Origin of the sequence: Algoriphagus namhaensis (assembly GCF_042649705.1) — a bacterium.
In the GTDB taxonomy this organism is placed as follows: domain Bacteria; phylum Bacteroidota; class Bacteroidia; order Cytophagales; family Cyclobacteriaceae; genus Algoriphagus; species Algoriphagus namhaensis.
In genome coordinates, this window is record NZ_JBHRZS010000007.1 from 1,553,417 (window position 1) to 1,668,759 (window position 115,343).

At 41.9% G+C, this 115,343-nt stretch carries 107 protein-coding genes and 1 other RNA gene (2 of these 108 running past the window's edge); 77 read left to right on the forward strand and 31 right to left on the reverse strand.

Annotated elements, in window-relative coordinates; translation table 11 throughout:
• A protein-coding gene (gene alaS, locus ACFOSV_RS15130) for an alanine--tRNA ligase (RefSeq protein ID WP_377906873.1) crosses the window boundary here: on the reverse strand, window positions 1-838 show its 5' portion. Its footprint begins 1,790 nt before the window's first position; 838 of the gene's 2,628 nt are visible here — the first part of the coding sequence; it begins with the start codon at window positions 836-838; its stop codon lies off the left edge, out of view.
• A gap of 223 nt (window positions 839-1,061) precedes the next feature.
• Between alaS and ACFOSV_RS15135 the strand changes: the two genes are divergently transcribed.
• The 11 genes from ACFOSV_RS15135 (at window position 1,062) to ACFOSV_RS15185 (ending at window position 11,112) form a co-directional block, all read left to right on the forward strand.
• Entirely contained in the window at window positions 1,062-2,159 is a 1,098-nt protein-coding gene (locus ACFOSV_RS15135) for an alanine racemase (protein WP_377906874.1), read from the forward strand.
• 47 nt (window positions 2,160-2,206) lie between these two features.
• The gene (locus ACFOSV_RS15140; protein ID WP_377906875.1) at window positions 2,207-3,892 is read left to right on the forward strand and encodes an N-acyl-D-amino-acid deacylase family protein; all 1,686 of its coding nucleotides are present in this window, start codon (window positions 2,207-2,209) and stop codon (window positions 3,890-3,892) included.
• 70 nt (window positions 3,893-3,962) lie between these two features.
• Window positions 3,963-4,148, forward strand: a complete 186-nt coding sequence (locus ACFOSV_RS15145; protein ID WP_377906876.1) for a hypothetical protein — start codon at window positions 3,963-3,965, stop codon at window positions 4,146-4,148.
• Window positions 4,149-4,182: 34 nt separating this feature from the next.
• Window positions 4,183-5,103, forward strand: coding sequence for a diacylglycerol/lipid kinase family protein (locus tag ACFOSV_RS15150; protein ID WP_377906877.1), 921 nt, complete (start codon window positions 4,183-4,185; stop codon window positions 5,101-5,103).
• A 193-nt stretch (window positions 5,104-5,296) separates the two neighbouring features.
• On the forward strand, window positions 5,297-6,355 hold the full coding sequence (locus ACFOSV_RS15155; protein WP_377906878.1) for a flavin monoamine oxidase family protein: 1,059 nt from the start codon (window positions 5,297-5,299) through the stop codon (window positions 6,353-6,355).
• 21 nt (window positions 6,356-6,376) lie between these two features.
• Window positions 6,377-6,541: a hypothetical protein gene (locus ACFOSV_RS15160; protein ID WP_377906879.1), complete on the forward strand. Its 165-nt coding sequence runs from the start codon at window positions 6,377-6,379 to the stop codon at window positions 6,539-6,541.
• Window positions 6,542-6,735: 194 nt separating this feature from the next.
• Window positions 6,736-7,473: a hypothetical protein gene (locus ACFOSV_RS15165; protein WP_377906880.1), complete on the forward strand. Its 738-nt coding sequence runs from the start codon at window positions 6,736-6,738 to the stop codon at window positions 7,471-7,473.
• Between the two features lie 74 nt (window positions 7,474-7,547).
• Window positions 7,548-8,690, forward strand: coding sequence for a sterol desaturase family protein (locus tag ACFOSV_RS15170; RefSeq protein WP_377906881.1), 1,143 nt, complete (start codon window positions 7,548-7,550; stop codon window positions 8,688-8,690).
• Window positions 8,691-8,802: 112 nt separating this feature from the next.
• Window positions 8,803-10,227, forward strand: coding sequence for a DUF1593 domain-containing protein (locus tag ACFOSV_RS15175; protein ID WP_377906882.1), 1,425 nt, complete (start codon window positions 8,803-8,805; stop codon window positions 10,225-10,227).
• Between the two features lie 168 nt (window positions 10,228-10,395).
• A complete protein-coding gene (locus tag ACFOSV_RS15180; RefSeq protein ID WP_377906883.1) occupies window positions 10,396-10,542 on the forward strand; it encodes a DUF6090 family protein in 147 nt (48 codons plus the stop codon).
• Window positions 10,543-10,611: 69 nt separating this feature from the next.
• Complete coding sequence (locus ACFOSV_RS15185; protein ID WP_377906884.1) at window positions 10,612-11,112, forward strand: hypothetical protein; 501 nt, start codon at window positions 10,612-10,614, stop codon at window positions 11,110-11,112.
• Between the two features lie 77 nt (window positions 11,113-11,189).
• Here the strand turns inward: ACFOSV_RS15185 and ACFOSV_RS15190 are convergent, their stop codons facing one another.
• Together ACFOSV_RS15190 and ACFOSV_RS15195 are read right to left on the reverse strand one after the other, a co-directional pair.
• Window positions 11,190-13,895: a carboxypeptidase-like regulatory domain-containing protein gene (locus tag ACFOSV_RS15190; RefSeq protein WP_377906885.1), complete on the reverse strand. Its 2,706-nt coding sequence runs from the start codon at window positions 13,893-13,895 to the stop codon at window positions 11,190-11,192.
• A gap of 286 nt (window positions 13,896-14,181) precedes the next feature.
• Window positions 14,182-15,570: an arginine decarboxylase gene (locus ACFOSV_RS15195; protein ID WP_377906886.1), complete on the reverse strand. Its 1,389-nt coding sequence runs from the start codon at window positions 15,568-15,570 to the stop codon at window positions 14,182-14,184.
• Between the two features lie 296 nt (window positions 15,571-15,866).
• Between ACFOSV_RS15195 and ACFOSV_RS15200 the strand changes: the two genes are divergently transcribed.
• The 7 genes from ACFOSV_RS15200 (at window position 15,867) to ACFOSV_RS15230 (ending at window position 22,209) form a co-directional block, all read left to right on the forward strand.
• Window positions 15,867-16,817, forward strand: a complete 951-nt coding sequence (locus tag ACFOSV_RS15200; protein WP_377906887.1) for an arginase — start codon at window positions 15,867-15,869, stop codon at window positions 16,815-16,817.
• Between the two features lie 34 nt (window positions 16,818-16,851).
• Window positions 16,852-18,642, forward strand: a complete 1,791-nt coding sequence (gene argS, locus ACFOSV_RS15205; protein ID WP_377906888.1) for an arginine--tRNA ligase — start codon at window positions 16,852-16,854, stop codon at window positions 18,640-18,642.
• A gap of 1 nt (window position 18,643) precedes the next feature.
• A complete protein-coding gene (locus ACFOSV_RS15210) occupies window positions 18,644-19,231 on the forward strand; it encodes a glutathione peroxidase (RefSeq protein WP_377906889.1) in 588 nt (195 codons plus the stop codon).
• 8 nt (window positions 19,232-19,239) lie between these two features.
• Window positions 19,240-20,151: a 1,4-dihydroxy-2-naphthoate octaprenyltransferase gene (gene menA, locus ACFOSV_RS15215; protein WP_377906890.1), complete on the forward strand. Its 912-nt coding sequence runs from the start codon at window positions 19,240-19,242 to the stop codon at window positions 20,149-20,151.
• Between the two features lie 66 nt (window positions 20,152-20,217).
• Window positions 20,218-21,069, forward strand: coding sequence for a universal stress protein (locus ACFOSV_RS15220; RefSeq protein WP_377906891.1), 852 nt, complete (start codon window positions 20,218-20,220; stop codon window positions 21,067-21,069).
• Between the two features lie 68 nt (window positions 21,070-21,137).
• On the forward strand, window positions 21,138-21,491 hold the full coding sequence (locus tag ACFOSV_RS15225) for a translation initiation factor (protein ID WP_377906892.1): 354 nt from the start codon (window positions 21,138-21,140) through the stop codon (window positions 21,489-21,491).
• Entirely contained in the window at window positions 21,466-22,209 is a 744-nt protein-coding gene (locus ACFOSV_RS15230) for a GDSL-type esterase/lipase family protein (protein ID WP_377906893.1), read from the forward strand. The genes ACFOSV_RS15225 and ACFOSV_RS15230 overlap by 26 nt, the downstream gene beginning before the upstream one ends.
• A gap of 46 nt (window positions 22,210-22,255) precedes the next feature.
• On the opposite strand, the gene ACFOSV_RS15235 is transcribed toward ACFOSV_RS15230, so the two are convergent.
• Window positions 22,256-22,678 (reverse strand): hypothetical protein, encoded by a 423-nt coding sequence (locus ACFOSV_RS15235; protein ID WP_377906894.1) that lies wholly within the window; start codon window positions 22,676-22,678, stop codon window positions 22,256-22,258.
• A 331-nt stretch (window positions 22,679-23,009) separates the two neighbouring features.
• On the opposite strand from ACFOSV_RS15235, the gene hisG reads away from it, so the two are divergent.
• Genes hisG through ACFOSV_RS15260 form a run of 5 tightly spaced genes read left to right on the forward strand, consistent with a single transcriptional unit; the run spans window position 23,010 to window position 28,197 of the window.
• On the forward strand, window positions 23,010-23,870 hold the full coding sequence (gene hisG, locus ACFOSV_RS15240) for an ATP phosphoribosyltransferase (RefSeq protein WP_377906895.1): 861 nt from the start codon (window positions 23,010-23,012) through the stop codon (window positions 23,868-23,870).
• Window positions 23,871-23,887: 17 nt separating this feature from the next.
• Window positions 23,888-25,189 carry a histidinol dehydrogenase gene (gene hisD, locus ACFOSV_RS15245; protein WP_377906896.1) on the forward strand — a complete coding sequence of 434 codons (1,302 nt, stop codon included), beginning with the start codon at window positions 23,888-23,890 and terminating at the stop codon, window positions 25,187-25,189.
• Complete coding sequence (gene hisC, locus ACFOSV_RS15250) at window positions 25,179-26,237, forward strand: histidinol-phosphate transaminase (RefSeq protein ID WP_377906897.1); 1,059 nt, start codon at window positions 25,179-25,181, stop codon at window positions 26,235-26,237. The genes hisD and hisC overlap by 11 nt, the downstream gene beginning before the upstream one ends.
• 10 nt (window positions 26,238-26,247) lie before the next feature.
• Window positions 26,248-27,345: a bifunctional histidinol-phosphatase/imidazoleglycerol-phosphate dehydratase HisB gene (gene hisB, locus ACFOSV_RS15255; RefSeq protein WP_377906898.1), complete on the forward strand. Its 1,098-nt coding sequence runs from the start codon at window positions 26,248-26,250 to the stop codon at window positions 27,343-27,345.
• Window positions 27,346-27,399: 54 nt separating this feature from the next.
• Complete coding sequence (locus ACFOSV_RS15260) at window positions 27,400-28,197, forward strand: tetratricopeptide repeat protein (protein ID WP_377906899.1); 798 nt, start codon at window positions 27,400-27,402, stop codon at window positions 28,195-28,197.
• Here the strand turns inward: ACFOSV_RS15260 and ACFOSV_RS15265 are convergent.
• The gene (locus ACFOSV_RS15265) at window positions 28,164-29,075 is read right to left on the reverse strand and encodes an ATP-grasp domain-containing protein (RefSeq protein WP_377906900.1); all 912 of its coding nucleotides are present in this window, start codon (window positions 29,073-29,075) and stop codon (window positions 28,164-28,166) included. The genes ACFOSV_RS15260 and ACFOSV_RS15265 overlap by 34 nt on opposite strands.
• Before the next feature lie 99 nt (window positions 29,076-29,174).
• Here ACFOSV_RS15265 and ACFOSV_RS15270 point away from each other — a divergent pair, with 99 nt between their 5' ends.
• Window positions 29,175-29,990, forward strand: coding sequence for a polyprenol monophosphomannose synthase (locus ACFOSV_RS15270; protein WP_377906901.1), 816 nt, complete (start codon window positions 29,175-29,177; stop codon window positions 29,988-29,990).
• On the opposite strand, the gene ACFOSV_RS15275 is transcribed toward ACFOSV_RS15270, so the two are convergent.
• Window positions 29,905-31,122: an ABC transporter permease gene (locus ACFOSV_RS15275; RefSeq protein WP_377906902.1), complete on the reverse strand. Its 1,218-nt coding sequence runs from the start codon at window positions 31,120-31,122 to the stop codon at window positions 29,905-29,907. The two genes, ACFOSV_RS15270 and ACFOSV_RS15275, sit on opposite strands and share 86 nt — an antisense overlap.
• A gap of 158 nt (window positions 31,123-31,280) precedes the next feature.
• Here ACFOSV_RS15275 and ACFOSV_RS15280 point away from each other — a divergent pair, with 158 nt between their 5' ends.
• From ACFOSV_RS15280 to ACFOSV_RS15310, 7 genes are all read left to right on the forward strand, one after another.
• Window positions 31,281-32,459, forward strand: coding sequence for an exo-beta-N-acetylmuramidase NamZ family protein (locus ACFOSV_RS15280; protein WP_377906903.1), 1,179 nt, complete (start codon window positions 31,281-31,283; stop codon window positions 32,457-32,459).
• 24 nt (window positions 32,460-32,483) lie between these two features.
• Entirely contained in the window at window positions 32,484-33,407 is a 924-nt protein-coding gene (gene fmt / locus ACFOSV_RS15285) for a methionyl-tRNA formyltransferase (RefSeq protein WP_377906904.1), read from the forward strand.
• 77 nt (window positions 33,408-33,484) lie between these two features.
• Complete coding sequence (locus ACFOSV_RS15290) at window positions 33,485-34,414, forward strand: DUF4412 domain-containing protein (RefSeq protein ID WP_377906905.1); 930 nt, start codon at window positions 33,485-33,487, stop codon at window positions 34,412-34,414.
• A gap of 62 nt (window positions 34,415-34,476) precedes the next feature.
• A complete protein-coding gene (locus ACFOSV_RS15295) occupies window positions 34,477-34,980 on the forward strand; it encodes a dihydrofolate reductase (protein WP_377906906.1) in 504 nt (167 codons plus the stop codon).
• A complete protein-coding gene (locus ACFOSV_RS15300) occupies window positions 34,981-35,766 on the forward strand; it encodes an SDR family oxidoreductase (protein WP_377906907.1) in 786 nt (261 codons plus the stop codon).
• A gap of 3 nt (window positions 35,767-35,769) precedes the next feature.
• Entirely contained in the window at window positions 35,770-37,026 is a 1,257-nt protein-coding gene (locus ACFOSV_RS15305) for a competence/damage-inducible protein A (protein WP_377906908.1), read from the forward strand.
• Between the two features lie 85 nt (window positions 37,027-37,111).
• Window positions 37,112-38,407, forward strand: coding sequence for a dihydrolipoamide acetyltransferase family protein (locus ACFOSV_RS15310; protein ID WP_377906909.1), 1,296 nt, complete (start codon window positions 37,112-37,114; stop codon window positions 38,405-38,407).
• A gap of 25 nt (window positions 38,408-38,432) precedes the next feature.
• Here the strand turns inward: ACFOSV_RS15310 and ACFOSV_RS15315 are convergent, their stop codons facing one another.
• The 5 genes from ACFOSV_RS15315 to ACFOSV_RS15335 are packed head-to-tail and all read right to left on the reverse strand — an operon-like array spanning window position 38,433 to window position 46,369.
• Window positions 38,433-41,288 carry an ATP-binding protein gene (locus ACFOSV_RS15315; protein ID WP_377906910.1) on the reverse strand — a complete coding sequence of 952 codons (2,856 nt, stop codon included), beginning with the start codon at window positions 41,286-41,288 and terminating at the stop codon, window positions 38,433-38,435.
• Window positions 41,288-42,283 (reverse strand): PDC sensor domain-containing protein, encoded by a 996-nt coding sequence (locus ACFOSV_RS15320; RefSeq protein WP_377906911.1) that lies wholly within the window; start codon window positions 42,281-42,283, stop codon window positions 41,288-41,290. Before ACFOSV_RS15320 ends, ACFOSV_RS15315 begins: the two co-directional genes overlap by 1 nt.
• 22 nt (window positions 42,284-42,305) lie before the next feature.
• Entirely contained in the window at window positions 42,306-42,545 is a 240-nt protein-coding gene (locus tag ACFOSV_RS15325; protein WP_377906912.1) for a hypothetical protein, read from the reverse strand.
• Window positions 42,545-42,958: an OsmC family protein gene (locus ACFOSV_RS15330; protein WP_377906913.1), complete on the reverse strand. Its 414-nt coding sequence runs from the start codon at window positions 42,956-42,958 to the stop codon at window positions 42,545-42,547. The genes ACFOSV_RS15325 and ACFOSV_RS15330 overlap by 1 nt, the downstream gene beginning before the upstream one ends.
• A 33-nt stretch (window positions 42,959-42,991) precedes the next feature.
• Window positions 42,992-46,369, reverse strand: a complete 3,378-nt coding sequence (locus ACFOSV_RS15335; protein ID WP_377906914.1) for a methylmalonyl-CoA mutase family protein — start codon at window positions 46,367-46,369, stop codon at window positions 42,992-42,994.
• A 238-nt stretch (window positions 46,370-46,607) separates the two neighbouring features.
• Here ACFOSV_RS15335 and ACFOSV_RS15340 point away from each other — a divergent pair, with 238 nt between their 5' ends.
• The 5 genes from ACFOSV_RS15340 to ACFOSV_RS15360 all read left to right on the forward strand — a co-directional run bounded on the left by ACFOSV_RS15340 (window position 46,608) and on the right by ACFOSV_RS15360 (window position 51,321).
• Window positions 46,608-47,900, forward strand: a complete 1,293-nt coding sequence (locus tag ACFOSV_RS15340) for an acetyl-CoA hydrolase/transferase family protein (protein WP_377906915.1) — start codon at window positions 46,608-46,610, stop codon at window positions 47,898-47,900.
• A 325-nt stretch (window positions 47,901-48,225) separates the two neighbouring features.
• Window positions 48,226-49,557 carry a sugar porter family MFS transporter gene (locus ACFOSV_RS15345; RefSeq protein ID WP_377906916.1) on the forward strand — a complete coding sequence of 444 codons (1,332 nt, stop codon included), beginning with the start codon at window positions 48,226-48,228 and terminating at the stop codon, window positions 49,555-49,557.
• 4 nt (window positions 49,558-49,561) lie between these two features.
• Window positions 49,562-50,449, forward strand: a complete 888-nt coding sequence (locus tag ACFOSV_RS15350; protein WP_377906917.1) for a carbohydrate kinase family protein — start codon at window positions 49,562-49,564, stop codon at window positions 50,447-50,449.
• 66 nt (window positions 50,450-50,515) lie between these two features.
• Window positions 50,516-51,028 (forward strand): mercuric transport protein MerTP, encoded by a 513-nt coding sequence (gene merTP, locus ACFOSV_RS15355; RefSeq protein WP_377906918.1) that lies wholly within the window; start codon window positions 50,516-50,518, stop codon window positions 51,026-51,028.
• Window positions 51,029-51,114: 86 nt separating this feature from the next.
• Window positions 51,115-51,321, forward strand: a complete 207-nt coding sequence (locus ACFOSV_RS15360) for a GDCCVxC domain-containing (seleno)protein (RefSeq protein WP_377906919.1) — start codon at window positions 51,115-51,117, stop codon at window positions 51,319-51,321.
• Window positions 51,322-51,391: 70 nt separating this feature from the next.
• On the opposite strand, the gene ACFOSV_RS15365 is transcribed toward ACFOSV_RS15360, so the two are convergent.
• From ACFOSV_RS15365 to rsmA, 5 genes are all read right to left on the reverse strand, one after another.
• Window positions 51,392-51,784: an HIT family protein gene (locus ACFOSV_RS15365; protein WP_377906920.1), complete on the reverse strand. Its 393-nt coding sequence runs from the start codon at window positions 51,782-51,784 to the stop codon at window positions 51,392-51,394.
• Window positions 51,785-51,824: 40 nt separating this feature from the next.
• A complete protein-coding gene (gene greA, locus ACFOSV_RS15370; RefSeq protein WP_377906921.1) occupies window positions 51,825-52,295 on the reverse strand; it encodes a transcription elongation factor GreA in 471 nt (156 codons plus the stop codon).
• Window positions 52,296-52,550: 255 nt separating this feature from the next.
• Window positions 52,551-53,486, reverse strand: coding sequence for an NAD(P)-dependent oxidoreductase (locus ACFOSV_RS15375; protein WP_377906922.1), 936 nt, complete (start codon window positions 53,484-53,486; stop codon window positions 52,551-52,553).
• A gap of 9 nt (window positions 53,487-53,495) precedes the next feature.
• Window positions 53,496-54,863, reverse strand: a complete 1,368-nt coding sequence (mgtE, locus tag ACFOSV_RS15380; RefSeq protein ID WP_377906924.1) for a magnesium transporter — start codon at window positions 54,861-54,863, stop codon at window positions 53,496-53,498.
• Window positions 54,850-55,635 carry a 16S rRNA (adenine(1518)-N(6)/adenine(1519)-N(6))-dimethyltransferase RsmA gene (gene rsmA, locus ACFOSV_RS15385; protein WP_377906925.1) on the reverse strand — a complete coding sequence of 262 codons (786 nt, stop codon included), beginning with the start codon at window positions 55,633-55,635 and terminating at the stop codon, window positions 54,850-54,852. Before rsmA ends, mgtE begins: the two co-directional genes overlap by 14 nt.
• Window positions 55,636-55,737: 102 nt before the next feature.
• Here rsmA and pdxA point away from each other — a divergent pair, with 102 nt between their 5' ends.
• The 14 genes from pdxA (at window position 55,738) to ACFOSV_RS15455 (ending at window position 71,163) form a co-directional block, all read left to right on the forward strand.
• Window positions 55,738-56,763 carry a 4-hydroxythreonine-4-phosphate dehydrogenase PdxA gene (gene pdxA, locus ACFOSV_RS15390; protein ID WP_377906926.1) on the forward strand — a complete coding sequence of 342 codons (1,026 nt, stop codon included), beginning with the start codon at window positions 55,738-55,740 and terminating at the stop codon, window positions 56,761-56,763.
• A 94-nt stretch (window positions 56,764-56,857) separates the two neighbouring features.
• Window positions 56,858-57,403 (forward strand): YceD family protein, encoded by a 546-nt coding sequence (locus tag ACFOSV_RS15395; RefSeq protein ID WP_377906927.1) that lies wholly within the window; start codon window positions 56,858-56,860, stop codon window positions 57,401-57,403.
• Between the two features lie 24 nt (window positions 57,404-57,427).
• Window positions 57,428-57,619 (forward strand): 50S ribosomal protein L32, encoded by a 192-nt coding sequence (gene rpmF / locus ACFOSV_RS15400; protein ID WP_377906928.1) that lies wholly within the window; start codon window positions 57,428-57,430, stop codon window positions 57,617-57,619.
• A gap of 212 nt (window positions 57,620-57,831) precedes the next feature.
• Window positions 57,832-58,830, forward strand: coding sequence for a beta-ketoacyl-ACP synthase III (locus tag ACFOSV_RS15405; protein WP_377906929.1), 999 nt, complete (start codon window positions 57,832-57,834; stop codon window positions 58,828-58,830).
• A 21-nt stretch (window positions 58,831-58,851) separates the two neighbouring features.
• Complete coding sequence (gene efp / locus ACFOSV_RS15410) at window positions 58,852-59,415, forward strand: elongation factor P (protein WP_377906930.1); 564 nt, start codon at window positions 58,852-58,854, stop codon at window positions 59,413-59,415.
• 105 nt (window positions 59,416-59,520) lie between these two features.
• Window positions 59,521-59,991 (forward strand): acetyl-CoA carboxylase biotin carboxyl carrier protein, encoded by a 471-nt coding sequence (accB, locus tag ACFOSV_RS15415; protein ID WP_377906931.1) that lies wholly within the window; start codon window positions 59,521-59,523, stop codon window positions 59,989-59,991.
• Window positions 59,992-60,017: 26 nt separating this feature from the next.
• On the forward strand, window positions 60,018-61,364 hold the full coding sequence (gene accC / locus ACFOSV_RS15420; protein WP_377906932.1) for an acetyl-CoA carboxylase biotin carboxylase subunit: 1,347 nt from the start codon (window positions 60,018-60,020) through the stop codon (window positions 61,362-61,364).
• Window positions 61,365-61,590: 226 nt separating this feature from the next.
• Window positions 61,591-63,906 (forward strand): PSD1 and planctomycete cytochrome C domain-containing protein, encoded by a 2,316-nt coding sequence (locus ACFOSV_RS15425; RefSeq protein WP_377906933.1) that lies wholly within the window; start codon window positions 61,591-61,593, stop codon window positions 63,904-63,906.
• A 2-nt stretch (window positions 63,907-63,908) separates the two neighbouring features.
• Entirely contained in the window at window positions 63,909-65,363 is a 1,455-nt protein-coding gene (locus ACFOSV_RS15430; protein ID WP_377906934.1) for a DUF1501 domain-containing protein, read from the forward strand.
• 5 nt (window positions 65,364-65,368) lie between these two features.
• Window positions 65,369-67,498, forward strand: coding sequence for a c-type cytochrome domain-containing protein (locus tag ACFOSV_RS15435; RefSeq protein ID WP_377906935.1), 2,130 nt, complete (start codon window positions 65,369-65,371; stop codon window positions 67,496-67,498).
• A 3-nt stretch (window positions 67,499-67,501) separates the two neighbouring features.
• The gene (locus tag ACFOSV_RS15440) at window positions 67,502-68,242 is read left to right on the forward strand and encodes a sugar isomerase domain-containing protein (protein ID WP_377906936.1); all 741 of its coding nucleotides are present in this window, start codon (window positions 67,502-67,504) and stop codon (window positions 68,240-68,242) included.
• Window positions 68,243-68,436: 194 nt separating this feature from the next.
• Entirely contained in the window at window positions 68,437-69,582 is a 1,146-nt protein-coding gene (locus ACFOSV_RS15445; RefSeq protein ID WP_377906937.1) for an acyltransferase family protein, read from the forward strand.
• A 28-nt stretch (window positions 69,583-69,610) separates the two neighbouring features.
• Window positions 69,611-70,609, forward strand: coding sequence for an endonuclease/exonuclease/phosphatase family protein (locus ACFOSV_RS15450; protein ID WP_377906938.1), 999 nt, complete (start codon window positions 69,611-69,613; stop codon window positions 70,607-70,609).
• Window positions 70,610-70,614: 5 nt separating this feature from the next.
• Window positions 70,615-71,163, forward strand: coding sequence for a DUF4287 domain-containing protein (locus tag ACFOSV_RS15455; RefSeq protein ID WP_377906939.1), 549 nt, complete (start codon window positions 70,615-70,617; stop codon window positions 71,161-71,163).
• 1 nt (window position 71,164) lies between these two features.
• Here ACFOSV_RS15455 and ACFOSV_RS15460 read toward each other — a convergent pair whose 3' ends face one another.
• On the reverse strand, window positions 71,165-71,728 hold the full coding sequence (locus ACFOSV_RS15460) for a DUF3109 family protein (RefSeq protein ID WP_377906940.1): 564 nt from the start codon (window positions 71,726-71,728) through the stop codon (window positions 71,165-71,167).
• Window positions 71,729-71,763: 35 nt separating this feature from the next.
• A complete protein-coding gene (locus tag ACFOSV_RS15465; protein WP_377906941.1) occupies window positions 71,764-72,234 on the reverse strand; it encodes a DUF4442 domain-containing protein in 471 nt (156 codons plus the stop codon).
• Between the two features lie 242 nt (window positions 72,235-72,476).
• Here ACFOSV_RS15465 and rnpB point away from each other — a divergent pair.
• Together rnpB and ACFOSV_RS15475 are read left to right on the forward strand one after the other, a co-directional pair.
• Window positions 72,477-72,886: RNase P RNA component class A (gene rnpB / locus ACFOSV_RS15470), an RNA gene on the forward strand.
• Window positions 72,887-72,903: 17 nt separating this feature from the next.
• Window positions 72,904-74,061: a sigma-54-dependent transcriptional regulator gene (locus ACFOSV_RS15475; RefSeq protein ID WP_377906942.1), complete on the forward strand. Its 1,158-nt coding sequence runs from the start codon at window positions 72,904-72,906 to the stop codon at window positions 74,059-74,061.
• 187 nt (window positions 74,062-74,248) lie between these two features.
• Here the strand turns inward: ACFOSV_RS15475 and ACFOSV_RS15480 are convergent, their stop codons facing one another.
• Entirely contained in the window at window positions 74,249-75,241 is a 993-nt protein-coding gene (locus ACFOSV_RS15480) for a LuxE/PaaK family acyltransferase (RefSeq protein WP_377906943.1), read from the reverse strand.
• Between the two features lie 67 nt (window positions 75,242-75,308).
• Here ACFOSV_RS15480 and ACFOSV_RS15485 point away from each other — a divergent pair, with 67 nt between their 5' ends.
• On the forward strand, window positions 75,309-75,986 hold the full coding sequence (locus ACFOSV_RS15485) for a hypothetical protein (RefSeq protein ID WP_377906944.1): 678 nt from the start codon (window positions 75,309-75,311) through the stop codon (window positions 75,984-75,986).
• A 36-nt stretch (window positions 75,987-76,022) separates the two neighbouring features.
• Here ACFOSV_RS15485 and ACFOSV_RS15490 read toward each other — a convergent pair whose 3' ends face one another.
• Window positions 76,023-78,437: an alpha-ketoacid dehydrogenase subunit alpha/beta gene (locus tag ACFOSV_RS15490; protein ID WP_377906945.1), complete on the reverse strand. Its 2,415-nt coding sequence runs from the start codon at window positions 78,435-78,437 to the stop codon at window positions 76,023-76,025.
• 427 nt (window positions 78,438-78,864) lie between these two features.
• Here ACFOSV_RS15490 and ald point away from each other — a divergent pair, with 427 nt between their 5' ends.
• Window positions 78,865-79,983, forward strand: a complete 1,119-nt coding sequence (ald, locus tag ACFOSV_RS15495; protein WP_377906946.1) for an alanine dehydrogenase — start codon at window positions 78,865-78,867, stop codon at window positions 79,981-79,983.
• Window positions 79,984-80,036: 53 nt separating this feature from the next.
• On the opposite strand, the gene ACFOSV_RS15500 is transcribed toward ald, so the two are convergent.
• Window positions 80,037-80,945: a nucleoside hydrolase gene (locus ACFOSV_RS15500; RefSeq protein WP_377906947.1), complete on the reverse strand. Its 909-nt coding sequence runs from the start codon at window positions 80,943-80,945 to the stop codon at window positions 80,037-80,039.
• Window positions 80,946-81,074: 129 nt separating this feature from the next.
• Here ACFOSV_RS15500 and ACFOSV_RS15505 point away from each other — a divergent pair, with 129 nt between their 5' ends.
• From ACFOSV_RS15505 to ACFOSV_RS15595, 19 genes are all read left to right on the forward strand, one after another.
• Window positions 81,075-81,743, forward strand: coding sequence for a YggS family pyridoxal phosphate-dependent enzyme (locus ACFOSV_RS15505; protein ID WP_377906948.1), 669 nt, complete (start codon window positions 81,075-81,077; stop codon window positions 81,741-81,743).
• Between the two features lie 15 nt (window positions 81,744-81,758).
• Entirely contained in the window at window positions 81,759-82,142 is a 384-nt protein-coding gene (locus ACFOSV_RS15510; RefSeq protein ID WP_377906949.1) for a DUF423 domain-containing protein, read from the forward strand.
• Window positions 82,139-83,428 (forward strand): D-alanyl-D-alanine carboxypeptidase/D-alanyl-D-alanine-endopeptidase, encoded by a 1,290-nt coding sequence (locus tag ACFOSV_RS15515; RefSeq protein WP_377906950.1) that lies wholly within the window; start codon window positions 82,139-82,141, stop codon window positions 83,426-83,428. Before ACFOSV_RS15510 ends, ACFOSV_RS15515 begins: the two co-directional genes overlap by 4 nt.
• Window positions 83,429-83,487: 59 nt before the next feature.
• A complete protein-coding gene (locus tag ACFOSV_RS15520; RefSeq protein WP_377906951.1) occupies window positions 83,488-84,747 on the forward strand; it encodes a S41 family peptidase in 1,260 nt (419 codons plus the stop codon).
• Between the two features lie 234 nt (window positions 84,748-84,981).
• The gene (locus ACFOSV_RS15525) at window positions 84,982-86,028 is read left to right on the forward strand and encodes a S66 peptidase family protein (protein ID WP_377906952.1); all 1,047 of its coding nucleotides are present in this window, start codon (window positions 84,982-84,984) and stop codon (window positions 86,026-86,028) included.
• The gene (locus ACFOSV_RS15530) at window positions 86,021-86,728 is read left to right on the forward strand and encodes an SGNH/GDSL hydrolase family protein (RefSeq protein WP_377906953.1); all 708 of its coding nucleotides are present in this window, start codon (window positions 86,021-86,023) and stop codon (window positions 86,726-86,728) included. Before ACFOSV_RS15525 ends, ACFOSV_RS15530 begins: the two co-directional genes overlap by 8 nt.
• A gap of 4 nt (window positions 86,729-86,732) precedes the next feature.
• Window positions 86,733-87,419: a DUF4377 domain-containing protein gene (locus ACFOSV_RS15535; protein WP_377906954.1), complete on the forward strand. Its 687-nt coding sequence runs from the start codon at window positions 86,733-86,735 to the stop codon at window positions 87,417-87,419.
• Window position 87,420: 1 nt separating this feature from the next.
• The gene (locus ACFOSV_RS15540; RefSeq protein ID WP_377906955.1) at window positions 87,421-88,032 is read left to right on the forward strand and encodes a fumarylacetoacetate hydrolase family protein; all 612 of its coding nucleotides are present in this window, start codon (window positions 87,421-87,423) and stop codon (window positions 88,030-88,032) included.
• Window positions 88,019-89,887, forward strand: coding sequence for a M23 family metallopeptidase (locus ACFOSV_RS15545; RefSeq protein WP_377906956.1), 1,869 nt, complete (start codon window positions 88,019-88,021; stop codon window positions 89,885-89,887). Before ACFOSV_RS15540 ends, ACFOSV_RS15545 begins: the two co-directional genes overlap by 14 nt.
• A 26-nt stretch (window positions 89,888-89,913) precedes the next feature.
• A complete protein-coding gene (gene bcp, locus ACFOSV_RS15550) occupies window positions 89,914-90,363 on the forward strand; it encodes a thioredoxin-dependent thiol peroxidase (RefSeq protein ID WP_377906957.1) in 450 nt (149 codons plus the stop codon).
• A 10-nt stretch (window positions 90,364-90,373) separates the two neighbouring features.
• The gene (locus ACFOSV_RS15555; protein ID WP_377906958.1) at window positions 90,374-91,225 is read left to right on the forward strand and encodes a transketolase; all 852 of its coding nucleotides are present in this window, start codon (window positions 90,374-90,376) and stop codon (window positions 91,223-91,225) included.
• A 24-nt stretch (window positions 91,226-91,249) separates the two neighbouring features.
• Complete coding sequence (locus ACFOSV_RS15560; protein ID WP_377906959.1) at window positions 91,250-92,218, forward strand: transketolase family protein; 969 nt, start codon at window positions 91,250-91,252, stop codon at window positions 92,216-92,218.
• A gap of 73 nt (window positions 92,219-92,291) precedes the next feature.
• The gene (locus tag ACFOSV_RS15565; RefSeq protein WP_377906960.1) at window positions 92,292-92,831 is read left to right on the forward strand and encodes a GNAT family N-acetyltransferase; all 540 of its coding nucleotides are present in this window, start codon (window positions 92,292-92,294) and stop codon (window positions 92,829-92,831) included.
• 62 nt (window positions 92,832-92,893) lie between these two features.
• On the forward strand, window positions 92,894-94,447 hold the full coding sequence (locus ACFOSV_RS15570) for a glycoside hydrolase family 99-like domain-containing protein (protein WP_377906961.1): 1,554 nt from the start codon (window positions 92,894-92,896) through the stop codon (window positions 94,445-94,447).
• Between the two features lie 164 nt (window positions 94,448-94,611).
• Window positions 94,612-97,836, forward strand: a complete 3,225-nt coding sequence (locus ACFOSV_RS15575) for a S41 family peptidase (RefSeq protein ID WP_377906962.1) — start codon at window positions 94,612-94,614, stop codon at window positions 97,834-97,836.
• A 127-nt stretch (window positions 97,837-97,963) separates the two neighbouring features.
• Window positions 97,964-98,467 (forward strand): DUF937 domain-containing protein, encoded by a 504-nt coding sequence (locus tag ACFOSV_RS15580; RefSeq protein WP_377906963.1) that lies wholly within the window; start codon window positions 97,964-97,966, stop codon window positions 98,465-98,467.
• 28 nt (window positions 98,468-98,495) lie between these two features.
• On the forward strand, window positions 98,496-98,891 hold the full coding sequence (locus ACFOSV_RS15585) for a hypothetical protein (RefSeq protein WP_377906964.1): 396 nt from the start codon (window positions 98,496-98,498) through the stop codon (window positions 98,889-98,891).
• Entirely contained in the window at window positions 98,888-99,283 is a 396-nt protein-coding gene (locus ACFOSV_RS15590; protein ID WP_377906965.1) for a hypothetical protein, read from the forward strand. The genes ACFOSV_RS15585 and ACFOSV_RS15590 overlap by 4 nt, the downstream gene beginning before the upstream one ends.
• A gap of 40 nt (window positions 99,284-99,323) precedes the next feature.
• Window positions 99,324-100,181: a cyclase family protein gene (locus ACFOSV_RS15595; RefSeq protein WP_377906966.1), complete on the forward strand. Its 858-nt coding sequence runs from the start codon at window positions 99,324-99,326 to the stop codon at window positions 100,179-100,181.
• Window positions 100,182-100,245: 64 nt separating this feature from the next.
• Here ACFOSV_RS15595 and ACFOSV_RS15600 read toward each other — a convergent pair whose 3' ends face one another.
• Window positions 100,246-100,815 (reverse strand): hypothetical protein, encoded by a 570-nt coding sequence (locus ACFOSV_RS15600; RefSeq protein WP_377906967.1) that lies wholly within the window; start codon window positions 100,813-100,815, stop codon window positions 100,246-100,248.
• A gap of 470 nt (window positions 100,816-101,285) precedes the next feature.
• Here ACFOSV_RS15600 and ACFOSV_RS15605 point away from each other — a divergent pair, with 470 nt between their 5' ends.
• Window positions 101,286-101,693 (forward strand): DUF4399 domain-containing protein, encoded by a 408-nt coding sequence (locus ACFOSV_RS15605; protein WP_377906969.1) that lies wholly within the window; start codon window positions 101,286-101,288, stop codon window positions 101,691-101,693.
• 55 nt (window positions 101,694-101,748) lie between these two features.
• Here ACFOSV_RS15605 and ACFOSV_RS15610 read toward each other — a convergent pair whose 3' ends face one another.
• From ACFOSV_RS15610 to ACFOSV_RS15620, 3 genes are all read right to left on the reverse strand, one after another.
• Window positions 101,749-102,990 carry a M14 family metallopeptidase gene (locus tag ACFOSV_RS15610; RefSeq protein ID WP_377906970.1) on the reverse strand — a complete coding sequence of 414 codons (1,242 nt, stop codon included), beginning with the start codon at window positions 102,988-102,990 and terminating at the stop codon, window positions 101,749-101,751.
• Between the two features lie 101 nt (window positions 102,991-103,091).
• Window positions 103,092-104,432, reverse strand: a complete 1,341-nt coding sequence (locus ACFOSV_RS15615) for a Gfo/Idh/MocA family protein (protein WP_377906971.1) — start codon at window positions 104,430-104,432, stop codon at window positions 103,092-103,094.
• A gap of 80 nt (window positions 104,433-104,512) precedes the next feature.
• The gene (locus tag ACFOSV_RS15620; protein WP_377906972.1) at window positions 104,513-105,268 is read right to left on the reverse strand and encodes a 3-keto-disaccharide hydrolase; all 756 of its coding nucleotides are present in this window, start codon (window positions 105,266-105,268) and stop codon (window positions 104,513-104,515) included.
• Between the two features lie 127 nt (window positions 105,269-105,395).
• On the opposite strand from ACFOSV_RS15620, the gene ACFOSV_RS15625 reads away from it, so the two are divergent.
• The 3 genes from ACFOSV_RS15625 to ACFOSV_RS15635 all read left to right on the forward strand — a co-directional run bounded on the left by ACFOSV_RS15625 (window position 105,396) and on the right by ACFOSV_RS15635 (window position 110,203).
• Complete coding sequence (locus ACFOSV_RS15625; protein WP_377906973.1) at window positions 105,396-107,939, forward strand: M14 family zinc carboxypeptidase; 2,544 nt, start codon at window positions 105,396-105,398, stop codon at window positions 107,937-107,939.
• Between the two features lie 245 nt (window positions 107,940-108,184).
• Window positions 108,185-109,396: a DUF2254 domain-containing protein gene (locus ACFOSV_RS15630; RefSeq protein ID WP_377906974.1), complete on the forward strand. Its 1,212-nt coding sequence runs from the start codon at window positions 108,185-108,187 to the stop codon at window positions 109,394-109,396.
• Window positions 109,397-109,753: 357 nt separating this feature from the next.
• Window positions 109,754-110,203, forward strand: a complete 450-nt coding sequence (locus tag ACFOSV_RS15635; protein WP_377906975.1) for a cold-shock protein — start codon at window positions 109,754-109,756, stop codon at window positions 110,201-110,203.
• Window positions 110,204-110,251: 48 nt separating this feature from the next.
• Here the strand turns inward: ACFOSV_RS15635 and ACFOSV_RS15640 are convergent, their stop codons facing one another.
• The 6 genes from ACFOSV_RS15640 to ACFOSV_RS15665 all read right to left on the reverse strand — a co-directional run.
• Window positions 110,252-110,689, reverse strand: coding sequence for a hypothetical protein (locus ACFOSV_RS15640; RefSeq protein ID WP_377906976.1), 438 nt, complete (start codon window positions 110,687-110,689; stop codon window positions 110,252-110,254).
• A 77-nt stretch (window positions 110,690-110,766) separates the two neighbouring features.
• The gene (locus ACFOSV_RS15645; protein WP_377906977.1) at window positions 110,767-111,177 is read right to left on the reverse strand and encodes an energy transducer TonB; all 411 of its coding nucleotides are present in this window, start codon (window positions 111,175-111,177) and stop codon (window positions 110,767-110,769) included.
• A 109-nt stretch (window positions 111,178-111,286) separates the two neighbouring features.
• Window positions 111,287-112,687 (reverse strand): TonB family protein, encoded by a 1,401-nt coding sequence (locus ACFOSV_RS15650; protein ID WP_377906978.1) that lies wholly within the window; start codon window positions 112,685-112,687, stop codon window positions 111,287-111,289.
• Entirely contained in the window at window positions 112,684-113,058 is a 375-nt protein-coding gene (locus ACFOSV_RS15655) for a BlaI/MecI/CopY family transcriptional regulator (RefSeq protein ID WP_377906979.1), read from the reverse strand. The genes ACFOSV_RS15650 and ACFOSV_RS15655 overlap by 4 nt, the downstream gene beginning before the upstream one ends.
• 110 nt (window positions 113,059-113,168) lie before the next feature.
• Window positions 113,169-114,017: a DUF4249 family protein gene (locus tag ACFOSV_RS15660; RefSeq protein WP_377906980.1), complete on the reverse strand. Its 849-nt coding sequence runs from the start codon at window positions 114,015-114,017 to the stop codon at window positions 113,169-113,171.
• A 1-nt stretch (window position 114,018) separates the two neighbouring features.
• Window positions 114,019-115,343 carry the 3' portion of a TonB-dependent receptor gene (locus ACFOSV_RS15665; RefSeq protein WP_377906981.1) on the reverse strand. 1,075 nt of this gene lie beyond the right edge of the window, so only the last 1,325 of its 2,400 coding nucleotides appear in the window; its start codon lies beyond the right edge, outside the window; it ends in the stop codon at window positions 114,019-114,021.

The window sequence follows — 115,343 nt, forward strand, 5'->3', positions numbered from 1 at the left end:
CCGTCTCCTCGTCTTTGCCATAAGTTTTGCCGGACTTGACCTCCAAGGTATACAAAAACGGAGTAAAAAGATCGGTATCGTAGTTGGATGATTTGTGCTGAATGGCTCGAACCAATCGTTCAAATCCCATCCCAGTATCCACATGAGTGGCAGGAAGGTTTTTCAGACTTCCATCTGCCACTCGATTGAATTGCATAAATACCAAGTTCCAAATTTCGATCACCTGAGGATGATCATTATTTACGAGGTCCTTTCCAGGAATAGCTGCGCGTTCTGCGTCTGACCTGAGGTCAATATGAATCTCAGAGCAAGGTCCACAAGGTCCGGTATCTCCCATCTCCCAAAAGTTATCCTTCTTGGACCCCATGATGATTCGATCCTCAGGCACGATGGCCTTCCAGAGGTCAAACGCCTCCTTGTCCATAGCTAGATTATCCCCTTTATCTCCCTCGAACACAGAAACATAAAGACGATCTTTATCTAATTTGTAAATTTCAGTCAAAAGCTCCCAAGCCCACTGAATCGCTTCTTTTTTGAAATAGTCACCAAAAGACCAATTACCCAACATCTCAAACATGGTGTGATGATAGGTATCTACGCCCACCTCTTCTAGGTCATTGTGTTTTCCACTCACGCGGAGACACTTTTGACTGTTGGCCACTCTGGGATATTTGGCCTCTTCGTTACCTAAAAAGGCATCTTTAAATTGATTCATCCCCGCATTGGTAAACATCAAGGTTGGGTCATTTTTGACCACAATTGGTGCGGAAGGGACATATTGGTGTTGCTTACTCTCAAAAAACTCAATAAAGGTCTTTCGGATTTTCTTTGCTTCCATGAAGTTCAGCTGACTTTACTTTTGGTCTATTTCTTAGGGTGATTTGACGCCCATTTCTTTGGGCAACAAAATTAGAATATTTGCCGGGCTTTAATGCATGAAATACCGAAAATAGAACTCCCCGCATACTTTCACCCTTTTTTTCTCCTCAAAGTACCACAGGACTATTCATAATCTTTTGTTTATTTACTGTATACCAATGAATTTTTGAATCCTAACATCCATGTCCTATTTAGATCAAATCACCTCACCTACCCTCCTGCTTGACGAAAAGATCTGCAGAAACAATCTCAAAAATATGGCTGCCAAAGCGGCGAAAAATGGAATGAAGCTGATGCCTCATTTCAAAACGGCTCAATCTCACCAGATTGGAAACTGGGCTAAAGACTATGGCATTACGGAAGTCACAGCCTCTTCTTTGAAAATGGCCGAATACCTTTGTGACCAAGGCTGGGAAAATATTCATATCGCTTTTCCTTTTAATCCTTTGGAAGCGAAAAAACTCAATGAGCTCGCAGTAAAGCAGTCTTTTTCGGTGCAATTAATCAATACTGATACGACTCAGAAATTGGTTGAAGTACTGACTAATGATGTAGGCTTCTTTATCGAAATTGACGCTGGATACGGGCGTACAGGTGTAGAAGTTAGCGATTTTGGGCTGATAGAAGCTATTCTGAAAATCGCGAAGCAATCCTCCCACCTTCATTTCAGGGGATTTTACCTCCACCCTGGACATACGTATTACGCAGACATCCCAAAAATTTACGAGCAAACCCGCCAAGCCCTTGCCATGCTTAAAAGCAAATACCAATCAGAATATCCTGATTTGGTAACGCGAACAGGAGATACTCCTGGCTGCTCCGTGACTGATGACTTTGGTGACATTGATGAGATGGGTCCTGGTAATTTTGTTTTTTACGACCTCATGCAGTCGACCTTGGGAAGCTGCGCAAAGTCGGATATCGCGGTGGCAATGGCCGTTCCGGTGGTAGATATCAAAAAAGATAGAAATGAGATTTTGATTCATGGTGGAGGGGTTCATTTTGCCAAGGATGTTTTGCCGCATGAGGACGGTGGCAAAAACTTTGGGGAGGTAGTATACCTTCACGATCAGGGCTGGAGTATCCCGAATGACGGTTCCCATCTGAAAAGCATCTCACAAGAACACGGCATCATCAAAGCCTCAGATGATCTGATTTCAAAAGTAAAAGTCGGAGATCTTTTGGGTATTCTACCCATTCACTCCTGCATGACGGCCGATGCGATGGGCGCCTACTTGACTTTGGATGGTAAGTGGGTAGATCATGCTGAGGGCGTCTAGCTGTCAGTTTATTAAAAAATCATTCTTCACTTTAAACTTTTCAATCGATGAAAAATCTTCCTAAAGCAATCTTCTTCATAGGGATTCTAATTTTAGCCTCTTGCAATACTCCAGAAGGCTATGATGTTCTGATTCGAAATGCACAAGTCATCGACGGTACCGGTGAGCCAGCTTATTCAGCAGATCTGGGTGTTCGGGCAGACACTATTGCCTTTATCGGAGATCTCAGTAATGCGGTTGGAGAAAAAGAAATCGACGCACAAGGAATGGTAATCACCCCAGGATTTATCAATATGTTAAGCTGGGCAGTTGAATCATTAATCGAGGATGGAAAATCGCAAAGTGACATCCGGCAGGGAGTAACCTTGGAAGTGTTTGGTGAAGGACAATCCTGGGGGCCACTGACTGAGTCAAGTAAAGCGGACCTGCTGGCAAACCAAGGAGATATCAAGTACGACATTACTTGGAATAGCCTTTCGGAGTACTTGGAATTTTTAGAGAAAAAGGGCGTTTCTACCAATGTCGCTTCCTTCATCGGAGCCACCACCTTAAGGATTAACACAGTTGGATTTGAGGATCGTGAAGCCACAGAAGAGGAGCTTGGAGCAATGCGTAAAATGGTGGAAGATGAGATGAAAGGCGGGGCTTTGGGTATTGCTTCATCACTAATCTATGCTCCCGCTTTCTATTCTAGCACTGAGGAATTGATAGAAATCAGCAAAGTAGCATCCAAATATGACGGAATGTATATCTCGCACATGCGTAGCGAAGGGGATCGCCTTTTGGAAAGTTTGGATGAACTGATTCGCATTGCAAATGAGGCTGATATCCGTGCAGAAGTCTATCACCTGAAAATGGCAGGTGTGAAAAACTGGCATAAGTTTGATGCCGTGGTGGCAAAGATAGATTCAGCGAGAGCAGCTGGACTCGAGATCACTACAGACATGTATAATTACGTAGCTGGCGCAACAGGTCTGGATGCGGCTATGCCACCTTGGGTGCAGGAAGGTGGACTCAATGATTGGATCCAAAGATTAAAAGATCCAGCCATTCGGAAGAAAGTAGAAGCAGAAATGAAAGATCCCAATGTACAATGGGAAAGCCTAATGCTAGCATCTGGTAGTGCAGATAAAATGCTTTTGGTAGGTTTTGTGAATGATAGTCTAAAATATCTCACCGGAAAAACTCTCTCAGAAGTGGCAGAGATGCGTGGAAAAAGTCCAGAGCAAACCGCCATGGATTTGGTCATTCAAGATGGTAGTCGAGTAGGCACGGTTTATTTTTTGATGTCTGAAGAAAATGTAAAAAAGCAGATTGCCCTACCCTACATGAGCTTTGGTTCGGATGGCGGATCCATGGCTCCTGAAGGAGTTTTTCTCAAAAGCAGTACACACCCACGTGCGTATGGCAACTTTGCAAGGTTGCTCGGGAAATACGTTCGGGAAGAAAAAGTGATCTCTCTCGAGGAGGCCATTTACAAGCTTACTGGTTTACCGGCCAGCAACCTCAAAATCCAAAAGCGCGGCTTACTTAAGCCAGGCTATTTCGCGGATTTGGTGATTTTTAACCCAGAAAAGGTGCAAGATCATGCCACTTTCGAAAATCCACATCAATACGCCACAGGAATTTCTCATGTCTTCGTCAATGGAACTCAAGTGCTCGAAAATGGCGAACATACCGGTGCTTTGCCTGGAAGAGCTGTTTGGGGACCTGCGAGAAGTATGGTGAAATAATTAGTGATGGACCATCAAGCCTAGGAAGTAAATCATAGCTTTAAACAGACTCAAAACTCAAATAGGGGAAATGAAATATAAGGTACATAGATTAGATGTCAAGAGTGACACCATGCAAGAAAAGTTAGAGCTGTATTTAAATCGACTCGATGGAGAAGTTATTTCAATTATCCCAAATGTTCGCCCCTCTTTTCAGCTCATGGGGGCAACTGCAAAAATTGATTATATCCTCATCGTAGAAAAGCAACAATATTAAGTCTGACCTGCTGGGATTATACTACCTTTCTGAGGTGAACATTGTATTTGTAGTCAACAACAAAAATGGGGGATTGGCTGCAGAGCTCCCAAAGCTTGAACAATACTGTCAGCAGAAAAATCTTAGGGATGTTCGGTTTATCCCGACCCGTTGGAAAAAGCATGCCATTGAAATAGCCAAAGAAGCAACCGGAGATGGCTGTAGTCATGTAATTGCTGTTGGCGGTGATGGGACTTTGCATGAGGTCATCAATGGCATCTTACAAAGTAACATTAGCGCCAATGAATACCCAATCATTGGACTCCTTCCTTATGGTTCAGCTAATGATTTTGCTAGGACTGTGGGCCTATCAAATTCATTAGAGGAACTGCTTCAGTTAATTCAATCCCATACTACCCAGGAGATTGACCTAGGGAAAGTAGTATTCTCTAAAAATCAAGAAACACACTATTTCATCAATGTTACCGGAGTTGGGCTTGGTGCCTTAGTTATTCAAAAACTAGAGAGATCAAGCAATTCACTAAGTCCTAGTTTAAATTACTTCATATATATCGTAAAAGGCTTTATCAGTTATGCCAAGAAGAAAGTTAAAGTTAAAAGCGACTCCTGGCATTGGCGTGGTAAACTACTCCAAATGGTTATTGCGAATGGACGATACTTCGGGAACGCCATCTGTGCCACTCCTGACGCCAAACTCATCGATGGGCAGTTTCAGGTTGCTATTTTTGGGAACTTAAGCATATGGGACTACTTAAAAAACTTAATAAAATTAAAAACTGGCGAAAAAATCAAGCATCCTGAAGTGAGTTATTACACCACCAAGGAAGTGTTGATTGAAAGTTCGGACTCCTGCGGGATTGAAGCTGACGGAGAATACCTTGGCTTGGCTCCGGCTGCCATAAGTGTACTTCCAAAAGCAATCAGTTTTTTAATGCCGCCTAAGCCTGTTCGTTAACTCTCAGTATAGTTTACTTAAGCTCCAGCTCACCTGGTTTCACTGGTACATTTAATTAGTTGAAATCAATTAAAATAGCTTCATCTTAAGGAGCTAGGTTTTTTTAAAATAAGAGGAGCTCTAAAAGTCTATTGCTTATGATGCAGGAAGTGAAAGAATGGTTAATTAAACTTGGTTAGACTAATTTTGCACCATGATCATCATTATTGGAGCAGGTTTATCAGGACTTTTAACAGCTTATAGGTTAAAAAGAGCAGGAATCCCATTCAAAATTCTGGAAGCAAGAAATCGAATCGGTGGACGAATTAATACAGTGATTGGAGCAAATGATACACCTATGGAGATGGGGGCAACTTGGTTTGGTGATCAACATCAAAACTTAAAAGCCCTGCTGGAGGAATTTGAGATTAGATATTTTGAGCAGTACATGGACCGAATCGTATATTATCAAGCCTCGCAGACTTCCCCAATAGATTCGTTCCAAATCCCCAACCAAGCTCCAAGTTATCGCATTGAAGGTGGTACATCCAATCTGATCAATTGCCTATACAATCAATTAGACGAAGGTGATATCCTCCTAAACCAAACTGTTAGAGAGATTAAATTTCTAAATAATTCGGTTGAAGTCTATGCGGACACAGTCTATATTGGGAGCCGAGTAGTATTAGCCATTCCGCCAAAATTATGGGCGAAAAGAATTCGATTCGAGGCTACTCTCCCATCCGAATTGATGGAAATTGCAGAGCAAACACATACTTGGATGGAAGACTCTATCAAGGTGGCTTTGACCTTTGATCAACCATTCTGGCAAACTACCGGCCAGCCGAGAACATTTTTCAGCAATGCTGGCCCGATTACTGAATTCTACGATCATTGCAATTCTGAAAGAACCAAGTTTGCACTTTGTGGATTCATCAACTCCTCTTTTAAGAAACTTGACGATTCCGAAAGACGGGCCAGGGTGATTGATCAGCTAAAGAAAGTTTTTGGGCCAAAAGTGGGAGAATTTACGGACTATGTAGAATGCGTCTGGAGTGAGGAAAAAAACACCTTTGAAGCGACAGACATCCCTCATTATCCACATCAAAACAATGGGAATCAATTTTTTAGAAAGACGTTCTTTGAAGATAAGTTAGTACTTTCCAGTTCAGAGTCAGCAGCGGAATCTCCAGGATATATGGATGGGGCTGTATTTGCGGCAAATTTAGTGGCTAGAAAACTGATTGCTTTGGATGGTTTGAAAGCTTTCTGATACCAAATTGAATATCTAATAATGAAGAAAAAAAACTTAGGATTGGGGATGGCCTTAGGGATTGCTATAGGTTCTGCAATCGGAGTGGCATTAGGTAATGTAGGAACTTGGATTGCAATAGGTCTGGCATTGGGCGCTGGAATAGGGTCTATCAGCGAAAGATCCAAGTTGAAAAAAAAGGATTGATGAGCTGATTTAGAATGATTTTTACATGGCGCTTTTAAATCTTCAATTGCAAGGATAGCGCAAGATTTTATTCACGAAGCTCGTTACGAAAACTTGGTCAATCTTAAAAAAACTTGGTCGATGAAAACACCAAGAAAATCAATAGTAATTGACCAAAGGCTTTCAGAATTTAAAAGAGAAATAAACTCTAACCGATGATAAAATTCTTTCGCATAATTAGACAACGAATGCTGACAGAAAACAGGGCAAGCAAGTACCTGCTTTATGCCATAGGTGAAATTGTGCTGGTAGTTATCGGGATTTTGATTGCACTTCAGATTAATACCTGGAATCAGGACAGGGTCAATAGGAAAATGGAAAAAAAGATCTTAATAGATCTACGACAAGAGTTGAGTACGAACAAAGAGAAAGTCAGAAAGGCTATCGAAAGAAGAGAGAATCTTTATGAGCCTTTAGGTAGATATATGAAATTGATGGTAAAGGATAGCATATCCTATTCAAGTTTCTCTGAAATCCATCAAAAGACCTTTTTCTCTAGTAAAATTTCACCATCCTTTGGTGTCATTAATTCTTTAATTTCTTCAGGAGAGGTCAATTTGATTTCCAATGATTCTTTGAAGTATTTAGTCACGGATTGGAGGGATGTTATTGCGGTATTCATGTACATCGAAGATAATTCTTTTGCAGGTCATAGAAGGTTCGAGGAATATTTCGATAAGGTTTTCCCTTTGATGGGGAATCAATTTCATAATAAATCCCTCGAAGATTTACGAGTTAGATTTGAGAAAATCATTGACGATATTGAATACAGGAATAGGCTGATCACAATCGGCCAGCACTTTGAAGCAGCAAATCTCAATGGCCATGAGACAATTGACTATATAGATAGAATGACAAATCTGATCGATCGGGAACTTGAAAAAATGAATTGAATTACCTTTAGTAAAATCAAATTCCTAGGACAAATCAACTTTAAAACTCATCACATACCAATAGACAAAAGCCAATGACTCAAAACAAACGACTTCAAATTGGCGACGGAATAATTAGCGGCTATTTGTCTATTTTTTTAGCAATTCTTTGTTTCGGGGGTACGGTTTGCGCCTATTTCCCTGAATACTTAACCACCAGCGATTTTCGGGAATTATATAGGCCTGATTATGTGAAATGGGCTTTTTTAATTGTGCTCGCCCTATCATTCTGCTTTGCCTTATCCAGTTTTATTTTGAGCAAAAAAACAAGGCATGGCTTTCTTGCAATTTTACTGATAGCAGCCTCAATCTTTTTAGCCAGCGGACTTCCTGAATACCAAATCCAGGAAATTGATTCCAAATCATTCACGATTGGTATGGATTGGCTTATTCTTGACCTATTGATTTCTGCGCTCATATTCATTCCTATGGAGTTGTTTTTACCCAAAAGACTAGAGCAAACAAAGTTTCATGAAGAATGGAGAACAGATTTAGTCTATTTTATTATCAGCCATTTGTTGATCCAAGTGATCGGAGTTTTGGTTCAGCTCCCGGCAGTGAAGCTATTTTCAAATGTCGGTTTGACTAGTTTACACGAATGGGTTCAAGGAATTTGGTTTATCCCACAATTATTTCTCGCCTTAGTTGTATCTGATTTATTTCAGTGGATTTCACATTATTTCTTCCATAAAATCCCCTTTTTATGGCGTTTTCACTCGGTTCATCATTCTATCAAAGACATCGACTGGTTAGCCGGATCCAGAATCCATTTTGTTGATTTGATATTGGTTCGAGCCTTTTCTTTTCTACCGATTTACGTGCTTGGATTTAGTCAATCTGTATTTATTGCATATGTCGTGATCGTATCCATTCAGGCAGTCTTAGCACATGCCAATACGCGAATTAATTTTGGCTCTCTCCGCTATATAATAGTCACCCCCCAATACCACCATTGGCATCATGCTGATGACCCAAAGGCATATAATAAGAATTTTGCCATTCATTTTCCATTTATTGATATGCTGTTTGGTACCTATTATCCTATCGGGAAAAGCTGGCCAAAAAGTACTGGACTTGGTGATGTAAAATTCCCAAAAGGATTTACCCGTCAGTTTGTATTTCCCTTTTTCAAAGACCCTACAAAAAACAATAGCATTGACGATCCTAGCGAACGCTAATTGATGATCATATAAATCATCAGTTGTGAATTTTAGCTCTAAATTGGTAACAAAGGTTCACTTTTCGATTAGTATTGAACGGTTGAGCCTTAAACCATCAAAATCCTTGGCTATGAAATTATTATTCCTTCTTGCTCTAATCTTCTTACCGATCAGCTACACGGTAGGGCAAACTATCTCGAAAAACAGGGTAATCATTTTAACAGATATTGAGGCTGACCCAGACGATACTCAGTCGCTTGTTCGGTTGCTTTTATATTCAAATCAAATTGATATTGAGGGAATTATAGCTACAACTTCCTGCTGGATGACATCAAGTATTCACCCTGAATCAATTGAAAGAGTGATCAATGCTTATGCAGAAGTGCAACCCAACTTATTGAAACATGAAGCTGGATTCCCAGAAGCCGTAGCACTTGAAAAACTTGTGAAAAGTGGGTTGCCTAAATACGGAATGGAAGGAGTTGGGGATGGAATGGATTCTGAAGGTTCGGAGTGGATTATCAAAACCTTAGAGAAAAATGATGATCGCCCACTGTGGATTTCTACTTGGGGAGGAGTTAACACCCTTGCTCAAGCTTTGTACAAAATTGATAAAACCAAAAGTAAAGAAGAGTCCGCAAGACTTATTTCCAAATTGAGAGTCTACACGATCTCTGATCAAGATGATAGCGGTATTTGGATTCGGAACAATTTTCCAGACCTATTTTACATCGTCACACCAGGAGATGACTATGGTAGCGCCACATGGACAGGAATCAATAGTTTTATTCAAGGCATTGACAACACCACCATTAGTAATAGTTGGATCGCAAATCACATTCAACAGAATCATGGTCCTTTAGGTGAAATTTACCCGGATGTGGCTTGGGGAGTGGAAGGTGATACTCCCGCATTTCTCTCTTTAATTCCAAACGGATTGAACGATGCAGAACATCCTGAATGGGGAGGTTGGGGTGGTCGCTACGAATTGTACAAACCAGATTTTTCTAAAACTAAGAAAGGCGGGTCAATCGTTAATATAGAACCAGAAACAAGACCCATTTGGACAAATGCCATCGACCATTATATTCGGTACATTCCAAGTGAATATGGACGAACTGTAAAAAAAGACACTGCTGTATTCGAAGGGTATAAAGAAACGTTATGGCGCTGGAGAGATGATTTCCAAAATGATTTTGCTGCTCGTATGGACTGGTGTACAAAGTCCTATGCCGAAGCAAATCATGCACCTTTACCAATTCTGTCACATGATGAGCATCTCACCGTAAAATCAGGGGAAGCATTTTCTTTAGATGCATTCGACACACTAGATCCAGATGGAGATAGTTTCAGTTTTTTATGGTTTAACTATCCTGAGGCTGGAACATATAAAAAGACTATAAATGTAAATGGAGCAGAAAATGTGCATATCGCTTATTATACAGCGCCAGCAGTGGATAAAGAAGAGACAGCTCATTTCATATTAAAAGTTACCGATAGAGGGACTCCACAATTATCAAGTTACAAAAGAATAATTGTGACAATTTTACCTTAACGAACTCCCGCCAGCGTCATTAATTCTTCAATTTTCTCAGCAAAAATTAACTTGAATTGCAATGAAGGATTACTTGATCTTTGGAGCTCAAATTAGTGGTAAGTATTCAAAAAAATGAATTGAATCAACTTCAGTATGATCAACTTTTTTAGAAAAATTCGTCAAACTATGATTTCAAAAGGGAATACCAGCAAATACTTGAAATATGCATTTGGAGAGATTGTATTAGTAGTGATTGGAATATTGATTGCCTTATCCATCAATAACTGGAATGAAGACCGAAAAGCCGACAGAGTGGCTATGGAAAACTATTAAAATCTACTCCGATCGCTGGAACAGGATTCGGTTACTGTACACGACGCTCTGCAGAAAAGCATTATTGCTTTGGGTGCTCTTGAAAAAATCATTCCATTAAATCAGAATAAAGAATTACTAGAGCTTGATGAAGAAAAACTAAATCAGTACCTGATTGAGCTCACCTATGCCGGACGGAGCTTTATTCCCAAATCAGGTGTGTACAATGTCCTTACATCAAACAATGGCTTTGAATTAATACAATCCGATAAAATCAAATCCATGCTCATCAACCTTTATGATTATCAATACAAAACCTACGAAGATGTGGATGGACAAATCGATGAAAAGTACCACAATGAACTGGCTTCCACCATACGGGAAAAAGTAGGGCACGTTGTACAATTTAGGCCTGAGCTGCAGGTAAAGGTGTCTGGGGCAAAGGAACTTTTTATTCAACATTATGATGAACTCTCTGCTGAGTCAAGAGATATCTATGGCATGCTATCCTACAATAGAATGTTTCTCCTTGATATTCAAAAGTCTATCCATGAATTAACCTCACTGATTAGAGAGGAATTAAAAGAGTAAAGCAAAAATTGTGATTTTTGGAATTTCTAAGAATTTGAAAAAATCAGTTGGAGATAAACCGCCAGAACTACTTACCTCTATTCCAACTCGATCCTAAACGTTTTCCAAAAAGACAACCCCTCGTCTGTAACCCCTTCTATCCGGATATCCATTTCAGAGACGCCAATAGGGACATAGACTTTAAATGCATACTTTCCTTTAGGGAGCTTAGCACTTGGATTCCAATAAAGCGAAGGCCTTCTTGTCAAGGGCTGTTCCTCGGTAGGTTCATTGAGAAAAGGAATTTCCTCAGCAAATCCTCGAAATGCGAACTTCTGAAATCCAAAATCATTAAAACTCTTCTCCTCACCTTCTGCAAATCGATCCCCCCTATTGGTTTCAATCATAATCACTCCGGCGAAACCAGCTAAACCAAATGTATTTGCACTAGTAGTAAAAATAGCCACAGATTTCACCTCATCGGTGATCAAGGTTTGGAGTACTGTATTTGCGGTTTCGGTACTATCCGAACTGTAGAGGTACCGTGATCCATCTATGATGATGAGTGGCTGGCCAGCGTTTAGTCCATAATTGAAATTTCCCAGTCTTCCATTTCCAAAGCGCATTCCGATGACCTGATCCAGGGTATTCCCCGGCCAATTATCCAAATCCTCTCGAGAGTAGAGTTGATCGGGTTGGCCATATCCATAGAACCTGTCAGCTAGGGTTTCGATGCGTTCATCCTCCGCTACAAATTCTTCCAGGAGAATATAATCACCCAGAATATCATAGTACATCTGATTTTCATTTGTTTCATACTTAGTATAACTAAGTCTGGGAAATGACCCTTTGAAAATAGGTGATTCTCTGCTGTTCAAAACAACACTCCCATATGGCTTTTGTCTTTTATCCAAGGCTGCAATCGAGAGGGTATCCCATTCGTAGAAATTCAGCCCAGTGGCTCTGAAATTTCCAAGCGTATCTGTTTTTACTATTCCATAATCCGCCAAATCTCCCCGCACGATTGTAATGGGATTGATGTCGGGTTGACGCTTTTTATCTTTTATAAATTGCCCAACAACCGTAATTCCATATTCAATCGAGTGCTTTGGCCTGATCGTTAATGGGTCTTTTTCTTCCAGGTCCATCCACTCGTAGGCCTGCATGATCGAGGTCTGTCCTGAAATCTGCGACACCAACTTAGGATCTGTCGCTGAAATCATCACCTCGTTAGGAATTAATTCGTCCAATTCATCACGAATGGACAACTCTAAGTCCATCACCTGATATCCTTCTTCTTTGTAGACAGAGTCTTTAAGGACAAATTCTAAATCACCCAAAAAATCTACTTGAGAAATTGGCTGATTCTGGATGTTAAGACCTTTTTTTACAACTGGAAGAGCTCTTAGAAATATATCTCGCTCTGGATAATTTTTCATCCATTCGGTGTAGGCCCGGATGAAATAATCCCCCTGAGGAAGTGAATCTGGAAGAGACATAGCTCCCTGCATGTGCCCATCGCTGATTAAGTATTGATTAGCTAGAACCACCTGAGATCGAGCGTCAAGTAGTTCCACATGGAGCACCCGACTAAGGGTATCTTGATAAAACTGATTTTTGTAAAGCATCCTTCCACCAAGCCAGACAGTCTCACCCGGATAGTAATAGGGTTTGTTTGTGAGCAAATAGGGGGTTTCTCGCAGGTTTTGCCAGCGATTAACCGCTCTTTTTCCAAAGTCAACTTCTGCTGCAAAACTTTCAAACGTATTTTCAGGAGTGAAATCATGAGGTAAAGAACGACCCATTCGAGGACGACCGATATAACCCGAAAGGACGACCTGGGTAGGATGAATTGGGACACCGTTTCTATCAATATCAAAATACCCTAAAGGAGCGGTAACCCAACCCACAGGGTGGTAGATATCCACATAATACTCATTCCTCCAATTTTTCTTCAAAAAGTGAACCTCCACTCGCTTGGGCCAAATGATTCTAAAGTTTCCATTGCGCAAAGGAATGCGTCGAATCGAATCTTGGGCTAACGGAGTAATGGATTCACCGAGTTCAACTGTGTATGTGTTCGTGCGCCTTCGATTCATCTGCTCAGGAAAAGTCTCGTATAGATCAAACCCTTGCTCGGGTAAATCTTGAAGCAGAATTGATTTCATCAAATGCTTGATGGAGCCTTGATAGCTAGTCTCTTTATTTAATTGAGTCTGATTCAATTTAATCGAATCAGTAATGTCCTTTTCTTGAAAAAAGGCTAATCCGTAATAGCTGGATTTGAAATTATAGAATTTATAATCCTGTAAATAGTATGTGATTTTGTATCCTAAAGCATCATTCTCTATTATCAGAGGTTCCTGTGCAGTAGCCTGAATGTAGTTCACACCCTTATCAGGTTTCACTTTTTCAAATTCAAGTACCCAAGGATTTGTAATTTCTAATTGCCCTGCAATCGGATCATCAGGCAAAGCCAAAAAAACGTCTTGAAAGCGTTTCAAATTTCTTTCCCAAGGTTTATCTCTTCGACTTTTGAGCTCAACTTCACTAAGCAAAGACTCTAAAGGTGTTAAAATAAAGTCTACTGTTTTGGTTTCATTCTCACCAACCGAAACCTCGATAGTACTTGTGGTATAACCTACAAAAGAGGCTACCAACTGAAAAGTCCCAGGCAAATCGGGTCGAGAAAGCTCAAAGAATCCGTCCTCATCCGTCGTAGTACCTATGGTTGTATTATTTAGAAAAACATTGGTAAAAGGCAACAAATCTCCTGTCACCGCATCCTTTACAGTTCCATTCACCGTCTGGGCAAAAACATCAAAAACACACAGTGGAAAACAAAAAATTAAAAATAAATGTGGTCTGAGTAATCGGATCAAGACGGTATAGTTCGATGTTCTTGTTTAGTGTACTGAAATCAAGATGCAAAGTTTCTTTTATTAAAAAATGCAGATCTAAAAATAAAGCATATTGATTGTCCCTTTTCAATCTAAAGCCAAAAAAGACCAAATCTCTAAATTTGGTCTTTTTTGGCTTCTTTGTGATGCTGAAGGAATTTGATCCCGGATTCTTCTGCTTAAGTAATACTCAATAGCCGAGGGTCTTCATCATGCTCTCTTCGGTCTGATCACTTGCGAAAAGCCTGTGCGTCACATTTCCATCTTCATCCCGATCAATAAGTACATGCTTTGGTGCTGGGATCAAGCAATGCTGAATACCTCCATAGCCTCCCAGTGACTCCTGATATGCACCGGTGTGAAAAAAGCCGATATATTGAGGCTTACCCTTGGTGATTTTAGGGAGGTATATATTAAACTGATGCGCTTCAGAATTATAATAATCCATGCTGTCGCAGGTCAATCCTCCCAGAGAAATATTGTGATAAGTTTCGTCCCAATTATTGACCGCAAGCATGATGTACTTTTGGTTCATACCCCAGCTATCTGGCAATTGAGTAATAAAGGAGCCATCGATCATATACCATAGCTCTTTATCATTTTGCAGTTTTTCATCCAAAATAGAATACAAAACAGCTCCACTCTCTCCTACTGTATAGCTTCCAAATTCCGTGAAAATATTTGGCTCTGTCGTGTTGTTTTTAGCACACATCCATTTGATGTTTTTGACGATTTGATCTGCCATATATTGGTAGTCATAGTCAAAAAACACATTGGTCTTGATGGGCCAGCCACCGCCAATGTCCATGGTATCAAGGGTTGGCGCCACTTTTTTCAAGTCCACATATTTTTGGATAAATCGGGTCAATTCAGACCAATAGTATGCTGTATCTCGAATTCCCGAATTGATGAAAAAGTGAAGCATTTTAAGGCTCACCAGTGGATGATCCTTGATTTTTTCCTCATATAAGCGGATGATATCATTGTACCGAACACCAAGTCTGGAGGTATAGAACCCAAATTTAGGTTCCTCGTCTGCTGCAATTCGAATCCCAACTTGGAAAGGCACCTTCACATGCTCCAAGTAATAGTCGATTTCTTCGATGTTATCGAGAATAGGCACGCAATTCACAAAACCATCATTCAAGAGCTCAGAAATATATTGCTTGTAAAGCTCTCGCTTATAGCCATTGCAGATGATGAAAGTGTCTTTTCGGATTTTACCTTTTTCATAAAGCTTCCGCACCAATGGAATATCAAAAGTGGAAGAGGTCTCCAAATGAATGTCATTCTTCAAGGCTTCTTCTACTACGAAATTGAAATGGCTAGACTTTGTACAATAGCAATAGGTATATTTCCCCTTGTATTCATGCTCAGCAATCGCGGTATTGAAATACCTCTTGGCGTTTTGGATGCTTTGAGAAATTTTAGGCAAATAGGTCAACTTGAGCGGAGTACCATAAGTCTCGATGATCTCCATTAAATTCACTCCATTAAAAAATAACTCGTTATTATCGACGGAGAATTCCTGAGTTGGAAAATCAAACGTCTGCTGAATCAGGTCGATATATCTATTCATCTATCGGATGGTTTAAAATTCGGTGACAAAACTTGTAATATAAATTGGCTTTTCAAATGTATTTACCACTTTCTGGCGTCATTTTATCAACTCCTAGTTTATCAAATAGTTAGGAGTATTTTTTTAAACAGCAAAAAAGTAATGGATCATCTCATTTAAGCCATAATGTGCAAGCTGCTTCCTACTCATACACTACGAAAAAGAGAATATCCTTTGGGCCTATCTGCAATTGCAATACAGCCTAATTTGGCTACTTTTGCAACATCATAAACCCAAATCCCTGATCACTTACAAAAATGCGAGAGATAAAACTTGTAGAAGTTCGTTCGGAATTAGCTGCCGGTACCCGTGGAGCGAGCCTTGGTATCGATGCACTTAAAATTGCTAGTCTAGATAAAAAATCAAGCTTCTTTACCCAGTTTGACCCTATCAGTGTACCTGATGCCAACAACTACCTTTGGAAAGGAAATGAATTTCCCCATGCCAAATACATTGATGGCGTATATCAGGTCTTGAACAACGTTTTTCATACGATCGAACTTTTGAGATTAGACTCAAAATTTCCAATTGTACTCGCAGGTGATCACAGTACCGCAGCAGGTACAATTATGGGAATAAAGTCAGCTCATCCAGAGAAGAGATTGGGAGTTATTTGGATTGATGCTCATGCTGATTTGCATACCCCTTTCACCACTCCATCTGGAAATATGCACGGAATGCCGTTAGCCATGTGCGCACGATTTGATAATAAAGAATGTCAAGTCAATGAGCCGGATCAAAAAACCATTGACTATTGGGATAGAATAAAAAGTATTGGCGGCGACTTCCCAAAAATCAATGCCAAGGATATTGTTTTTATATCGGTAAGAGACACAGAAGCGCCAGAAGATCACTTGATGGAAAAATACGGTATCAGAAACTTCACCACTTCTGAAGTACGTGAAAAAGGCGTTCAGCAGATTGCCAAGCAAGCCTTGGAAGAGCTTAAATCCTGTGACCAAATATACATTTCCTTTGACGTGGATAGTTTGGATAGCTCCATTTCGGTGGGTACTGGAACTCCCGTGGAGAATGGACTTACCGTTCAGGAAGCGATAGAACTTAACGCAGAGCTCATCAAAGATAAGCGTGTGTGTTGTTGGGAAATTGTGGAAGTAAATCCCACTTTGGATACCGAAAACACTATGGCTGAAAACGCATTTGAGGTATTGGAGATTACTACGAAATCTCTTGTCGATAATTTTTAAACCAACAAATTTAGGCTCAATGAGCCATTGAATAATGAATACTCAAGAAGCTATAAATCAAGGATTAAAGGAGGCATTCAAAGCTTGTTTTGATGTAGATATTTCCCTTGAACAAATCAGCCTTACCCCTACTAGAAAAGAGTTTGAAGGAACCTACACTTTTGTAGTTTTTCCATTTTTGAAAATTTCGAAAAAAGCTCCTGAAGACACCGCGACGGCACTTGGTGAGTATTTGAAGGAACATGTTAGCGACGTGGCTGACTTCAACGTGGTCAAAGGCTTTCTAAATTTGGTTTTGAATCAGCAATCTTGGATTGAGCTTTTTAATCAGATTAATAGCAAATCAATCTTGGGTCAATTGCCGCCCAATGGCCAGAAAGTCATGGTGGAGTACTCCTCGCCCAATACTAATAAGCCTCTTCACCTTGGACACCTGCGTAATAATTTTTTGGGCTTTTCAGTAGCGCAAATTCTCGAAGCTAATGGCTACCAAGTGATCAAATCCAACCTCGTCAATGATCGTGGCATTCATATTTGTAAATCCATGCTTGCCTACCAAAAATATGGAAATGGAGAAACTCCTGAATCATCAGGCTTGAAGGGTGATCACCTCGCTGGCAAGTACTACGTGCTTTTTGACAAGGAATACAAGAAAGAAATCCAGGCTGGAACCGAGCAAGGCAAAACCAAAGAACAAGCCGAAAAAGAGGCTCCGCTTCTCATCGAGGCTCAAGAAATGCTTCGCAAATGGGAAGCCAATGACCCAGAAGTAGTGGCCCTTTGGAAGCAAATGAATACCTGGGTATATGCTGGCTTTGAGCAGACCTATAAGCAAATGGGGGTGTCATTTGATAAGTACTACTTCGAATCAGATACCTACCTCCTCGGCAAGGATATTGTCTTAGAGGGGCTTGAAAAAGGTGTTTTCTACAAAAAAGCCGATGGCTCCGTCTGGGTGGATTTGAGTGATGAAGGATTGGATGAAAAACTTGTGTTGCGCGGTGATGGCACCTCAGTGTATATGACCCAGGACATGGGAACCGCAGACTTGAAGTACAACGACTTCCAGCTGGATAAATCGGTCTATGTGGTGGGAAACGAGCAGGATTATCACTTCGATGTCCTTTTTAAAATCATGCGAAAGCTGGGAAGACCCTACGGCGATGGCCTTCATCATTTGAGCTACGGAATGGTGGATTTGCCTTCCGGCAAAATGAAATCTCGTGAGGGAACCGTTGTGGACGCGGATGACCTCATGCAGGAAATGATCCAAACGGCGGAGGATCACACCAAGGAATTAGGGAAAATCGACGGGTTTAATGCCGAACAAGCAGCTGAACTTTACGAAATCTTAGGAATGGGAGCTTTGAAATATTTCCTTCTGAAAGTAGACCCCAAGAAACGCATGCTCTTCAACCCACAAGAATCCATCGAGTTTCAAGGAAATACAGGCCCTTTTATCCAATATTCTCATGCAAGAATTAAGTCCATTCTGAGAAAAGCGGACCAAATAGGTGTGGACTATAAAAATCCAGACCTAAGTGCTGTCGACTCCTTGCAGGAATCAGAGACCGCTCTGATTTTCAACTTGAGTGAGTTTGAAAAGAAAATCAAACTGGCCGGTGAGGAATATTCACCAGCGGTAATTGCTCAGTATTTATTTGACTTAGCCAAAGAATATAACCGATTCTATGCAGATGTAGCGATTTTCCAAGAAGAAGACGAGGCCTTAGTTGCCTTCCGAGTTGCGCTTTCTAAATTGACTGCCGAAACAATCAAAAAAGGGATGAGTTTGTTAGGTATAGACGTCCCAAATCGAATGTAAAATGAAAAAACTAGGCTTAATTTATTTACTCCTTTTCGCTTTTGCTTGCCAAAAGCCAGTGGAGCGTCCAGAGACAGTAGAAGCAAGTATTGCCTTAAACCCAAATACAATGGAAAGTATGTTTTATGATTTTGAAATGAAGGATCTCAACGGCGAAATGGTGAAATTTTCATCCTTCAAAGGCAAAAAAATCCTAGTCGTAAATGTCGCTTCAAAATGCGGATACACTCCTCAATATGAAGGACTTCAGGAGCTTTACAAAAACTTTTCAGACAAGGTCGTTATCCTTGGTTTCCCAGCAAATAATTTTGGCGGCCAGGAGCCGGGCAGCAATGAAGAAATCAAAGAGTTTTGCACGGCAAATTATGGAGTTACTTTTCCAGTCTTTGAAAAAATATCTGTCAAAGGATTCGATAAGCACCCGATCTACAGATGGCTCAGCGACCCTAAGCAAAACGGTTGGAATAGCGAGGAGCCAAGTTGGAATTTCTGTAAATACCTGCTTGACGAAAAGGGTGAGCTATTGAAATACTACCCTTCTTCTGTTTCGCCTCTTGACGAGGACATTCTGAAACTCATCGAATCATAAGAAGCTGAGTGAAGCAAAGCATCCAATCCAAAAATGAAGCTTGGCTTCATGCCGTTCGCCTAAGAACACTCCCCCTTGCACTAGCCAGTATTTTTGCTGGCTCTTTTCTGGCTTATCATCAGGGTGTATTTCGGTGGAGTATTCTTCTTTTGGCGTCATTGACGACGATTTTTCTTCAGATCCTTTCTAATCTTTCCAATGATTATGGGGACTCTGTGCATGGGGCGGATCATGCGGAGAGGCAGGGACCAGTTCGTGCTGTTCAATCTGGGTTAATTTCACTTTCAGAAATGAAAAAAGGCATGTATCTCTTCGGAGGCTTAGCCTTGATTTCAGGTCTACTCCTACTCTATTTCGCTGTACAGAGCATTTCCCTTTTCTTGATTTTCCTTTGTTTGGGATTATTAGCCATTTGGGCAGCAATCAGCTACACTTCCGGCAGCAATCCCTATGGATATCTAGGCCTTGGAGACATCTCGGTTTTTCTGTTTTTCGGCCTTTTGGCCGTACTGGGCACCTATTTCCTTCATGGCAAGAGCTTCTTTTTACCAAGTATTTTAATCGGTACTGCATTAGGCTTTTTTAGTACAGCGGTCTTGAATATCAATAATATTCGGGATATCGAATCCGACCAGCAGGCTGGCAAAAAATCAATTCCTGTACGCATCGGTCGCAAGGCCGCAGTTCGCTACAATTGGCTCTTAATTTTGGGTGGAAACGCCTTTTTGCTGATCTTCAGTTTTCTGACGGATTCCTATGGTGGATTGCTGGCTTTGGGTATTTTCCCAGTAATGATCAAAATCGGCTTGGGTGTCCAAAATGCGAAAAACTCCGCAAGCACCGATCCATACCTCAAACAAATGGCCTTATCCACGCTAGCTTGGGTAATCCTATTTGGATTGGGACTTCTTATTTTCTGAAAACTGACAAATGTCCTTTTTCTCTTAGGAATTTTGGTCTATTTTACATCAATAACCCTAAAAACTATGACAAAAGTACTCGTTCCCTACGATTTTTCAGAGCAAGCACAATTTGCTCTTGATTTCTCTACTCAAATAGGAGAAACCATGGATAACATCCACATTGAAGTTATCCATGTAATGGAAGTTCCAAATGCCGCTAGTTTTGGTACCATGGGAGGTGGAGATACCATTCCTGATATGGAAAATCAAATGTTCTTCATAGAAATGATGAATAAAAGAAAAGGACAGCTCGCTGATATGAGAGCTAAGTATGCAGGAAAAGCCTTTTCCTTTGAAGCCAAAATCAAGCTTGGAAATGCTTTTAAAAGTATTTCTGAAAGTATAGCCGAAGAAAACCCCGATTTAGTAATCATGGGCTCAAAAGGTGTTTCTGGAATGGAAGAAGTTTTGATAGGAAGTAATACAGAAAAAGTAGTACGCACGGCTTCATGTCCAGTGGTCACCATCAAAGCAAAAACCAGCCCTGATCAGATCAATAAAATCGTGTTTGCTAGTGACTTTGCAAATGAATCCCCTGAAGTAGCTGCTAGAATCAAAAGACTTAGCCATCTTCTTGATGCTCAATTATATCTGGTCTTTGTCAATACGCCAGGTAATTTCGAAAGTAGTCGAGAATCCATTATGCGTATTAAAGACTTTGCAAAACAACACAATATCGCTGATGCGAAAGCAGAGATTTACAATTCGAGATCAGAGGAGAGCGGCATTTTGGAGTTTGCAGAAGATATTGATGCGGATCTCATTGCCATGACCACACATGGGCGCACGGGCTTTTTGCATCTCATCACGGGATCTATTGCTGAAGACGTTGTCAATCATTCTACCCGTCCTGTTTGGACCTATAAGGTAGACTAATTTTAAAATCATAATTTTAGGGGCTGTCTTTTAGAATCAAGACAGCCTCTTTTTTGTTCACAAACATTATGGGAAGAAAAAATAACGACTGGAAAAATCGCAGCGGAATGGTTTACTCCACCAATGATGATTTTGAATATGATCAAGGAGATGGAAACGAAACTGAAAGCCTAGACCCCAAAGCCCAAAAGCTCAAAGTCATGCTAGACAAAAAAGCCCGCGGAGGAAAGAAAGTTACTTTGATCGAAGGGTTTATTGGTTCGGAAGATGAACTTAAAGAGCTAGGCAAAATGCTCAAAAGCAAATGCGGCGTAGGTGGATCTGCCAAAGACGGAGAAATCCTGATTCAAGGGGATCATCGAGATAAAGTTCTTCAATTATTACTTCAAGAAGGTTATGGAGCTAAAAAAGCGGGAGGCTAAGGCTTGGAAGCCCTATCTTTTTTTTCAGGCTAAGTTATATCCCACTTTGCCTTATCTGAGCTACAAAGCGCTGCAGGTCAAAAAGAAATACCCGACGCCGCCGGCAATGAGCAATGAGCTCGTCCTTGGAGAATCAGATCAAAAAATTCTAATCATTGGGGAATCTACCGTGGCAGGTGTAGGCGCTCAAGACCCCACAGAAACCCTTGCGCACCACATTCATTCATTTTTTGAAGGGAAATATGAAGTTCAGAATTATGGTAAGAATGGAATTCGAGCCAAGGAGCTACTTCCCTATTTTCGAAAGAATCTCAAATCTATTGATGGCCAAGTAGACGGAATTTTCCTGTACATCGGAGCCAATGATTGCTTCAAGCTAACTAGCCCTACCGACTACTACAAGGCCTTAAAACACGTTCTTGAGGTGCTTCAAGAACAGTTTCAAGCAAATTGGATCTATCTAGCTGATATTCCACCAGTTGAGCAGTTTCAGGCTTTTCCACCCATTCTCAAATCCTTCCTTAAGGAGCAGCGGCATTTCCTTAAAGCACAAATGGAAATGCTTTCCCGGGAGAATGAACTGGTCATCCATGAACAAATCTCAATGGATTTTGACCCTTCTTTTTTCTCAGATGACTTGGTTCACCCCTCCGGGAAAGGCTATTTGGAGATTGCAAAATTTTCCTATGCCGGCCTGCAACGAGCAGGAGTCGTCTAGCAAAGTAGAAATTGAACTGGGAAGTGGCTATGTCTGAGTAATCAGATTATTCTGGATTATACTTAGGCGGACTCATTGATCCTCCCCGTCCAGCTTCCAGGATGGGAAGATTAGCTTCGGTTGGAATATAAATCACCGTTTTGTCCGAAAGATTCCTCTGCTGGCGAACCCAGAGATATTGGATATACTTTTCCGAAATCGACCCATTTTCTATTTTAATGGCTTCTGCCGCACCTTTGGCTCGTTCGATCTCTGCCTGAGCGTTGAGTTTTTCGGCCTCCAGATTTGCTGCGGCCTCCTCGATCAGAATTCTACGGTTTTGTTCCGCTTTTGCAAATTCGGCTCGTCCGCTCATTTCTTGTTGCCAGACATTGTAGGTGGGACATCCCCACATCCCAAACCCAATAAAGGCGAACAAAAGCCAAGAAATTACTGTTCCCAGCACGATAGGTCTTCCATTTGATTTCATATTATTTATGGGTTTTACTAGCCGCCCAAGGCTTTTAAGATGAAGTTACGAGGAATATTAACCTCCCGTAAGGATTTTACATTGATTCAAATAAAAAACTTTTACTCCGTTTGCGGGTTATTTCTGCATTCCTATCTTTGCCCAACAGAAATGATTACAGCCAATAGAAATATTGAATTTTTAGTATTCCCGTCGCATCTCCATGCTACGCATCATTTCCATCATTCCTTTTAAGGAATTTTTATATCTACATGGTAGCGCCGATGATAGGGATTCTGCGTTTCCTCCACCAACATTACTCTTCTTACAACACATAGCATAAATTGCATTCATGGAAAATATTATCCGTATTGCCGTACAAAAAAGCGGTAGACTTTCTGAAGATTCTCTTCGCCTCATCAAAGAGTGTGGCATCAAGTTTTATAATGGTACTGGTAAGCTGAAATCCACCTCTACCAACTTCCCTATCGAGTTTTTATTTCTCAGAGATGATGACATCCCAGGCTACGTAGCTGACGGTGTTGCCGATTTGGGGATTGTAGGAGAAAATGAACTAGTAGAAAAAAATAAAACCGTCAATACCCTCAAGAAGCTTGGGTTTTCAAAATGCAGACTTTCATTAGCTATTCCGAAAGGTCAGGATTATCCGGGTCTCTCTTATTTTGAGGGAAAAAGTATCGCTACTTCCTACACCAAAATACTCGGTGATTACCTCAAAGAAAATAACATCAATGCTGAAATCCATGAAATCAGTGGATCTGTAGAAATCGCTCCGAGCATTGGTTTGGCCGAAGGAATCTGCGATATCGTAAGCTCAGGATCAACTCTCATGATGAATGGATTGAAGGAGGTTGAGCAAATTTTCAAATCTGAAGCAGTGTTAATTGCCAATCCAAGTCTTAAAGACTGGCAAAACGATATCGTCCAAAAACTAGTATTCAGAATCAACGCGGTGCAGCAGGGCAAAAGCAACAAATATGTTCTACTCAATGCTCCAAACGAAAGCTTGGATAAGATAGTCTCCCTCATTCCAGGGATGCGAAGCCCCACCATTTTGCCATTAGCGCAGTCTGGCTGGTCTTCAGTACATTCAGTCTTGAATGAAGATCAGTTTTGGGAAAATATCGAAGAACTCCGTGCCGCAGGTGCAGAAGGAATTTTGGTAGTACCTATTGAAAAAATGATTCTTTGACCTAAACCTATTCTGGAATGAAAATCCTTAGAAACCCTGATCAATCCCTTTGGAAGAGAGAACTCAAGCGACCTACTCAGTCAGATAGCGATATTGGAAAAATCATCCGACCGATCTTTAAATCGGTGAAAAAACATGGTGACAAAGCACTGAAGCATTATGCCTTAGAATTTGACCAAGTAAAACTTGATGAAATTCTAGTCACCGAGCAGGAAATAAATGAGGCGGTCAACCTAGTTTCTGAAGAACTGAAAGAAGCAATAGAAATTGCTTCAGCAAATATCAGTAAGTTTCATACCGCACAAAAGCAAGCTGAGCTGGTGGAAGAAGTGATGCCTGGTGTGGTCTGCAGTCGCAAAAGTGTCCCAATTCAGCGAGTTGGCCTATATATTCCAGGGGGTACAGCACCTCTTTTTAGTACAGTGCTCATGCTTGGAATCCCGGCAGTTATCGCTGGATGTTCCGAAATCATACTTTGCTCCCCGCCAAACAAGGAAGGGAAAATTCACCCTGCGATTCTCTATACGGCAAGTTTGATCGGCCTCAAAAAGATTGCAAAAGTTGGGGGTGCACAAGCTATTGCGGCGATGACTTTCGGTACTAAAAGTATTCCAGCAGTGGATAAGATCTTTGGCCCAGGAAATCAATTTGTGACAGCAGGAAAGCAACGAGCCACGAAATATGGAGTAGCCATCGATATGCCTGCCGGTCCATCAGAGGTACTGGTATATGCGGATGATTCGGCAGTTCCGGAATTTGTTGCAGCTGACCTCCTTTCCCAGGCGGAGCATGGGGTGGATAGCCAAGTGGTCCTTGTGACTACCTCTGAAGCTTTTGCCAAAAAAACCTTATCGCAAATCGACATTCAGCTCAAAAACCTGAGCAGAAAAGCCATCGCAAAAGAGGCATTGACAAATTCCAAGGTAGTGATAATGGAACGGAAAGAGAAAGCCTTGGATCTAATCAATTTTTATGCACCAGAACACTTGATTATCAGTGTAAAAGATGAGGACAAGGCTGTGAATGAAATCTACAATGCAGGTTCAGTCTTCATTGGAAATTATACCCCTGAGTCAGCAGGTGATTATGCCTCTGGTACGAACCACACGCTTCCGACTTACGGGTACGCTCGAAATTATAGCGGGGTATCTTTGGACAGTTTTGTCAAAAAAATCACCTACCAAAAGATCAGCAAATCTGGACTCAAATTACTTGGTCCGACCATAGAAATCATGGCAGCAAACGAACTTTTGGATGCGCATAAAAATGCGGTGACTGTAAGGCTCAAACGAATAATTGAAGAAGGAAATGAGCTTTGATCTAAGTAAACTACTGCGCCCTCATATTCTGACGCTGGCACCTTATACTTCAGCGAGGGATGAGTACTCGGGCAAATTGGGGATATTTTTGGATGCCAATGAAAATCCATATGGCTCCATAACGGAACAGGATTTCAACAGATACCCAGATCCTTACCAGTCTGACCTGAAAGAAAAGCTTTCTCCAATCAAGCAAGTTCCTTCGGACCAGATTTTCTTAGGAAATGGGTCAGATGAAGCCATTGATTTGCTTTTCCGTGCTTTCTGTAACCCTGGTAAAGACAATGTAATTTTACTCCCTCCTACCTACGGTATGTATGGAGTCAGTGCAGCTATCAATCAAGTGGAAATCAGAAATGTCTCACTTACTGAGGACTTCCAGCTCCAGCCGAAACTAATTCTGGAGGCTGCAGATCAAAACACCAAAATTGTATTCATTTGCTCTCCAAATAATCCTTCTGGAAACTCTATGAGGCTCGAGGATATGGAGTTGATTTTGCGGAATTTCCCTGGGCTGGTCGTGATTGATGAAGCATATGTGGACTTTATGGAGCAAGAGAGTTTTGCCGGTCGATTGGATGAATTTCCAAATCTTCTAGTCATTCAGACCTTTTCAAAAGCCTGGGGATTGGCATCTTTGCGACTCGGAATGGCTTTTGGGTCCAAGGAACTCATCAAAGTTCTTAACAAGATCAAGCCTCCATATAATATTTCAGGGCTGACTCAGGACACCGTGTTGGAGGCTATGGAAAAATTCCCAAAAGTCCAGCAAATGGTTCAAAGTATCCTTGCTGAAAGAGCTCAACTCCGAAAGGACTTGAATGAAATACCACAGATCGAACGAGTCTATCCCTCAGATGCCAACTTTTTGTTGGTCAAAGTGCCTCATGCCGATCAGATTTATGCGGATTTAATTGCCCGTCGCATTATTTTGAGAAATAGATCCAAAGTAACCCTTTGTGAAAATTGTCTGCGAATTACTGTGGGAACTGCTGAAGAAAACCAGAAATTTATAACAGAACTCAAAGCATGGTTCGAAAAAAACTGAAGAACTTGATATGAAAAAAAAGGTCTTATTCATTGATCGTGATGGTACTATCATCAAAGAACCACCCACTGATTTTCAAGTAGATAGTTTAGAAAAGCTAGAGTTTTTGCCAAAGGCAATTTCAAACTTGAGAAAAATTGCCGAAGAGCTCGACTACGAGTTGGTCATGGTCACTAACCAGGATGGTTTAGGAACTGACTCTTTCCCAGAACAAGACTTTTGGCCAGCACAATACAAGATGCTCAAGACCCTTGAACAAGAAAATGTCTTTTTTAAAGCAATCCATATCGATAAGACCTTTGAACATGAAAAGGCACCCACACGCAAACCCGCAACGGGAATGCTTGAGGGTTATTTTTCAGAAGAATATGACTTAGAAAATAGCTTTGTGATCGGAGACCGTGCTACTGATATTCAACTGGCAAAGAATCTCGGAGCAAAAGGCATTTTCATCGGAGAAAATAACAAGGAGGCTGCCCTGTCTACGAATGACTGGGATGAGATTTATCGATTCTTGAGATTTCCTGACCGAGTAGCTGAGGTCACTCGAAAAACTTCTGAAACAGATATTTTTATCCGAGTAAATCTAGATGGAAAAGGTAAAGGAGAGATTTCCACCGGACTTCATTTCTTCGACCACATGCTCGATCAACTCGCCAAACATGGCGGAACAGATCTCACTATTCGGGTAAAAGGCGATTTGCACATCGATGAACACCATACCATTGAGGACACAGCTCTAGCACTAGGAGAGGCTTATCTGAAAGCCCTTGGAAACAAAACAGGGATTTATAGATATGGCTTTTGCCTTCCGATGGATGATGTTTTGGCTCAGGTAGCGATTGACTTCGGGGGAAGACCATGGATTGTTTGGGATGCCGAATTCAAGCGGGAAAAAGTAGGCGATATGCCGACAGAAATGGTCTATCACTTTTTCAAATCATTCTCGGATACGGCAAAGTGCAACCTGAATATCAAAGTAGAAGGCCAAAATGAGCACCATAAAATCGAGGCCATGTTTAAAGGCTTTGCGCGTGCGATTAAAATGGCCGTGATGCGGGATCGCAGCAATCTGGATCAGCTACCGAGTACGAAGGGTGTACTTTAATATTTCTTAACTGAAACAAAACAAAATTATGCACGTTATTTTGTTTATTTAGTTATGAAACGACTTCGACATAGTTTAGCTATACTTTTATTACTTCTAGTTCTGATTTCATGCAGAGCGGATCTGATTGATATTGAGCAAGACTTCAAAAATGGAGACTACGCTGAAACCATCGATCAGCTCGGCGCCTATCTTTTCTTCCACATCACAGATGTGAAAGCATTACATATGAGGGCAAGAAGCTATGAGGAGCTGGGGCAATTCACTGAGGCTAAAGCAGACTATGAACGAATTATTGACCTCAGTCCAGAGTATGGACTAGCCTATGCAGGACTTGGTAAAATCGCATTTGAAGCCAAGGACTATAAAAATGCGGAGCTTTATTTTCTCAGAGCTGCCACATTCGAAGAGAATAATTTTGAAATTCTCTACATGATTGGCCGCGCCCAACTGATGAATGAAAAATACAGAACTGCTGAGGAGTTTTTGAGAATGGCTAAAGATCTTAACCCAGAATTTGGTAAGGTTCATTTTTACATCGGCATGACCCTAGCCTTTCAGGGAGATGCACTTGGAGCAGCGGCGGCCTTTAATTCCTATGTCAGGTACGAGCCAGATCATCTTACCGGGAGGTATAATCGAGGCTTCGCACTCATGCGAGCTGGGTATTTGGATTGGGCTTTGGAAGATTTTGACGCGGTGCTAAAGGCATCTCCAGATCATTGGGATGCCATGGCCAAAAAGGGTCACTGTCTCCAGCAAATGGGAGAACCTGAAGGGTGTACCCTTCTCACAAGAGCGGCGACCAATGGAAGTGTTTACGCCCAGGCTGTAGAAGGAATCTGTAGCTGATCAATCAATCTTGATTTGAGAGCCGCGGCATAATTCTCTTTGGCTTTAGGTACCTCATCCAGAAAAAGATAAGGCTCGATCATCTCTAATTCCATCAGGAAAAAACGGTTATTTCGCCAAATACCATCCACACGTACATATAAAGAATCTGTACCATAGGCCTTAACAAGCTTCTCAGCCATTGCCATCATTTCCGAGTTTGGCTCTATTTGTTTGATCTTTCCCCCAAAATAATGCTGAACACGGAAATCGTTTTGAGCGGGTGTTTTCAAAACAGCGTGTGAAAATTTTGAATTGAAAAAAAGTAAGGAATACTCACCTACTTCTGCCACTTCTTTGATGTATGGCTGCACCAAAAAGTCTTCATTTTCCAGCAGGGCATTCAGTTTTTCTTCAAAGCCCAAACCATCCTCTCGCTTCACTCGAAAGGTATTTTTTGCGCCCCCAGAAATTTTTGGCTTGAAAACGAACTCCTCTCCTTCTAGCCCTGAAAAAAGCTCCTTAATATCCACTTTAGATCCTCGCTCCAGGGACTTTCCAGCAATCACATCAAAGCCGGCAGCCTCGATTTGATGCAAGTAATCCTTATTGGAATTCCAGCGAAGTATTTCCAAATCATTCAGAACTGGGATTTCCAACTTCTTCATTTCATCTATCCAAGTCAAAAACTCAGAATAATAATCAAAATAATCCCACACCGATTTGACTAAAAGACAACTATACTTTGACCAGTCCGCATCAGGATCTGACCAAGCCACCAATTCATTGGAAATACCCATTTGATCTAGAAGATCTCCAAGGATTTTATTCTCATCTGCTGTGTTGGTATCAAAATTTCCCTTGGAAACGTAAGTGACTATAGCGACTGTTTTTTTCATGAGTTGAGATTTTAGGCAAATGTAAAAGAACGATAAAATATTACCCTACACTTCTATAAAAACCCTAGATAACTCTTACTTTTGATGTACTCTGAACCTATGAATAACAGAAAACTCGTCATCGTACCTACCTACAATGAGGTGGAAAACATCGCAGACTTGATTCAAGTCGTGATGGAATTGGATGGGGATTTTCATCTCTTAGTGATCGATGATGGCTCTCCCGATGGTACTGCAGCGATAGTTCAAGCCAAACAAGAAGAGTTCGTGTTTCGACTCCATTTGATCCAGCGAAAGGGCAAACTTGGGCTTGGAACAGCCTACATCGAAGGGTTCAAATGGGCTTTGAAAAAAGGCTATGATTATATTTTTGAAATGGATGCGGATTTTTCCCATGATCCGAATGACCTAATCAAACTTTACACCGCTTGTGCTGAAAATGATTTTGATCTAGCAATCGGATCGCGCTACATCACTGGCGTGAATGTGGTCAATTGGCCCATTGGAAGGGTTTTGATGTCCTATTTTGCCAGTGTCTACGTAAAATTCATCACGGGACTACCCATCAAAGATGCTACAGCTGGATTCAAATGTTATCACAGAAGAGTACTTGTGGGGATTCGATTGGACGAGATTCGCTTTATCGGATATGCTTTCCAGATTGAGATGAAATTCACGGCTTGGAAGCTAGGTTTTCGCTTGATTGAAGTACCTATTATTTTCACAGACCGTACGAAAGGAACCTCAAAAATGAGCAAGGGGATTTTCAAGGAGGCGATTTTAGGAGTGATTTCAATGAAAATCAAAAGTATTTTTTCTCCCTATAAACTCAATCGAAGCGAATCGACTTTATCGGATCAACCTTCGAAATTACAAGCACAGGAATTAGAATCACCAGCAAGGTCAAAAGAGTAATCCCCGCATTAAGCGTTAAAAACACAGGCCAATTCCAATCAATCGGAACGTAACTCATGTAGTAGCTCGCAGGATCCAGAGGAATGAATTTAAACTGATCTTGAAGGAAACCTATCCCTAAGCCGATCACATTTCCTATAATCAAACCTCGCATCAGAATCCTAAAACCATTCCATAAAAAAACTGATCGGATTTGCTTATCTCTCGCACCTAAACCTTTTAAAATCCCGATCATTTGCGTGCGTTCCATAATGAGGATAAACAAAATAGCTCCCATATTGAAGACAGCCACAAATCCAATCAAACCAACGAAAACATAAACATTGGTGTCTAGCAGGACAAGCCAATCAAAAATCTCATAATACTTTTGCTTACTCTGTACGAGTTTGAGATCGGCATCTAGGATTTCTTCGATTTTTTCTCTCTGAATCTCCTCGGTCTGACTTTCATCCACATAGATTTCTATACCGCCAATTTGGTCCGTAGTCCAAGCATTCAAATTTCGAATAGTCTGCAGCTCACCTAAGACAATTTTCTGATCAAAATTTTCCAAGTAGGTTTCAAAAATTCCGACTACTTCCACGCGTCTATATCGTGGGGGATTTTGTACAAAATAAAGCGTAACCCTTTCACCCACTTCCAATTGCAGCTTATTTGCCAAATATTTACTGACCATAAGCTCGTTTGACGTGCCTTCATCTGGTATGGTTAGCATCCTGCCTTCAATCAAATATTGACTAAAAAAAGCCGTATCGAAATCCTGACTCACCCCTTTCATCAAGACCCCTTCGACTTCACTTTCGCCTTTCATCAGCGCAGCTTTATTCGCATAAGTTTGAATTTTTGAGATGAAGGGAAGCTGCTTATAGTTTTGATAGAAATTACTCTGAAGGCTAGAAGGAGTTTCTTCAAAGGCATTGCTCATGGTGTACCTTTGCACCTGATAATGTCCTGTAAATCCAAAAACACGCTCAGAAACGGTATTTTGAAATCCCCCCAAAATCATAAATGCCAAAATCGAAAGGCCCAAACCCATGGCCAAACTCGCGATGGCTATGGTGTGAATGGTGGCCGAAAATCCTCCAGCTTTTTTAAAACTTAAGCGATTGGCTATGAAAAAGGATAAATTCAAAGGATTTCTGGATTGAAAACTGAGGAAATTAGGGGCCTTTAGGTCCTGCTAAGGTACACAAGATTTACGTTTACCGAAACTGGCACTAAGGCTAAAAACAGCTTAAATCCCTGCTTGAAAAAATATAATTACCTAGATTTGATAAACCTTCACACCCTATGAAAAACGTTCGAATCCGCTCCCTCATATTTTTAGCTCCTTTACTTTTTCTAAGTTTCTTTACAGCAAAAGCTCAAACTGGAGAAACCCTGACCGCCGCCGAGCAACCAGAGCTTTACCTTCCTTTATTATCTGGAAAGAAAGTGGGGCTTGTAGGAAACCAAACCAGTATTTTACCAAGTAAAAACAAAATTCACTTAGTGGATTTCCTTTTGGAAAATAAAATCGATGTGCAGCGCGTATATGTGCCGGAACATGGATTTCGAGGGGATGCGGATGCAGGGGAAAAGGTGGATAATTCAGTAGATGCTAAGACAGGACTACCCATTATTTCCCTTTATGGAAATAATAAAAAACCGAGCAAAGATCAATTGGAGGGACTCGATGTGGTGATTTTTGACTTGCAGGATGTAGGTACGCGCTTTTATACATACATCAGCACCATGCATTACGTGATGGAAGCCTGTGCGGAAAACGGGATCAAAGTGTTGATTTTTGACAGACCTAACCCTAATGGCGATTATGTGGATGGCCCAATGCTCAAAAAAGGATTTGAAAGCTTTGTGGGAATGCACCCAATCCCTGTGGTTCACGGCATGACCGTGGGCGAGCTAGCTCAAATGATCAATGGAGAAAAATGGCTCAAATCCGGTATACAGGCGGATTTGGAGATCATCCCTATCAAAAACTGGGGGCATACTGATGCATACAACCTTCCTGTAAAGCCTTCTCCAAATCTTCCGTCCGATCTTTCAATTAGACTATATCCGAGCACCTGCTTTTTTGAAGGAACAAATATTTCTTTGGGTCGCGGGACGCTTTTCCCTTTTCAGGTATTCGGATTCCCCGATCCAGCTTTTGGTTCTTTTGAATTCACCCCAGTGAGTATCCCCGGCATGGCAAAATCCCCTCGATATCAAGATCAGGTTTGCTATGGTCAGGACCTTAGAAATGAACCGATGAACACACAGTTTACCTTGAAGTACCTTCTTGAAGCTTACGCGCTCAGCAAAGACAAGTCAAAGTTTTTTACCAATTATTTTGACACCTTGGCAGGTTCTGATGAATTGCGAAAAATGATCATTGCTGGTAAATCCGAATCTGAAATTCGAGATACTTGGAAATCTGCACATCAGGACTTTTTAGCTCTCCGGGAGAAATACCTCATTTACCAATAAATCTAAGCCAACGAACAGATAGGAATGAAGAAAGACCTTCGAATCATTTACATGGGGACGCCAGAATTTGCTGTCCCTTCACTTACTAGTCTTGTGAAAAATGGATGGAATGTGGTAGCAGTAATCACCGCACCTGACAAACCTAAAGGAAGAGGACAGAAAATGGTGCCATCTGCGGTCAAAGACGCTGCATTAAGTCACAATATCCCGGTGCTCCAGCCTACTAATCTCAAAAGTCCAGAATTTCTAGAGGAACTCAAATCCTTCCATGCCGATCTTCAAATCGTCGTCGCATTTCGCATGCTTCCAGTGGTCGTTTGGGATATGCCCCCACTAGGCACTTTTAATCTCCATGCTTCCCTCCTGCCAGATTACCGTGGTGCAGCTCCTATTAATTGGGCCATCATCAATGGAGAAAAAGAAACGGGAGTAACGACGTTTTTTTTGAAACATGAAATAGATACCGGAAGTATTATTTTTCAAGAAAAAGTCCCGATTCTTCCAGAGGAAAACCTTGGAGACGTGTATCTAAAGTTGATGAATTTAGGTTCGCAGCTAGTCGTGAAAACAGTAGAAGCTATTGCCGAAAACAATGTAAATCCCAAAGTTCAAGATGAGAGCAAAGCAAAGCATCATGCACCAAAAATATTCAAAGAGACCTGTGAGATAAATTGGGGAAATGCAGCTATTGACATCCATAATTTGGTACGCGGTCTTTCCCCCTTTCCTGCTGCCTTTACGAGCATTCAAGGACAAAATTGTAAGATTTATAAGACTAGTATCGAGCCAGGGAACTTACCTGGATCGATGGTGGGTGAATACAAAACTGACGGGAAGAATCACCTAAAATTCCAAACTGGTAACGGGATTTTATGCATCGAAGAGCTACAACTTGCAGGAAAAAAACGAATGGGAATCCAAGATTTTCTAAGAGGAAACTCCATTTGAATCCTCCTTACTTTATTTTGATATCAAGCTCATTTTTAGGAGATTAGAGAATGTTTTAAACTTTAATATACCCAACTATGAAAAAGTTACACCTTACCGCCGTTTTGTTATTCTTTTTTAGCCTCTTCACCACGACTACCCAAGCTCAGTTTTTAAAAAAAATCCAAAAAGCAGCTTCGAGAGGAATGGAACAAGCCATCGAAGACAAGGTGGAAGAAGAAGCCAACAAATACGTTCAAAGACAACTTGAAAAACAACTTGCCGGACTATTTCCCGAGGAGGGAGAGTCCACCCCTGTCACCTTGGACATGAATAAAATCCTGAGTGGATTAGGCGAAGATGTGGCAACAGAGGAGGCTTATATGTTTAAAGGGTCCTCAAAAATTGAAATCCAATCCACCGACAAAAACGGTAAAGGCGAAGATCCACTTTTTTTAAAATCATTTATGACTCAGGGCGAAAACTACACCGCTATGGAGCTGGAAAATCCAGATGAAAAAGATGGTGTGATCGTCATGATTTTTGACATGGACAACCAAGCAAGCATCCTTTTAATGGATAATGATGGTCAAAAAAGCTCATTTGCGTATAAGCTAGACCTGATGAGTGTTACTTCTGATCAGCAGGAGGCTATAGAAATGGAAATGGAAAACAATGAGTTTTCCGTGGAAAAAACCGGTAACACGAAAGATATTCTGGGCTATCCCTGTGAAGAATACGCTGTGAAATCCAAAGACGGCGAGGGAACCTACTGGGTAACTCAGGAGCCTATCGAGGGATATGCTTCATTTTGGGGAAAAAACAGTCCTTTTGTAACTACCAAAACCCAACAAACCTATTCTGAGCAATTCGCTAATTTACCTGAAGGCAACTTTATGGAAATGAATTTCAACTCGACTGATGGAACCAATACCATGATGAAAGTTTTGGAGATCAACCTCTCGGATGAGCACACCTTTACTATGAGTGAGTATCCCAACTTGATGACTCAATACCAAAACCAATAATTCATATAAAATTGATTTGCGGGACTATTTTTCGAATTATCTTCGTCACAAACTAGCTTAAAATGAAAATTTCCCTGATAGCAGCAGTGGCGAAAAATTTGGTGATTGGAAAATCAAATGATTTGGTGTGGCGCCTTCCTGATGATTTCAAAAGATTCAAATCCATCACTTCGGGCCATTATATTTTAATGGGCCGCAAGACTTTTGAATCCCTCGGAAAACCCCTCCCCAATCGCACGCATCTCGTTGTCACCAGAAATGCAGATTACGAGGTTCCAGAGGGTCATCATGTCTTTACAGACATGCAGGATGCCTTTATTTTTAGCCTTGAACAAGGAATAGATACCCTATTTGTCATTGGCGGAGGAGAGATTTATAAAGAGTCTTTGGATGTTGCAGATGAGCTTTTGCTGACACTTGTGGATGCGGAGCCGGAGGGGGATGCTTTTTTTCCTGAATGGAATCCAGAAAATTGGGAAGAAACATACAGAGAATTTCATCCGGCAGATGAAAAGCACGAGTATTCATTTACTTATGTAAATTTGAAGAGAATCGACCACAAATAAATGAATCAACGTGTAGTTTGGATTACCGGCGCATCCTCCGGAATTGGTGAGGCATGCGCAAAAAAATATCTCGAAGAAGGCTGGCAAGTCATTCTTTCTGCCAGAAACCAAAAAGAACTGGAGCGAGTAAAAAAAGAATCAAAACATCCTCAAAAGGCTGAAATACTAGCCTTAGACCTGACCGATGGTAGTGCATTGGCGGAAAAAGTCAAGGAGGCTATAGGAATTTTCGGGCAAGTAGATGTCCTCATCCACTCCGGAGGAATCAGTCAGCGTTCCCTAGTCAAAGACACTGCAATGGAGGTGGATCGACGACTTTTTGAAGTAAATTTCTTTGGAACCATTGCCCTGACTAAGGCTATTTTACCACATTTCATTCAAAGAAAATCTGGGGCTTTTGTTGTAATTTCTTCTTTGGTTGGCAAGTTTGGAACTCCTTATCGAAGTGCCTACGCCGCCTCTAAGCACGCTTTGCATGGCTTTTTTGATTCTCTTCGTGCAGAGCACTCTGAGGATCAAATCCAAGTCACAATCATTTGTCCTGGATTCATCAAAACCAAAGTATCGATCAATGCCCTAACGGCAGATGGAACTCCGCTGATGGAAATGGATGATGTTCAAGCCAACGGAATGAGTCCAGAAGATTGTGCCAAAGCGATTTTTAAAGCAGTTAAATCAGGAAAAAACGAAGTGAATATCGGAGGAAAAGAGACTTTTGGCGTTTTGGTTAAGCGTTTTTTCCCAGGCATTTTTACAAAACTAATCCGTAAGGCAAAGGTTAGATAAGGCATGAAGGAAATCAAAGCGGAAATAATTGCCATTGGAGATGAATTGCTCTATGGACAAATAGTAGATACAAATAGCCATTGGATCAGTCAAGAGTTGAATCTTATCGGAGTTAAAGTCATCCGAAAGACCACCGTGGGGGATAAGCGACTTGAGATCCTTTCTGCCTTCAAGGAGGCTGAATACCGGGCAGATGTCATTCTGATCACGGGAGGCTTAGGACCTACTCAGGATGATTTGACCAAACCATTACTCGCTGAGTATTTCAATTGTAATATCGTAGAGGTGCCGGAAGCTGTAAAAGCCATTACAGAATTTTTTGAGCGAAGAGGACGGGAAATGACTCCACTGAACATCCTTCAAGGCCATCTTCCAGCACTATGTACCTATGTACCAAATGAAGTGGGTACGGCACCCGGAATGTGGTTTCAGCGAAATAATACCTGCTGGATGAGTATGCCAGGCGTGCCTCATGAGATGAAGAAATTAATGCATGACTTTGTCTTGCCGAAGCTAGCCGAAGTCTTCCCACTTCCTGTCATTCGTCATCGCATGATCAAAACTGTAGGTATTGGCGAAAGCTGGCTTTCTGACCTAATCTCCGATTGGGAAAATAGCTTACCTCCACATATTCGCCTAGCTTATCTTCCTTCTTTAGGTCATGTTAAACTTCGATTGACAGGCTTTGGGGAAGATGCTCAGCAGATCGATAAAGAAATCCAAAAACAGATAAATAAAGTCCTGCCCACAATCGAAAAGTATGTTTATGGGTACGACGGAGAAGTTTTAGAAACTGCTATCGGCAAACTTCTTAAAGAATCTGGTCAAACTGTAGCACTAGCAGAAAGCTGTAGCGGTGGTTTTGTAGCACATCAGATTACTACGGTACCCGGTAGCAGTGACTATTTTCAAGGTGCTGTGGTCCCATATCACAATGAATTCAAGACCAAAATACTCGGAGTACCTCAGGAGACCCTAGCTGCTCATGGCGCCGTGAGCGAAGAAACGGTCATTGCGATGGCCAATGGGGTTCGCAAACAGTTCCAGGCTGACTTTGGTTTGGCAAGCAGTGGGGTGGCGGGACCAGGAGGAGGATCTATCGAAAAACCAGTGGGTACAGTATGGATTTGTTGCTCAGGAAAAGACTTCGTGAAAACAAAGAAACTCCAATTGACCCAAGACCGCCTCTTGAATATTCAATTGACAAGTGTAGCTTTGTTGAACTTGCTTCGGATTTGTATTTTGAAGTCAAGCGAATAAAATTTTATTTGAAAGGTTTGGGATAGTCTTATTTAGAATATAATTTTATAGGAAGAATAAATACCCAATTTAATTACAGAGAACTATGGCAAGCGTAGAAATGCTCATGCCCAAAATGGGCGAAAGTATCGTAGAGGGAACCGTACTTACCTGGCTCAAGAAAGAAGGTGATTCCATTGAGGAAGATGAATCCGTACTCGAGGTAGCCACAGATAAAGTAGACACTGAAGTTCCTTCAACCCATGCCGGGACGCTTAAAAAAATACTCGTGCAGGAGGGTGAAGTAGTGGCTGTAGGCGCTCCTATTGCTATTATTGAAACTTCTGGTGAAGCAACAGCAGCAGCCCCAGAAGAGAAAGAAGTACAACCATCAGCCAAAGAGGAATTGCTTTCGATTGCACCAGAACAAACTGCTGCATTGATAGCACCCGCAAATGAAGATGTGTCAGATGAACGCTTTTATTCTCCTCTGGTAAGAAACATAGCTAAAGAGGAAGGAATTTCTCAAGCAGAGCTTGCTAAAATCCCAGGTACTGGCAAAGATTCTAGGGTGACGAAGCAGGATATGCTCAAATATCTTAAAGACAGATCCACCGCACCTGCCCCTTCTGCTCCAGGCGCTTCTCCAGCACCGTCTATCTCCGAGCCAAAAGTACAAATCAGTATTTCCGGTGAGGACGAGATTATAGAAATGGACCGCATGCGCAAAATGATTGCCACTAGAATGGTGGATTCTAAGCGTATCTCTCCACATGTGACTTCTTTTGTAGAAGCTGACATGACGAACATCGTACTTTGGAGAAATAAGAATAAAGAGGCCTACAAGAAGAAATTTGGTGAACCAATCACCTTTACTCCTTTCTTCATCGAGGCAATAGCAAAAGCAATTGGAGATTTCCCAATGATCAACATCTCAGTGGATGGGGATCGAATCATTCGTAAAAAAGACATAAATATCGGAATGGCCGTAGCGCTTCCTTCAGGAAACCTAATCGTTCCAGTTATTAAAAAGGCAGATCAACTCAACCTAGTTGGGATATCTAAAAAGGTAAATGACTTAGCTGCAAGAGGTCGAGCTAATAAACTTACTGCCGATGATTTGACCGGTGGTACTTATACCGTCTCCAATGTGGGGTCATTCGGTAACGTAATGGGCACTCCTATTATCGCGCAGCCACAAGTAGCCATAATGGCCGTGGGAGCAATTGTAAAAAAACCAGCAGTCGTAGAAACTCCAACTGGAGATGTGATTGCTATACGGCACAAAATGTTCTTGTCACACTCTTATGATCATAGAGTCGTTGACGGTTCACTGGGTGGAATGTTTGTTCGGAAAGTCGCAGACTATCTCGAAGCATTTAACATCAACACTGAACTCTAAAAAAACGGACCCAATTGGGTCCGTTTTAGTTTATCAATTTTTCTCGCAATCGGATATGAGCCTGCTCTAACTTAGCTGCCAAGATGGAAAGTCGAATGGGCTTGGTCAGATATTCATCCATTCCCATTTCCATCGCTTTTTTAAAGTCCTCATCAAAAACATTGGCTGAAAGTCCAATGATCATAACATCAGACTGTGCACTCCCTTCTCTGATTCTCCTTGTGGCCTCCAAACCATTTAAAATTGGCATTTGAACATCCATTAAGATCAAATCATAGGGTCTCTCCTTAAGAGCCGAAAGTACCTCTAAGCCATTTCTAGCGACATCAAATTCATAATGCATCTGGTGAAGCATAAGTGACATTAACTCAAGATTAAGGTCATTATCCTCAGCTAAAAGAATCCGGAGTGGAAATCTCTCTCCGAGTCTTATATCCTCAGAAGCTGTTCCCATATAATCCTCTTTGGCGGTCACGTCCTGATCCTCCAGCTTACTCAATAATACCTGAAATGAGAACACCGATCCCTCACCAACTTGGCTTTTAATTTCCAAATCGCCTCCCATGATCTGTATAATCTTCTTGGCAATGGCAAGACCAAGACCTGTTCCCTGAAATGACCGCTCGGAAGAACTTTCAACCTGGTAAAAAGGGTCAGTCAAATACGGGATATTTTCCTCAGGAATCCCAATACCAGAGTCTTGGATTTCACAATGAATAAAATACGCTGTTTCGGTAAGCATCTCTGCTCGAAGCCGGATGAAAATCTGCCCTCTATCTGGAGTGAATTTGATAGCATTTCCTACCAAATTGAGGAGTACTTGAACCCATTTTTCCCTATCTCCCTCAAACCAGGCTCGAGCCTGCTCATCAATATTTGAACTCAACTTGATATGCTTTCTCTTGGTCATCCCAAGAAAAATATTGGTAACCTTCTCTAATTCATCGGCGGGATTAAACGCCTCCTCTGTCAGTTCGATTTTCCCTGACTCGATTTTGGAGTAATCCAAAATGTCTTTGATAATATTCAAGAGAGAGTTTCCAGAAGTCTTAATAATTTGAAGATACTGGAGCTGCTTTTCACTTAGATTGGTATGTTCGAGCAGGTCGATGATCCCCAGCAATCCATTGAGAGGGGTTCGAATTTCATGACTCATATTCGCAAGAAATTCAGATTTTGCCTGATTTGCCTTATCAGCTGTGTTCATCGCATCTATCAGACCTTGTTCCCACACTTTTTGGGCAGTTATTTCCTTTGAAATGGACATCATTAGGCTGTTATCAAGCGGAAAAAAACGGACTTCAAAATATTTCTGGACATTTTTGATTTTCACCTTCCACTCCACGGTTTGGATTCTACCTGTCATTCGTGAATTTTCAAAGGCATTCCAGATTTTATCCCTTTGACTTTTACTGATGGCTTTTTTAATATTTTGACCAATCAATGATTTAGAATTATCTAAAAAATCACCATGATCTTTGATGTCCAAGGATAGTATTTTCCCTCCATTGTCATAAATGGATATCACATCAGGAATATTCTCTATCACATTTCGAAGTCTATTTTCACTTTGAATCAATTCATTCCTAGATTCGTATTGAGTGGTAATATCAGTGCATATACCACTACCTCCCAGAAACTTACCGGATTCATCATAATGCAATTTTTCGAAAATCCGTAGTCTTATTTTCTTTCCATCACGGCGGACATAATCATATTCAAAATCCAAATGAGGATATTGCTTTTGTACAGCGGATAGAATGTATTTTCGTAACCTTCTGACATCTTCCGAACGACTATCCTTTTGAAATGCCTTCTGGAATTCCTCTAAATTTCGACCAAGAATCCGCTCCACCTCTTTGGTTACTCTTGTGATTTTACCTTGATGATTATGAAAAAAAACAAAGCCTTTCAGTTCTTGCAGAAGTAAACTCTGCTGCTCAAAAAGGTCTGCAATTTCATTACTCTTTTTCTCGAGTTGCCTTCTAGATTTTTCATTGTTATTTAGAGAAAAAGTGAAAATCACGACTGTGCCCCCGAGGATCAAAACCAAAACTGCAAAAAGATAAAAGTAGGTCGAGTAAATACCCGAGTTCAAATCATCCGTTTTTAATAGAAAAACTAAAGAAGCCCCTTCCTTTAGCTGCCCAAAATCAAATGGATATTGAGCTGCAACTCCACTCCCTTCTCCTCCCTCAGACTGCCAAACCAAATCGTAAACACCCTTCAGCCCGAGTTCTACGTCAGATTCGATCTCACTGGTAGTTTCCTCAGGAAAACTCAATTCACCTGATTTTAGGCCGGATAATTGAATAATCTTTTCATCCATTACTAAGTACTTTGCTCCTTCCGGATCTAAGTAATAGTCGGCTACAAAATTGACTGTAAAAGAGGGTAAATTGATAAAAAACAGTAAGTCTATGTCCCGCTTGCCCACAACTTCATGGGTTAGTTTACCATCAAGAGATTCTTCATCAGTCAAAGTTCTCCTGATGAAGTCGTTTCTAGGAGTCATTTCAAAAGAAATGAGTGAATCCTGAAAATCGACCCATACTGAATCAATTAAATTAGGGTAAGAATTAAATACTCGTCTTATGGTTTCGGTAAACTCCTGTCGATAATCTTCAGCATCCATGTCTTCATCATCGATAAAATTCCGAACCACTTTTGCATCGATTTCAAAACGATAAATCTCCTTTTCCAATTGACGAGAAACGAGCTCTGTCTGACTGGCTAAGAATTCTTTTCGGGAGGAAATTTGAGAATTCCGAATGGCGATAAAAAAATTTACCGCCAAAACCACTACCAATACGATCATTAAAACCCCAAGAATTACATTGGCCCAATAGTCGCGTTGGTATTTGGTTTTTAGAAACTCCATTAATTGAAAATTTCAATAAGCAACCAATCGACCAATTCAAAACGAGAAGAGATGGCACAGGTCAAACCACCTTCATTTTCAAATTCAAAATGCTCTTTTGAGGATAGCAAAAGGCTTTGTGCCATATCTCGAACTTCTGGACTTTTGCTATTGTATAGGTTATAATCAGAAATCCTAAAATTATTTGAGCGAATGGTCTCACGATAAACATGGTTTCGCAAAGGCGGAAAACCTAATTTATTGATTGCTTGGGGTGATCCAGCTACAATATCTCCCTTTCCGGTGACCACTAGATAATCCCCATCAAAAGACTCTAGAAATGGACTGAGAACCTCTTCTATCCTGAAATCAATACCTAAAACTGAATGAAGCTTTTCCTCATGATAAATGGGGGTAACTAGCGAAACGATCCAACCTCTACCTGCAGGATCAATATAAGGATCCGGAAGCCAGCGAGGGACTCGTTCTGGATTATGAGATTCATCCGCTTCGTAGAAAAAATTGAAAGTGGTCACATCTAAATCTGGGTCCAGCAGATTCACGGCATCATAGGAGGGATACACTCTAGAAACTTGGTTCACTGAATTTGTGTAAACCTGTGAAACTAAAGGATATTTAAATACAAGGTCCTTGAACACTGAATCCAAGGAATTAGTGATCAAAACTTCCTTGCGGGCTAATGGCATGTCTGTCGCGAGCTGAGATATATAAATCGTACTCAGATCACTGCCATCGCCCGGTCTATTGGTAGAGATACCATCTACAATAGTATACTTTGAATCTACCCTTAACTCTTCACTTTGATTTGAAGACACCAACAATTTCTCTGAAAATCTTGCGATTTCATCAATTTCCTGCATTAAGCTTTTTCCTTCACCCTCTAGTCCATTAATTAAGGTCTTAAGCCGATCATAATTCGCTTGATGGCTATGACTTTCCGGAGACTCACAAGAGCAAATCCAGATCCACACACAGACTACAATCAATCTTCTCATAGTCCAAATTAAAGAATTTTAATCAAAGCTTTCCTAGCTCCTCCCTGAAGGAAAGGCCCATTTCATGGAAACGGGTCTTGACTTTTTCAAAGAATTCTCCTTCCCAAAAAACCTCTAACTCAGCCTCTTCCAAAACATCCATTTCTGGAACTTTAAATGTTTGCTCCATGGGTCCAAGCTCAAATTTGATAATATACTTGTTGTTCCAAGCAAACAAACTGATTCGGATCTCCTCTTTGGACCATTCCTTTAAAACTCTCATTACGGACGCTTCACTTCTGAAGTATAAGTAATCTCTGCCTTCAGAGAGGATGCCACGGAGCAATACTTATCTACTGAAAGTGCCACTACTTTTGCAAACTCCTCTTCCTTAGCATCTGGTGAAACAATCACAAATTTCAATTGGATAGAAGTGTAGAATGCAGGAATTCCATCGTTACGTTGCCCCTCCACTTCTACATAGAAATCCTCAATAGTCTTCCGCTTTTTTTTCATCATCAAAACCGCATCTACCGAAGCACAGCCACCCAAGGACGACAAAAGTAAATCCATCGGAGATTGTGCCTTTTTTTCGGGTGCGTCATACATATCGATGGCGACTTCATTTCCTTGCTGGTTTGAGGCCACGTATTCGTAGTCGGCCTTCATTCGTACGGTTACACTTCTAGTTGACATGAGTCTTGATTACTTAGGATAAAAGATTTTAGATTACATATTTCTGCGGTACTGCCCTCCTACTTCATACAAAGCATGAGTAATATGGCCTAAGGAGCAATATTTAACCGCCTCAATCAGCTCCTTGAAAATATTTTCATTTTTAATTGCAGCTAGCTTCAGACGTTGGGCATATTCTTCGGCCTTCTTCGGGTAAGCCTTTTGGAGGTTTTGAAGGGTTTTGATTTGATCCTCTTTTTCGCTTTCAGCAGCACGGATAACTTCACCAGGGGTCACAGTGGGAGAGCCTTCAGAAGATAAGAAGGTATTTACCCCAATTATCGGATATTCACCAGTATGCTTAAGCATTTCATAATGTAAGCTTTCCTCCTGAATCTTGCCTCGCTGATACATAGTCTCCATAGCTCCAAGCACACCTCCTCTTTCAGTGATTCGGTCAAACTCTACATAGACTGCTTCCTCCACTAGATCTGTCAGCTCCTCGATGATAAATGCACCTTGCAATGGGTTTTCATTTTTTGCTAAGCCTAATTCCTTATTGATAATCAACTGAATCGCCATAGCTCGACGAACCGATGCCTCTGTAGGAGTTGTAATAGCTTCATCATAGGCATTGGTATGCAGGGAGTTGCAATTGTCATAAATCGCATACAAGGCCTGCAAGGTCGTCCGGATATCATTAAAATCGATCTCCTGTGCATGCAAAGAACGCCCGGAAGTCTGGATATGATACTTCAACATCTGCGAACGCTCATTCGCGCCATACTTAAGTTTCATGGCTTTCGCCCAAATCCGTCGGGCCACTCGACCAATCACCGCGTATTCTGGATCGATTCCATTGGAGAAAAAGAAGGAAAGATTTGGAGCAAACTTATTGATGTCCATGCCTCGACTTACATAGTATTCCACATAAGTAAATCCATTGGACAGCGTCAACGCCAGCTGGGTAATTGGATTCGCCCCTGCCTCGGCAATGTGATACCCTGAAATTGAAACAGAATAGAAGTTGCGGATGGCATTCTCTATAAAGTATTCCTGCACATCTCCCATCAGTCGAAGTGAAAACTCCGTGGAGAAAATACAGGTATTCTGCGCCTGATCTTCTTTCAAAATATCTGCCTGAACCGTTCCCCTTACCTTGGAAATGGTATCTGCTTTGATTTTTTCATAGACTTCCTTCGGCAAAACCTGATCACCAGTCACACCCAAAAGCATCAAACCCAATCCATCATTTCCTTCTGGAATCTGTCCTTTGTACACGGGACGAGCAATACCCTTTTCTTGATAGATAGTCTCTATTTTTTGATCGATTTCTTTCTCCAATCCATTCTCTCGGATATATACTTCGCATTGCTGATCGATAGCCGCATTCATGAAAAATGCAGTCATCGTGGCAGCAGGACCATTAATGGTCATGGAAACCGATGTCTTGGGATCAACCAGATTAAAGCCTGAATACAACTTTTTAGCATCATCCAGACAGCAAACATTCACGCCAGAGTTTCCTATTTTTCCATAGATGTCTGGACGATAGTCTGGATCTTCTCCATAAAGCGTTACGGAATCAAAAGCCGTAGAAAGTCTTTTCGCAGGCATTCCCTTCGAAACATAATGAAATCGTTTATTGGTCCGCTCTGGCCCACCCTCTCCTGCAAACATCCGCGTTGGATCTTCTCCTTCTCGCTTGAATGGAAATACGCCTGCTGTGTAAGGGAATTTACCTGGTACATTCTCGGTCAGACCCCATTTAAGCAAATCTCCCCATGCCTCATAACGTGGCAAAGCAATTTTTGGAATTTTAGAATCCGAAAGAGACTTGGTGTAAGTCTGAACCTTTATTTCTTTGTCGCGAACCTTGAAAACGTAATAGTCATCACTATATCGCTGAGCTTCTTCGCCCCACTCTTCAAGCCACTTTTTATTCTTCGGATCAAAATCTAATTCTACCTGAGCATATACTTCTTGTAACTCCTTCACCAATCGGTCCACATCCGCAACTTGAGAGTTTTGGATCGTTTCAATGGACTTTTGAATACTGTAAAGCTTTTGTGCGATTTCTCGCTGCTCTTCTACCCAAGCATCATAGTTTCTATTAATCTCAGTGATTTCTGAAAGATATCGGGTTCTGGCAGGTGGAATAATATAAATTTTCTCAGATTGACCTGCAGTCAATTCAAAAGTGCTAACCCATCCTTCCTTCTTTTTATTGATTTCAGCAATCAAAGCGCGGTAAAGCTGATTCATTCCCGGGTCATTAAACTGGGAGGCAATGGTGCCAAACACCGGGATATCTTCGTCCTTGGTTTCCCAAAGATTATGATTGCGCTTGTATTGCTTTTTTACATCGCGGATGGCGTCCAAAGCGCCACGCTTGTCGAATTTGTTCAAAGCAATCACATCAGCAAAATCTAGCATGTCGATTTTTTCCAACTGTGAAGCTGCTCCATACTCCGGAGTCATCACGTAAAGCGAAAGATCAGAATGCTCAATTATTTCAGTATCTGATTGGCCTATACCAGATGTTTCCAAAATCACCAAATCAAATCCAGCCGCCTTAACTGTATCTACAGCGTCCTGCACATAGCGAGAAAGGGCCAAATTAGACTGCCGAGTTGCTAACGAACGCATAAAAACTCTAGGGTGATTGATGGCATTCATCCGGATTCTGTCTCCTAGCAATGCTCCACCCGTTTTTCGTTTGGATGGATCCACGGAAATGATGGCAAGGGTTCGATCTTCAAAATCAATCAAAAACCGTCTAACCAACTCGTCCACCAAGGAGGATTTTCCAGCTCCACCCGTTCCTGTGATACCTAGTACAGGTACGGAGGATGCTTGACTTTTTTCTCGCACCGAATCAAGCAAAGCTTTAGATCGATCAGGAAAGTTTTCGAAAGCCGAAATGGCCCGAGCCACGTAGCCTTTCTTCTCTTTTACCAAAGAGAACTCCTCAGGAAGTTCATCCCCAATCGGGAAATCACATTGCTTCACCAGATCATTGATCATACCCTGCAAACCCATAGCTCTTCCATCGTCTGGAGCATAGATGCGCGTAATTCCGTATTCATGAAGCTCTTTAATTTCTTCAGGAAGGATGGTCCCTCCTCCTCCACCAAAGATTTTGATATGTCCGGATCCCTTTTCCTTTAGCAGGTCATGCATGTATTTGAAAAATTCCACGTGCCCCCCCTGATAGGAAGTGATCGCGATGGCCTGAACATCCTCTTGGATCGCACAATCCACAATTTCCTGTACCGAGCGATTGTGCCCCAGGTGGATCACCTCACATCCCGTGGACTGAATAATCCGACGCATGATATTGATAGCCGCATCGTGTCCATCAAAAAGTGAGGCTGCAGTGACGATACGAATGTGATTTTTAGGGGAGTAAATTTCTACTGAACTTGTCATTATATCGGGTTTATAGCTTGGCTTATGTTTTCTGATGTGAAAATCCCAAAATTGGAAGGATTCTGAACACAGTGCGAATATAGGGAATTTAAAGCTTGGTGAAGGAGCATTTTTGACACAAAACCAAATATTCTTTGGTGTCTAAAAAAGACATATATCATGAAAATAGTTCTTTTTACTGTGGTCTTTTTGTTATCATCAATGGCTATTTTTGTCAAGAACTCAAACCAACTCGACCATGATTCAGTATACGACTCCCGAAAACGCCGTTAGCCCAGTTCAGAGCCACCAACGTATATTTGTTCAGGGAAGTGCCGCTACCCCAACCACCCTGCTCCATGCCTTGGCTGCACGAAAGGAAGAGCTTAGAAATGTAGAAATCGTCGCAATCACGACTTTGGGAGATATGCCCTTGGTGGCTGAAGATTGTAGACAAAGTTTTTATATGAATTCACTTTTCGTTTCTCAAAATGTACGGGAAGCTGTGAATTCAGAACATGGAGGGTATGTACCAATTTTTTTGAGTGAAATCGGGCACCTTTTCAGAAATGGAATTCTTTCCATCGATGTAGCAATAATCCAAGTATCCGAACCAGATGCACATGGCTTTTGCTCTCTTGGTGTTTCAGTGGATATTGCCAAGCCAGCAGTAGAGATGGCTGAAGTGATCATTGCCCAAGTGAATAAAAGAATGCCGCGAACACACGGAGATGGCCACATTCATATTTCCAAAATTACCCATGCCATCCATGTGGACGAACCCTTACACGAGATTGATCACTTAGAGAAAATCACTGAAAACGATAAGCAAATCGGTAACCATATCGCCAGCTTAATCGAAGATAGATCTACCCTTCAAATGGGTATTGGATCTATTCCTGATGCGGTCTTGGGTTCACTTCACCACCACAGGGATTTGGGAGTACATACGGAAATGTTCTCTAATGGAATTCTTGGGCTTCTCGAATCTGGCGCCATTACCAATGCGTACAAAAAGAAGCACCCCGGCAAAATCGTCAGTTCATTTGCCGTAGGCTCAGCAAAACTCTACGAAGAAATCCACGACAATCCGCTCTTTTCATTCCATGAGGCAGCCTATGTGAATGACACCGCAGTGATTCGAAAAAATCCTAGAGTAGTTTCTATCAATTCTTGCCTTGAAATGGATATCACAGGGCAGGTTTGTGCAGATTCCATCGGTAGTTACCATTATTCCGGTGTGGGTGGCCAAATGGACTTTATGCGAGGAGCAGCTTTGTCTCCCGGAGGGAAACCTATTATGGCACTTACCTCCACCACCAAAAAAGGCGTAAGTAAAATCGCTCCATTTTTGAAGCAAGGTGCCGGCGTGGTCACCACTCGTGCACATATGCACTATGTGGTGACTGAATATGGTATCGCCTATCTCTACGGTAAAAACCTACGGCAACGTGCCTATGAACTACTGAATATCGCTCACCCAGATCATCGGGAAAGCATTGAAAAAGCAATAATTGAGCGTTTCGGCAGTTTTGTGTATCCTTTTAGATAGGCAACTTTAAAATTAAAAAATTTAAAATGGTCATGGCCTTATTTACCTGATTTTGCCTGTCTCGATGCATATCGGGAACGAAGTATGACAGACCGTTCCAAACTCGATTCGGGAAAGCAATCTATTATGCTTATTAAAGCTAAATAGATTGCCAAGCCTGCGAAACTCATGATAGCCATGACTAGAGCGATGAATAAATTGCTGCTGCCTAGATCAGTTTAAACTTATGAGCGAATAACTCCTCATAACAACCATTTGGTGTTCGCTATTTTGATTTCAATGGCATCTGATTAGATTCGTAGGCTAAAATGCATCCCGACCGCCTATGTCTTCAAAGAATTACGCCTTTTTTGTTTCTATCACAGCCGCGTTGGGCGGCTTTTTATTTGGCTTTGATACGGCCGTAATCTCCGGCGCAGAGCGCGATATCCAAGAAGTATGGGGGCTGAGCGACTGGATGCATGGTTTAGCCATCGCTTCTGCACTTTATGGTACAGTCATAGGAGCCCTCTTTGGAGGAATTCCCGCCGACCGACTAGGCAGAAAGAAAAGCTTGCTTTGGATTGGCTTGCTTTATTTCGCCTCAGCTTTTGGCTCGGCGATGGCTTGGGACGTCTCTTCCTTTACCCTCTTCCGTTTCATCGGAGGACTTGGAGTCGGCGCATCCTCGGTCGTGGCTCCAATGTATATCTCGGAGATAGCTCCTGCCAAAAACCGTGGTTTACTAGTAGCACTCTACCAATTCAATATAGTCTTTGGAATCGTGATCGCTTATCTATCCAACTATCTTATTGGCACGGCAGATATAGCAAACGAATGGAGATGGATGCTTGGCGTAGAAGCAATCCCGGCACTGATTTATTCCCTCATGATTTTTAGCATACCCGAAAGCCCACGCTGGATTATCGCAAAGCTTGGAGATAAAATCAAAGCTAGAGAAATTCTGACCCGAACTGACCCCGAAGGCGTGGATGAAGCCATTCGCCTTGCGCTAGAGGAAGAGGCCAAAATGAAGCAAAAAGCCAGTTTTGGTGCTATTTTCAGTAAGCGGTTTATGCCTACGACTCTTTTAGCTATTATGATTGCCTTTTTCAATCAGGTGTCTGGTATCAATGCTATCATCTATTTTGCGCCACGAGTATTTGAAATGGCTGGGATATCCACCGAAAATGCGCTGATCTCTACCATTGGAATTGGGGTAGTGAATCTCTTCGGTACTTTCCTAGGTTTATATTTAATCGATCGACTGGGAAGAAAGAAACTTATGTATATCGGTTCTTTCGGCTATATCATTTCCCTTTCCTTGATGGCCTACAATTTCCTTGGACCTGGCATTCCGGCCTTTTGGCTTCCAATTTTTGTATTTGGCTTTATTGTTTCGCATGCGATTGGACAAGGATCAGTAATTTGGGTATTTATTTCTGAGATGTTTCCAAATGATCTTCGCGCCTACGGCCAGTCTATAGGTTCCTTTACCCACTGGATTCTAGCCGCCTTGATTGCCAATGTATTTCCTTTCTTTGCCAATGAATTTGGACCAGGATATATTTTCGCCTTTTTCGGATTGATGATGGTAGGTCAGTTGCTTTGGGTCAGATTCAAAATGCCAGAGACAAAAGGTCGTACTTTGGAAGAAATTCATCAAAACATTCACTAAAACTATGAATAAGAAAGTTGTGGTCTTCGGAGAGATGCTCTGGGACTGTTTGCCTAGTGGTGCTGTACCGGGTGGTGCACCTATGAATGTGGCACTAAACTTACATAAGCTAGGGCTCCAATCTAAACTGATCTCCGCAGTAGGTGAGGATAGTGACGGAAAAGCTCTTTTGGATTTTTTGGGCGCCTCTGCCCTACCCTTGGACCTAATTCAAGTGCTGGCAGATCAGCCCACTTCGAAAGTATTGGTGGATGACTCCGACCCAGAAAACATGAAGTACGAGATCGTAGCTCCAGTAGCCTGGGATTTTATAACTGTGAATCAAGCCAATATTCAAGCTGTATCTGAAGCTGATGCATTTGTTTTTGGTTCTCTGGGTGTACGTAATCCAAAGAGTTTCTCCTGCCTAATGGAGTTACTTCCACTAGCTAAACTACGGGTATTTGATGTTAACCTCCGTCCGCCTTTTGTCGATCTAAAGCAAATTGAGAGCCTTTTTACCCAAACAGATATCCTGAAAATCAATGAGGAAGAACTAGAAACCCTGGCAGACTACTTTGGACTAAAGCCCGAAATAACAGAGGTAGCTGGCTTTCTAATGGAAGAGTTTAACCTACGGCTGGTCTGCGTGACTTTGGGAGCAAAGGGTGCTTTTCTCCAAGTAAAGGATACAGGCATGAGACACAAGGGCTACCGTGTGAAAGTCCAAGACACCATTGGGGCTGGAGATGCGTTTCTTAGCGGTCTGATTTATCAACAGCTCAAAGGCAGCGACTTGGTCAAAACACTTGAGTTTTCCAGCAAGCTTGGGGCTTTTGTGGCGAGTCAAAAAGGCGGTACTCAAGAGTATACTTTGGAGCAGATTGAAAGCTTAGATTTGGAGGCGAATTAAAAAACAAAGCACTTTTGTTCAAATGCTTATCTTAATATCTTTACCAATCATTAGTCATTAAGAAAAGTGAGATCAGAAAGCAAGTTGGCAAGTCTAGGATTATTAACAGCAATATCTGCCTCACTTTGCTGCATTACTCCAATTTTGGCCATCTTGGCGGGTACGAGTGGACTTGCTTCGACATTTTCATGGCTTGATCCCTTTAGACCTTATTTTATAGGTTTTACCTTGTTGATCCTTGGAATGGCTTGGTATCAAAAACTCAAGCCTAAAAAGCAAATTGACTGCGCTTGCGACACTACAGAGAAAACCCCATTTATTCAAACGAAGCAATTTCTTAGCATAATTACGGTTTTCTCAGCACTGATGCTTGCATTTCCTTCCTATGCCGATTTGTTCTTCTCTGAGCCAAATAATCAGGTAGAACTAGCAAATCCCATGGACATCCAAACGATAGAATTTCGAATAAAAGGAATGACTTGCACTGGATTTGAAGCCCCGGTAAACCATGAGCTCAGCAAATTAAATGGTATTGTAAAAGCATTGGTTTCTTATGAAAATGCCAACGCGGTCGTATAATTCGACAGGACTCTGACAGACTCTGACGAGATAATGGAGTCCATTGAAAAAACAGGCTATTCGGTTGAAGATAAAAAAGCTTTAGAATGAAAATAGTACTCCAATCCACACTAACCTGTCCTAATTGTGGGCATAAAAAGGAGGAAATAATGCCTACGGATGCTTGTCAATTTTTCTATGAATTTGAAAGCTGTAAAGTAGTACTCAAGCCCAAACTAGGAGATTGCTGTGTTTATTGTAGCTATGGCACTGTCAAGTGCCCTCCAATCCAACAAGGAAGTAGTTGCTGCTAACAAGTGAACCTGACTCTAACCAAATGCTGGGATTAGGTCTTGCAATTACGAAAATTACAAACCCTTAAAATCAAACACCTACTCTAATCTTCTCTCCGATCTCAGCCAGTTCTTCTTTACTCAACTTGAGCTTAGGACGAGTAAAGTTGATATCGTCCATGGTGTTTAGCGGAACGAGATGTACATGTACATGAGGGACTTCCAAACCGATTACAGCCACTCCTACTCGGGTGCATTTAATCGTTTTATCGATGGCCTTTGCCACCCTTTGAGCAAAGAGATGTAAGCCGCTGAGCACCTCAGGTTCTAAGTTAAAAATATAATCCACCTCCACTTTAGGTACCACAAGCACATGGCCCTTGACCAAGGGCATGATATCCAGAAAAGCGATGTAATTTTCATCCTCAGCGATGATTTCAGCTGGGATTTCCCGATTGATGATTTTTGTAAAAATGCTTGCCATGACGCTAAAATAAAAAATCCGGGATGAACATGGATTTGGATTAGTAAGAAATCTCTAAAACTTCAAATTGTAAGGTTCCGGCTGGTGCTTTGATCTCAGCGATCTCCCCTACCTTTTTGCCGTTTAGGCCTTTGCCGAAAGGCGAACCCAAAGATATTTTTCCGGCCTTCAGATCAGCCTCTTCTTCGGATACCAAAGTATATGACACAACCATGCCGTTTTTCACATTCTTGATTTTCACAGTGCTCAGAATTCCAGCCTTCGAAGTATCCATCTGTGAGTTGTCAAGCACACGCGCATTTCCCACGACAGCCTCAAGTTTGGCTATTTTCAGTTCCAAGTGTCCTTGAGCATCTTTGGCGGCATCATATTCTGCATTTTCACTCAGGTCGCCCTTGTCACGAGCCTCAGCGATTTGCTTGGCAATATCGTGTCTTCCCTTGCCCTTAAGCTCGGCGAGCTCTTCTTTCAGCCTGCGAAGGCCTTCCTCTGTATAGTACTGTACTCCCATAGTCGCAATTATTTTGGATAGGTATCTAAAACAAAGTAACGGTCGCAGAATGGGACCGTTACTGGGTATTTGACCTTATTTGATGGACAAAAATAGAAAAAGCATTTTCAGAAAACAAAGATTGCAAGCATTTAAAAGTATGACTCAAGCCTGATGCAGTCCTCTTTAAAGTAGGGAGAAGACATAACTCTATGACTAAAAAAAACAGGGTTATATGTTTTGACGGCATGGGTATTCGCCGAATAATTTTAGACCTTAAACACTAGACTTTAAATCTCTAATCTGCTCCACCAACACCTCATTAATGCGGATATAAGATTCCACCGTCCAGCCTGCCACATGTGGACTAAAAATCACATTTTCTCTTTCAGCTAGTTTGTTAAATTCTAGCTGTTGCTTTGGCGTGAATTTTTGGAATTTTTCGATTTCTAATACATCCAGCACAGCTCCTCGGACTTGACCAGTATCTAGAACTTTGTTCAGCGTTTCGAAGGAAACAACTTCGCCTCTAGCAGTATTGACAAGCCAAATGGGATTTTGAAAACTTTGGAAAACCTCCTCGGTAAAGTACCCTCGAGTCTCAGGCGTAAGTGGCACATGAATACTAAGTATATCCGTGCTAGCGCAAAAATCATCCCAGTTCACTTCCTCCACCTGCTCATTTCCAAAACCACTCTTGTACTTATCATAAGCAATCACATTGACCTCAAAGCCCTGAAGTCGCTTCGAAAAAGCCGTCCCCATATTACCAAAGCCCAGAATCCCCACGGTTTTTCCTTTGAGTTCTACCCCGCGATTCCCTTCACGATCCCAAATGCCTTTTCTCACTTCTGCATTCGCTTTTATAACATGATTAAAGAGCGCGAGTAATCCACCCATGGCATGCTCGGCCACGGCATCACGATTTCCTTTGGCAGCATGAAAAAGCTGGATATTCCTCTCTTGCACATAGTCCAAGTCGATTTTTTCCAAACCTGCTCCTGCTCTTCCTATAAATTTTAGCTGAGCGGCTTTCTCTAGAAGTTCCCGATCCAAGGGTGTTTTGGACCGTATGATCAGTCCATCGTATTCTGCTACGCAATCCAAAATCTCTTCTCGAGTTATTTTTGGACAATAATTGACCGTATGTCCCAACTCCTCAAGCATAGGAATGATGCTGAGATGCATTTCATCAATGATTAAGATTTTCATGGGTTTTGATTAGAGATTGAGTAACGACATCGCTACCAAAAAATAAACTGCCAAACCGAGCAGATCGTTTGCAGTGGTGATAAAAGGACCCGAAGCTAAAGCTGGATTTATGCCAAGACGATCTAGGACAATTGGAGTTACGGTGCCCATGAATGAGGCAAGTAATACCACAGAAAACAAGGCTATAGACACCACCATAGCAAATTTGGTCCCATTTCCATAAAACAATACCACCATCCCAAATACAAAAAGGGCGAGGATCACACCGTTCAATAAGGCAACCAAAAGTCCTTTAAAAAACCTTTTTCCAAGACTATCATCAAACACCGACTTACTGGCTAAGGATTGAACCACCAACGAAGAGGATTGAATCCCCACATTTCCACCGGTTGCAGTAATTAGTGGAATAAAGAAAGCTAGTGCTGTTACTTTGCTCAAGCCAGCTTCAAAAAAACCAATAAATCCAGCTCCCATCAAGCCTCCTACGATACCGATCAACAGCCATGGTAACCGAGCCTTGGTCAATTTGATCACAGAGTCATATTCATCGACGGTATCGGAGATACCGGACATGGCCTGCATATCTTCCTCAGCTTCTTCACGAATTACGTCTAGGATGTCATCTACAGTAATTCGACCTACAAGCACATTTTTAGAATTGACGACAGGAATAGATTCCAAATCATAGCGACGCATGATCTCCGCCACTTCCTCCTGGTCCTCGTACGTTTGAACAGAAATCACCTCATCCTCATAGATATCTGCGATTTTGGTATCATCTGCGGCTAGCACTATCTTTTTCAATGAAACCCGCCCCAGCAATTGCTGGCGATTATTGACCACATAAATCGAAAAAATCTTCTCCACATTTTCCGCCTGCCGTCGAATCTCATTGATGGTTTGAACCATCGTCCAGTTTTTATTGGCACGGATATACTCCTTTGCCATGATACCACCTGCGGTATCTTCGTCGTATCGAAGAAGTTCGAGGATTAGCGCTGTTTTGGCGCTATCCTTAAAATGGCTGATGATATCTTCTCTCTCCTTTTGAGAAAAAAGGTTCAGCATATCGGCAGCATCATCCGAGTCCATGCACTCCACCAGACTAGCGATCTCGGTTTCGTCCATTTCCTTCAGGACTTTGGCCAGCGTATCGTCTTCTAGTTCAATCAGGATATCGGCCGCAACTTGTAGATCCATTGCGCGGAAGACATAGATCGCCTCATCCATCGAGAGTTCTTCCAAAAGGGAGGCGATATCAGCGACATTGACTCCGTCAAAAGACTCTTCGATAAAACTCAGGTTCTCCTCCTCAATGGCCACTTGAAGACTTTCAAGGTACTCCTTGGAGAGTTCGAATTGCTTAATGGCTTCCACGAGATTTTTCTATTTCTTGGGTTAAAAACACAAAATCAGATACATCCAGCTGCTCTGCACGCATGTCCATCAGCGGATGCTCCTTCAAATCCTCTGCAAGATCAAAAGATTTTAGCGAGTTACGAAGGGTTTTCCTTCTATTCCCAAAACCACCTTTGACCACCTTGAAGAAGAGCTTTTCATCACAGCCCAAATTCTCCACATTATTTCGCGTGAGGCGGATCACACCAGAGTTGACTTTCGGAGGTGGATCAAAAACATGAGGAGGTACAGTGAAAAGGTATTCGATATCGTAAAAAGCCTGAAGTAATACAGACAAAATGCCATAGGCTTTGCTCCCTTTCGGTGATGCGATTCGCTCAGCCACTTCTTTTTGCAGCATGCAGACCACCTCAGTCACTTTGCTACGCTGTTCAAGTACTCGGAAGAAAATTTGCGAGGAAATATTATATGGGAAATTCCCCATCACGATATAGGATTCAGGGAAGATCGTTCGAAAATCATGCTCTAAAAAATCCCCTAAAATCATGTTTGACTCCAGATCAGGATATTTTTCCTTCAGATAGGCAATAGACTCTCGGTCAATTTCGATGAGATGCAAATCAAAGTCTTTTTTCAAAAGAAAATCCGTAAGGACTCCCATCCCGGGTCCAATCTCCAAGATCGCTTTGGTCCCCATGTGACCTGTCACCGCATCGGCTATCTTTTCAGCAATGGTCAAATCTTTCAGAAAGTGTTGACCTAAATGCTTTTTCGCCCTGACCTTTTTCATCGATAGCCTTTTAAAATTTGTAACTTGCGTTTAAAATTATAACATTATTCCCAAAGGTCGAGAGCCGAACAAGGAATAGGTCGAAAGGAAGCAGAAAAGCGTATGAACCCCAACTCAAATAAACCCATCATAGGAATCAGTATTGGCGATTGCAATGGCATAGGTCCAGAAGTAATCCTCAAGGCACTTTCGGACCCACGAATGGTTAAAATGTTTACTCCGGTGATCTATGGTCATGGGAGAATCATTGCGTTTTATCGCAAGGCACTTTCGATGGAAGACTTCAACTTTCATCAGACTAGGGATATTGATAGTATTCATCATAAAAAAGTCAATGTTCTCAACATCTCCGAAGAATGCCCAGATGTATTTCCAGGTACCGAGTCGGAGTTGGCTGGTAAATTTGCGCTGGATTCATTTGAGGCAGCAATCGAGGATCTCAAATCTGGAAAAATCCACGGTTTGGTTACCGCCCCGGTCAATAAAAACAACATTAACACCGAGCAAACTCCCTTTGTTGGACATACCGAGCACCTAACCAAGGCTGTGGGGAAAAACAAAAGTCTAATGATGATGGTGTCTGAAGATTTTCGCGTTGGGGTAATCACTGGGCATATTCCTCTCCATCAAGTCACTCAGACCATTACCAAGGAGCTGATCAAGGAAAAATGTAAGCTTATGCTCTCCAGTCTCGAGAAGGATTTTGGTATCAATAAACCAAAAATCGCCGTATTGGGACTGAATCCACATGCAGGTGAGGACGGGCTTTTGGGCAAAGAAGAAATAGAAATCATCCAGCCTGCCATCAATGAATTGAAGGATCAAAACCTTTATGTTTTTGGTCCTTATCCAGCTGATGGCTTCTTCGGAATGATGCAGCAAAAACGTTTTGATGGAGTCTTGGCCATGTATCATGACCAAGGGTTGATCCCGTTCAAGGCACTGGCATTCGACAGCGGGGTAAATTTCACGGCTGGACTGCCTGTGGTACGAACTTCACCAGACCATGGCACCGCCTATGCGATTTCGGGGCAAAATCTTGCTGAAGCAGGATCGATGCGCTCAGCCTTATTTCTGGCAGTAGATGTGGTCAATACCCATCAGCAATTGGAAGAAGCTGTATCCTAGGAGAAATCGGCAAAAAAACCAAAGAATATTTTCTAATACGGTTCCAAGTATTCAAATTAATCCCTAAATTTGCGGTCTTAAATCAGGAGGAGCTATGGACAAATTCTTCAGAACCTTTGATATAGAGGTAATTAAGTATAATGTAGGTGTCCATGAGATCGACTTCACGATTGATGATCAGTTTTTCTCGCATTTTGAGGATAATGAGATTGTTGACAAGGGAGATTTGGCCGTACGGGTCAAAATGGATATTGGTGCAAATTTGATAGAGGTTGATTTTGAAATCAATGGGCAAGTTGAATTGACTTGTGATCGCAGCTTAGAAAAGTTCGATTACCCATTGGACATTCAGCAAACGATGATTTATAAGTTTGGTGGAGAGGAAAAAGAAATCAATGAAGATGTGTACATGATCACTCGTGACACCCCATCAATCAATATTGCGCAGCTTTTGTATGAATTCATCTTGTTGGCTATTCCTACAAAAAGAATTCATCCTGATTATAAAAATGAATTAGATAATGACGATCCTGAAATTCAGGGTGGATTTATAATTATAGAAAGAGACGAGGAAAACGAAATTTCCGAAGAAGAGCAGATTGATCCACGGTGGGCTTCGCTCAAAAATTTAAAAAAGTAAGCACAATCATAAACCACGCATAAAATGGCACATCCTAAACGAAAAATTTCAAAAACCAGAAGAGACAAGCGCAGAACTCATTACAAGTTGGAAGCAAGAGGCCTAGCTAAATGCCCAACGACTGGTGAATTTCACCTTCCACACAGAGCTTTCTGGCTTGATGGCAAACTTTATTACAAAGGCCAAGTGATCATGGAAAAAGAGGTATTGGCTTAATTTGCTATACTTTCAAAATAGATCCATCCTGTTTCAGGGTGGATTTTTTTTTGACCAAAAAAGCCGCCCAGATTACGCTATTCCTTAGCCAAGTAAGATTTGTTTTGGTGGTAAGATACATTTGTAATATTTTTGACCCTTATCACGTCGGGTAATCTCGACCCAAACAACCCAGCCCGGTCAATTTTTTTGCCCGGAAAACCAAACACTGAATGGACCAAATTAGAGCCATGATCACTGGTATCCAAGGCTATGTGCCCGAATACCGACTTACGAATAAAGAATTGGAGACCCTTGTCGACACAAACGATGAGTGGATTCTCAGCCGAACTGGCATCAAAGAAAGAAGAATTTTAAAGGGAGAGGATCAAGGCACCTCCGTCATGGGTGCTGAAGCCGTAAAAGGACTTCTCGAAAAAACAGGAACTGATCCTGCAGAGATCGATTTGATCATCTGCGCCACAGTCACTCCTGACTTACCCTTCCCGGCCACAGCAAATATTATTGCAGACAAAGTCGGCGCAAAAAACAGTTTTAGCTTTGATTTGGCTGCTGCTTGTTCTGGATTTCTGTTCGCATTAAACGTGGGCACTCAATTTATCCAAGCTGGAACGCATAAAAAAGTGATCGTAGTAGGCGCAGACAAAATGTCCTCTATTGTCGACTATACGGATCGAACCACCTGTATTCTCTTTGGAGACGGTGCAGGTGCTGTACTATTAGAAGCCACTACTGAAAATGTGGGTATCATGGATTCAATCTTGAAATCAGACGGATCTGGAGAACCTTATCTTCATATGAAAGCAGGAGGAAGTAGAAGACCTGCTACCCATGATACCGTGGACCGAAAGGAGCACTTTGCCTATCAGGAAGGAGCTACTGTATTTAAATTTGCTGTGACCAATATGGCAGATGTGAGTGCAGAAGTAATGGAGCGCAATGGTCTAAAAGGTGAAGACGTGGCTTGGCTAGTCCCACATCAGGCCAACAAACGAATTATCGATGCCACTGCAAACCGCATGGGCATTGGCCCTGAAAAGGTAATGATGAATATTGAGCGCTATGGCAATACCACAGCAGCCACTATTCCACTTTGCCTTTGGGAATATGAGAAACAACTGAAAAAGGGCGATAATTTGATATTAGCGGCTTTTGGGGGTGGATTTACTTGGGGAGCCACTTATGTGAAGTGGGCCTATGACCCGAAATAACTTGAATACAATTTAAATACTATGGCAAGTACAGCTGATTTTAAAAATGGTTTGTGCCTTGTGATGAATAATGATATTTACAGTATCGTTGAATTTCAGCACGTCAAACCAGGAAAAGGAGCCGCATTCGTGCGAACCAAACTAAAAGGGTTGCAAAGCGGAAAAACGCTTGACAAAACCTTTAACGCTGGGGAAAAAGTGGAAACTGCTCGAGTAGAAAAACGTCCCCATCAGTACCTTTATCAAGATGACTTGGGCTATAACTTTATGGACTCTAATACTTTTGAGCAGATTTCAATTCAGGAAAACCTGATCGAAAGACCGGAGCTACTTAAAGAAGGCCAAATGGTGGATATCTTGATACACGATGAGACAGAAACTCCCCTTTCGGTCGAGTTGCCTCCTTTCGTGGAACTTATGATCACCTATACCGAACCAGGCATCAAAGGTGATACCGCGACCAACGCGCTGAAACCAGCGACATTGGAGACGGGAGCGACAGTAATGGTCCCGCTTTTTGTGGAGCAGGATATTATGATCAAAGTGGATACTCGTGATGGATCATACTCCGAACGCGTAAAATAACTTTCATTTTCGCGGAGTAATCCTCACCTTATCAATTCAAGCGGGTGACATCAAATCACCCAATTTATTTTTCCTTCAAAGGAACCTACCTTAAAAAAAAATTGAATGAAAGCTAAAGAGATTCAAGAGCTAATAGATTACATCTCCAATTCAGGTTTGGCAGAAGTCAAAATCAAAACAGGAGAATTTGAATTGTCAATAAAGAAATATGCAGACTCTGCTCCGGTACAAACTTTCCAAAGTGCACCTGCAAGTCCAGCGCCTGCAGCCGCAGCTCCTAGCCCCATTCCTGCTCCAGCAGCAACAGAAGAGGCGGCTCCTGTGGCATCTAACTTGATCGAGATCAAATCCCCAATGATCGGAACATTCTATATGACTCCGAATCCAGATGCAGATCCTTTTGTGACTGAAGGAAGTAAAATCAAAGCTGGAGATACGGTTTGTATCATCGAGGCGATGAAACTCTTCAATGAGATCGAATCTGATATTTCAGGTAAAATCGTCAAAATTCTTGTGTCAAATGCCACTCCTGTGGAGTATGACCAGCCCCTATTCTTGGTAGATCCTGCCGGGTAATCCATTTTTCACCTAATACCATTGCTGTGTTTAATAAAATATTAATAGCCAATAGAGGTGAAATAGCCCTTAGAATCATCCGTTCCTGCAAAGAAATGGGTGTAAAAACAGTAGCAGTTTACTCTACTGCTGATAAGGATAGCCTTCATGTGAGATTTGCTGATGAAGCCGTTTGTATAGGGCCTGCACCAAGCAAAGACTCTTACCTGAATATCCCAAGAATCATAGCTGCGGCTGAGATCACCAATGCAGATGCGATTCATCCAGGCTACGGTTTCCTTTCGGAAAATGCCGAATTCTCAAAGATCTGTGATGAATACAAAATCAAATTCATAGGTGCGAGTGCCGATATGATTAATCGTATGGGCGATAAGGCAACAGCCAAAGAAACAATGAAGAAGGCTGGTGTGCCTACCATTCCTGGTTCTGAAGGGCTCATCGATAATGTAGTCCAAGGTCAAAAACTCGCAAAAGAAATCGGATACCCTGTAATTCTCAAAGCCACTGCTGGTGGAGGAGGTCGTGGTATGCGTATCGTCAAGGATGAAAGTGGATTTCAGAAAGCATGGGATGACGCTCGTATGGAGTCCAAAGCAGCTTTTGGCAATGACGGGATGTATCTTGAAAAATACATCGAGGAGCCAAGACACATCGAGATTCAGATCATCGGGGACAAAAACGGCAAAGCCTGTCATCTTTCGGAAAGAGACTGTTCTATTCAAAGAAGACATCAAAAACTGGTCGAGGAGACTCCATCTCCCTTCATCACTGAAGAGCTTCGTGAAGCTATGGGTAAAGCAGCCATCAAAGGCGCTGAAGCCATTAAATACGAAGGAGCTGGAACGATCGAGTTTCTAGTCGATAAGCATCGTAACTTCTACTTTATGGAGATGAATACTCGTATTCAAGTAGAGCATCCGATTACTGAGGAAGTGACCGACTTTGACTTGATTAAGGAGCAAATTAAAGTTGCAGCAGGAGAAAATATCAGTGGCAGAAATTACTACCCTAAGCTCTACGCTATGGAGTGTAGAATCAACGCCGAAGATCCAGCTAATGGGTTTAGACCTAGCCCTGGGAAAATCCAAAACCTACACATGCCAGGCGGCCGCGGAGTACGTGTGGACTCACATGTCTATGCAGGATATGTCATTCCGCCAAACTATGATTCCATGATCGCAAAGTTGATCGTAAGTGGGCAGAGTAGAGAAGAAGTCATTGTGCGGATGAAGCGAGCTTTAGAAGAGTTCGTGATCGATGGAGTGAAAACAACAATTCCCTTTCATATTGCTTTGCTCAATGATCCGCAATTCAATGCTGGGAACTTCACCACGAAGTTTTTGGAGGACTTTGATTTTTCGCAGATCAAGTAAGCATACAAAACCAAACAAAAAGCCACTCGAATTGAGTGGCTTTTTTGTTTCTATCAAATTCGAAAATTTGGTTCGGTATTCTTGCACATTCCGATTAGTTTGAATTAACCGCTACTTTCAAATCTTTTCTTTCTTCAGTGTCAATAATTATCCAAAAATTAACATTAAGCCGACCTGACTTTAATAAAATTTTTCCATAACTTGATTTTGGAATACTATATAAAGCATGCCCTCAAGACTACTTTCATTTATACCTGTTTTTGTACTGCTTATCATCGCTTCAAGCTGTGATGACAAAGGAGCTGAAACAAGCAGCCTAAAAAATGTAGATCAGGTCAGTTACAACTTTCATATTCGCCCCATTCTTTCAGACAAATGCTTCGCATGCCATGGTCCTGATGCGAATAAACGAGAGGCAGATTTGCGTTTGGATACCGAGGAAGGTGCTTTTGCCGCATTGAAGGAGAGCCCAGGGAAATTTGCACTAGTTTCAGGAGATCCTGAAAAGTCTGAGGTAGTTCATCGAATCTACACTGAAGATCTAGGCGAGCTTATGCCTCCGCCCGAGTCAAATTTAGTATTGACCGATGAAGAGAAAGAATTGATCACCAAGTGGGTCAAGCAAGGTGGCAAATACGAGCCGCATTGGGCGTTTGTTAAACCTCAGAAGTCTAGTCCACCAGAATCAAATGGTTGGGGAACTAATGAAATCGATCAGTTCACTTGGGCTAAAATGAAAGAGCAGGGACTGAAGCCTAATCCCCAAGCCAAACCCCATGAATTAATCAAACGAGCGAGTCTAGATCTAACAGGTCTCCCTCCTAGCCCAGAAATATTGGATAGATTTGGTGATTTTTCCGGAGAATTGAGCTATGAAGATTTAATAGATGGGCTTTTGGCCGATCCTGCGTTTGGTGAAAAATTAGGAATCTTATGGATGGACATATCTCGTTATTCAGACAGCTACGGCTACCAGGATGACAATATCCGGACACAATGGCCCTATCGAGATTGGGTAATTCATGCACTTAACGCGAACATGCCCTATGATCAGTTTATCACATGGCAGTTAGCCGGGGATCTTTTACCTAATCCTACCAAGGAGCAAATCTTGGCCACAGCGTTCAATAGAAATCACAAGTATACTGAAGAAGGCGGAGTCATCGATGAAGAATATCGAATCGAATACGTGCTGGATAAAACTAATACCGTCAGCAAGGGACTTCTTGGCATCACCATGGAATGTGCACAGTGTCATGATCATAAATATGATCCGCTCTCGCAAAAGGAGTATTACCAATTTTTTGCCTTTTTCAATAATAGCCCTGAAAAGGGATATGAAGGGGATGTGAGCCAATCCAAGCCTGCAAAAACTCCCATCCTTTGGGTGGATCAGGAAGACCTATCCGGGATTCTAAATTTCATCAATCATAAAGACACTACTGATTTAAGCATCTCTGTCATGGATGAGCTGGAGGGAGATGAGAAGCGAACCACATTCATTCTGGATCGAGGAGTATATGATGCCCCAACTGTGCCTGTTGAACCAAGCACCCCAAGCTCAATACTAGGATTTGATGATGGTTTAGAGAAAAATCGTCTAGGGCTAGCAAAGTGGATTACCAATGAAAATAATCCGCTAACAGCACGTGTGTTTGTCAATTTAATTTGGCAGGAAATATTTGGTGCCGGCATCGTAAAGTCCGCAGGTGACTTTGGTATGCAAGGCGACCTACCCACACACCCTGAACTTCTGGATTGGCTGGCCGTGGATTTTATGGAAAATGGCTGGGACATTAAGCGCCTTTTGAAGCAAATTCTGACATCAGCTACATATAAGCAATCTGCAATTATCGAATCCGATCACCTATCCAAAGATCCCGAAAATATCTATCTAGCAAGAGCTCCAAGATTACGCTTGCCCGCAGAGAATATCCAAGACCTGGTATGGGCAAGCAGTGGATTATTGGTCAGAGAAATCGGCGGGCCTAGCGTAAAACCCTATCAACCTGAGGGAATTTGGGAGTCGGCGACCTCGGGGCGTGGAGTATTGGCCACCTATGTCCAAGACACCGGAAAAAGTCTCTATAAAAGAGGATTGTATAACTTCATCAAACTTACAGTACCTCCACCAAAAGCGATCATTTTCGACTCGAGTAATCGTGATCGATGTGAGCTTAGCCGTGGCAGAACCAATACCCCCTTGCAAGCCTTGGTCATGATGAATGACCCAATGGTCCTAGAAGCATCTCGGGTGCTAGCGAGCAAGCTCAACGAAACAACAAAAGACCCTGAAGCAGCCATTTCTGAGGCTTTCAAGCGTATCGTCTGTAGAGATATAGCCAGTAAGGAACTTGATATTTTAGAAAATTACTATGAAGATCAGGTCGAGCGATTCGGAGAAAACCCAGATCAGATCAAGAGTGCCTTAAGCGTTGGTGAGTATCCACTTGATGATAGTGCGATCACCAAGGAAACAGCTGCATTGATGCAAGTCATCGTGAGCATTTATAATTTGGAAGAAACTATCACAAAGAGCTAATTATGGAAAAAGAAATTCTAGAGCATGGATTAAACATGAACCGTAGAAAATTCCTTTCCAGACTGAGTTTAGGAGTAGGAAGTGCTGCGCTAGGATCTTTGCTCATCCCTGACCTTTTTTCGGGTAAACCAAACCCAGAAGAAGCCATAATGGATGCCTTACCTCATTTTGCTCCTAAGGCGAAACGAGTGATTTATCTTTTTCAAAATGGGGCGCCCAGCCAATTGGAATCGTTTGACTACAAGCCCCTCCTAAATAAAAATATGGGGCAGGAGCTTCCTGCATCCATACGTGGAGAGCAGCGTCTTACAGGTATGACAGCAGGCCAAGACTCCTTTCCACTAGTAGGCTCATACTTTAATTTTGATCAATATGGGGAGTCAAGAGCATGGATTTCCTCGCTTTTCCCACATACTGCCAGCATCGTAGATGACATCTGCATAGTCAAATCCATGCACACAGAAGCCATTAACCATGATCCAGCATTAACCTTCTTCCAGACTGGAGCGCAGGTAGGAAATAGACCAAGCATGGGTTCATGGCTCAGCTATGGCCTAGGAAGCGAAAACAGCAACCTACCCGCATTCTGTGTATTGCTAAGCAGAGGTAGAGGCAATGGCCAAGGAGTGTATTCCAAACTTTGGAGCAATGGCTTTTTGGATGCCACTCATCAAGGTGTTCAGTTTTCAAATTCAGAAGACCCTGTACTTTATCTGAAAGATCCAGAGTCTATGTCAAGATCAGAGCGTCGAAAAATGATAGATCAGATCGCAGCAATGAACGATATTAATTATCGAGAATTCAACGATCCTGAAATTTCGGCTAAAGTGGCGCAATACGAAATGGCTTTCAGGATGCAAACTGCGGTACCTGAAATGACAGATGTATCGAAGGAACCAGACAGCATCGTCAAGCTATACGGACCGGACTGTCTAATACCAGGCACTTATGCCGCCAATTGTCTCTTGGCCAGAAAACTCTCTGAAAGTGGCGTGCGTTTCGTGCAACTCTATCATCAAGGTTGGGATCAGCATGGCAATTTACCCAATGAAATGGCTCTTCAGGCGCAAGATGTGGATCAGGCTTCTGCAGCTTTGATCACAGATCTGAAGCAGAGAGGGCTACTCGATGAGACTTTAGTGATTTGGGGAGGCGAATTTGGAAGAACGAATTACTGCCAAGGAAAAATCTTAGCAAATAATTATGGGCGAGATCATCACCCAAGAGCCTTTTCCATTTGGATGGCTGGAGGTGGTGTGAAATCCGGAATGGTCTATGGTGAGACTGACGAGTTTGGATATAACATCACAGAAAATCCGGTGCATGTACATGACTTCCAAGCCACGGTAATGCATTTGATGGGGGTTGACCATGAGCGCATGACTTATAAGCATCTGGGGAGAAGATATAGACTGACCGATGTCTCTGGTCATGTAGTGAAAGACATCATCGCCTAGTCCTTATGATCAAAACCAAGACCCTACGTTTTCTTTTAGAAAACACTCTTTTTGTTTGGCTGGGATTAGCTTTCATCCTTTGGATAGGTGGTGATTCAGTCATCCTTCCAGAATGGATACAAGTATTAGGCAGAAGTCATCCGCTCATCCTTCATTTCCCTATTGTCCTGATTCTTTTCGGAGTTTTATTTTTTTGGATTCCAAAAATCGATCAAAAACCTGATCTGAAAGAATTCGGCGAACTCTCGCTACTAGCTGGAGTAAATTTCGCAGGAATTACTGTCATTGCCGGCCTCGTTTTGGCACAAGAAGATTACGAAGGAAATGCCTTAGAATGGCATCAAAATGCTGGTTTGCTGGTTTTTTTAGGAGGTGTTTTGATTTATTTTTTAAGAAATCAATCCAAAAAAATACTGCAACCCTCTTCACTTGCATTGGCCCTGGGCATTGTACTTACGGGGCATTGGGGAGCTGACCTTACGCATGGGGAGAACTTCCTACTTGCACCTCTTATGGATGAAGAGCCAGAATTGATCGCCTTGAGCGAAGCTGAAGTTTTCCGAGATGTGGTACAGCCCATCTTAAACACGAAATGTGTCAGTTGCCATAAGGAAGGCAAGATCAAAGGCGAGCTCCGGCTCGACCATATTGAAGGAATCCAAGCTGGGGGTGAGACAGGTCCTTTTGTCACGGCTGGAGATTTGGCGAATTCTTTAATGGTGGAGCGAATCAATTTGCCTCTTGAGGCAAAAGAGCATATGCCACCCAAAAACAAGCCTCAACTCACGGAAGAAGAAAAATCAATCCTCATGGACTGGGTGATAGCTGGAGCTAAGTTTGATCAAAAGCTCATGGACATTGAGCCTGAGTCAGAATTATTCGTTTTAGCATCTCAAAAATTTGAGACAGAAACGCCTTTTGAATTTGCTGCAGCTGATCCCGATGATATTGAAGAGTTGAACAACTTCTTCAGAAAAGTAGAACCAATTTATCCAGGATCCCCTGCCCTGGTGGTTTCCTATTTCGGAATTTCTGCTTTTGACCCTTCATCACTTAGCGATTTAAATAAGATAAGACAGCAGGTGATCCAGCTGAACTTGAATAAAATGCCACTTCAAAATGTGGACTTAAGTATAATTCGGGATCTAGAGAATTTACAAGAATTACAGGTCAACTTTACTGATTTAAATTCAAGCCAACTAGACTTAATTTCCCAAAATTCCAGTCTCAAAAGCTTGTCTATTTCAGGTAACTCAGTCGATAGTGATGGTTTGCAAGCCTTGTCCAAAATGATCCAATTGGAAGAGCTTTTTGTGTGGCAAACCGGGCTTTCAGATCAAAATGAAAAGAAATTAATGGTTGCTCTACCAGATACTGAAATCGACTTTGGTTTTGATAGCCAATCCGTGGTCTATGAACTGAATTCTCCGAAAATCGAAAGTGATAAGGACATGTTTGGTGATAGTACATTGATCAGCATTTCCCACCCTATAGCCACAGCAGAAATCCGATACACACTGAATGGCGATCTACCAGACAGTTTGGCTTCACAGCGATACCAAGGGCCTTTTTGGGTGAATAAATCAGCGGAAATAAAAGCGAGAGCTTTTGCTAGTGAATGGAAGGGAAGCCCCGAAAGCTCCATTATTGTCTTCAGAGCCGGAAATCCCCCTAAAGAATTGCGCTTGCTTACAGAACCAAATCCAAACTATTTTGGCAAGGGAAATATCACCTTGATTGATCAAGTCAAAGGAAAGAATAATCACACCTCCGGTGAATGGCTGGGCTATCAAGATCAGAACGCAGAGTTTGAGATTATTCTAAATGAAAATCAAAAACCCCGAGAAATTACGATTAGCATGCTGTATCATGAGGGGGCGTATATTTTCCCGCCTACTCAGGTACAAATCTGGATTAGTGATGGAGGAACTTGGAATCGGGTAGTGAATGAAATTCCTGACCAATCAACCCAAATCCTACCTTCTAGATTTGAAGCCTTGACGTACACTTTACCCAAGCAGGACTTCAGCCGAGTCAAAGTGCAGGTCAATAGAATAACCTCCCTGCCTAAATGGCATCCTGGAGCAGGGTCCAAGGGATGGGTATTTATCGATGAAATATCTCTTTTGAATTAACAAATGAATCGATCGCATACCGAATCATACCTTAAATTACTTCAGGAAAAACTTACTTTGGCCCTCGGCCAAAAAGAAAAAATCAGGCAAGCAGCGAGGGTGCTCGCCAAAACTCTGAAAAGTGACGGCTGGATTTATGCATTCGGCACAGGCCATTCACACATTTTTGCAGAGGAAATATTTTACAGAGCGGGTGGGTTTGCAAGAGTTCGCCCGATTTTAGATCCAGATCTTATGCTTCATATCGACGCTTCTGCTAGTACTGAGATTGAGCGTCGAGAAGGCTATGCAGCTACCCTACTTTCTGGATACCAAATTTCTTCAAAAGATGTACTGATTCTTGCCTCTAACTCAGGTCGTAACGCGGTGCCCATAGAAATGGCCCTTCTAGCGAAAAAAGCCGGTGCGAAGACCATTTGCCTCACCAATCTCAATCATAGCCAAGAGGTAAGCTCTAGGCATAGCTCAGGTCAAAAGCTTTATGAAATTTGCGACGTAGCTCTAGATAATTTTGGGGAAATTGGAGATGCAGGATCTATGATCCCTAGCATGGATGCCAAAATGGGTGCTACATCCACCATAATTGGCTCTGCCCTATTGCATTCAATCCAACTCGAAACCGCATCACTTCTTTTAAAAGCAGGGCATTCTCCTGAAATATTTCACAGCTCCAACACTGACGAAGGAGAAAAAGCTAATCAAAGATTGATCGAAACGTATAAGAGCCAAGTCAAAAACCTTTGAAATCCCTCCAGCAGCATATTTACGGCAAGATGTAAAAGTCCTCAGCGTGGTAAGAAGGCCCCAAAGGCTATCATGTGCAAGTATTAATTTCTTCTCGAGAGTATCCTGCGATCTGAAATTTATAAATTTCAAGAGATAATATTTTAACTTAAGGAGTCAACACAAATAACCTACCACTAACCTAAATAATTTAAATGGCCGAAATACAGAATTTAAGCAATACATCAAACCGATACCTAGCCCTTGATGTCCTTCGGGGTATGACCATTGCCTTTATGATTATTGTGAATACTCCAGGAAGTTGGTCTGCTTTATACGCCCCTCTTGCCCATGCTGATTGGCATGGTTTCACCCCGACCGATTTGGTCTTCCCCACCTTTCTCTTTGTGGTGGGAAATGCGATGAGCTTTTCGATGAAAAAAATGCAAGAAATGAATCCAAAAGACTTTTATACCAAGGTTTTCAAAAGGACTTTCTTGATCTTTTTTATAGGATGGCTATTAAATGCTTTCCCTTTCTACGACTATAACGAAGCTGGAAATATTGAATTTATAGCACTCACCGAAGTGAGATTCTTTGGAGTATTGCAAAGAATTGCTTTAGCGTACTGCTTGGCGGCACTTCTCCTTTATTGGGGAGGTCCAAAGCTCGGGTGGATTTACAGTATTGCTGCTTTGATTTTATACTGGCCTATCATGTATTTCTTTGGTGATCAGCCAGATCCTTATGCTTTAGCAGGAAATGCAGCGATTAAATTGGATCTGCTGGTCGTGGGTGAATCGAGGATGTATATGGGTGAAGGTATTCCGTTTGACCCAGAAGGTATCTTGAGCACACTCACATCGGTAGTGAATGTAATTTTCGGATATCTAGCAGGCAAGGCCATTCAAAAAGGAGGAAATACGCTTGCTACGGTTAAAAGATTACTCTTATCTGGAATCATTCTCATCGCCATTGCACAATCATGGGATTTAGTTTTCCCTATCAATAAGAAAATTTGGACCAGCTCTTATGTGCTACTGACCGTTGGATTAGATTTGATTTTGATTGCGGTATTGATCTACCTCATAGAATTGAAGAATTCAAAAAGCTGGACCTATTTCTTCGAAGTTTTCGGGCGCAATCCGTTAATCTTATATGTGGCCTCAGGAATTGTAATTTCAATATTCAGTATGATTCCAATGGGTGAAACAACCTTCAAGGGAGCCATATATTCCAACCTTTTCACTAGTTGGCTATCGCCAAAAAATGCATCCTTTCTATTCGCGCTAAGTTACACCATGTTGATCTGGCTGATCGGCTTATGGATGGATAAGAATAAAATTTATATCAAAGTGTAAAGACAAAGAACCTTAGACCCATCAGAAAATGAAACTTCAAATAGCAGTTTTCAACGTACAGTGGATGAGAGACTTATTCCAATTGGACGGCCTCCCAAATACTACTGGAAAAGATCACGAAAGAAGTTTGAAATTGGCAAGGGTCATTGCAGCCATTAACCCTGATTTCCTGGGAATCGTAGAGGGGCCAAATACCTTGGTAAACGAATCCAAGACTGCTTCCCAACAATTGGAGGCCTGGCTTTCGGTGTATCTGCCGGATTCTCCATTGAAAGGAATACACGGCTTTCCATCACCAGGTCAACAAGAGCTATGCGCTCTTTACAATCCCCAAAAAATCAAGGTGCTTTTTACACCTGATACTCAAGCGGGGAAACGATTTGATGAGCCATTCCTTATGGATACTACAAATCGCCTGATCAAGGAACAGTACAAGCACTATCGTCCCCCCTTAGAACTTAGCATCCTCAGTCTAGATGATCAATTGATTTCCAGAGTAATTATTGCCCACACCAAGTCAAAGGGGATTTTTGATATGGTCGATTATGCGCGGTTTGAGCAAATTTCTGAGCGAGATAGACTTAAGCTTTTTGCGGAATGTATGTCGATCCGAGAGCGCTGTGACTCGTATTTGGAAAAGGGTCAAGAGGTCATTGTGATGGGAGATATTAATGATGGCTTTGACTTAGACTTTTACGAAAATCGCTTCAGCAAAAGTGCTGTAGAAATCCTTCTCGGAGATATTTGGAAACCCGAATACGTCCTTAAATCTGCTCTCCCAAAACCTAAACTTAATTCATATGGCTGGACGCCAAACTCGAGTCGATACAGAGACCGAATCACTGGTGATTTGGTCAATGTCTTAATTGATCATATTTTGGCTAGTCAAGGCCTCCAAATCACAAAGGGGAAAGTCTGGAATCCATTTCTGGAAAAAGATGACCCGATTATCGCTGGACTTAAAGATGAATTACTTTCATGCTCAGATCACTTTCCTGTTGTTTGTGAATTAGATACTAACCACTAATCGAAATGGACCCAGAACAAAAAATGCTCGAGAATCTCCAAATCAACACTGGCAAAAGTCTTGATGAATGGATTAAAATTGTAAAAAGTACCAAGCTTCAAAAGCATGGTGAGATCCTTAAATTCTTAAAAGGCGATCATGGTTTTACTCATGGTTTCGCTAATCTCGTAGCACATAAAACCCTCAAATCGGACGCTGGATCTCAAGAAGATGAAGATCTTCTCCAAAACCAGTACAAAGGAAAAGAACACTTTAAAGGACTCTATCATCAGTTAGTAGCAGAAATCTCACACTTTGGTTCTGATGTTGAATTTTTACCTAAAAAAGCCTACACCAGTGTGAAGCGTAAAAAACAATTCGCCATGCTCATCCCAGCGACGAAAAGCAGGTTTGATATTGGAATAAATCTAAAGGGTTTTGAGCCAGAAGGAATCTTAGAGGCCGACACCAAAACTAATGGCATGTGTAGCCATCGGATCTGCTTGAGTTCAGAAACAGATTTGACTCCTGAAGTATATGGTTGGCTAAAAAAGGCCTACGAGCTTGCTGGTTAATTTATCCTTCGATTTCCTCTACGAGCTTTGCATACCAAGCTTCTCCATATTTTCGGATGAGTGCATCCTTTAGAAATTTATATACCGGGACATTCAAACTTGCTCCTAATTCACAGGCAGGACTACAGATTTCCCATCGATCATAATTCAGCGCATCAAAATCATCGTATTTCGTGATTCGGATTGGATACATATGACAGGAAATCGGTTTTTTAAACTCGACTTTATTATCCAAATAAGCCTGCTCTATCCCGCATTTCAGGATTCCCTTTTCGTCTCGAAGGGCATAAGCACATTCCTTGTTATCGCCGATGGTGGGAGTACCCTTGTCTCCATCTTTATCGATCACCCATGTTCCCTGAGCTTCGATCACTTTCCTCCCCTCTTCCGTGATATAGTCTTTGACTAGAGGGTAAATTTGCTCTAAAATTAAAGTTTCCTCATCCTCTAGCGGTGCTCCAGCATCTCCCTCTACGCAGCAAGCTCCCTTACAGGCCTCCAGATTACAGACAAAAAATTTATCCTTGATATCATCCGAAATCACCGCTTTGTCTACCAGTATCATAGTTCTATTTTTTTCAAAGGTAAGCAATAGGCTGATCAAGCCTCTCTATTTTTCTTTCTGACATACACCCCTTTTGTAAGTCTGGCCACCAATTCTCCATTCTCCCCTCGAACCTCACAAGGAAATTCAAACACTTTTTTACCAAGCGTATCAACTTCATCTTTGATGGACTCAAGCTCCTCCGGAGAAAGCTTAAACTCAGCATAGACGGTTCCTTTCCCAGGTTTCACGAAGTCTATCGTCGCGTATTTGTCCCAAACGAGGTAATCCTTCCCAAGGCCAATCATGAGGATAAACATGAAAAAAGGGTCACACATGGAGTAAAGCGATCCTCCAAAAGCTGTCCCGACAAGATTGCGATTATACCAAGTAAGCTTCAGTCGAACTTTAAAACTGGTGAAATCCGGAGCGTGATCGATAATTTTAATACCCGAAAACAAATACGGTGGATACCAATTGATCCGCTTTATCAACTTGAGGTATCTACTTTGTCTGCTTTTACTCATGCGCAAAAGTAAATTTTATTGGCAAAAAAAGAACCGCTCCTGTCGGAGCGGCTCAACCCAGCACTATGAAGAAAAGCTATTTTTTTAGCCTTCGGATACATAACATGACCTATTGCCCTTTGTTTATGAATTGTAAAAAAAAGATCAATTAATTTTCAGAATCCATCTTTACTGAATAAATGGACTATTTTTCTATGAAATAATATTTCCAACCGTTTAGAATTAATCCCGTAATTTTACATCGTGCAAGTCGGCTTGTCGCTCCTGCACTCGGTACATATCGAGACAGGGGAGGAAAGTCCGGGCAACATAGAGCGCCATACTTCCTAACGGGAAGGGCTGCGGTTGGTGACGGCCGTGGTACAGAAAGTGCCACAGAAAATATACCGTCCTGATTCCGATAGCTATCGGGACTGGATAAGGGTGAAAAGGTGAGGTAAGAGCTCACCGCGCTGGTAGTGATATCAGTGGCAGGGCAAACCTTATGGGTTGAAAGATCAAATAGGTTTCGCGTCGGATTCAATTCCGAGAAAGGCTGCTCGCTTTTATGCGGAATGGGTAGATCGATGGATCCCGATTGTGAAGTCGGGACTAGATAAATGACAAGATTCCTTATAGGAAACAGAACCCGGCTTATAGACTTGCACTTTTTTATTTTATATTCGAATCATGTCCAAAATATTGATTATCGATGACGAAAAAGTCATCCGCTCTACGCTCAAGGAAATTTTAGAATATGAGAAATTTCAGGTATCAGAAGCCCAAGATGGCCTAGAAGGTCTCGCCAAGATTCAGGAGGAAGATTTCGATCTAGTCCTTTGTGATGTAAAAATGCCCAAGATGGATGGCCTGGAAGTTTTGGCCAAAGTGAAGGCCATGGACAAGGCTCCTCAATTCATCATGATCTCAGCGCATGGGAGTATTGAGACTGCCGTAGAGGCCACGAAAAAGGGTGCCTTTGATTTTATCCCAAAGCCACCTGACCTTAACCGTCTTTTGCTTACGGTCCGCAATGCCCTCGATAAGAAAAATCTGGTCACCGAAACCAAGGTGCTGAAAAAGAAGCTCTCTAAGAAATTTGATATGGTGGGCGAATCTTCAGCCATCCGCTTGGTAAAAGAAACCATAGAGAAAGTGGCCCCAACAGATGCGCGAGTTCTAATCACTGGACCCAATGGTACTGGTAAGGAGCTTGTAGCCCACTGGCTTCATCAAAAGAGCAATCGTACTTCCGAGCCTTTTATAGCGGTCAACTGTGCGGCAATCCCATCAGAATTGATAGAAAGTGAGCTTTTCGGTCATGAAAAAGGAGCTTTTACTTCAGCTCACAAACAGCGTTCGGGGAAATTCGAACAAGCTCAAGGTGGTACTCTCTTTTTGGATGAAATCGGAGATATGTCCTTGTCTGCACAGTCTAAAGTTCTGCGTGCACTTCAGGAAAATCTAATCAATCGAGTGGGAAGTGATAAGGATATCAAAGTCGATGTGCGAGTACTTGCTGCAACTAACAAGGACCTCAAAAAGGAGATTGAGAACAATAAATTCAGAGAAGATCTCTATCACAGGTTAAGTGTAATCCTTATCCAAGTACCTGCTCTGAAAGATCGGCAGGAGGATATCCCTCTACTCGTAGAAAAGTTTCTTCAGGATATCGCTCAGGATAATGGAACCCACCCAAAATCCATGTCTAAAGCAGCACTTAAAAAACTTCAGGAATTCCCCTGGACAGGAAATATTCGTGAATTGAGAAATGTGGTAGAAAGATTAGTCATTCTTGGCGAAGACGAAATCAGCCTAGAAGACATAAAAAAATATGCTGACTATTAAGTCAGCATATTTTTTATCCTCTGGATTCTTCCAAAGTGTCCGCAGAAGCGTATGCTGGGCAAGGCTTGCTAGAGGCACAGGCACCAAGTGCTAATATTCCAATCAAAAGGGCAATCGTCGCAAATTTTTTCATGTTGTATTTTTTAATCAGGTCAAATATGTTCAATAATATCTAGTATAGCAATAACTATACTAACAAGTTACACCCGCGGATTTCGCTGTTATCGATCCTACCTAGGATTTCTATCATTCCATCCGCATCTCTACGCCCAAGATCCTGAGTTTCTATAAATGCACAGGACTGAACATTCGCCAAGTCGATAATATTGATCGCTCCTCGATCCGTGCTAGACTCTGCAAGGGGATCATTCAGGTCTCGTAAAATAACGCGCATGCAGGATGGAATCTTATATTTCCCCTTTCCTTTCGAGTAGGCCTGGGATAAGAGCTCTGTCATACCATATTCAGAATGGACCTCGTTGACCTGAAAAAAGGGCTTCAAAATATCATGAACTTCCTCTCGGATCATTTCTTTCCTTCGCCCTTTCATCCCACCTGTCTCCATGACAATGAGATTTTTTGGAGGATTTAAAGGAAGACCAGATTCAGCTAGATCCAATAGTGCGAAGGTCACCCCCAACAATAAAATATTCTTTTTGTCTGAGCCAAGACTCTCAATTTTCTGAATAAGCTCCTTTTGGTTGTACAGATAAAATCCAGAATGCACGGATCCCGATTTTTGAATCCAATGATTTGCCATACTTACCAAGCTACTCCCCTTTCGCTCTAGATATGCCGGCAAAAGCGCGAGCACATGAAAATTATCAATTTCGCCATATTCCTTTTGGAACAAATCTAAAGAATGATTCAAGTAGCGTTTTTCTGAATCAAAAAAATGCTTGCTCGTAATCATGCCTGTGGTGCCACTACTGGAAAAAAACTTTGAAAAATTTTCTTCCGGACCAGAAATCACCTTGAACTCTTTGAAAAACTGAATTGGTAAAAAAGGGATCTGCTGAATGGTCTTAACGCTTTCAGGATTTACTTTTCTGGCTTTCAAATAGCTTTTATAGACTTCATTTTCCTTGGACTGAAACCGAAAAAGATCTAAGGCCATGGAATCAAATGCCTCCGAAGATAAATTTGTTAGGTCATCTGAAAAACTTTTGAAATCTTGCATCGTTTTATAATTTGCACTCGGGCAATTTACCAGTAAAGGTCTTTGATCCGTAAAATTAGCTTACCCTATGCGTTTGAAAAACTATTCAGGAATTATCTTTTTGGCAGCGATGGCCTTTGGTTGTATCAACCCTCCTGATAATTTTCCTACCGTTCCTGACATTACGTATGAATCTTTGGAATATGTCCCCACAAATGGCCAAGATTCACTGATTTTTGGGCTTGATTTTCGTGATGCTGAAGGTGACCTTGGCTTGTCTTCCACTGATATCAACCCACCTTACAATGCGGTAACTTATAAGAGAGATCTCGCAGGTAATTTAATCACCTATGCAAACAGACCTATCGAGGCTCCGGATTACAATCCAATCGACTGGGTGATTGACCCGATTATCAATAATCAAACTGTCAAAGACACGATCTGGGTCGAGCAAAACCCGAATCAGTTCAATATTTTCGTTCAATTTTTCATCAAAAGAAACGGGACTTTTACTGAATTCAAATGGCAGGACCCCCCATTTTTTACAACCTTTAATGGCCGATTCCCTCGAGTGTTAAATTCTCAGGAAGGTCAAGCTGTGGAAGGAAACATTAAATATGCAATGCTTTCGTCCGGCTGGGAGTCCATCTTTAGAAACGACACAATCCGAATTGATGTATCCATTCAGGATCGCGAACTCAACCGAAGCAATGTAGTCAGCTCACCTGAGGTGACGCTAAGGCAAATCACCCGCCCTGGGTCTTAAAATAAAAAAGCCATCTAACGATGGCTTTTTCATGTTCTAAATCTTTGGAAATGTTTTTGGCTGTGCTTCATGCATGATCGCATAGGCCTTTTCCACCACATCTTCCACGCTCGGTTTAGAAAAATAATCTCCATCGGAGGAATATGCAGGGCGATGTGCCTTAGCTGCAAGAGTCTGCGGCGCCGAATCCAAATACATGTACAATTCTTGGTCTTCTATTGCCTGCTGCATCATAAACGCCGATGCCCCACCCGGTACATCCTCATCAGCAAAAAGAACTCTATTTGTCTTTTTCACAGATTCTCCAATTTGGCCTGTGACATCAAAAGGAAGTAATGTCTGTGCGTCGATAACCTCAAGCTCAATACCCATTTCCGCCAATTCATCCGCAGCCTCCAATACTACTCTACACATAGATCCATAACTCACAACCGTAAGATCCTTACCTTCTCGCAAAATCTCTGGATGACCCATTGGAACAGTGAATTCTCCCAAATTAGTCGGCATTTTTTCTTTCAAACGGTAACCATTCAAGCACTCAATGACCATGGCAGGTTCATCAGACTGAAGCAATGTATTATACATTCCTGCAGCTTGTGTCATATTGCGAGGAACGCAAATAATCATGCCCCGCAAAGAAGAAAGAATCATTCCCATGGGAGATCCTGCATGCCATACGCCTTCAAGTCTGTGTCCTCTCGTCCGTACGATTAGAGGCGCTTTTTGACCACCCTTCGTTCTATATTGTAAGGATGCCAAGTCATCCGACAACATTTGGAGACCATAAAGCAAATAATCCAAGTATTGAATCTCTGCCACTGGACGTAGTCCGCGAAGAGCCGCTCCGATTCCTTGACCAATGATGGTACATTCACGAATCCCAGTGTCTGAAACTCTACTTTCGCCATATTTGGCTTGCAAGCCAGCAAATGCTTGGTTTACATCACCGATTTTTCCAACATCTTCTCCGAAAGCGAAAAAGGCAGGATTATTTTCTAGCGTATGATCGAAAAATGACTGAAGCACTTCCCTCCCATCCACCAGTGATGCATTAGCCCCATATTCCACTGGAACAGCTGGGACATTTGACACTTTCCACTTAGTTTGGCTATACAAATGGCTATTGTAACGATCCAAGTTCAGTTGCTCTTGATTTTGAAGCCAAGATTTTAATGCTGCTTTACTATGATCCGAATCTAGCCTTAGCGTAACCAATGCTTTGCGAACGGTACTGATCACATCCTTACGAATCGGATTTAAAGTCTTGGATAATTCATGAGCCATTTGCTCGAGAACCACTTTACGCGTACTGTTTTGTGCAGCTTCTTTGATAAGAGCTACAGCTTCCTTTAGTTCTGTCTTAATAGAAGAAGAAAATGAGCGCCAAGCAGCTTCCTTCTCTTCTTTAACTTGAGCTTTTGCTTCAGCTTCGATTCCATCTAGTTCATCAGCGGTCGCAATTTCATTTTTGAGGATAAATTCTCTGAACTTGACGATACAATCCCATTCTTTCTCCCAATCCAATCTCTCCTTGGACTTATATCTTTCATGAGATCCGGAAGTTGAGTGCCCTTGTGGCTGCGTCATTTCAGTCACATGAATCAATACAGGTACATGTTCCTTGCGAGATAGCTCACCTGCTTGATGATAGGCCTGAATCAAAGTTTCATAGTCCCAGCCTTTCGCACGGATGATTTCGAATCCATTTTGATCTTCTGTACGCTGAAAACCGCTTAATACCTCGGAAATACTTCCTTTGGTCGTATGATATTCTTGAGGAACAGAAATCCCATATCCATCATCCCAAACCGAAACTACCATCGGAACTTGCATCACCCCAGCAGCATTGATGGTTTCATAAAACATTCCTTCAGAAGTGGATGCATTTCCAATAGTCCCCCAGGCCACTTCATTGCCTTGCTGTGAAAAAGTCTTGAATGACTTCAGCTCTTTATTCTCTCTGTAAAGTTTAGAGGCATAGGCCAAACCGAGCAATTTAGGCATTTGAGCCGCAGTAGGTGAAATATCGGCTGCACTGTTGTACATCTTGGTAAGATCTTTCCAGCTTCCGTCTTCATTCAGCGAACGAGTGGCAAAGTGACCATTCATTAACCTTCCTGCACTTGCAGGCTCTGCCTTGACATCTGTGTGAGCGTAAAGTTGAGCAAAATATTCTTGAACGCTCAGTTCGCCCAAAGCCATCATAAAAGTTTGATCTCGATAATAGCCAGCTCTGAAATCTCCCAATTGGAAAGCTCTCGCCATTGCCAGTTGCGCCAATTCTTTCCCATCACCGAAAATGCCAAATTTGGCTTTCCCCATGAACACTTCTTTCCTCCCCATCAGCGAAGCATGCCTACTGATCAAAGCAATTCTGAAATCTTTGAGAATTTCTTCTTTGCTCAGTCGGTCGAGAATACTAAACTGGTTTAATGACGTACTTGTAGACATAGATTTTTATTTCTAAAGGATATTTGGGTTTGCCTTCGTAATCAAAGCACTTCAAAAATAGCCAAAATGAAGTTTTTTGCAAATTTAAAAGCAATTAATTCCCCATCAAAAATTCCGTTACCAATACTTTTCATTTATGTGTACAAAATTAAATTTGGTTTAAATTCTTAAACCAAATATTATTCTAATGTTTACGAATGTTTTAGAATCGTTTGAGTGTCAATACTTTCCAAAAGTGGAATCCATATTATCGACGGATAAAATGATTTTTTTTAAAAGAAAACCTAGCTATTTTCTTTTCAATAAAATATTCTTTCGAAATCAAATTAATTTCAAAAGGAGGGTGATTTACTCCTGTATTTTATCTTTTCTCTTTGGGATGACCTGCTATATTTGCGCCAGAATATTCATACCAAACCCAAACGTCATGATAATTGGTGTTCCAAAAGAAATTAAGAACAATGAAAACCGCGTTGCTCTTACCCCAGCAGGCGCGAAAGAGCTTGTAAAAAGAGGTCATGTAGTATATGTTCAGCATACCGCTGGAGAAGGCAGTGGCTTTCTTGATGAAGAATATGTAGCCGCTGGTGCACAAATTCTTCCAACCATCGAAGATACCTATGCGATCGCTGAAATGATCATGAAGGTAAAAGAGCCAATCGAGTCTGAATATGCCTTGATTAAAGAAGATCAATTACTTTTCACTTATTTCCATTTTGCTTCCCACGAGCCGCTCACTAAAGCAATGGTGGAGAATAAATCGGTATGCCTTGCTTACGAAACAGTGGAAAAAGCAGATCGTAGCCTTCCTCTTTTGATTCCAATGTCGGAAGTAGCCGGAAGAATGGCTGTACAAAAAGGAGCTAATTACCTAGAAAAACCACTAAAGGGTCGTGGGATCCTTCTTGGAGGAGTACCGGGAGTGCTTCCTGCAAAAGTATTGATCCTTGGCGGAGGTATCGTAGGAACCCAAGCGGCATGGATGGCAGCAGGACTTGGTGCTGATGTGACGATCATGGACGTTTCGCTTCAGCGAATGAGATACCTAGACGATGTCATGCCTCCAAATGTGAATACCATGATGTCCAACGAATACAATATTCGTAAATTGATTAAGCAGGCAGACCTAATTATCGGTGCTGTTTTGATCCCAGGTGCTAAGGCTCCACACTTGATCACTAGAGATATGCTAAAAGAAATGGTTCCTGGAACGGTTCTCGTGGATGTAGCTGTGGATCAAGGCGGATGTATCGAAACTTGTAAGCCGACCACCCATGAAAATCCTACCTTCATCATTGATGATGTGGTACATTATTGTGTAGCAAATATGCCAGGTGCGGTACCTTACACCTCTACCCTTGCATTGACTAATGCAACACTACCTTATGCTATTCAACTCGCTGATAAGGGCTGGAAGCAGGCATGTATTGATAACAACGAATTGAAGCTTGGCCTTAATGTAATTCAAGGAGAAATCGTTTACAAAGCAGTAGCAGATGCATTTGATATGCCTTACGCGATGGTAGACAAATACTTGATGGATTAATCTCCAATTACTTGATCCAAATCCCTTGTCATTTCCATGGCAGGGGATTTTTTTTAGAAAAAGGACCAAAAATCTTGCTTCATTCCTTCCACATCTATAGCAGTATGGATTCCAATTTTGCGTGGTACATTTTCCTCTGGGGCATCGAATTCTTCCACTTTAGAAAGCTCAGGTTTGATCAGAGCCTCCACGATAGCCACATCCCACATTGTCCAGCGAAGCTTTTCAGGATCTGCTTTGGTCCACCAGCGCTCATACGATTCCCAGCGATCTACCAAATAATCACCAAGGGGGGATTTACCTTTTAATTTCTCATCAACCTCCCCCTTTTCAAAAACAAGCCGCTGACTCGTGGTGGCAGTCATCACATTGAGCTCAAGCCCCTCTGTATTCAAAAGCAGATTCACGGCTAAAGTATCATTACCCGAATTGAATTCTTTTTTGTTGTAAGTGTTGGTTTCAGGATTGTGCCAAAAGCCCAAATAATGAACGCGTAGTAAAGGAATAATCTCTGGAGCCTGAAGAATGGCCGAGGCTACATTGGTGCAACTTCCTAAAATAATAACGTCTAGCTTTTCTTGTTTCTTCAAGCTCTTGGCCTGATTGACGATAAAGGTGGATGCCTCTGAAATTCTGGGTTTTTCAATACTTTCCAAAGGAAAATTAGCTCCTACTGGCAAAGCCACATCTGATCTGCCCGTTAATTTTACCAACTCCTCGTTGATAAGCTGACTTTCCCAGACCGTAGAGTCACTTGCTAAAGGTGAAGTATGAAACTGAGCAGAAGTGATAGCAACTAAATGAATACTGGGATCATTTAGTGCTCTCGCCAGAGCAAACAAATCGTCCACCTCGTTGGCGGTATCAGCGTCTATAATTAAGGGAGCGCCTTCCCTTTCCTTAAAACCATCAGCAAGGAAAAAACTTAAAAAAAATATAACTAGATGATATGGAAGGGTCATGCATTAATCTTTAGAGATTTACCAATAACTTGAAGAAAGTTGAAAACATTCCATGGTCGAATCAATTTTTAATTTTAAGGGCTGTGGGTTTATCTTTGAACTCCTCCATCTAACAGCAAAACTCTTTACATGTCAATCCAAAATAACCTAACTCAGGTCCAATCTTCATTCAAAAATCCAAATTGTCGATTAGTAGCTGTGAGCAAGACCAAACCCATCGAGGATTTGATCGAAGCCTATGAAGCTGGTATTCGGGATTTTGGAGAAAACAAAGTCCAAGAGCTGCAATGGAAGCAGCCTGAGATGCCATCAGATGTGCGGTGGCACATGATCGGGCATCTCCAGAGCAACAAGGTGAAATATATCGTCCCTTTTGTGTACTTGATCCATGGAGTAGACTCGCTGAAGCTTTTGAAAGAAATCAATAAGCAAGGCAAGAAACTGGATCGGAAAATCTCTGTTTTGCTCCAGGTTCACATTGCAGCTGAGGACACCAAATTCGGTTTTGACTCTGAAGAGGTTTTATCCTTACTTCAATCGGAAGAATTTCAAGAGTTGAGCCACGTCACTATCAAAGGCCTCATGGGTATGGCCACATTTACCGAAAATGAAGACCAGGTGCGTAAAGAATTTAGAGGTCTGAAAGCCCTTTTTGATCAAATCAATCAGCTAGCACTACCTGAATTGAAAGAGTTTGAAGAAGTATCTATGGGAATGAGTGGAGACTACCTCATCGCACAGGAAGAAGGAAGCACCCTAGTACGAATAGGTTCTGCTATATTTGGCGCTAGAAATTAAAATCACCAGACATAGATGAAAGGAAGAGAGGTCATACAAACTGCCGCTGTTTTTGGAGCGCTATCGGTAGCTATAGGTGCTTTTGGAGCACATAGTTTAAGTGAGGTTTTGGAAGAATCCGGAAGAACAGAAACCTTCAAAACCGCCGTTGACTATCAGTTTTATCATTCCATCGCCCTTTTGGTGATTGGTGTTGTCTTTATCCAAAAACCACATTGGAAGCAATTGCGCTGGTCCGCAATATTTATGATTTTGGGTATGTTGATTTTTTGTGGTGCCCTTTATGCTCTTTCCCTCACGGGAATATCAAAATTCGGAGCAGTGGCTCCATTTGGTGGATTATCACTTATTTTAGGTTGGCTCACCATTATTTTCGCTGCCAAAAAGCGGGTGAAATGAAGAAAGCAAGCTTAGCAATTATCCTTTTTCTCGTCTGCCTTACAGGCTTTGCTCAGCTCTCTCGCGATCAATATCAGAAACTCGAAACAGCCCTTGGTGACAGGAGTTTTTTTAGTGGACATCTCACAGGCTTTGTTCTTTACGACTTGGATAGCCAGCAAGTTCTATTCGAGCAAAACAGTCAAATTCGATTTATCCCTGCCTCTACGACCAAGCTCTTTACCCTTTTTGCAAGTGTAGTCATCTTGGGGGATAGTACCCAGACGCTTCGATATACTACGCAAGGAGATACAATCCGAATTTGGGGAAGTGGAGATCCTACTTGGGATTACAAGGATTTCGAGAATTCACCAATCGAAAAACTCATCCAACCTTACCAAACCGTGGTCTTTTCGGATGCCAATATGGATAGTCCGGCCTTCGGGTATGGATGGCAATGGGATGATTATTATTATGATTATTCCGCGGAGCGAACTTCATTACCAATATTTGGTAATCTTCTCGAAGTGAAAAAAGTAAGTGGAAGACCTCAAGTCAAACCCAGCCGATTTCAATCAAGTGTCAAAACGACTTCACGCACGATTCGAGAACTCGAACGAGACTTTCACAGTAATACTTTCTACTACAACCCGAATAATTTTCGTGGAGCGGAAACCCACATTCCTCTCCTGACGAGCCCGGAACTGTTTGTGCAACTTGCCTCAGAAAAAACAGGTAAAAATTGGAATTATTCCCCAGACACCTTGCCTGCTGTACACCAAGAACTTCGCGGCATGCCTATTTTTCCAATCCTTGAGGAAATGATGCTGGAAAGCGACAATTTTCTTGCAGAGCAGTTATTACTCATGGTTTCCGACCGTCTTTTCCAAAGGCTAGATACAGAGCGCGCCATAGAATACATTCTCAAAAGTTACTTGAACGATCTCCCCGATACCCCAAAATGGGTGGATGGAAGTGGGCTAAGTCGACACAATCTTTTTACCCCAAGATCCATGGTAGCTCTTTTTGAGAAGCTCTATCGGATGATCCCTGATTCAGAGCTTTATCAGTTGCTACCCACGGGAGGCGTTTCCGGTACCATTAAAACTAATTATCAAGCAGCAGAGCCCTATATTTTTGCAAAAACGGGTACCATGAGCAATAATCACAGTCTGGTAGGCCTAATTAAAACAAAAAGCGGGAAGGTCTATTCCTTTGCCTTCATGAATACCAACTACCCATACAAAGCATCCGAAGTACGACGTGAAATGGAAAAAGTCATGGTGATGATCCGCGAAATGCTTTAGAATAACTATATTTCTCCATAAGCCTAGAACAGCTCCCATCAGTAACCATTCAGTACCTTATGATTTTTAGAATATCCCTTATCCTAATTTTTCTCATTGCAAACTCCGCTATATCTTCTGCGCAAAACAAAGGATGTGTACAAGACTTAGAAGCCTTACTGGAAATCCTCCAAGACACTCCATCCTATAAAGATCAAATCAAGGGAAAGGATGAAAAGGGCTATCTGTCATTTTTTGAAAAATTAAAAACTGAGGCAAGCGAAGCAACAACAAAAGGAGAATGCTTTTTGGTACTTGGTAACCTTAAGTCTCCCATCAATGATAATCACCTTTTCTTGAGTGAAATTCCTGAAATTAAAATTGATTCAGAAACCCTGCAGGATTCAGTTTTCATGGAAAAATACAAGGAGAGTGATGCTTTTAAGAATTTTTCTAGAGTAAATACGGATTTAGATTCCCTAGAATTGAAGCTTGAAGAATTACCGGAAAACAGCACTGAGGGAATTTATTACTACGGAGATTATGCCAAAATCGGACTTTTTCAACTTACAGGAGGCAATTATATCGCAGCCATCCTCGAAACAAAACTACCACATTGGGAACGAGGGCAAATTGCCTTTATAGCCAAAGAGTTTGACCAAGGTAAATGGAACATCTGGAACTATAGTCTGATCACGAAGTCTCTACAATTCATCTCAAGTGACCGAATCGTTGATGGGACATTTAATCGGATCGCTTGGAGCAAATTCCCCGAAAGAGAAGATTTTACCCAAGTTTCGCCCGAAAAACCAGTCTTCGAGTTCAATCAACTGAACGAAAATGTACAATACCTAAGACTAGGAACATTTGCCACCAGCACACAAAAACTCAAAGAATCCCAAGAATTCTTTGATCAAATTCAGGACTCTATCTCCGCTCCAAACCTTATTGTGGATCTAAGAAACAATGGAGGTGGAGGGAGTAAGTCTTCGAGAAAATTTTATCAAATGCTCAGAAAGGAAGTCAAAAACAGAAAAGTCTGGGTTTTGATAAATCAGAAGACTGCCAGCAATGCCGAACAGTTTACCATTCAAATAGCAAAATTTGACAACCTGAAAACTTTGGGAAAAACTACGGCTGGAATTCTAGCTTATGGCAATAACTACGGAAAGTCGGAGACGCTCCCGTCAGGAAGGTTTCAGATTTACATCACAGATATGGCCGACAGTGGTGGCTACCTAGCCTATGAAAGCATAGGAGTACAACCAGAAATCCCTTTAGAGATCACGAGTGATTGGGTAGACCAGACCTTGCAAATCATAGCGGCAAGTGAAAAATAATTCTGGGATTACAACCATCCGGATAATTTTCGGATGATCCCTCAGAAAGACTCTACATAAACTTTTGATAAAATGTACTCACCCTAACTGGTCTTGAGGGTAGAATCTTATTGAATTAAAGCATGAATTGCTTCAATGTTGACTTACATATTTTTAGGATCTAGGAACTTCCTTATTTCGCTCAAACCATGAAAAGTATTACCTTCATGTGCTCAGAAAAATCAATCTCAATCCATGAATAAACGTGCTTTTCTCAAATCTCTAGGAATGGTAGCTGGAGCTGCTCCGCTGCTCTCTTGGAGTATGCCATCCCCGACTTTTGATCCCGACACACTTTTGCCGAAGGCTCTAAAAAAAGGAGATTGGGTGGGATTGATCAGTCCTTCGGCAGCTACAGCAGACCGGATGCAATTCACCTTTGCTCAAGAAGCTTTGGAAGCACTTGGTTTCAAAGTGAAGCTGGGCGAAAACCTCAAAAACAGAAGAGGACATCTAGCCGGAACAGATGAGGAGCGAGCGAGTGATTTGAATTTGATGTTTGCTGACCAAGAAGTGAAGGCGGTGATTTGCATCAGAGGGGGCTCTGGAGCTGCTAGAATTTTACCTAAACTCGACTACAAACTCATTCAAGAAAATCCCAAGCCACTGATGGGCTATTCTGATATTACAGCCCTTCACTGCGCGATTCAAGCACAGACCGGGCTGATTACCTTTCATGGCCCAAATGGCTCTGGAAGCTGGAATAGCTTCAATGTAAAGCAGTTCGAGGAGCTTTTCTTTAACCAAAAGCAAGTAAGCTATCAAAACGAAATGCCAAAGGGAGACGATTTGGTAGTAAAATCCAACCGAATCCAAACACTCAAAGGAGGAAAAGCAAGCGGAAAGCTTCTGGGTGGCAACCTCACCGTACTTACCGCACTTTCTGGTACACCTTACTACCCTGATTTCACGGACTCCATCTTATTTATCGAGGATATTAGCGAGGATCCGTATAAAATAGACCGAATGATGAGTACCCTACAGCTCAACGGGACGCTGGACAAAGCAAAGGGGGTGATTTTTGGTCAGTGCACTGACTGCAATCCTGGAGGTGGTTACGGTTCACTGACCGTAGATCAGGTTTTGGATGATTATCTGTTGCCGCTAGGCATACCAGCCTACTCAGGAGCAATGATCGGGCACGTACCCAAGCAATTTATTCTGCCAGTAGGCGCCCAAGTAAGTATGGATTCAGACAAGGGGACAATTACGCTAGACCAAAAAATATTTCAAGATGCTTAAGCAATTCTTTTACTACCTATCCTGTTTTTGCATTATTGCAGCATGCTCTTGTAGCAAGGATGAAAATATCACGGACCAACCCATAGAAACCAGAATGATGACCTATTTAGCTTTGGGAGACAGTTATACTATTGGAGAAGCAGTGGCTGAGGAAGAGCGGTATCCGAATCAATTAATCCCATTATTGGAAAATCCTCAGTCTTGGGAAAAGCCAAAAATTATCGCCAAAACGGGCTGGACAGTAGATGAACTTGACGCGGGAATCAATGAAGAAACCACACTCTCGGCATCCTATGATTTGGTTACTTTATTAATTGGAGTGAATAATCAATTTCGGGGTCGGCCAGTAGAAGAATATGCCGTAGACTTTGAGAAAATGCTCCTGCGGGCCATAGGTTTCGCAGGGAATAAGCCAGACCATGTGGTGGTTTTATCTATCCCCGATTGGGGCGTAACGCGTTTTGCTCAAAACCGTGGGGTAAACCAACAAGAAGTCGCTGCTGGAATCGACGCCTACAATCAAACCAAGAAAGAAATTTGTGATAACTACGGAGTTAAATACATAGATATCACCGAAGACTACCGAGCAGTGGGGAGCCAACCTGAAATGCAAGCTGAAGACGGTTTACACCCTAGCGGCTTGATTTATACGGATTGGGCTAAAAAACTTGCAAACCACGTAAACACCATAACCTTTTGACCCCATGTACAAACTTTCCCTAATCATCCTTTTCGTAGCCTCGACCATGGTTTCTTGCACTCCTCCATCTGATGATACTATTGAAACTTGGTGGATTAATAGTGCCAAAGTGGATTGTGTAGGCGTGGGCCCGATGACTTGCCTTCAAGTACAAAAAAATGTCGCCGAACCAGATCCAGAAGCATGGACGCTTTTCTATGATGGCATCAAAGGCTTTGACTACCAAGCAGGAAAAATTTATCAAATCAAAGTCCGGATCACCGACCGAGAAGCGCCCCTACCCCAAGATGTTTCTTCAAAGATTTATGAGCTAGTGGAAGTGGTCAGTCAAAATCCAGATCCTAGCCTGAGAATTACAAATATCTGGAAGGTAACTTCAGTGGGCGAAATTGAAAATCCAACCAAAGTCAATTCCGAGGAACCTCTGATTTTCGAATTTAATGCTAGCGCAAAGACTTATTTTGGTGACATGAGCTGCAATAGCGTTCGAGGGGCTATTCAGACAAATGATGGCAAATCCTTCACCCTAGGCCCAGGTGCAGCTACGATGATGGCATGCATGGATATGACTGTGGAAAATCAGATTTCCAATGCACTCCAAGAGGTCAGAAGCTATGAAATCGCCGACCGAGAACTTCGTTTTTTCAATGAATCCGGGGATAAATTAATGACATTCCAAGCTGTAGATTAAGATGAAAATAATCGCCATTGGCAGAAATTATGCTGCTCATATTGAAGAATTAAAAAACGAAAAGCCTGGAAATCCTGTAGTCTTTTTAAAGCCTGAGACGGCGGTCTTGAAACCAGGAATGCCTTTTTTCTATCCTGATTTCACACAGGATATTCATCATGAATTAGAGATCGTGCTAAAAATCTCCAAACCTGGCAAATACATTGAGAGGAAGTTTGCGCATCGCTATTTTGAAGAGATCGGCCTGGGCCTGGACCTTACCGCCAGAGACCTCCAGCAGCAATGTAAGGAAAAGGGATTGCCTTGGGAAATTGCCAAAGCCTTCAACGGCTCCGCTCCCCTAGGGGAGTTTATTCCCGTAAAAGAGGCAGGTGATCTAAGTAATATTGATTTTCACCTGACTGTAAATGGAGAAACCCGTCAAAAAGGAAACACCAGTCATATGCTCTTTGACTTTGGGACCATCCTAGAATACGTGTCCCAATTTTTCCTTTTGAAAAAAGGAGACTTGATTTTTACCGGTACACCAGCAGGAGTCGGTCCCATTCAAATTGGAGATCATTTGGAGGGATTTATGGGCGAAAGAAAAATGCTGGACCTTGAAGTTAAATAAGATTTTACCCTTCTTATTTTTCTTGAGCTTTGCTATTGCAAATGCACAGGAAGTCGTTCCTGGATATTACCAGTCACCTGTGAGGCCAGGCGGAAGGAATTACCTTTCCGGAAATTTCGCCGAGTTGCGACCAAATCACTTTCACACGGGTTTAGACTTCAAATTTGGAGGGCAAGAAGGAGAACCGATTTATGCTGCAGCTGATGGCTGGGTACATCGAATCAAAGTTTCGACCTACGGATATGGAAATGTGATTTACCTGAAGCATCCCAATGGACAAATCACCTTATATGGCCATCTAAGAAATTTCAATGAGGAGCTAAGTGCCTTTATTCGTAAGAAAATGTACGAAGCAAAGGCCAACGATTTGGAAGTCTACCCCAATCCAGGTGAGCTTCCAGTTAAGAAAGGCCAGCAGATAGCAAATGGTGGAAATACCGGTAGTTCAGGTGGACCGCATCTTCATTTTGAAATTCGCGATAGCTTAGATCGGGCGATGGACCCCTTGAGATTTGGCTTTTCAGAAATCCTGGACACTACCCCTCCTACTCCTCAGACCATCGCATTGGTGCCTTTGGATGTCAATTCACGAATCAATGGTCGATATGAGCGTTTAGAAGTGACACCCGTTTCGACTGGAAGAGATTTTCGTCTCCCAAATACCATTCAGATATCTGGAAAGGTGGGTTTGGAAATCCGAAGTTTTGACCAATTAGACGGTGCAAGCAATAGAAATGGCTATCCCGTTTTTGAACTTTTTGAACAGGATAGTTTGATCTTAAATCTTACCGTGGACAAGGTAGATTTCAATTTTACCCGGCAATTTCTTTTACACACCCACCAAAATCAATTTACCAAGCTCTACAAGCAAAAGGCTCTACTTTTTGATTACATCACTCCCAAGGCAGAAAGCACTGGTCATATTTCCCTCGAACCAGGCGAAAAGAAAAATTACACCTTAAGCTTACAGGATGCGCGAGGAAATATGCGAAAAATCGCATTTAGCCTGGAAGGGATAGAAATGGAAACTCAGGTGAATAGTAAGCTCACTCCTACTCGATCGCGCTTGAGTTTCAATCAGAATATCATGGAAATCATTGCTCCAATTTCACCGGAAGGTGGATTGGCAAAATTCTACGTGGGCCAAAATACGTACGAAATGCTTCCTGCTTATCAGGATTCCAAGAGCCGTACCTACCTCTGGGACATGAATTTTGGAATACCAGATCAAGTGGATGTATGTTCAGAAGTGATTCTAACCGGAGTTTTAGCCATGATTCCCGTGCGTCAGGAAAGGTTATTTGCTAGCAAATTTGCTGCGCTGACTTTTTATGAAAACAGCCTATTGGAGGATCTCTTTCTGAGAATGGAAAGTACAGGCCCTGTTTCGAATCCAAAACTTGAAATCAACAGCAGGTCCGAATACTTATGGAATCCCATCACGGTCGACTGGAAGGTTTCGCCCGGTGCCTTGGATCGTGCTCGAACTCACGTGTATCAGTTATCCTCTAATGGAAGTAAGTCTTTTGTAGGTGGTAGTTGGCAGGAAGGCTCTATCCGATTTGACACCCGGAATTTTGGAACTTTCGTTTTGGCTGAGGATAATACCAAGCCCACGATTTCCGTGGTCCGAGTAAACTCTTCGGAATTGAGGTTTGTGATACGGGATAATCTCTCGGGAATTAATAACTTTGAAGCTAAGGTCAATGGCGAATGGGTACTCATGCGGTACGAACATAAGCAAGCCGTCATCTGGTCAGAAAAATTAGATAAACAACCTTTTAAGGGGGATGTTGTACTTAGAGTCACCGACCAAGCTGGCAATACGGCCGAATGGAAGGGGACGATCAGTTAAATTTCTCACCATAAAATTTGAAAAGTATGTCATTAGAAGTAGGTCAAAAAGCACCAGAATTCGAAGCGAAAATTGAAACCGGGGAAACAATCAAACTCTCTGATTATTTAGGAAAAAAGGTGATTCTCTATTTTTACCCCAAGGACAATACGCCCGGATGTACCGCTCAAGCTTGCAACTTGCGAGATAATTACGAAGAGCTACAAAAAGCTGGATATGTCGTACTCGGAATCAGCAGTGACTCAGAAAAATCTCATCAAAAATTTATCGAAAAGCAGTCTCTTCCCTTCTCTCTTATCGCAGATCCAGATAAAGTTGTGCATGAAGCGTACGGAACCTGGGTGGAGAAGTCTATGTACGGGAGAAAATACATGGGGACCGCTCGAACAACATTTGTAATTGACGAAAAAGGAAACATCGCTGAGATCATCGAAAAGGTGAAAACCAAAGATCACACAGCGCAAATTTTAAACTAACCCTCCACTAATGGAAAAAAAATCAATCGAACAACTTCAAGAAATCGCTTCTCAAGTGAGAAGGGATTGTCTTAGAATGGTTCACGCAGTCCAATCTGGTCACCCGGGAGCATCTCTCGGGTGCACCGAGTTTTTTGTTGCACTTTATTTTGATCAGATGCATCACGATCCAGCATTCAATATGGATGCAAAGGGCGAGGATGTGTTTTTCTTGTCAAACGGTCACATTTCACCTGTATTCTACAGTGTGCTTTCACGCTCTGGCTATTTTCCTACGGAGGAAATGAACACCTTCAGAAAGATCAATTCACGCCTTCAAGGGCATCCTGCCACGCATGAGCACCTACCCGGAATCCGAATTGCTTCTGGATCTTTGGGACAAGGTTTATCTGTGGCAATTGGAGCTGCGCAGGCTAAAAAATTGAATCAAGATGATCATACAGTGTATGTGCTGATGGGAGACGGCGAACAAGAAGAAGGCCAAATCTGGGAAGCGGCCATGTATGCCGCTCACTGGAAAGTGGACAACTTGATTGCGACGATTGATTTAAATAAGCAACAAATCGACGGTCCAACGAAAGAAATTATGGATTTGATCGATCTGCAGGCTAAATATGAATCCTTTGGTTGGGAAGTAATCCACACCAAAAATGGCAATGATATGAGTTCCGTAATCGCGGGACTGGAAGAGGCTAAGGCCAAAAGCCGAAAAGGAAAGCCAGTGATGAACCTCCTGCATACCGAAATGGGCTATGGGGTAGACTTCATGGTCGGAACCCACAAGTGGCATGGAATCGCTCCAAGTGATGAGCAGTTGGCTGAAGCTTTGGGACAACTTCCAGAGACCCTTGGCGATTATTAATTTTTGACTTTAGAATCTCAGACTATGACTAATTCATTGGATTTAAAATATAACTACACCGAGAAGAAAGATACCCGCTCAGGCTTCGGAGACGGCTTTCTCGAGCTAGGAAGGACCAACCCTAAAGTGGTGGGACTTTGCGCCGATCTTATCGGTTCACTAAAAATGGGAGCTTTCCAAAAGGAGTTTCCTGAGCGTTTTTTCCAGACAGGAATCGCTGAAGCAAATATGATGGGGATTGCTGCAGGACTAACCATCGGTGGGATGATCCCATTCACCGGTACATTTGCAAATTTCTCGACAGGTAGGGTTTACGATCAAATCCGTCAATCCATAGCCTATTCTGGTAAAAACGTAAAAATTTGCGCATCCCATGCAGGACTAACCCTAGGAGAAGATGGTGCTACGCACCAAATCCTAGAAGATCTAGGAATGATGAAAATGCTACCGCATATGACTGTGATCAACCCATGTGATTACAATCAGACTAAAGCAGCAACCATCGCAATCGCAGATCATGAGGGACCAGTTTATTTAAGATTTGGACGCCCTAGTTGGCCGATTTTCACAGATCCAGCTCAGAAATTTGAGATTGGAAAAGCTTGGAAAATGATCGAAGGTACAGATGTAACAATTTTCGCTACTGGTCATCTAGTGTGGGAAGCAGTGATCGCTGAGGCGGCATTGCGCGCTGAAGGAATCTCTGCCGAAGTAATCAATATTCACACTATTAAGCCATTGGATACGGATTCGATTTTGGAATCTGTTTTCAAAACTGGTTGCGCGGTATCTGCTGAGGAGCATCAGTATAATGGTGGATTAGGAGATAGTATTGCGCAGACCTTAGCTCGTCACAATCCTGCTCCAATGGAGTATGTAGGTGTGGATGATAGTTTTGGTGAATCCGGTACTCCAACACAACTACTTGAAAAATATGGCTTAAACGCTGCTTCTATCATCACTGCTGCAAAGAAAGTGGTCGATAGAAAATAAATTTTAACCTTGATTTTAGAAAACCACAGCTCAACATGAGCTGTGGTTTTCTTTTTTTATCTATTTTCAAAAGATGATCACCCCACACCCCGATCTTAAGCTTCAACCCATCACGGAAAAGGATCACAAGAAACTTTTTGATCTGATGAAGAAGATCTACACTCCTGCCTATTCTCATTTTTGGATTGATCAGGGCGAGTGGTATTTAGAACTTTGCTATAATATTGACAACCTAAAAAAAGAACTGGCTCGTGAGCGAAGCCATTATTTTTTCATCCAATGGAGCAACAAAACCATTGGTATCCTGAAGTATGATTTCCCTTTTTCTCCGCGAGAAATCGAAATCCCCAATGCCATGAAGCTTCATCGCCTTTATTTACATCCAAGCACTCATGGAAAAGGAATAGCTCCAAAAATCATGACATATCTTGAGGAAATCGCAAAGTCAAACGGATTAGATACAATTTGGCTGGAGGCCATGGCAAGGCAAGAGCAAGCCAAATGCTTCTATAAAAAAATGGGTTACAAACTAATCCACAGTTACAAACTGGATTTTGAGCGCTTCAATCCAGGCTTTGAGCAGATCCAAATTCTTCAAAAAAAGCTTAATTAGTCAAGGTGTAATATGTAAATTCCTGATCCAAAGCCAATTTTAAATTAAATAGCCTAAAGATCATGAGAGTATCCATTCTTAGCTCCATACTACTTCTTTCACTTTTTGCTTGTCAACCTGAAAGACAATCTGATACCAAAGTGCTCCACGCAAATCTTTTAAGTTCCGTGGACTTTGTCCAGGGTTCGGCTGAAAATCCAGCGGATGAAGAACTTGTTGGAGTTTATTTCATGCCCTCTTGGAATACCTCCACAGATCCAGCTGTTGATCGAGACAGCTTTTGGTCCTGTATCCAAGACCCTAAAAACTGCTCAAGTCTTCAAAATCCCGGAATCTGGGGACCAAAAGGACGAGTTTACAACCAGCGTTTCCCATACGAAGGCCCCTATTTAGACAGAAAACCAGTCGCAGAATTAGGAGGCTTCTATAAGCGCGACGATCCGAAAACAATCAAAAAGCAGCTTCAAATGATGAAAAGCTACGGGATTGATTTCTTTGCCTACGATTGGTTTTATGGGAGAAACTATTACTACCACCTTTATTTTGGTCCACAGTCCAAAATCTTTTATCCTGAAGGTTGGAAAATAGATCCTAACCGAGATGGACGAGTGGCTGTTCCCGGGCTGGAAGAGTGGAATGATCAGCTGAAGGTGATGCTAGATGTAAACGCCAAACTTCCGGAAAAAGAGCAAATGAAATGGGCGATCAATTGGTGTGACGATAGTCATGAACGATGGATGGCTTGGTTGAAAATAGGCTCTCCCGATGAATTAGCCAGAAAAGCGAATTACCAAGGCGAAAAACCAGATAAAACACTTTACCTGAAGGTACATGAGAAAATCACTCGTCAGTGGACTGACACCTATTTCAATCGAAAAGACTATCTCAAAGCGCCAGATGGTAGACCCATTGTCTATTTCTATTTCCCACAAGACGCAGAGTCACGGGCGGCATATTATGGGATTGGGTTGAAAGACCTTTTGGCTTTGTCCCAAAAGGTAGCCAAAGAACAGGGCTATCCGGGAATCAAATTTATTGCAGTAACAGCTGGACCCATGATGACCAATGAAAAAGCGTATGGACTCCCCACCAAATGGGTGGCGAAAAATCCTCAAAAACCTTGGGAAGGCGGAGAATATCGAGACAAGCTTTTGCTACAAGATTACGTGCCTCGATTGAAGGGAATGGGCTTTGAGGGAATGACTGCCTATGTCTACCACAACTTTATGGAAAAGTCCAACCGCTCCTACGCTGATATGCGGGAAACCTACAAAGGACATTGGAATATGTGGTCGGAAAAATTTAAAAACGATCCAAATTTCGAGTATCAAGTACCTGTAGCCATGGGCTGGGATATGCGTCCAGCCGGAGGAACTTGGCCACAACAAACCGGATTTCCTAGTGAGCCAGAGAAAGACCGGGTTCATTCGGACAAAAACAGCTTTACCGCCAAACTCAAAGATGCTCAGTCACTTTCAAGAAAGTATAGAAATTCTAATGGAAACACGGTGATGATCTGTTGTTGGAATGAATACTTGGAAGGAAACTATATCGAGCCCACAGAGGGTCATGGCTACGATTATCTGGAAGCGATCAAGGATGTTTTTGGTAATTAACATTCAAAAATAAAATCAATCCAAGCCTTATCAGAAGGTCCCTTACCCAATAACAGGGTAGTTCAAGCAAATTTCAGAAATGAGAATTGTCATTGACATTTGATCATCGGTTGGTTTCCGTGCTAGGTTTATTCTATTTTTAAACAAATAGAAAATGACCTATCATGAAAAAACTACTACTCAGTCTAAGTTTTGTGGTTTTCGGTTCTTCGGCCTTCTCCCAAGGCACAAAATTACTCCGAGAACCTTCTTTAAGCGAAACCGAAATTGTCTTTGTTTATGCCAATGACCTCTGGAAAGCTCCAAAGAACGGAGGAGATGCCATCCGACTCACGAGCAACGAAGGCGAAGAAAGCCTGCCGCATTTTTCTCCTGATGGAAACTACATTGCCTTTACCGGCCAATACGATGGAAATACAGATGTTTATCTGATTCCATCCTTAGGTGGAGAACCGCAGCGTCTCACCTGGCATCCAGGTTCAGATGAAGTAACTGGTTGGACACCAGATGGCAAATCGGTAATTTTTGCCTCAGGACGAGCCGGCCATGCCACCAAAGAGTCACAATTTTACAAGGTGTCCATTTCAGGCGGGATGCCGGAAGCACTAGCTGTCCCCAGAGGGGTCAATGGCGAACTTTCCTTAGACGGAAATCATATGGCATACCAGCAGATTTCATTTTGGGATCCGGAATGGAGAAATCACCGCGGAGGTCAAGCCAAACCCATCTGGATCTTGGATATGAATTCCTATGAACTTCAGATGACTCCACAGCTGGATAATGAGCGCCACACCAATCCAATCTGGTTGGGAAATAAAGTCTACTATATCTCTGAGCGAGATTTTCTGGCCAATCTCTGGTCTTTCGATCCAGCCACAGGCGAAGAAAATCAAGAAACATTCTTTACGGATTTTGATATCAAAAATATAGACGCGAGCAATTCCGAAATAATCTTAGAAAAAGGGGCACAACTTCATGTGTTCAATCCGGAAAGCAAGGAGATAAAAACCCTAGAAATAAACGTGAAGGGTGATTTTCATTGGGCTCGTGAGCGTTGGGTGGAGGTCTCTCCCAATCAACTTCAAAACCCACAAATTTCTCCGACAGGTCAACGAGCTTTATTCGAGTTTCGAGGTGAAATTTTAACTTTCCCTAAGGAAAATGGAGCTGGAAGAAATATCACTAACTCCTCCACTGTAGCTGAAAGAGCACCTACATGGTCTCCTGATGGCAAGCATATCGCCTATTTCTCCGATGCATCGGGCGAGTATCAGTTGGTCATTGTGAATCAGACCGGCAATCAAATCGATCGAACCATCTCCATCCCAGACCCAAGCTTCTTTTTCAAACCAGAGTGGTCTTCAGACAATATTCATCTTGCCTTTACAGATACAGATTATAACATCTGGCTAGTCAATACCAGCAATGGGGATGCGAAAATCGTGGACACAGACCGCTACGCTCACCCAAATCGGACCATGAACCCAGTTTGGTCGCCGGACGGAAAGTGGATTACTTATCCCAAATTGATGGAAAATCAGTTTAAATCTATTTGGGTTTATGAAATCTCGAGCGGAAAGAAAATCCAAATCACAGATGCTATGGCGGATGCTATCTCTCCGGTTTGGGATGAAAGTGGAAAGTATCTGTACTTTTTGGCCAGCACAGATTATGGGTTGAATACAGGTTGGCTAGACATGAGTAGCTATGATCGACCAATTACTAGATCGCTTTATCTGGTTATTTTGAACGAAGCCGATCCTTCACCTTTGCTCCCGCAAAGTGACGAAGAAAATGAAGTAGAGAGCGAAAAGAAAAAGGAAGAGAAAACAAGCACAACCATCACGGAAGAAGGTCTGATGAAGCGAATCGTGGCCGTGGACATTCCTGCTAGAAACTACACCGGATTGGCCGCCGCACCTTCGAATCAAGTGTTTTATATGGAATCTGTGCCAAATGAAGGTACTATTCTAAAGCGATACGATTTGACCAAAAGAAAATCAGAGGACATTCTTCCTTCGGTAAATGAAGTGATCATTTCAGCAGATCGGAAATCCATGTTATACAGGTCGGGTCGCACATGGGGCATCACGGAAACCTCTGGGGCGAATAAAAAAGTCGGAGACGGTGCCATCAAAAGTATCGCCAGCATGAAAGTAAAAGTAGATCCCAAAGCTGAGTGGCAGCAGATCTATCGAGAAGGATGGAGATATCAGCGTGACTTCTTGTACGTGGACAATGTACACGGAGCACCTTGGGACGATATCTACGAGTGGTACAAGCCTTGGGTAGATCATGTCAGACATCGGACGGACATGAATTACATCATCGATATCATCGGAGGAGAAGTAGCCGTAGGTCACTCCTACACACGAGGAGGAGATTTTCCTGAGATCGATCGAGTACCCATAGGACTTTTAGGTGCTGACTTCGAAGTGGAAAGTGGCAATTTCAAAATTAAGAAAATCTATACCGGGGAAGATTGGAATCCAGGTTTAGATGCACCTTTGGCGCAGCCAGGAAACTTAGCTCTGGAAGGAGAATATCTAGTAGCTGTAAATGGACAAGAAATCCAATCGGGTAGCAATCTTTACACCTATTTTGAAGGCACAGCAAACCAACCCACTAAAATCCATTTGAACTCCAAGCCAGGAATGGAGGGATCTAGAAGTATTTTGGTGGTTCCGGTAAGCAATGAAAACCAGCTACGTACCATGGATTGGGTGGAAGAAAACCGAAGAAAAGTAGATGAATTGTCCGATGGACAATTGGCCTATGTGTATCTACCGAATACTTCCAATCCCGGATATACCTTTTTCAATCGATACTACTTTGCGCAGCAAGACAAAAAAGGAGCAGTAATCGATGAGCGGAATAATGGTGGTGGATCAGCCGCGGATTATATGGTCGATATCATGAACCGAGAATTGATGGGCTATTTCAATTCCAGAGTGGCGGGCAATACTCCTTTTACACAGCCGATTTCCGGGATTTGGGGACCAAAAGTCATGCTGATCAATGAACGCGCCGGATCTGGAGGAGATTTGCTCCCCTATCTTTTCAATAAAATGGAAATCGGACCCCTCATCGGAACCAAAACCTGGGGTGGATTAGTAGGCACTTGGGATACACCACCGTTTATCGACGGAGGTAGAATGGTGGCACCTCGAGGCGGTTTTTATGACACAGATGGAGAGTGGGCTGTAGAAGGAGTAGGAATCTCACCGGATATCGCGGTGGAGCAATTACCCAAAGATGTGATTGCTGGCAGAGATCCTCAACTTGAACGTGCTGTTAAGGAAGCACTTGAGCTCATGAAAACAAAAGGGATCGAGCTGAAGCCTGAACCGGCAGCTCCGATTCGGTATTTCAGGCCAAAGGGGAATTGATTGGCGAAACTAGATAAGTTGCAAGATTTTAATAAAACCCTAACCAAACATGTAAGGATTCAACAAATCGTGATTTGAATTGAATGAATAAATTATCAAATTGAAGTGTATTAAATCATTATTTGAAATGTTAGATCAATTACTAAAAGCCGCAGACGGACCTTTGAAGGAAATGCTTGCCGGTATGAATCAAGAAAATCCTTCAGCAACCGCCAGCGCACTTGAGGATAGCTTAGCTGGAATTTTAAAGCAAAAAGTTTCCTCTGGAGATACCTCAGCCATCGCGGAGATGTTTTCTGGACGTGAGACCAATGCATCATCCAGTGTGATTCAAGGACTCCAAGGCGATGTGGTATCCGACTTAATTGGTAAGCTAGGAATATCGAAAGAACAAGCCGCAGGGATTGTTTCTGCAGCACTCCCCATGATCATGAATTACTTCAACAAAAATGTTAATAATGCTCCACAAGCTAATGAGGACATCATGTCATCTGTGATCTCCTCTCTCCAAGGTGGCGAAGGCAAAGTAAATCCCACCGATCTCCTGGGCTCACTAATGGGTGGAGGCAAAGGAGATGGAGGAATGGATCTAGGAGGATTGATGGATATGGGTAAAGGACTATTTAAGTGAAAAATGTATTATTAAACTCTTTAAAACGATGAAAAATTTTAAACCACTTTTATTCTTAGGGTCATTTATGTTCGCCCTAGTTTTTTCGGCTCAAGCACAATTTAGCTTGCCTAATCCAGCCGATTTTAAGAAAGACATGATGGGTGCTATGCTCCCTGGAGATGACTTAGGCCTATCAAATAAGCAAAAGGATGATCTGAAAAAGCAAAATGAAAGCTTCCTTAATGACGTGATCGAAATAGCAAATGGAAATGATTCTGATGAAGGCAAACTAAGCGCGATCAAAGGACTTGCTGGCAAAAACAACTCTGCATTGAGTGGTATTTTAGGTAATGACAAACTGCTAAAGTCTTATCGAAAGAAGATTAAAAAACAAATCCGGCCCTTCAAAACGAAATATAAAATAGCTAAATTGGTACTATGAAAAAATTTATAATAACTCCGGCCCTCCTTCTTTTTCTTGGCCTTACCATGTCCTATGCACAAGGACTTAAAGTTCCCAGTGTTGGAAAAATGGGAATGGCTACACAAGTTCTTGATATCCTAAACACAACAGATGGAATGGATTTGAGCTCAGATCAAAAATCAAAGCTTGAAAAAAACAACAAAAGCTTCGTTGATGACCTGATGAAAGTCAACGACAGTAAGCTATCTGATGATGAAAAAAAGGAGAAGTTTCTAGGTCTAAAGAACAGTAGAACAAAGTTTCTGACTGATTTACTTGGAAGCGATTTGTTCAAAAAGTATTCTGGGCAAATTCTAAAATCGATTAATCCACTTAAAAGTAAATTAGGCTTAGCAGCTCTTGCTTTTTAGGTTAATCCAACCCAAATTAAGGCCATTCTGAATAATCAGGATGGCTTTTTTTATTTACATAGCTATGTTCCGAATCCCACTTCATACCCTTTGCCCATCCTTTATCTGCCTGGTACTTCTTTGTAGTTGCAACTATACGAGTAAACAAGAAACGGTAATCCTGGAAATAGAATTAGACCAAATGGAGTGGATAGATCTGACTCATTCATTTGATTCCACCACACTTTATTGGCCAAATAATCCTACGGAATTTGAACATGAGGCTGATGCATATGGGACTACTGAGCAAGGCTATTTTTACTCCTCCTATTCTCTATCCACCCCAGAGCATGGAGGCACTCATCTGGATGCACCCATCCATTTTTCAGAGGGAAAGCTTACTTCAGATGAAATTCCTCTCAATAGCTTGATTGGAAAAGCGTCGTTGATCGATGTTTCTGAAAAGGCCTTGGGGGATCGTGATTATTTGATTTCCGCTGACGATATTCTGAATTGGGAGAAAGTAAACGGAGAACTTGAAGAAGGAAGAATTATCCTTTTCAAAACTGGTTATGGCCAATTTTACCCGGATAGGGAAGCTTATTTTGGGACAGCAAAAAAAGGGGATGCCGCCATTCCTGAACTTCATTTTCCTGGGATTTCCCCGGAAGCGGCTGAGCTGCTAGTTGAGCGAAAAGCGAAAGCTGTAGGCCTCGACACCCCAAGCTTGGATTATGGACAGTCCAAGGACTTTAAAACGCACCAAATTCTTATGGGAGCTAATATTCCGGGTTTTGAAAATGTGGCGAATTTAGACTTGCTCAGCACAAAAGATTTTTACATTCTTGCCCTGCCGATGAAAATAAAAGGTGGAAGTGGTGGACCTTTGCGCATAGTCGCGGCAGTATCTCCTAAATAAAGCTTAATGCATAGAGGAAATTCTCTGATGCCCTTAGCCTGAATCAAGAGATTCAAAACTACTACTACCCTTCTGAATTTAGCTTTTCTACAAATTCAGGAATTTCCATTCTTCCTACCTTCTCTACTTCAGGCAAATATTTTGGATTGTCTGCTAATATTTTCCGGAGATTCTTTTTCCAATTACCCAACATATGAGTCGTCAAAATAACATACTCCCCATTCGGCTTGTACATAGCATACTGAGGCAAAGTCGTTACCACTCCATTCGTACTGGTACTTACCATATGAAGGTATAGTTTATAATTTGGCCCATTGTCTACCAACTTAAAAAACCCTCCATCATTCGTCCCGCTTATCTCAACATTTCGATAATCCAATTCTGCTCCAAATTCCCTAATGCCATATCCAATGACCTTGCCTTCTTTTGCCTTATATACTTCATCCTCTGCCTCTCCTTTTTGGTTTTTAATGACAAGAGCATAGTAATTGGTATCTGCTTTTTTTCCGCCAATTTTGATTTGACATTTTACGGTATCTTGTTCTGCAAAAAGAACATAGCCATTGACATAATTTTGAGCCCAAGCCAGGCCAAAAACTAGACATAATAAGCTGGTTACTAACAATTTTTTCATAGTGATGCTGGTTAAAATTCCACGAAAATGATAAAAAGTTTGATCACTTTTTTCACCTCGAAAAAATAAATTTCAGTCATCAAAAAATGAGGAAAATCCGGCCCAAATAAATCTTAAAAGCTGACCATGTTTTGTTGTCAAAAAACCAAAACTTGCCAAATTTTTTCAATAATCTCATGAGCTCTCTTTGGCTTGGTCTTTTTCTATTTCAATTCATTAAAGATATGCCTAGCTAGAACGTGACTTCTAGTTAAATTTTATTTCTCTTACAAGATGGAGTTTTCAAATTTTCATCTCTTATTTTTGAACAAAGCATTCGGGTTTTCAGGTTTTATATTTTGAAAACAGAGCTCCTGGATGAAGAACCCTCAGATGAGTCTGATCCTATAAAGGCCAATATGCTAATTTGACAGCAAATCGATCAGTCAACCGTATCATTAATCATAATCTCAAACTAAATACTAATTATCATGCTTAAATCAATCACTAAAGTATCTGCCCTAGTAATCCTCATTTCTCTTGTATTTGCCTGTGGAAGCCAAGAGAAGGGAGTTTATTTCGTAAATCTTAATGACGGAGATACCGTTACATCTCCTTTTAAAGTAGAAATGGGTGTTAACGGTATGGAAGTAGAACCAGCTGGCAAAGTCAATGAAGGATTCGGTCATCATCATTTGATTATTGATGGAAGCTTTATCGAGGCTGGGGTAACTGTTCCTGCTAATGAAACCAACATTCATTACGGCAAAGGGCAAAAAACCACAGATGATATCGTACTCTCACCTGGACAACACACGCTTACACTTCAATTTGCAGATGGTGTGCACGCATCTTATGGTGAAGCAATGAGCAAAACAATCACCATTACTGTAGAGTAATAAGCGCCAGTTTTTTATCAACCAAGCCATCAATAATGGCTTGGTTTTTTTTGAACTATTTCAACAAGCGCATCAATTCACGCGCGGTGTATTCACCCTTTTGCTTGATTAGATCTCTAGGTGTATTATCACCTACCTCAAAGGTCATCGACTCCGCTCCATGGACGAAAAAGAAATAGCTATTTGAAGTGACACTTCGCTCATTTGTTTCTGTTGGACGAATATTGGGGTCATAGCCAGGGATTCGTTTTGAGGATCGCTTGATGAGCTTTGGAATCAAGCCAGGCATATTTCCTTCCAAGTCTTCATTAATCGTATAAAAAATATCCTCCCAAGTAGAATGGAAATCAGCCGCGAAGACGAACTCTCCACCTGTATCTGCCACCTTTTTTTCCATAAATGCAGCTAAGGCCTTTGGTTCGGGCTGATTGAAATTGACCCAATCCCTATTGGTATCAATTCCCCCTGCATTATGTCTCCAATGTCCATTTGCCACTCCATCCGGATTCATCTGAGGCATGAGGTACAGATTATATTTCTTACGAAATGCTCGAGACTCTGGGGAATCTTCACAGATCGTTTCTACGAAAGACTTCATTGCTAGGTATCCAGTCACTTCAGGAGGATGCTGCATGGAAATCACCATCAACATTTCTCGATCGTCTGCCTCCCCAATTTTCAATACTTCCAGTTTTCTACCTTCTGTGCTTTTGCCTATTTCAATTCGCTCGACAAAGCTTTGCTCAGCAAGTTTATCTTTCCAAGTCTCTGCATCTACTGTACCTACCAAATCCTGAGCGGCGATCCAAAGGGTATCAGGAGAACTCGTAACTTTCAGATAAGCCTCTTTTGGTCTGCCTTCTTGCACCTTTGGTAACATAAAATTCAGAGAATCCACATTTGAAAATTGATTTCCGTCATTACTGATTTTAGGAAAATATCGATGAAAACCATTTTCCGAATAAGTGAATTCAATCCAGAAGGTTTGGGCTCTTTCGGACCAGACTTTGAATGCATACCAAGGGCTGGGATTGATAGGTTCGTTTTCAGGTAAAATTAGAACGCGGTAAAGCGTGTCATTTACTTTTTCTGCTCCATTTAGTCTAGCTCCCTCAAACTCATTAGAAAAATAGACCTGATCTCCCACAAAATAGGTTTGTTTGACTTGTTTCTCTATAGCCCTACTTTCAGTTGGAATAATTTGGATGGGACCTTGGCCCTCCCATTTCGTCGTAGACTTACAAGAAAAGCCTGCTAGGACTAGCATGGCAGCGAGAATAGAATTGAAAGACTTCATTTCGGAAAGTTAAAATAAAAACCCTCCAAATTCCTTCGGAGGGTTTGTAAATCACATTTCATAATTCTTAAACGCAATAGATTGCTTCGCTCTCCATGAAGTTACACCTTCGGCACCTTCCATCCATTATGGTAATGGGCTTTCATTAAATCATTGGCGGCTGAGGACGTGAATTGGTTTTTGTCCGCATTCCAATACACTTTCTCACCAGTTTTGTATGCAATATTTCCCATTTGGGCATTGATTGCCGCTACCGAACCGGTCTGAATCGCGCAATTAAGCAAACTTGGATCATTTGCTTTCACCGCCTCGACAAAGTTGACTGCATGCAGCTCTAGTGCACTACCCACTCCGCGTGTATGGGGAACTTCTTCCACTTTTGGTACACGCTCACCGTCTTTAGTTTCTGTTTCAGGAATTACTTTCCAACCTCCACGATTCACTACCAGTGTGGCATTATTTCCGATAAATGCAATTCCTTCCGTAGTTCCATAATTTCCTCCATCAATTCCCGTGGCATGCTCCCAAAGCATATTGAATCCATCGTATTCATAGACCGTCTGAAGCGTGTCCGGTGTTTCAGACGCATCGTCTGGATAGGCAAATTTACCTCCTGAAGCCATTACGGATTTTGGAGCAGATACTCCCATGGCATAGAGCGCAATATCAATCTCATGAACACCCCAGTCTGTCATCAAGCCGCCAGCATAATCCCAAAACCATCGGAAATTGAAATGAAAGCGGTTGGGGTTAAATTCTCGCTTTGGAGCAGGACCAAGCCACATGTCGTAATCTACACCTGTCGGAGGAGCTTGATTTGGAAGAACAGGAACTGGCTTCATCCAGCCTTGGTATGCCCAGCATTTTACTAAACGAATCTGCCCAAGCTTGCCGGACTTTACATAATCAATCGCTTCTGCATATTGCGAACCAGATCGTTGCCATTGCCCTACCTGTACCACTTTTCCGTAGCGTTCCTGAGCCTTGACCATGATCTGACACTCCTCAATGGTATTCGCAATTGGCTTCTCGACATATACATTCTTCCCTGCAGAAACGGCATCCACCATATTTAGACAGTGCCAGTGATCTGGCGTCCCGATAATCACTACATCGATATCCGGATCCTCAAGCATCTTTCGGTAGTCCTTGTATTGTTTTGGCCGAGTACCTCGCTGCTTAAATACATCTTCCGTTCGCATGTCTAGAACCGATTGATCCACATCTGCCAATGCCACACAGTTCACCTGAGGCATTTTGAGATGCGCATTCATATTGGACCAGCCCATTCCTTTGCAGCCAATTACTCCATAATTGAGCTGATCAGATGGCTTTATTTTGCGGGTAAAAGCGCCGAAATCAGCCGTAGTGAGTACCTGAGGCATGCTCAGCCCCGCACCTAGGAGCATGGTATTTTGAATGAATTTTCTTCTTGAGGACATCGATATTTTAGGTTATTAGGGTGGATGAAAATTAAACTTATTGGTAATTTGAGGATTGCCAAGCAATCACTTGAAACTGATCAAAGTGGCCTTACCCAAATATTCCTAAATCGAACAGGATTACCGTGATCCTGAAGTTTAATCGGAAGTTCCTCGGGATGTGCCTTGTAATTTGGGATTCCGATATATTCAGTAGGTCCTTTTAAAATCACATTATTCTGCACTAATACCCCATTAATCAAAACGGTAGCTGTAGCTGGAGAGGTTAGCATGCCATTTTTGTCAAAACGCGGTGCTTTAAAAATGATATCGTAGTAATTCCACTCTCCTGGGGGACGAAGTGGATTCACCAAAGGTGGATGCTGCTTGTAAATACTACCTGCTTGACCGTTGGTGTAGGTTTTACTCTCGTAGCTATCCAAGATTTGTACTTCATACATTCCCATGAGGAAAAAGCCTGAATTTCCACGACCTTGGCCTTCCCCCACAATCTCTGTAGGTGCTGACCACTCCACGTGATACTGTCCATCACCAAAGGCCATCTTGGATTGAATATCCCCTTTACCGCGCTGCACGACTAGTTCTCCATTTTCAATGGCCCAAGCAGCTGGACTTGACCCATCACCGGCGCTGACAAAGGCATTTTGGCTACTGCCATCAAAAAGAACAATCGCATCAGAGGGCGGAAGATTATTCTCAGCTCCAGGAGTGATTTTGGGTGGTACCGGAGTATAAAATTCGGTAGCCTCCGGTTTCATCGGTGGAGGTGTTTTTTCTTGTGCCAAAGCACAGGTTCCAAAAGCCGTAAAAAGCACGACAACAAAAGACTTCTTCATTTAATCAGGTTGTTTTAGGTTGAATACAAGGGATAAATTAGCTTAAAAACTCATGAATGAAAACTCGGACTTTGGATTTTTGATGAGGGGCTTGGCAGAGTCAATGATTTTATGCCAAATTGAGGGTATGAAAAAAGCTATACTCGGCCTATTGGCATTCCTTTCCGTTCAAATTGTCGGTTTTTCTCAGGAACAATACTTTTTCCCTGGTGAGAAATTTGATAACAGTATCCCTTCTCCATCAGAGTTTCTTGGGTACGAAATTGGTACTTGGCATACCCGCTACGACTTGATTGTCAAATACTTTGAAAAGCTGGACGAACTTAGTCCTCGAGCTGAATTGACCATTATCGGTCAAACTCATGAGCACAGACCCAAAGTAATCCTCACGATTTCAAAGGAAGCAAACATGTCCAATCTTGAAGAGATTCGGCAAAAGCAAGTTCAACTTGCAAGTCCTAGCGAAGCAATGCCGGATATTTCATCCATGCCAGCAATCATTCATTTGGGCTATGGTGTTCATGGTAATGAGCCTTCCTCGGCAGAGGCAGCCATGCTTACGGCCTACTGGCTACTCGCTTCCCAGTCTGATCTTGCAAAAAATCTATTGGAAAACTCTGTTGTTCACATTGACCCAACTGTGAATCCAGATGGTAGAGATCGCCACAGCCTCTGGGCTAATAGCAACAAAGGCTTTCCTCCTGTTGCGGACCCAAATGATCGTGAACACAATGAAGCCTGGCCAGCCGGCCGAACCAATCATTACTGGTTTGACCTAAATCGGGACTGGCTTCCTCTTGCTCACCCGGAGTCTCAGTCCAAAATCGATTGGTATCACACGTGGTATCCTAACGTAACGACCGATTTTCACGAAATGGGTACAAACAGCACTTACTTTTTTGAGCCAACCAAGCCTTTTGGATCAGAAAACCCAGTGGTGCCAAGAAAAAACTACGAGGACATCAATATCCGCTTTGCCAAGTATTTTGAGCGATACATGAATGAAATCCAGAGTTTGTACTGGACCAAAGAGGTTTTTGACAATAGCTACCCTGGCTATGGGTCCACCTACCCAGATATTCAAGGCGGATTAGGCCTAGTCTTCGAAACGGCCAGCAGCCGAGGTCATGTGCAAGAAAGCCAGCGCGGTGAGATCACTTTTGCCTTCACCATTCGAAATCACGTGGTAAATTCTCTTGCCACCATGGAAGCAGCATTAGACAATCGCGAGTTCATGCATGAGTATCTTCGCGAGTTTTTTGACACAGCTATTTCAGAGGCTAAAAGCTCTTCGATCAAAAATTACGTATTCGGTGATAAATACGATCAAAGTAGAAATACACTATTCGTCAAATTTTTGATGGATCATCAGATCGAGGTCTATGAAAATAATCGTGACGTGTCTGCAGGTGGCTATGATTTTGGAGCAGGAAAATCGTGGATTGTCCCAACTGATCAGCCTCAATATAGAATGGTCCGGACCATGTTTGAATACGTGGACGAATTTGCGGATTCGGTGTTTTATGATGCATCCGCATGGACCATGGCTGCAGCCTATGGAATGCCCTTTGCAGCGAATGCAGGGAGCGGAAAAGGTGAGAAGCTTGAGAGTATAGACTTTCCTTCATTTGATTTCCCAGAGAATAAAGCCTATGCTTATTTGATCGACTGGTCTGATTTTTATGCGCCAAAATTCCTTTATCATGCACAAAAAGAAGGAATTCATGTGGAGCAGGTAAATGGGCCATTCACCGCTCAAACGAATTCTGGCCCTATGGATTTTCCCGCAGGAACCCTTATGATTCCTATGGGCTTCCAAAAACTTTCCGCTGAGGAAGTTTCGTCCAAATTGAAAGTTATTGCTGAAAAAACACATCAAGAGGTCTTTTCCACAGAAACGGGCATGAACCTCAAGGGAATCGATCTCGGCTCCAACCTAGTGGGAGCATTGGAACTACCCAAAGTATTGATGGTGGTGGGAGATGGCGTATCTTCTTATGATGCTGGAGCCATCTGGTATTTGATGGATAGTCAAATTGGAATGCCCATCACGAAAGTCAACTCGGATGATTTGGGACGGTTAAATCTTTTTGATTATACCTCGATTATTCTCCCTTCCGGGAATTATTCCGGTCTAAGTGAAAACTTTGTTAACCACTTTAAGGATTGGATCAATCGTGGTGGCACAGTGATCTCCAGCGGAAGCGCAAGTCTTTGGCTTCAGAGACAAGGTATCACAAGTGAGAAGCCTGTGACCCTTGAGGAACCAAAAGAGGACCCGAAAGCTCTTCCCTTTGCCGATCGAAGAAACTTCGAAGGTGCAAAAGCGGTAGGTGGAAGCATTTACATGGCCCAGCTTGATCTCACCCATCCTATTGCCTATGGCTATCAGCGTGAGACTTTACCCGTATATCGGAACACGAGCATCTTTATTCTGCCCAGTGCAGATAAATACTTGACGCCTGTTCGCTATACATCCGATCCATTCCTCGGAGGATATATTTCTGATGAAAACCTGAAAAAACTCAGCCAAAGTGCAAGCGTGATCATCTCCCCTTCAGGTCGTGGCCGTGTGATCCACTTCTTTGACAATCCTGTATTTCGAGGAACTTGGTTTGGTACTAATAAGCTACTTTTCAACGCCATTTTCTTCGGTAACCAAATGGATTAAAACATGCAAATGGATAACCTAATAAAAGGGCATCTTAGGGTTTAGCCAAAAGGCTTTATTTATCGACTGAAAATCATGTAGATAAGATATGACCATCTCTAAATTTGTTACAGGCATTTGTTAATCAAATATTTAGGTTAGTCCAACCGGAGAATTTTAGAAGATTTCTTCGGGGGTGAAAGGTTTCCAAAAATCTCTTTCATCCCCGATTTGAAATTTTAAGATTATTAAACTTATCTTCAGTGATGGACAAAATCAGGCTCTGGTTCCTTCGAACATACGATCAAATCGTCTCCAGCATTGCATTTTTGCCTGCAATCATCAGCATAGGGTTCTTCTGTGTAGCTATCCTTATCTTTTCTTTTGATGTGTCAGAAATGGGTCAGGACCTGAAGACCAAACTCACCTTTCTGGCTTTAAAGGACTCGGCAACCGCTAGGAGCATCCTCGGGGCTGTGGCAGGAGGCGTGATTTCGCTAACTGTTTTTAGCTTTTCCATGGTGATGATAGTGCTCAATCAAGCTGCATCGCAGATGAGCAATCGAGTTTTGGATAAGTTGATCGGGAATCGATTTCAGCAGATTGTATTGGGTTTTTATATCGGAACCATCGTCTACACCTTCTTTATTTTCAGCACGATACGTGATACAGAGTCAAGATTTCAGATCCCATCGATCAGTATTTTTTTAATCACCGTGCTGACGGTAATCGATATTTTTCTTTTTATCTATTTCTTACATTTTATCACCCAGTCGGTGAAGTACGATGTCATTGTAGAACGGATCAAGTCAGCCACATTTAAAGGAATGAAAGCCTTTTGTACTTCAAAAAAGGAGGTACGACATGAGCAGGAATTCGCGGCTTTGGAAGTGATCCGTGCAAAAACTTCAGGTATTTTTGAGGGCTTCGATACCAAAGAGATCATGGATTTTTGTGAGGAAAATGAATGCAGCTTTTTGGCCATCTATCCTATGGGAACCTTTATTTTGAGAGGACAACCTATTCTAAAATGTAGTCATACCATCGCCGAGGAGAAGATTCCTGAAGTGCTCCAAGGTATTATTTTCAGCCAGCAAGAATCCGTGGATCGGAATTATGAATATGGATTTCGTCAACTGAGCGAAATCGCCCTTAAAGCACTCAGTCCAGGTGTCAATGACCCAGGAACGGCCATCTTAAGTTTTAGGGCTTTGATGGATTTGTTTCAATATCGCGCCTTGAATTTTCCTCCAGAATCGATTACCCGAGAAGGTTCACCCTATCTTCTGATTAGAAATGAACATAGCTTCGATGCTCTTTTTGAGCGGATTGTTTTACCAATTTGGGATTATGGAAAAAATGATCGGATGCTCGCTCAGGAGTTTGATCTGCTACTCGGTCAGCTGTCTTTGATACTTTCCTCCGAGCCGGTTTTTGAGCTTTTGAAAAAAGTCAGAAAGCAGTTAGGAATGAAATAAGTAATATACTTATACCAAAGAAGTACCCACTGTATGGGTAATTTTAACTGATATTTTTAATTGATTTTAGCCAAAATTTCCATTCGAAATATATCAGGTTCCCATTTTTTTATAACTAATTAATAATTTGATTCTGAGTTAGTTTATTGATTTTCAGCACAAAATCAGAAATAAAAAACCGGAGCTAAGGAAGCCGAAATAAATTTTGTAACTTTGTAAGAGTCGAGGGCCAAAATCCTCGTAATCCCCTGCCCAGACCGATTCCCCTCGGTAATCAAACAGAGAAATTACGTGGTGCCTACCTCACTATCCTTTCCAAAATGGAAAGTCAATCATACTTAAACCAAACACTACTGAATGGCCAGATCACAAGAAACCTTTAACAAGAAAGAGAGAGAAAAAAAGCGACAAAAGAAAGCCAAAGAAAAAATGGAGCGTCGCGAAGAAAGAAAAGACCAAGCAACTAAAGGTACGCTTGATAATATGATGGCCTATGTGGATGAATTTGGAAATATTACAGATACTCCACCAGATCCGATAAAAAAACCACAAAAAGTGGATGCCGAAAGCATTGAGATTGGTGTTCCAAAAAGAATCGCCGAAGAAGAGCCTTCTGAGCGAACAGGGAAAATTGATTTCTTCAACCATTCCAAAGGATATGGTTTCATTCGTGAAATCACTTCTCAAGACAAATTTTTTGTGCACGTCAATGGACTAATTGACGATGTAGATGAAGGAGATAAAGTGACCTTCGAGCTAGAAAAAGGTCTGAAGGGCCTGAATGCGGTAAACGTAAAGAAGGTCTAATTCAAAAAATATTTAGCAATAAAAAAAGTCGGCAAAAGCCGACTTTTTTTATTGCCTTTTGTAAGTCAAAGTGATTTTACCGGCCAAATTGCCTAGAGGAGTTTCCATGGCTACCTCATTGTAAGTGACCATTTGAGTTTCAGAGATATCTACGATCTCATAAATCACTTCATTTTTATTCTCATCGATCATGGTAAGTTCATCCCCTTTCACCTTCCAAACTCCTTTTCCATTGATCACGTTGTCAGGAGATGATATGATGTATGTTCCGGTTTCTTCCAAAATCAGATTACCACGGATATGTAAATCTTTTCCTCCCTCAATCATGGCTGCAAGATCAGGACCTTCGGTTTGCTCAAAGTCAAAGTCCGTTCCTGACCACTTACCCACTAGGAGTTCCTCTGTGCTTTTTCCACAGCCTGACAAAAGTAGGATGGTAGCAAGGAAAACAAGATAGTTAGCGAAGGGTATATGGAGCTTTTTCATAGTATTTGATTAGGTATGCAGAAAGATAAAAAAAGCTCTCAAATAATTGAGAGCTTTCCAGATACCTGAGCAAATTTCTATAGTGCAAATTTCACTGGTAGTTTTAATGCGGTGATCACAGTTTCACCATCCTTTTTACCGGGCTGCCATTTTTCCATTTGATTGACGATGCGTAGTGCTTCTTCGTCACAGCCTCCACCGATACCTCGCAGGATCTCGGCATGACTCACAGCTCCGTCCTTTTCTACATGAAAAGAAACGATAACTGTACCAGTAACTCCGTCCTTTTTCGCAGCTTTTGGATACTTTAAGTTATCTACCATAAAGCTGACAAGGCCTTCCATCCCACCTGGATAGACAGGTAATTCGTCCACTTCCTCATATACCTTGCTGTCAGACTGAGCATGTACCGCTTGTGGGGAGGTGAAAAATACTATCATGGCCAATACGGCTAAAAAGCCAATTTTAATCGTTGATTTAGTTTTCATATACAGTTTAATTTAATCGTGGTTAGTTCTTATTAATTTTTGAAGTATGACTAAGATCCATCTCTACATCACGGGAAAGTGTGAATTTCAAAGGCCTCTCTAAGTGTATCTAGCACCCATTGCCGACCCTAACTTCGTTCTGCACGGGGCGAATACCTTGGTCTGTCAAATTGAATCCGGCAAATCTATGTTTGAACAACCGAAGAGAAGCCACTCCCTTTACATCACCCAAATCATAATTGATTGGAAGCGTCATTCTAACTTTGACGGGTTTTCCTTTTTGCTTTCCAGGCTTCCAGTCACCCGATGACTTGACTACGCGGATCGCTTCCTCATCACATCCATAACCTATTCCTTCCAGAACTTTAACATCGCTCAAGCTACCATCCTCAGTCACCACAAAGGATAGGACGACCTTTCCCTCAATTCCCTTTTCTCTAGCCTCTTCAGGATATTTCAGATTTGACATTAAGTATCCAAACCACTCTCGCATACCTCCTGGGGGCACCGGCTGCTCCTCCACCACATCAAAAACATCATCCACTGGCATTTCTGTGATAGGAAGATTTTTGTAAAGCTCACCCTGATCTGGCATAGTCTCATTATCAGGGTTTTCCATAATCACATTCGACTCCTCTTTCGTGGATTGATTTTCACAAGCCAAGGCAACCACAAGAAGTGCAATCAGCGGGAAAAAGAATAGAAAGCGATTCTTTTTAAAGGGATTGGATTTGGCTTTATTCATCATGATGATGCGTTTTTTGGTTTGAAATTGGCTGAAGTAGTGAATGCACTCGAAACTCTTTTGTCCAGAAATCAATCGAACCAAAAGCCGAGAATAATCAAAGGACGAATAAGATTGGGTCACTCCTTGATCTGCCTGAAATTCATGGATTTCTCGTAAGGATTTTTCGAATAGATAAATGATAGGATTGAACCAGAGCAAAATTTTGGTCAATTGAATCAAAAGTAAATCGTAGGTATGCTTCTTCGATACGTGAATAGATTCATGGATCACTATCTGTTGCTGATCAGGATCACTGGGTAAATACTCCGGTAGTAAGACGAAATGAAAGAAAGATGCTGGCTTGAAATCTTCGTGAATGGCGAAGGTCAATCCATTGGATTTGATCTGCTTGGATTTGCTGATCAAGATAAATGAACGAGTCAGGCCTGCAATCACCTGAATCATCATGAAGACTACACCCAATACATAAGCTGACAGTAATATTTCTTGCCATGTGAGATTGAAAATGAATCCAGCGGCTGGAATTTCACTGACCTCTCCTCCTACCCAAACTGAAGGAAGCATCACTCCATTGAGCAACGGATCCTGGGTAAAATACTCAAAGGAAAGGAGTGGAATAAGTAAGGACGCCAATAGCGAACCTATCAAGTAGCTTCGGTTGAGATCAAAGAAGGTAAGTTGCTCAAGAACAAGCTTATAAAAACCCCATGAGATCATCAGACATAAACTCAATTCAAATAAATAGTTAAATACCTGCATCATGACTTTCCTCCTTTCTCTAACTCATCAATGAGCCTTTGTAGTTCTTCGATTTCAGTATCCGAGACTTTATTTTCTTTGACCATAAAGGAAAGAAAATTACCAACCGATCCTTGGAAGTAGTTCGCAAGCATGTGGTTTGCGGAGTTTTTGCTGTACTCCTCTTGACTAATGATAGGGAAATACTGATTGACGTTGCCGAAAGTTCGATGATTTAGGTACCCCTTAGATTCTAACAAACGAATGGAGGAGGCCAATGTCGTATAAGGTGGCTTTGGCTCAGGTAAAAGCTCCAAGACCTCCCGAACGATGGCATTTTCCATCTTCCAAAAAATCTGCATAATGCGCTCCTCGTGCTGACTTAATTCTTTCATAGCACCAAGGTAAAAAAGGCAATTGAATATTCCTACTATTTTTTCGTAGTTCTACGATATTTTAATAAAAGGGAGCAAAAAAAGCCCTCTGAGAATTCAGAGGGAATGATTTAGTTTTCCGGGTCAGGTTCTTCTTCATTAATAAAAACAGATTGGCTAATTATAGGACTCACCATGAAATACCCCTCTGCTCGATCGTTTCCACGCTGCGTCACAATATTCGTATCTGGATTTTGAGGAGGAGGGCTAAAAAGACCCCCATCGGTAAAGAGCAAGCCTACCAATTGATTGAAATAATCATAAACAGGCTCATTCAAGCGATAAAGCACCAAGCGTATCCGGTCTTTAGCCTCAAAGGCATAATTCAGTTCCAAACCCTCTTCGAAAAAAGTCAATCCAAAAGTATCGTCAAAAAGCAAGTAGTCATCTCGATCATTGAGTAAAGTATCGTTTTGTATGATTTTGATTCGATAGAAATTATCCTCTTTAAAGGGTATTTTGCCATAGGCCGAAATGTAATATCCTTCATCTCTGAAGGTTCTTTCCTCTTCAAACTTATAGGTCAAGCTATCTAAAGTCGGCGGCTCAAGCATTAGCCCTCTCGAAACATAAAGATTGTCCTTCCATTCTATTTTCAATTCATAGGTCTCCCCCACCTCAGCAACCCTGCGATCAGAAACAGGCTTATAGCTATTTGAGGCATTGACGAAAATAAAGGGAATGACTTCCTCCGTACCCGGAATGCTGATCGAAACAGTTGCATCTGCGATGATAACTGGCTCTGTATTGTCAAAATAGTTTTGTGCCAATGACATTTTCACCTCATTGAAAATCGGTTCATTGGTCCACTCAGCTTCAATAACGGGGACGAGGCCATCTATGGTCGCCAGAGGTAAATCCACTTGTTCTTGACAGCCGAAAAGCAAAAGTCCAATAACTATGATCGCTAATCTTTTCATCTCAAAATTGGAAATTGTAAGTAATAGAGGGAAGAAAAGTGAATAAATAGGTCATAACTATTCCCGGTTCTACGGTTTGGGCGGGCCCATCCACATCCGGATCGTAGTTTATGTCGCCATTGGTGATTTCACGGAATTCATATGCGAAAGGATTCTTTCTCCCGTAAAGATTATAAATACTAAAGTTCCAGCTCCCTCTCCATTTTTTACCCTTATTGGGGTTTTTCCAACTAATCGAAGCATCCATTCGATGATAATTCGGGAATCTATCCTCATTCCTAAATTCTGAATAAAGACTCAAAATCTGATTGTCAGATTCATACAATCCTATTGGAAATGAAACAGCCTGTCCCGTAGTATAAACAAAGGTAAGTCCAGCCGACCAAGCTGGTGAAAACTCATGATTCAAAACCAAAGTCAAATCATGAGGCCTATCGTATCTCGGATTATATTTTTGCCCCAAAGAAACCCCTTCAATTTGTCTCCATGTTCTTGACCAAGTATAGGCAAGCCAACCGGTCGTTTTGCCTACATTTTTGCGCAGCAAAAACTCCAAACCGTAAGCCCAGCCATCTCCAGAAAGAATCTCTGTTTCCACATTATCTGCAAAAAGGACATTTGCTCCATTCTTAAGGTCAATGATATTTCTAAAGTCCTTATAATACCCCTCCACCGAAAACTCCCAGCGATTGTCATCAAAATTGTGAAAGAGCCCGAGTGAAACTTGATCAGATCGGATGGGCGGAACATAGCGTCCAGCCAATATCCAACGATCTATCGGGAGACCGGCAGAACTGTTGGAAGCAATTTGCAAGTATTGAAAGTTGCGGTTATAAGCCGTCTTGAGCGAAAACTGATCATTGATCAAATAGCGAAAAGCTAGGCGAGGCTCTAAACCCTGATAAAATTTTATGCTTTCGAATGATTTGTAAGAAAGGGAATCAAGGATGACCGCATTCTCGCCAGGATTGTCGTCAGGGTACAAATAATCTACGCCTGGACCAACTTGATTATACAATCCCCAGCGCAAACCGGCTTCTGCACTTAGCTTCGGAGAGAAATTATAACTCATCCCCGCGAAAATATTATTCAAAATTCCATTCTTGGGATTCGTTGCTAGAGGTTGCACAGCACTGCCACCAGCGGGATTGACCTCGATGGGTGCAAAGTGATAATATTGGCTGTGGACTCCCCAATAAGTCTGCAAATTTTCACCTCTTAGCTTGGTCCATTGTGCTTTAATTCCAGATTCAGACAATCGATTATTCCACTCAAAACCTGCTTCCGGATCATCAAACTCCACAAAGTATCTATATTCCGAATGAT

Excerpts from the sequence above, each read along its gene's own strand:
- ACFOSV_RS15395 (WP_377906927.1), top strand. The coding sequence starts at position 56,858 with ATGGACAAATTCTTCAGAACCTTTGATATAGAGGTAATTAAGTATAAT.
- ACFOSV_RS15465 (WP_377906941.1), bottom strand. The coding sequence starts at position 72,234 with ATGAGTAAAAGCAGACAAAGTAGATACCTCAAGTTGATAAAGCGGATC.
- ACFOSV_RS15335 (WP_377906914.1), bottom strand. The coding sequence starts at position 46,369 with ATGACAAGTTCAGTAGAAATTTACTCCCCTAAAAATCACATTCGTATC.
- ACFOSV_RS15270 (WP_377906901.1), top strand. The coding sequence starts at position 29,175 with ATGAATAACAGAAAACTCGTCATCGTACCTACCTACAATGAGGTGGAA.
- ACFOSV_RS15490 (WP_377906945.1), bottom strand. The coding sequence starts at position 78,437 with ATGTCTACAAGTACGTCATTAAACCAGTTTAGTATTCTCGACCGACTG.
- ACFOSV_RS15560 (WP_377906959.1), top strand. The coding sequence starts at position 91,250 with ATGACTAATTCATTGGATTTAAAATATAACTACACCGAGAAGAAAGAT.
- ACFOSV_RS15305 (WP_377906908.1), top strand. The coding sequence starts at position 35,770 with ATGAAGGAAATCAAAGCGGAAATAATTGCCATTGGAGATGAATTGCTC.
- greA (WP_377906921.1), bottom strand. The coding sequence starts at position 52,295 with ATGGGAGTACAGTACTATACAGAGGAAGGCCTTCGCAGGCTGAAAGAA.
- ACFOSV_RS15500 (WP_377906947.1), bottom strand. The coding sequence starts at position 80,945 with ATGACCCTTCCATATCATCTAGTTATATTTTTTTTAAGTTTTTTCCTT.
- ACFOSV_RS15440 (WP_377906936.1), top strand. The coding sequence starts at position 67,502 with ATGAATCGATCGCATACCGAATCATACCTTAAATTACTTCAGGAAAAA.
- ACFOSV_RS15655 (WP_377906979.1), bottom strand. The coding sequence starts at position 113,058 with ATGAAAGAATTAAGTCAGCACGAGGAGCGCATTATGCAGATTTTTTGG.
- ACFOSV_RS15615 (WP_377906971.1), bottom strand. The coding sequence starts at position 104,432 with ATGTCCTCAAGAAGAAAATTCATTCAAAATACCATGCTCCTAGGTGCG.
- ACFOSV_RS15540 (WP_377906955.1), top strand. The coding sequence starts at position 87,421 with ATGAAAATAATCGCCATTGGCAGAAATTATGCTGCTCATATTGAAGAA.
- ACFOSV_RS15330 (WP_377906913.1), bottom strand. The coding sequence starts at position 42,958 with ATGTCAACTAGAAGTGTAACCGTACGAATGAAGGCCGACTACGAATAC.
- ACFOSV_RS15445 (WP_377906937.1), top strand. The coding sequence starts at position 68,437 with ATGGCCGAAATACAGAATTTAAGCAATACATCAAACCGATACCTAGCC.
- ald (WP_377906946.1), top strand. The coding sequence starts at position 78,865 with ATGATAATTGGTGTTCCAAAAGAAATTAAGAACAATGAAAACCGCGTT.
- hisG (WP_377906895.1), top strand. The coding sequence starts at position 23,010 with ATGGAAAATATTATCCGTATTGCCGTACAAAAAAGCGGTAGACTTTCT.
- accB (WP_377906931.1), top strand. The coding sequence starts at position 59,521 with ATGAAAGCTAAAGAGATTCAAGAGCTAATAGATTACATCTCCAATTCA.
- ACFOSV_RS15155 (WP_377906878.1), top strand. The coding sequence starts at position 5,297 with ATGATCATCATTATTGGAGCAGGTTTATCAGGACTTTTAACAGCTTAT.
- ACFOSV_RS15505 (WP_377906948.1), top strand. The coding sequence starts at position 81,075 with ATGTCAATCCAAAATAACCTAACTCAGGTCCAATCTTCATTCAAAAAT.
- ACFOSV_RS15195 (WP_377906886.1), bottom strand. The coding sequence starts at position 15,570 with ATGAATAGATATATCGACCTGATTCAGCAGACGTTTGATTTTCCAACT.
- ACFOSV_RS15200 (WP_377906887.1), top strand. The coding sequence starts at position 15,867 with ATGCGAGAGATAAAACTTGTAGAAGTTCGTTCGGAATTAGCTGCCGGT.
- ACFOSV_RS15520 (WP_377906951.1), top strand. The coding sequence starts at position 83,488 with ATGATTTTTAGAATATCCCTTATCCTAATTTTTCTCATTGCAAACTCC.
- ACFOSV_RS15585 (WP_377906964.1), top strand. The coding sequence starts at position 98,496 with ATGAAAAATTTTAAACCACTTTTATTCTTAGGGTCATTTATGTTCGCC.
- ACFOSV_RS15640 (WP_377906976.1), bottom strand. The coding sequence starts at position 110,689 with ATGAAAAAGCTCCATATACCCTTCGCTAACTATCTTGTTTTCCTTGCT.
- ACFOSV_RS15325 (WP_377906912.1), bottom strand. The coding sequence starts at position 42,545 with ATGAGAGTTTTAAAGGAATGGTCCAAAGAGGAGATCCGAATCAGTTTG.
- ACFOSV_RS15360 (WP_377906919.1), top strand. The coding sequence starts at position 51,115 with ATGAAAATAGTACTCCAATCCACACTAACCTGTCCTAATTGTGGGCAT.
- ACFOSV_RS15365 (WP_377906920.1), bottom strand. The coding sequence starts at position 51,784 with ATGGCAAGCATTTTTACAAAAATCATCAATCGGGAAATCCCAGCTGAA.
- ACFOSV_RS15375 (WP_377906922.1), bottom strand. The coding sequence starts at position 53,486 with ATGAAAATCTTAATCATTGATGAAATGCATCTCAGCATCATTCCTATG.
- ACFOSV_RS15650 (WP_377906978.1), bottom strand. The coding sequence starts at position 112,687 with ATGATGCAGGTATTTAACTATTTATTTGAATTGAGTTTATGTCTGATG.
- ACFOSV_RS15580 (WP_377906963.1), top strand. The coding sequence starts at position 97,964 with ATGTTAGATCAATTACTAAAAGCCGCAGACGGACCTTTGAAGGAAATG.
- ACFOSV_RS15645 (WP_377906977.1), bottom strand. The coding sequence starts at position 111,177 with ATGAAAACTAAATCAACGATTAAAATTGGCTTTTTAGCCGTATTGGCC.
- ACFOSV_RS15450 (WP_377906938.1), top strand. The coding sequence starts at position 69,611 with ATGAAACTTCAAATAGCAGTTTTCAACGTACAGTGGATGAGAGACTTA.
- ACFOSV_RS15620 (WP_377906972.1), bottom strand. The coding sequence starts at position 105,268 with ATGAAGAAGTCTTTTGTTGTCGTGCTTTTTACGGCTTTTGGAACCTGT.
- ACFOSV_RS15610 (WP_377906970.1), bottom strand. The coding sequence starts at position 102,990 with ATGAAGTCTTTCAATTCTATTCTCGCTGCCATGCTAGTCCTAGCAGGC.
- ACFOSV_RS15225 (WP_377906892.1), top strand. The coding sequence starts at position 21,138 with ATGGGAAGAAAAAATAACGACTGGAAAAATCGCAGCGGAATGGTTTAC.
- ACFOSV_RS15310 (WP_377906909.1), top strand. The coding sequence starts at position 37,112 with ATGGCAAGCGTAGAAATGCTCATGCCCAAAATGGGCGAAAGTATCGTA.
- ACFOSV_RS15145 (WP_377906876.1), top strand. The coding sequence starts at position 3,963 with ATGAAATATAAGGTACATAGATTAGATGTCAAGAGTGACACCATGCAA.
- ACFOSV_RS15435 (WP_377906935.1), top strand. The coding sequence starts at position 65,369 with ATGATCAAAACCAAGACCCTACGTTTTCTTTTAGAAAACACTCTTTTT.
- ACFOSV_RS15235 (WP_377906894.1), bottom strand. The coding sequence starts at position 22,678 with ATGAAATCAAATGGAAGACCTATCGTGCTGGGAACAGTAATTTCTTGG.
- ACFOSV_RS15165 (WP_377906880.1), top strand. The coding sequence starts at position 6,736 with ATGATAAAATTCTTTCGCATAATTAGACAACGAATGCTGACAGAAAAC.
- ACFOSV_RS15625 (WP_377906973.1), top strand. The coding sequence starts at position 105,396 with ATGAAAAAAGCTATACTCGGCCTATTGGCATTCCTTTCCGTTCAAATT.
- ACFOSV_RS15290 (WP_377906905.1), top strand. The coding sequence starts at position 33,485 with ATGAAAAAGTTACACCTTACCGCCGTTTTGTTATTCTTTTTTAGCCTC.
- ACFOSV_RS15535 (WP_377906954.1), top strand. The coding sequence starts at position 86,733 with ATGTACAAACTTTCCCTAATCATCCTTTTCGTAGCCTCGACCATGGTT.
- ACFOSV_RS15575 (WP_377906962.1), top strand. The coding sequence starts at position 94,612 with ATGAAAAAACTACTACTCAGTCTAAGTTTTGTGGTTTTCGGTTCTTCG.
- ACFOSV_RS15660 (WP_377906980.1), bottom strand. The coding sequence starts at position 114,017 with ATGAAAAGATTAGCGATCATAGTTATTGGACTTTTGCTTTTCGGCTGT.
- ACFOSV_RS15300 (WP_377906907.1), top strand. The coding sequence starts at position 34,981 with ATGAATCAACGTGTAGTTTGGATTACCGGCGCATCCTCCGGAATTGGT.
- ACFOSV_RS15160 (WP_377906879.1), top strand. The coding sequence starts at position 6,377 with ATGAAGAAAAAAAACTTAGGATTGGGGATGGCCTTAGGGATTGCTATA.
- ACFOSV_RS15555 (WP_377906958.1), top strand. The coding sequence starts at position 90,374 with ATGGAAAAAAAATCAATCGAACAACTTCAAGAAATCGCTTCTCAAGTG.
- ACFOSV_RS15530 (WP_377906953.1), top strand. The coding sequence starts at position 86,021 with ATGCTTAAGCAATTCTTTTACTACCTATCCTGTTTTTGCATTATTGCA.
- ACFOSV_RS15565 (WP_377906960.1), top strand. The coding sequence starts at position 92,292 with ATGATCACCCCACACCCCGATCTTAAGCTTCAACCCATCACGGAAAAG.
- ACFOSV_RS15220 (WP_377906891.1), top strand. The coding sequence starts at position 20,218 with ATGACAAAAGTACTCGTTCCCTACGATTTTTCAGAGCAAGCACAATTT.
- ACFOSV_RS15570 (WP_377906961.1), top strand. The coding sequence starts at position 92,894 with ATGAGAGTATCCATTCTTAGCTCCATACTACTTCTTTCACTTTTTGCT.
- ACFOSV_RS15315 (WP_377906910.1), bottom strand. The coding sequence starts at position 41,288 with ATGGAGTTTCTAAAAACCAAATACCAACGCGACTATTGGGCCAATGTA.
- ACFOSV_RS15345 (WP_377906916.1), top strand. The coding sequence starts at position 48,226 with ATGTCTTCAAAGAATTACGCCTTTTTTGTTTCTATCACAGCCGCGTTG.
- ACFOSV_RS15455 (WP_377906939.1), top strand. The coding sequence starts at position 70,615 with ATGGACCCAGAACAAAAAATGCTCGAGAATCTCCAAATCAACACTGGC.
- ACFOSV_RS15170 (WP_377906881.1), top strand. The coding sequence starts at position 7,548 with ATGACTCAAAACAAACGACTTCAAATTGGCGACGGAATAATTAGCGGC.
- hisC (WP_377906897.1), top strand. The coding sequence starts at position 25,179 with ATGAGCTTTGATCTAAGTAAACTACTGCGCCCTCATATTCTGACGCTG.
- ACFOSV_RS15180 (WP_377906883.1), top strand. The coding sequence starts at position 10,396 with ATGATTTCAAAAGGGAATACCAGCAAATACTTGAAATATGCATTTGGA.
- hisB (WP_377906898.1), top strand. The coding sequence starts at position 26,248 with ATGAAAAAAAAGGTCTTATTCATTGATCGTGATGGTACTATCATCAAA.
- ACFOSV_RS15630 (WP_377906974.1), top strand. The coding sequence starts at position 108,185 with ATGGACAAAATCAGGCTCTGGTTCCTTCGAACATACGATCAAATCGTC.
- ACFOSV_RS15230 (WP_377906893.1), top strand. The coding sequence starts at position 21,466 with ATGGAGCTAAAAAAGCGGGAGGCTAAGGCTTGGAAGCCCTATCTTTTT.
- ACFOSV_RS15260 (WP_377906899.1), top strand. The coding sequence starts at position 27,400 with ATGAAACGACTTCGACATAGTTTAGCTATACTTTTATTACTTCTAGTT.
- ACFOSV_RS15430 (WP_377906934.1), top strand. The coding sequence starts at position 63,909 with ATGGAAAAAGAAATTCTAGAGCATGGATTAAACATGAACCGTAGAAAA.
- ACFOSV_RS15320 (WP_377906911.1), bottom strand. The coding sequence starts at position 42,283 with ATGAGAAGATTGATTGTAGTCTGTGTGTGGATCTGGATTTGCTCTTGT.
- ACFOSV_RS15175 (WP_377906882.1), top strand. The coding sequence starts at position 8,803 with ATGAAATTATTATTCCTTCTTGCTCTAATCTTCTTACCGATCAGCTAC.
- rpmF (WP_377906928.1), top strand. The coding sequence starts at position 57,428 with ATGGCACATCCTAAACGAAAAATTTCAAAAACCAGAAGAGACAAGCGC.
- ACFOSV_RS15140 (WP_377906875.1), top strand. The coding sequence starts at position 2,207 with ATGAAAAATCTTCCTAAAGCAATCTTCTTCATAGGGATTCTAATTTTA.
- ACFOSV_RS15405 (WP_377906929.1), top strand. The coding sequence starts at position 57,832 with ATGGACCAAATTAGAGCCATGATCACTGGTATCCAAGGCTATGTGCCC.
- ACFOSV_RS15460 (WP_377906940.1), bottom strand. The coding sequence starts at position 71,728 with ATGATACTGGTAGACAAAGCGGTGATTTCGGATGATATCAAGGATAAA.
- ACFOSV_RS15350 (WP_377906917.1), top strand. The coding sequence starts at position 49,562 with ATGAATAAGAAAGTTGTGGTCTTCGGAGAGATGCTCTGGGACTGTTTG.
- efp (WP_377906930.1), top strand. The coding sequence starts at position 58,852 with ATGGCAAGTACAGCTGATTTTAAAAATGGTTTGTGCCTTGTGATGAAT.
- ACFOSV_RS15595 (WP_377906966.1), top strand. The coding sequence starts at position 99,324 with ATGGCTTTTTTTATTTACATAGCTATGTTCCGAATCCCACTTCATACC.
- ACFOSV_RS15265 (WP_377906900.1), bottom strand. The coding sequence starts at position 29,075 with ATGAAAAAAACAGTCGCTATAGTCACTTACGTTTCCAAGGGAAATTTT.
- ACFOSV_RS15515 (WP_377906950.1), top strand. The coding sequence starts at position 82,139 with ATGAAGAAAGCAAGCTTAGCAATTATCCTTTTTCTCGTCTGCCTTACA.
- argS (WP_377906888.1), top strand. The coding sequence starts at position 16,852 with ATGAATACTCAAGAAGCTATAAATCAAGGATTAAAGGAGGCATTCAAA.
- ACFOSV_RS15590 (WP_377906965.1), top strand. The coding sequence starts at position 98,888 with ATGAAAAAATTTATAATAACTCCGGCCCTCCTTCTTTTTCTTGGCCTT.
- ACFOSV_RS15210 (WP_377906889.1), top strand. The coding sequence starts at position 18,644 with ATGAAAAAACTAGGCTTAATTTATTTACTCCTTTTCGCTTTTGCTTGC.
- ACFOSV_RS15600 (WP_377906967.1), bottom strand. The coding sequence starts at position 100,815 with ATGAAAAAATTGTTAGTAACCAGCTTATTATGTCTAGTTTTTGGCCTG.
- pdxA (WP_377906926.1), top strand. The coding sequence starts at position 55,738 with ATGAACCCCAACTCAAATAAACCCATCATAGGAATCAGTATTGGCGAT.
- ACFOSV_RS15485 (WP_377906944.1), top strand. The coding sequence starts at position 75,309 with ATGCGTTTGAAAAACTATTCAGGAATTATCTTTTTGGCAGCGATGGCC.
- ACFOSV_RS15425 (WP_377906933.1), top strand. The coding sequence starts at position 61,591 with ATGCCCTCAAGACTACTTTCATTTATACCTGTTTTTGTACTGCTTATC.
- ACFOSV_RS15340 (WP_377906915.1), top strand. The coding sequence starts at position 46,608 with ATGATTCAGTATACGACTCCCGAAAACGCCGTTAGCCCAGTTCAGAGC.
- hisD (WP_377906896.1), top strand. The coding sequence starts at position 23,888 with ATGAAAATCCTTAGAAACCCTGATCAATCCCTTTGGAAGAGAGAACTC.
- ACFOSV_RS15295 (WP_377906906.1), top strand. The coding sequence starts at position 34,477 with ATGAAAATTTCCCTGATAGCAGCAGTGGCGAAAAATTTGGTGATTGGA.
- ACFOSV_RS15605 (WP_377906969.1), top strand. The coding sequence starts at position 101,286 with ATGCTTAAATCAATCACTAAAGTATCTGCCCTAGTAATCCTCATTTCT.
- ACFOSV_RS15480 (WP_377906943.1), bottom strand. The coding sequence starts at position 75,241 with ATGCAAGATTTCAAAAGTTTTTCAGATGACCTAACAAATTTATCTTCG.
- ACFOSV_RS15635 (WP_377906975.1), top strand. The coding sequence starts at position 109,754 with ATGGCCAGATCACAAGAAACCTTTAACAAGAAAGAGAGAGAAAAAAAG.
- ACFOSV_RS15280 (WP_377906903.1), top strand. The coding sequence starts at position 31,281 with ATGAAAAACGTTCGAATCCGCTCCCTCATATTTTTAGCTCCTTTACTT.
- ACFOSV_RS15525 (WP_377906952.1), top strand. The coding sequence starts at position 84,982 with ATGAATAAACGTGCTTTTCTCAAATCTCTAGGAATGGTAGCTGGAGCT.
- ACFOSV_RS15135 (WP_377906874.1), top strand. The coding sequence starts at position 1,062 with ATGTCCTATTTAGATCAAATCACCTCACCTACCCTCCTGCTTGACGAA.
- fmt (WP_377906904.1), top strand. The coding sequence starts at position 32,484 with ATGAAGAAAGACCTTCGAATCATTTACATGGGGACGCCAGAATTTGCT.
- ACFOSV_RS15475 (WP_377906942.1), top strand. The coding sequence starts at position 72,904 with ATGTCCAAAATATTGATTATCGATGACGAAAAAGTCATCCGCTCTACG.
- rsmA (WP_377906925.1), bottom strand. The coding sequence starts at position 55,635 with ATGAAAAAGGTCAGGGCGAAAAAGCATTTAGGTCAACACTTTCTGAAA.
- ACFOSV_RS15510 (WP_377906949.1), top strand. The coding sequence starts at position 81,759 with ATGAAAGGAAGAGAGGTCATACAAACTGCCGCTGTTTTTGGAGCGCTA.
- bcp (WP_377906957.1), top strand. The coding sequence starts at position 89,914 with ATGTCATTAGAAGTAGGTCAAAAAGCACCAGAATTCGAAGCGAAAATT.